Source organism: Leeia aquatica, assembly GCF_012641365.1.
GTDB lineage: Bacteria > Pseudomonadota > Gammaproteobacteria > Burkholderiales > Leeiaceae > Leeia > Leeia aquatica.
The window spans coordinates 168,294-280,178 of the sequence record NZ_JABAIM010000004.1; the positions used below are offsets into that span (position 1 = coordinate 168,294).

At 60.9% G+C, this 111,885-nt stretch carries 110 protein-coding genes and 1 tRNA gene (2 of these 111 running past the window's edge); 70 read left to right on the plus strand and 41 right to left on the minus strand.

Annotated features, from left to right (window positions below; genetic code table 11):
* Nucleotides 1-1,060, minus strand: the 5' portion of a protein-coding gene (gene dnaA, locus HF682_RS15635) for a chromosomal replication initiator protein DnaA (RefSeq protein ID WP_168878268.1). The gene continues 359 nt to the left of window position 1, outside the view; 1,060 of the gene's 1,419 nt are visible here — the first part of the coding sequence; it begins with the start codon at nt 1,058-1,060; its stop codon lies off the left edge, out of view.
* A gap of 174 nt (nt 1,061-1,234) precedes the next feature.
* Here dnaA and rpmH point away from each other — a divergent pair, with 174 nt between their 5' ends.
* From rpmH to HF682_RS15675, 8 genes are all read left to right on the plus strand, one after another.
* Nucleotides 1,235-1,369, plus strand: a complete 135-nt coding sequence (rpmH, locus tag HF682_RS15640) for a 50S ribosomal protein L34 (protein ID WP_168878269.1) — start codon at nt 1,235-1,237, stop codon at nt 1,367-1,369.
* On the plus strand, nt 1,350-1,727 hold the full coding sequence (rnpA, locus tag HF682_RS15645) for a ribonuclease P protein component (protein WP_308418753.1): 378 nt from the start codon (nt 1,350-1,352) through the stop codon (nt 1,725-1,727). Before rpmH ends, rnpA begins: the two co-directional genes overlap by 20 nt.
* Complete coding sequence (gene yidD / locus HF682_RS15650; RefSeq protein WP_205882124.1) at nt 1,724-1,933, plus strand: membrane protein insertion efficiency factor YidD; 210 nt, start codon at nt 1,724-1,726, stop codon at nt 1,931-1,933. The genes rnpA and yidD overlap by 4 nt, the downstream gene beginning before the upstream one ends.
* Nucleotides 1,934-1,958: 25 nt before the next feature.
* On the plus strand, nt 1,959-3,671 hold the full coding sequence (yidC, locus tag HF682_RS15655; protein ID WP_168878270.1) for a membrane protein insertase YidC: 1,713 nt from the start codon (nt 1,959-1,961) through the stop codon (nt 3,669-3,671).
* Between the two features lie 4 nt (nt 3,672-3,675).
* A complete protein-coding gene (gene mnmE / locus HF682_RS15660) occupies nt 3,676-5,010 on the plus strand; it encodes a tRNA uridine-5-carboxymethylaminomethyl(34) synthesis GTPase MnmE (RefSeq protein WP_168878271.1) in 1,335 nt (444 codons plus the stop codon).
* 144 nt (nt 5,011-5,154) lie between these two features.
* Nucleotides 5,155-6,021 carry a PDZ domain-containing protein gene (locus tag HF682_RS18025; RefSeq protein ID WP_168878272.1) on the plus strand — a complete coding sequence of 289 codons (867 nt, stop codon included), beginning with the start codon at nt 5,155-5,157 and terminating at the stop codon, nt 6,019-6,021.
* Nucleotides 6,018-6,779: a phosphodiester glycosidase family protein gene (locus HF682_RS15670; protein WP_168878273.1), complete on the plus strand. Its 762-nt coding sequence runs from the start codon at nt 6,018-6,020 to the stop codon at nt 6,777-6,779. The genes HF682_RS18025 and HF682_RS15670 overlap by 4 nt, the downstream gene beginning before the upstream one ends.
* Nucleotides 6,780-6,876: 97 nt before the next feature.
* Nucleotides 6,877-7,383, plus strand: coding sequence for a peroxiredoxin family protein (locus HF682_RS15675; protein WP_168878274.1), 507 nt, complete (start codon nt 6,877-6,879; stop codon nt 7,381-7,383).
* Nucleotides 7,384-7,437: 54 nt separating this feature from the next.
* Here the strand turns inward: HF682_RS15675 and HF682_RS15680 are convergent, their stop codons facing one another.
* From HF682_RS15680 to HF682_RS15690, 3 genes are read right to left on the minus strand one after another with little or no spacing between them, the layout of a single operon-like run.
* Complete coding sequence (locus tag HF682_RS15680; protein WP_168878275.1) at nt 7,438-8,577, minus strand: methionine aminotransferase; 1,140 nt, start codon at nt 8,575-8,577, stop codon at nt 7,438-7,440.
* Nucleotides 8,578-8,636: 59 nt separating this feature from the next.
* Nucleotides 8,637-10,712: a sensor histidine kinase gene (locus HF682_RS18030; protein ID WP_205882125.1), complete on the minus strand. Its 2,076-nt coding sequence runs from the start codon at nt 10,710-10,712 to the stop codon at nt 8,637-8,639.
* A complete protein-coding gene (locus tag HF682_RS15690; RefSeq protein WP_168878276.1) occupies nt 10,709-11,422 on the minus strand; it encodes a response regulator transcription factor in 714 nt (237 codons plus the stop codon). Before HF682_RS15690 ends, HF682_RS18030 begins: the two co-directional genes overlap by 4 nt.
* Before the next feature lie 220 nt (nt 11,423-11,642).
* On the opposite strand from HF682_RS15690, the gene HF682_RS15695 reads away from it, so the two are divergent.
* On the plus strand, nt 11,643-11,927 hold the full coding sequence (locus tag HF682_RS15695; RefSeq protein WP_168878277.1) for a hypothetical protein: 285 nt from the start codon (nt 11,643-11,645) through the stop codon (nt 11,925-11,927).
* A 25-nt stretch (nt 11,928-11,952) separates the two neighbouring features.
* Complete coding sequence (locus tag HF682_RS15700) at nt 11,953-12,312, plus strand: darcynin family protein (protein ID WP_168878278.1); 360 nt, start codon at nt 11,953-11,955, stop codon at nt 12,310-12,312.
* Nucleotides 12,313-12,324: 12 nt separating this feature from the next.
* Here HF682_RS15700 and HF682_RS15705 read toward each other — a convergent pair whose 3' ends face one another.
* Complete coding sequence (locus HF682_RS15705; protein WP_168878279.1) at nt 12,325-12,777, minus strand: Mpo1 family 2-hydroxy fatty acid dioxygenase; 453 nt, start codon at nt 12,775-12,777, stop codon at nt 12,325-12,327.
* 88 nt (nt 12,778-12,865) lie between these two features.
* A complete protein-coding gene (locus tag HF682_RS15710) occupies nt 12,866-13,639 on the minus strand; it encodes a sulfite exporter TauE/SafE family protein (RefSeq protein ID WP_168878280.1) in 774 nt (257 codons plus the stop codon).
* A 120-nt stretch (nt 13,640-13,759) separates the two neighbouring features.
* Between HF682_RS15710 and HF682_RS15715 the strand changes: the two genes are divergently transcribed.
* Complete coding sequence (locus HF682_RS15715) at nt 13,760-15,415, plus strand: response regulator (protein ID WP_168878281.1); 1,656 nt, start codon at nt 13,760-13,762, stop codon at nt 15,413-15,415.
* A complete protein-coding gene (locus HF682_RS15720) occupies nt 15,403-16,065 on the plus strand; it encodes a sensor histidine kinase (RefSeq protein ID WP_168878282.1) in 663 nt (220 codons plus the stop codon). Before HF682_RS15715 ends, HF682_RS15720 begins: the two co-directional genes overlap by 13 nt.
* An 8-nt stretch (nt 16,066-16,073) precedes the next feature.
* Here the strand turns inward: HF682_RS15720 and HF682_RS15725 are convergent, their stop codons facing one another.
* From HF682_RS15725 to HF682_RS15735, 3 genes are all read right to left on the minus strand, one after another.
* Nucleotides 16,074-17,105, minus strand: coding sequence for a Glu/Leu/Phe/Val dehydrogenase dimerization domain-containing protein (locus HF682_RS15725; protein ID WP_168878283.1), 1,032 nt, complete (start codon nt 17,103-17,105; stop codon nt 16,074-16,076).
* Between the two features lie 217 nt (nt 17,106-17,322).
* Nucleotides 17,323-18,537, minus strand: a complete 1,215-nt coding sequence (locus HF682_RS15730) for an HD-GYP domain-containing protein (RefSeq protein ID WP_168878284.1) — start codon at nt 18,535-18,537, stop codon at nt 17,323-17,325.
* 171 nt (nt 18,538-18,708) lie between these two features.
* Complete coding sequence (locus tag HF682_RS15735) at nt 18,709-19,803, minus strand: HD domain-containing phosphohydrolase (RefSeq protein ID WP_168878285.1); 1,095 nt, start codon at nt 19,801-19,803, stop codon at nt 18,709-18,711.
* 112 nt (nt 19,804-19,915) lie between these two features.
* On the opposite strand from HF682_RS15735, the gene HF682_RS15740 reads away from it, so the two are divergent.
* The 8 genes from HF682_RS15740 (at nt 19,916) to HF682_RS15775 (ending at nt 27,118) form a co-directional block, all read left to right on the plus strand.
* Nucleotides 19,916-20,497, plus strand: coding sequence for a YqiA/YcfP family alpha/beta fold hydrolase (locus HF682_RS15740; RefSeq protein WP_168878286.1), 582 nt, complete (start codon nt 19,916-19,918; stop codon nt 20,495-20,497).
* Nucleotides 20,498-21,012: 515 nt separating this feature from the next.
* Nucleotides 21,013-21,237, plus strand: coding sequence for a hypothetical protein (locus tag HF682_RS15745; RefSeq protein ID WP_168878287.1), 225 nt, complete (start codon nt 21,013-21,015; stop codon nt 21,235-21,237).
* A gap of 213 nt (nt 21,238-21,450) precedes the next feature.
* Nucleotides 21,451-21,645 carry a hypothetical protein gene (locus tag HF682_RS15750; RefSeq protein WP_168878288.1) on the plus strand — a complete coding sequence of 65 codons (195 nt, stop codon included), beginning with the start codon at nt 21,451-21,453 and terminating at the stop codon, nt 21,643-21,645.
* 43 nt (nt 21,646-21,688) lie between these two features.
* Nucleotides 21,689-21,907 (plus strand): hypothetical protein, encoded by a 219-nt coding sequence (locus tag HF682_RS15755; RefSeq protein WP_168878289.1) that lies wholly within the window; start codon nt 21,689-21,691, stop codon nt 21,905-21,907.
* Between the two features lie 301 nt (nt 21,908-22,208).
* Nucleotides 22,209-23,093, plus strand: coding sequence for an AraC family transcriptional regulator (locus tag HF682_RS15760; RefSeq protein WP_168878290.1), 885 nt, complete (start codon nt 22,209-22,211; stop codon nt 23,091-23,093).
* A gap of 168 nt (nt 23,094-23,261) precedes the next feature.
* Entirely contained in the window at nt 23,262-24,167 is a 906-nt protein-coding gene (locus HF682_RS15765) for an AraC family transcriptional regulator (protein WP_168878291.1), read from the plus strand.
* Between the two features lie 75 nt (nt 24,168-24,242).
* A complete protein-coding gene (locus HF682_RS15770) occupies nt 24,243-26,117 on the plus strand; it encodes an RNB domain-containing ribonuclease (protein ID WP_168878292.1) in 1,875 nt (624 codons plus the stop codon).
* 47 nt (nt 26,118-26,164) lie between these two features.
* Nucleotides 26,165-27,118 carry a cell envelope integrity TolA family protein gene (locus HF682_RS15775; protein WP_168878293.1) on the plus strand — a complete coding sequence of 318 codons (954 nt, stop codon included), beginning with the start codon at nt 26,165-26,167 and terminating at the stop codon, nt 27,116-27,118.
* Between the two features lie 5 nt (nt 27,119-27,123).
* On the opposite strand, the gene HF682_RS15780 is transcribed toward HF682_RS15775, so the two are convergent.
* Nucleotides 27,124-28,530 carry a cryptochrome/photolyase family protein gene (locus HF682_RS15780; RefSeq protein WP_168878294.1) on the minus strand — a complete coding sequence of 469 codons (1,407 nt, stop codon included), beginning with the start codon at nt 28,528-28,530 and terminating at the stop codon, nt 27,124-27,126.
* Between the two features lie 63 nt (nt 28,531-28,593).
* On the opposite strand from HF682_RS15780, the gene HF682_RS15785 reads away from it, so the two are divergent.
* The 7 genes from HF682_RS15785 to HF682_RS15815 all read left to right on the plus strand — a co-directional run bounded on the left by HF682_RS15785 (nt 28,594) and on the right by HF682_RS15815 (nt 33,476).
* Entirely contained in the window at nt 28,594-29,154 is a 561-nt protein-coding gene (locus HF682_RS15785; RefSeq protein ID WP_168878295.1) for a YqgE/AlgH family protein, read from the plus strand.
* 10 nt (nt 29,155-29,164) lie between these two features.
* A complete protein-coding gene (gene ruvX / locus HF682_RS15790) occupies nt 29,165-29,671 on the plus strand; it encodes a Holliday junction resolvase RuvX (RefSeq protein ID WP_168878296.1) in 507 nt (168 codons plus the stop codon).
* Nucleotides 29,655-30,665 carry an aspartate carbamoyltransferase gene (gene pyrB, locus HF682_RS15795; RefSeq protein WP_168878297.1) on the plus strand — a complete coding sequence of 337 codons (1,011 nt, stop codon included), beginning with the start codon at nt 29,655-29,657 and terminating at the stop codon, nt 30,663-30,665. The genes ruvX and pyrB overlap by 17 nt, the downstream gene beginning before the upstream one ends.
* Before the next feature lie 96 nt (nt 30,666-30,761).
* Complete coding sequence (locus HF682_RS15800) at nt 30,762-31,586, plus strand: undecaprenyl-diphosphate phosphatase (RefSeq protein WP_168878298.1); 825 nt, start codon at nt 30,762-30,764, stop codon at nt 31,584-31,586.
* A 107-nt stretch (nt 31,587-31,693) separates the two neighbouring features.
* Nucleotides 31,694-32,878, plus strand: coding sequence for a cystathionine beta-lyase (gene metC / locus HF682_RS15805; protein ID WP_168878299.1), 1,185 nt, complete (start codon nt 31,694-31,696; stop codon nt 32,876-32,878).
* Complete coding sequence (locus tag HF682_RS15810) at nt 32,878-33,354, plus strand: GNAT family N-acetyltransferase (protein WP_168878300.1); 477 nt, start codon at nt 32,878-32,880, stop codon at nt 33,352-33,354. The genes metC and HF682_RS15810 overlap by 1 nt, the downstream gene beginning before the upstream one ends.
* A 45-nt stretch (nt 33,355-33,399) precedes the next feature.
* Nucleotides 33,400-33,476, plus strand: a tRNA-Met gene (locus HF682_RS15815).
* A 143-nt stretch (nt 33,477-33,619) separates the two neighbouring features.
* Here the strand turns inward: HF682_RS15815 and HF682_RS15820 are convergent.
* Together HF682_RS15820 and HF682_RS15825 are read right to left on the minus strand one after the other, a co-directional pair.
* Nucleotides 33,620-34,078: a copper chaperone PCu(A)C gene (locus HF682_RS15820; protein ID WP_168878301.1), complete on the minus strand. Its 459-nt coding sequence runs from the start codon at nt 34,076-34,078 to the stop codon at nt 33,620-33,622.
* 87 nt (nt 34,079-34,165) lie between these two features.
* Complete coding sequence (locus tag HF682_RS15825) at nt 34,166-34,339, minus strand: hypothetical protein (RefSeq protein WP_168878302.1); 174 nt, start codon at nt 34,337-34,339, stop codon at nt 34,166-34,168.
* Between the two features lie 174 nt (nt 34,340-34,513).
* Here HF682_RS15825 and pdxR point away from each other — a divergent pair, with 174 nt between their 5' ends.
* A complete protein-coding gene (gene pdxR, locus HF682_RS15830; RefSeq protein ID WP_205882127.1) occupies nt 34,514-36,040 on the plus strand; it encodes a MocR-like pyridoxine biosynthesis transcription factor PdxR in 1,527 nt (508 codons plus the stop codon).
* Here the strand turns inward: pdxR and HF682_RS15835 are convergent.
* The 3 genes from HF682_RS15835 to HF682_RS15845 all read right to left on the minus strand — a co-directional run bounded on the left by HF682_RS15835 (nt 36,015) and on the right by HF682_RS15845 (nt 37,799).
* The gene (locus HF682_RS15835; protein WP_168878303.1) at nt 36,015-36,758 is read right to left on the minus strand and encodes an NRDE family protein; all 744 of its coding nucleotides are present in this window, start codon (nt 36,756-36,758) and stop codon (nt 36,015-36,017) included. The two genes, pdxR and HF682_RS15835, sit on opposite strands and share 26 nt — an antisense overlap.
* Nucleotides 36,759-36,761: 3 nt before the next feature.
* Nucleotides 36,762-37,082: a rhodanese-like domain-containing protein gene (locus HF682_RS15840; protein ID WP_168878304.1), complete on the minus strand. Its 321-nt coding sequence runs from the start codon at nt 37,080-37,082 to the stop codon at nt 36,762-36,764.
* Nucleotides 37,083-37,145: 63 nt separating this feature from the next.
* Nucleotides 37,146-37,799 (minus strand): protein-L-isoaspartate O-methyltransferase family protein, encoded by a 654-nt coding sequence (locus HF682_RS15845; protein ID WP_168878305.1) that lies wholly within the window; start codon nt 37,797-37,799, stop codon nt 37,146-37,148.
* Between the two features lie 125 nt (nt 37,800-37,924).
* On the opposite strand from HF682_RS15845, the gene HF682_RS15850 reads away from it, so the two are divergent.
* From HF682_RS15850 to HF682_RS15860, 3 genes are read left to right on the plus strand one after another with little or no spacing between them, the layout of a single operon-like run.
* Nucleotides 37,925-38,980 (plus strand): GGDEF domain-containing protein, encoded by a 1,056-nt coding sequence (locus tag HF682_RS15850; RefSeq protein ID WP_168878306.1) that lies wholly within the window; start codon nt 37,925-37,927, stop codon nt 38,978-38,980.
* Complete coding sequence (locus HF682_RS15855; protein ID WP_240947311.1) at nt 38,967-39,245, plus strand: YkgJ family cysteine cluster protein; 279 nt, start codon at nt 38,967-38,969, stop codon at nt 39,243-39,245. Before HF682_RS15850 ends, HF682_RS15855 begins: the two co-directional genes overlap by 14 nt.
* A gap of 54 nt (nt 39,246-39,299) precedes the next feature.
* The gene (locus HF682_RS15860) at nt 39,300-40,037 is read left to right on the plus strand and encodes a hypothetical protein (RefSeq protein WP_168878308.1); all 738 of its coding nucleotides are present in this window, start codon (nt 39,300-39,302) and stop codon (nt 40,035-40,037) included.
* A 7-nt stretch (nt 40,038-40,044) separates the two neighbouring features.
* Here HF682_RS15860 and HF682_RS15865 read toward each other — a convergent pair whose 3' ends face one another.
* From HF682_RS15865 to waaC, 4 genes are read right to left on the minus strand one after another with little or no spacing between them, the layout of a single operon-like run.
* The gene (locus tag HF682_RS15865; protein WP_168878309.1) at nt 40,045-40,944 is read right to left on the minus strand and encodes a LysR family transcriptional regulator; all 900 of its coding nucleotides are present in this window, start codon (nt 40,942-40,944) and stop codon (nt 40,045-40,047) included.
* Entirely contained in the window at nt 40,944-43,079 is a 2,136-nt protein-coding gene (gene recQ, locus HF682_RS15870; RefSeq protein ID WP_168878310.1) for a DNA helicase RecQ, read from the minus strand. The genes HF682_RS15865 and recQ overlap by 1 nt, the downstream gene beginning before the upstream one ends.
* Complete coding sequence (gene waaA, locus HF682_RS15875; protein ID WP_168878311.1) at nt 43,076-44,344, minus strand: lipid IV(A) 3-deoxy-D-manno-octulosonic acid transferase; 1,269 nt, start codon at nt 44,342-44,344, stop codon at nt 43,076-43,078. Before waaA ends, recQ begins: the two co-directional genes overlap by 4 nt.
* Nucleotides 44,341-45,387, minus strand: coding sequence for a lipopolysaccharide heptosyltransferase I (gene waaC / locus HF682_RS15880; RefSeq protein WP_168878312.1), 1,047 nt, complete (start codon nt 45,385-45,387; stop codon nt 44,341-44,343). The genes waaA and waaC overlap by 4 nt, the downstream gene beginning before the upstream one ends.
* A gap of 17 nt (nt 45,388-45,404) precedes the next feature.
* Here waaC and HF682_RS15885 point away from each other — a divergent pair, with 17 nt between their 5' ends.
* The 15 genes from HF682_RS15885 (at nt 45,405) to HF682_RS15955 (ending at nt 59,204) form a co-directional block, all read left to right on the plus strand.
* The gene (locus HF682_RS15885) at nt 45,405-46,169 is read left to right on the plus strand and encodes a glycosyltransferase family 2 protein (protein ID WP_168878313.1); all 765 of its coding nucleotides are present in this window, start codon (nt 45,405-45,407) and stop codon (nt 46,167-46,169) included.
* Nucleotides 46,166-47,173: an NAD-dependent epimerase gene (locus HF682_RS15890; RefSeq protein ID WP_168878314.1), complete on the plus strand. Its 1,008-nt coding sequence runs from the start codon at nt 46,166-46,168 to the stop codon at nt 47,171-47,173. The genes HF682_RS15885 and HF682_RS15890 overlap by 4 nt, the downstream gene beginning before the upstream one ends.
* 109 nt (nt 47,174-47,282) lie before the next feature.
* The gene (locus HF682_RS15895; protein ID WP_168878315.1) at nt 47,283-47,642 is read left to right on the plus strand and encodes an ATP synthase subunit I; all 360 of its coding nucleotides are present in this window, start codon (nt 47,283-47,285) and stop codon (nt 47,640-47,642) included.
* 15 nt (nt 47,643-47,657) lie between these two features.
* A complete protein-coding gene (atpB, locus tag HF682_RS15900) occupies nt 47,658-48,461 on the plus strand; it encodes a F0F1 ATP synthase subunit A (RefSeq protein WP_168878316.1) in 804 nt (267 codons plus the stop codon).
* A 61-nt stretch (nt 48,462-48,522) separates the two neighbouring features.
* A complete protein-coding gene (gene atpE / locus HF682_RS15905) occupies nt 48,523-48,801 on the plus strand; it encodes a F0F1 ATP synthase subunit C (protein ID WP_168878317.1) in 279 nt (92 codons plus the stop codon).
* Nucleotides 48,802-48,838: 37 nt separating this feature from the next.
* Nucleotides 48,839-49,309, plus strand: a complete 471-nt coding sequence (locus HF682_RS15910; protein WP_168878318.1) for a F0F1 ATP synthase subunit B — start codon at nt 48,839-48,841, stop codon at nt 49,307-49,309.
* Between the two features lie 5 nt (nt 49,310-49,314).
* Nucleotides 49,315-49,851: a F0F1 ATP synthase subunit delta gene (locus HF682_RS15915; RefSeq protein WP_168878319.1), complete on the plus strand. Its 537-nt coding sequence runs from the start codon at nt 49,315-49,317 to the stop codon at nt 49,849-49,851.
* Between the two features lie 8 nt (nt 49,852-49,859).
* Nucleotides 49,860-51,401 (plus strand): F0F1 ATP synthase subunit alpha, encoded by a 1,542-nt coding sequence (atpA, locus tag HF682_RS15920; RefSeq protein WP_168878320.1) that lies wholly within the window; start codon nt 49,860-49,862, stop codon nt 51,399-51,401.
* A 24-nt stretch (nt 51,402-51,425) separates the two neighbouring features.
* The gene (gene atpG, locus HF682_RS15925; protein ID WP_168878321.1) at nt 51,426-52,292 is read left to right on the plus strand and encodes a F0F1 ATP synthase subunit gamma; all 867 of its coding nucleotides are present in this window, start codon (nt 51,426-51,428) and stop codon (nt 52,290-52,292) included.
* 51 nt (nt 52,293-52,343) lie between these two features.
* Complete coding sequence (atpD, locus tag HF682_RS15930; protein WP_168878322.1) at nt 52,344-53,744, plus strand: F0F1 ATP synthase subunit beta; 1,401 nt, start codon at nt 52,344-52,346, stop codon at nt 53,742-53,744.
* 20 nt (nt 53,745-53,764) lie between these two features.
* Complete coding sequence (locus tag HF682_RS15935; RefSeq protein WP_308418751.1) at nt 53,765-54,184, plus strand: F0F1 ATP synthase subunit epsilon; 420 nt, start codon at nt 53,765-53,767, stop codon at nt 54,182-54,184.
* A gap of 114 nt (nt 54,185-54,298) precedes the next feature.
* Nucleotides 54,299-55,666, plus strand: coding sequence for a bifunctional UDP-N-acetylglucosamine diphosphorylase/glucosamine-1-phosphate N-acetyltransferase GlmU (gene glmU, locus HF682_RS15940; RefSeq protein ID WP_168878324.1), 1,368 nt, complete (start codon nt 54,299-54,301; stop codon nt 55,664-55,666).
* 136 nt (nt 55,667-55,802) lie between these two features.
* Nucleotides 55,803-56,588, plus strand: coding sequence for a DeoR/GlpR family DNA-binding transcription regulator (locus HF682_RS15945; protein ID WP_168878325.1), 786 nt, complete (start codon nt 55,803-55,805; stop codon nt 56,586-56,588).
* Entirely contained in the window at nt 56,589-58,418 is a 1,830-nt protein-coding gene (glmS, locus tag HF682_RS15950) for a glutamine--fructose-6-phosphate transaminase (isomerizing) (protein ID WP_168878326.1), read from the plus strand.
* A gap of 150 nt (nt 58,419-58,568) precedes the next feature.
* Nucleotides 58,569-59,204 (plus strand): LysE family translocator, encoded by a 636-nt coding sequence (locus HF682_RS15955; RefSeq protein ID WP_168878327.1) that lies wholly within the window; start codon nt 58,569-58,571, stop codon nt 59,202-59,204.
* Between the two features lie 22 nt (nt 59,205-59,226).
* On the opposite strand, the gene HF682_RS15960 is transcribed toward HF682_RS15955, so the two are convergent.
* Nucleotides 59,227-60,630, minus strand: coding sequence for an aminotransferase-like domain-containing protein (locus HF682_RS15960; RefSeq protein WP_168878328.1), 1,404 nt, complete (start codon nt 60,628-60,630; stop codon nt 59,227-59,229).
* A gap of 137 nt (nt 60,631-60,767) precedes the next feature.
* Between HF682_RS15960 and HF682_RS15965 the strand changes: the two genes are divergently transcribed.
* Together HF682_RS15965 and HF682_RS15970 are read left to right on the plus strand one after the other, a co-directional pair.
* On the plus strand, nt 60,768-61,532 hold the full coding sequence (locus HF682_RS15965) for a transporter substrate-binding domain-containing protein (protein ID WP_168878329.1): 765 nt from the start codon (nt 60,768-60,770) through the stop codon (nt 61,530-61,532).
* Between the two features lie 61 nt (nt 61,533-61,593).
* A complete protein-coding gene (locus HF682_RS15970; protein WP_168878330.1) occupies nt 61,594-62,715 on the plus strand; it encodes a succinylglutamate desuccinylase/aspartoacylase family protein in 1,122 nt (373 codons plus the stop codon).
* 74 nt (nt 62,716-62,789) lie between these two features.
* Here HF682_RS15970 and gcvA read toward each other — a convergent pair whose 3' ends face one another.
* Complete coding sequence (gcvA, locus tag HF682_RS15975; RefSeq protein WP_168878331.1) at nt 62,790-63,698, minus strand: transcriptional regulator GcvA; 909 nt, start codon at nt 63,696-63,698, stop codon at nt 62,790-62,792.
* Nucleotides 63,699-63,895: 197 nt separating this feature from the next.
* On the opposite strand from gcvA, the gene gcvPA reads away from it, so the two are divergent.
* Genes gcvPA through HF682_RS15995 form a run of 4 tightly spaced genes read left to right on the plus strand, consistent with a single transcriptional unit; the run spans nt 63,896 to nt 68,867 of the window.
* Nucleotides 63,896-65,299 carry an aminomethyl-transferring glycine dehydrogenase subunit GcvPA gene (gene gcvPA, locus HF682_RS15980; protein WP_168878332.1) on the plus strand — a complete coding sequence of 468 codons (1,404 nt, stop codon included), beginning with the start codon at nt 63,896-63,898 and terminating at the stop codon, nt 65,297-65,299.
* Entirely contained in the window at nt 65,296-66,891 is a 1,596-nt protein-coding gene (gene gcvPB / locus HF682_RS15985; protein WP_205882128.1) for an aminomethyl-transferring glycine dehydrogenase subunit GcvPB, read from the plus strand. The genes gcvPA and gcvPB overlap by 4 nt, the downstream gene beginning before the upstream one ends.
* Nucleotides 66,888-68,042, plus strand: coding sequence for an ATP-NAD kinase family protein (locus tag HF682_RS15990; protein WP_168878333.1), 1,155 nt, complete (start codon nt 66,888-66,890; stop codon nt 68,040-68,042). Before gcvPB ends, HF682_RS15990 begins: the two co-directional genes overlap by 4 nt.
* 39 nt (nt 68,043-68,081) lie before the next feature.
* On the plus strand, nt 68,082-68,867 hold the full coding sequence (locus HF682_RS15995; protein ID WP_168878334.1) for an SDR family NAD(P)-dependent oxidoreductase: 786 nt from the start codon (nt 68,082-68,084) through the stop codon (nt 68,865-68,867).
* A 34-nt stretch (nt 68,868-68,901) separates the two neighbouring features.
* Here the strand turns inward: HF682_RS15995 and HF682_RS16000 are convergent, their stop codons facing one another.
* The gene (locus HF682_RS16000; protein ID WP_168878335.1) at nt 68,902-70,023 is read right to left on the minus strand and encodes a Gfo/Idh/MocA family protein; all 1,122 of its coding nucleotides are present in this window, start codon (nt 70,021-70,023) and stop codon (nt 68,902-68,904) included.
* Between the two features lie 258 nt (nt 70,024-70,281).
* On the opposite strand from HF682_RS16000, the gene HF682_RS16005 reads away from it, so the two are divergent.
* The 10 genes from HF682_RS16005 to HF682_RS16050 all read left to right on the plus strand — a co-directional run bounded on the left by HF682_RS16005 (nt 70,282) and on the right by HF682_RS16050 (nt 82,327).
* Nucleotides 70,282-72,303, plus strand: coding sequence for an aldo/keto reductase (locus tag HF682_RS16005; RefSeq protein ID WP_168878336.1), 2,022 nt, complete (start codon nt 70,282-70,284; stop codon nt 72,301-72,303).
* Nucleotides 72,300-73,379 (plus strand): Gfo/Idh/MocA family protein, encoded by a 1,080-nt coding sequence (locus HF682_RS16010; protein WP_168878337.1) that lies wholly within the window; start codon nt 72,300-72,302, stop codon nt 73,377-73,379. Before HF682_RS16005 ends, HF682_RS16010 begins: the two co-directional genes overlap by 4 nt.
* A complete protein-coding gene (locus HF682_RS16015) occupies nt 73,376-74,125 on the plus strand; it encodes a sugar phosphate isomerase/epimerase family protein (protein WP_168878338.1) in 750 nt (249 codons plus the stop codon). The genes HF682_RS16010 and HF682_RS16015 overlap by 4 nt, the downstream gene beginning before the upstream one ends.
* Nucleotides 74,126-74,149: 24 nt before the next feature.
* Nucleotides 74,150-75,259, plus strand: coding sequence for an ABC transporter ATP-binding protein (locus HF682_RS16020; protein ID WP_168878339.1), 1,110 nt, complete (start codon nt 74,150-74,152; stop codon nt 75,257-75,259).
* A gap of 11 nt (nt 75,260-75,270) precedes the next feature.
* The gene (locus HF682_RS16025) at nt 75,271-76,332 is read left to right on the plus strand and encodes a sugar phosphate isomerase/epimerase family protein (RefSeq protein WP_168878340.1); all 1,062 of its coding nucleotides are present in this window, start codon (nt 75,271-75,273) and stop codon (nt 76,330-76,332) included.
* 107 nt (nt 76,333-76,439) lie between these two features.
* The gene (locus HF682_RS16030) at nt 76,440-77,660 is read left to right on the plus strand and encodes an ABC transporter substrate-binding protein (protein WP_168878341.1); all 1,221 of its coding nucleotides are present in this window, start codon (nt 76,440-76,442) and stop codon (nt 77,658-77,660) included.
* Nucleotides 77,661-77,742: 82 nt separating this feature from the next.
* The gene (locus HF682_RS16035; protein ID WP_168878342.1) at nt 77,743-78,651 is read left to right on the plus strand and encodes a carbohydrate ABC transporter permease; all 909 of its coding nucleotides are present in this window, start codon (nt 77,743-77,745) and stop codon (nt 78,649-78,651) included.
* 38 nt (nt 78,652-78,689) lie between these two features.
* Nucleotides 78,690-79,511, plus strand: coding sequence for a carbohydrate ABC transporter permease (locus HF682_RS17900; protein ID WP_205882129.1), 822 nt, complete (start codon nt 78,690-78,692; stop codon nt 79,509-79,511).
* A gap of 2 nt (nt 79,512-79,513) precedes the next feature.
* Complete coding sequence (locus HF682_RS16045) at nt 79,514-81,238, plus strand: amylo-alpha-1,6-glucosidase (RefSeq protein WP_168878343.1); 1,725 nt, start codon at nt 79,514-79,516, stop codon at nt 81,236-81,238.
* A 21-nt stretch (nt 81,239-81,259) separates the two neighbouring features.
* Entirely contained in the window at nt 81,260-82,327 is a 1,068-nt protein-coding gene (locus HF682_RS16050) for a LacI family transcriptional regulator (protein ID WP_168878344.1), read from the plus strand.
* A 90-nt stretch (nt 82,328-82,417) separates the two neighbouring features.
* Here HF682_RS16050 and HF682_RS16055 read toward each other — a convergent pair whose 3' ends face one another.
* From HF682_RS16055 to HF682_RS16075, 5 genes are all read right to left on the minus strand, one after another.
* Nucleotides 82,418-84,763 (minus strand): hybrid sensor histidine kinase/response regulator, encoded by a 2,346-nt coding sequence (locus HF682_RS16055; RefSeq protein ID WP_168878345.1) that lies wholly within the window; start codon nt 84,761-84,763, stop codon nt 82,418-82,420.
* Nucleotides 84,760-85,713, minus strand: coding sequence for an ABC transporter substrate-binding protein (locus tag HF682_RS16060; protein WP_168878346.1), 954 nt, complete (start codon nt 85,711-85,713; stop codon nt 84,760-84,762). The genes HF682_RS16055 and HF682_RS16060 overlap by 4 nt, the downstream gene beginning before the upstream one ends.
* A gap of 86 nt (nt 85,714-85,799) precedes the next feature.
* Nucleotides 85,800-86,768: an asparaginase gene (locus HF682_RS16065; RefSeq protein ID WP_168878347.1), complete on the minus strand. Its 969-nt coding sequence runs from the start codon at nt 86,766-86,768 to the stop codon at nt 85,800-85,802.
* Nucleotides 86,761-88,473: an AmpG family muropeptide MFS transporter gene (locus HF682_RS16070; RefSeq protein WP_168878348.1), complete on the minus strand. Its 1,713-nt coding sequence runs from the start codon at nt 88,471-88,473 to the stop codon at nt 86,761-86,763. The genes HF682_RS16065 and HF682_RS16070 overlap by 8 nt, the downstream gene beginning before the upstream one ends.
* Nucleotides 88,474-88,485: 12 nt before the next feature.
* Nucleotides 88,486-89,265, minus strand: coding sequence for an exodeoxyribonuclease III (locus HF682_RS16075; protein WP_308418754.1), 780 nt, complete (start codon nt 89,263-89,265; stop codon nt 88,486-88,488).
* 93 nt (nt 89,266-89,358) lie between these two features.
* On the opposite strand from HF682_RS16075, the gene pyrE reads away from it, so the two are divergent.
* Complete coding sequence (gene pyrE / locus HF682_RS16080; RefSeq protein WP_168878350.1) at nt 89,359-90,018, plus strand: orotate phosphoribosyltransferase; 660 nt, start codon at nt 89,359-89,361, stop codon at nt 90,016-90,018.
* A complete protein-coding gene (locus HF682_RS16085) occupies nt 90,002-90,628 on the plus strand; it encodes a DUF4124 domain-containing protein (protein ID WP_168878351.1) in 627 nt (208 codons plus the stop codon). The genes pyrE and HF682_RS16085 overlap by 17 nt, the downstream gene beginning before the upstream one ends.
* A gap of 48 nt (nt 90,629-90,676) precedes the next feature.
* Here the strand turns inward: HF682_RS16085 and gatB are convergent, their stop codons facing one another.
* Genes gatB through gatC form a run of 5 tightly spaced genes read right to left on the minus strand, consistent with a single transcriptional unit; the run spans nt 90,677 to nt 95,349 of the window.
* The gene (gene gatB, locus HF682_RS16090) at nt 90,677-92,134 is read right to left on the minus strand and encodes an Asp-tRNA(Asn)/Glu-tRNA(Gln) amidotransferase subunit GatB (protein WP_240947323.1); all 1,458 of its coding nucleotides are present in this window, start codon (nt 92,132-92,134) and stop codon (nt 90,677-90,679) included.
* A gap of 11 nt (nt 92,135-92,145) precedes the next feature.
* Nucleotides 92,146-92,898: a GNAT family N-acetyltransferase gene (locus tag HF682_RS16095; RefSeq protein ID WP_168878353.1), complete on the minus strand. Its 753-nt coding sequence runs from the start codon at nt 92,896-92,898 to the stop codon at nt 92,146-92,148.
* On the minus strand, nt 92,895-93,587 hold the full coding sequence (locus tag HF682_RS16100) for a hypothetical protein (protein ID WP_168878354.1): 693 nt from the start codon (nt 93,585-93,587) through the stop codon (nt 92,895-92,897). The genes HF682_RS16095 and HF682_RS16100 overlap by 4 nt, the downstream gene beginning before the upstream one ends.
* Nucleotides 93,584-95,041, minus strand: a complete 1,458-nt coding sequence (gene gatA / locus HF682_RS16105; RefSeq protein ID WP_168878431.1) for an Asp-tRNA(Asn)/Glu-tRNA(Gln) amidotransferase subunit GatA — start codon at nt 95,039-95,041, stop codon at nt 93,584-93,586. The genes HF682_RS16100 and gatA overlap by 4 nt, the downstream gene beginning before the upstream one ends.
* 20 nt (nt 95,042-95,061) lie before the next feature.
* Nucleotides 95,062-95,349, minus strand: coding sequence for an Asp-tRNA(Asn)/Glu-tRNA(Gln) amidotransferase subunit GatC (gatC, locus tag HF682_RS16110; RefSeq protein WP_168878355.1), 288 nt, complete (start codon nt 95,347-95,349; stop codon nt 95,062-95,064).
* 194 nt (nt 95,350-95,543) lie between these two features.
* Between gatC and HF682_RS16115 the strand changes: the two genes are divergently transcribed.
* From HF682_RS16115 to HF682_RS16140, 6 genes are all read left to right on the plus strand, one after another.
* Nucleotides 95,544-96,599: a rod shape-determining protein gene (locus HF682_RS16115; protein ID WP_168878356.1), complete on the plus strand. Its 1,056-nt coding sequence runs from the start codon at nt 95,544-95,546 to the stop codon at nt 96,597-96,599.
* Nucleotides 96,600-96,665: 66 nt separating this feature from the next.
* The gene (gene mreC / locus HF682_RS16120; protein ID WP_168878357.1) at nt 96,666-97,580 is read left to right on the plus strand and encodes a rod shape-determining protein MreC; all 915 of its coding nucleotides are present in this window, start codon (nt 96,666-96,668) and stop codon (nt 97,578-97,580) included.
* Nucleotides 97,577-98,086 carry a rod shape-determining protein MreD gene (gene mreD / locus HF682_RS16125; RefSeq protein ID WP_168878358.1) on the plus strand — a complete coding sequence of 170 codons (510 nt, stop codon included), beginning with the start codon at nt 97,577-97,579 and terminating at the stop codon, nt 98,084-98,086. Before mreC ends, mreD begins: the two co-directional genes overlap by 4 nt.
* Complete coding sequence (gene mrdA, locus HF682_RS16130; RefSeq protein WP_168878359.1) at nt 98,086-100,053, plus strand: penicillin-binding protein 2; 1,968 nt, start codon at nt 98,086-98,088, stop codon at nt 100,051-100,053. Before mreD ends, mrdA begins: the two co-directional genes overlap by 1 nt.
* Nucleotides 100,046-101,161 carry a rod shape-determining protein RodA gene (rodA, locus tag HF682_RS16135; protein WP_205882130.1) on the plus strand — a complete coding sequence of 372 codons (1,116 nt, stop codon included), beginning with the start codon at nt 100,046-100,048 and terminating at the stop codon, nt 101,159-101,161. The genes mrdA and rodA overlap by 8 nt, the downstream gene beginning before the upstream one ends.
* A 24-nt stretch (nt 101,162-101,185) precedes the next feature.
* Nucleotides 101,186-102,178 (plus strand): septal ring lytic transglycosylase RlpA family protein, encoded by a 993-nt coding sequence (locus tag HF682_RS16140; protein WP_168878361.1) that lies wholly within the window; start codon nt 101,186-101,188, stop codon nt 102,176-102,178.
* Here the strand turns inward: HF682_RS16140 and HF682_RS16145 are convergent.
* From HF682_RS16145 to kdpC, 9 genes are all read right to left on the minus strand, one after another.
* Nucleotides 102,164-103,210, minus strand: coding sequence for a glycosyltransferase family protein (locus tag HF682_RS16145; protein WP_168878362.1), 1,047 nt, complete (start codon nt 103,208-103,210; stop codon nt 102,164-102,166). The genes HF682_RS16140 and HF682_RS16145 overlap by 15 nt on opposite strands.
* 25 nt (nt 103,211-103,235) lie before the next feature.
* Nucleotides 103,236-104,093: a hypothetical protein gene (locus HF682_RS16150; RefSeq protein WP_168878363.1), complete on the minus strand. Its 858-nt coding sequence runs from the start codon at nt 104,091-104,093 to the stop codon at nt 103,236-103,238.
* Nucleotides 104,083-105,489, minus strand: coding sequence for a nitrogen regulation protein NR(I) (gene ntrC / locus HF682_RS16155; RefSeq protein ID WP_168878364.1), 1,407 nt, complete (start codon nt 105,487-105,489; stop codon nt 104,083-104,085). The genes HF682_RS16150 and ntrC overlap by 11 nt, the downstream gene beginning before the upstream one ends.
* Complete coding sequence (gene glnL / locus HF682_RS16160; RefSeq protein WP_168878365.1) at nt 105,486-106,574, minus strand: nitrogen regulation protein NR(II); 1,089 nt, start codon at nt 106,572-106,574, stop codon at nt 105,486-105,488. The genes ntrC and glnL overlap by 4 nt, the downstream gene beginning before the upstream one ends.
* Nucleotides 106,575-106,749: 175 nt before the next feature.
* On the minus strand, nt 106,750-107,199 hold the full coding sequence (locus tag HF682_RS16165; RefSeq protein WP_168878366.1) for a DUF4124 domain-containing protein: 450 nt from the start codon (nt 107,197-107,199) through the stop codon (nt 106,750-106,752).
* A 109-nt stretch (nt 107,200-107,308) separates the two neighbouring features.
* On the minus strand, nt 107,309-108,010 hold the full coding sequence (locus HF682_RS16170; protein ID WP_240947312.1) for an HAD family hydrolase: 702 nt from the start codon (nt 108,008-108,010) through the stop codon (nt 107,309-107,311).
* A gap of 43 nt (nt 108,011-108,053) precedes the next feature.
* The gene (locus HF682_RS16175; protein ID WP_168878367.1) at nt 108,054-108,776 is read right to left on the minus strand and encodes a response regulator; all 723 of its coding nucleotides are present in this window, start codon (nt 108,774-108,776) and stop codon (nt 108,054-108,056) included.
* Entirely contained in the window at nt 108,766-111,426 is a 2,661-nt protein-coding gene (locus HF682_RS16180) for an ATP-binding protein (RefSeq protein WP_168878368.1), read from the minus strand. Before HF682_RS16180 ends, HF682_RS16175 begins: the two co-directional genes overlap by 11 nt.
* A 22-nt stretch (nt 111,427-111,448) precedes the next feature.
* Nucleotides 111,449-111,885, minus strand: partial view of a potassium-transporting ATPase subunit KdpC gene (gene kdpC / locus HF682_RS16185; RefSeq protein WP_205882132.1) — the 3' portion only. Its footprint extends 151 nt past the window's final position; only the last 437 of its 588 coding nucleotides appear in the window; its start codon lies beyond the right edge, outside the window; its stop codon occupies nt 111,449-111,451.

Here is a 111,885-nt window from a genome sequence, read left to right on the forward strand (position 1 = left end):
AGCGTGAGTAGGCCAGTACCCGCTTCAGTGCGCCTTCCAGCTCACGCACATTGGAGCGAATATGTTTGGCGATGAAGAAGGCCGTATTCTCATCCAGCTGCACCCGCTCCTGTTCCGCTTTCTTCAGCAGGATGGCGACCCGCATTTCCAGCTCAGGTGGCTCTATGGCCACCGTCAGCCCCCAGCCAAAGCGCGAGATCAGGCGGTCTTCCATGTTCTCGATTTCCTTGGGGAAGGTATCGCAGGTGATGATCACCTGCTTGTGCGCCTCAATCAGCGCATTGAAAGCATAGAAGAATTCTTCCTGCGTGCGGTTCTTGCCGGAGAAGAACTGAATGTCATCGATCAGCAGTACATCGAGTGAGTGGTAATAGCGCTTGAACTCTTCAAATGCCTTGTGCTGGTAAGCCTTGACTACATCGCCAACATACTTCTCGGCATGGATGTAACGAATGCGCGCCTTCTTGTTGTGCTGCTGCACCACATTGCCGATAGCCTGTACCAGATGGGTCTTGCCTAGCCCCACGCCGCCGTACACGAACAGCGGGTTATAGGCCACGCCTGGATTCTCGGCCACTTGCAGTGCAGCAGCGCGTGCCAGCTGATTGGCCTTGCCGGTAACGAAAGTGTCAAAGGTAAAATTCGGGTTGAGCCGGGAGTACTCGTCTACCACCGGGCGGCCACGGGTCGCCGCCGGCTCGGCTGCAGGGGACGGTGCAGTAATGCTGGCGGGCCGACTCTCTGCGACAACCGCTTCGGTAACCACGGTCGGCGCAGGTGCGGCCTCCGGCTTGCGGCTGACCGCCGCGGTGCGCGGGCTGTGCAACGTCAGCGCAATGGTCACCGGCTTGCCAAAAAATTCATCGGCCAGCAACTGGATGCGGGCCATGAACTTGTCTTTGACCCACTGCAGTACAAACTTGTTGGGCACCAGCAGGCGCAACTCGTCCCCACCATCCTCTACCGCCAATGGCTTGATCCAGGTATTGAACTGTTGTGCGGTCAGCTCCGCTTCAAAAGCGGACAGACAGCTTGACCAGAAGACAACAGCATTGGACATGAGGACACTTCAGGCTGGTGGAACAGGGTGGCGGACGCCGGACTATCGGGCGGATTGTAGCCCGTTTACCCCGAGTTATCCACAGTTTATCCCAAAAATAGCGCTTGACAGGATGGGGGGTAACAGTGTCAAATTGCGCGTTTGATTTTGTACGAAATCCCATAAGGAATTACCATGAAACGCACCTTCCAGCCCTCGGTCGTCCGCCGCAAGCGCACCCATGGCTTCCTGGTCCGCATGCGCACCAAGGGTGGTCGCGCCGTTATTGCTGCTCGTCGTGCCAAGGGCCGTGCCCGTCTCGGCGTCTGATGCAGGCGGTGTTGATCACCGCTTTTCACGGCAGTATCGCTTGACCAAAACGGATGAGTATTCATCCGTTTTTGGTTTCAGGCGTTCCTTTCGTGGCCAGTACTTCCAGTTGCTGTACCGTCCGGTACCTGGAGGCTTGCCCCGGCTCGGCATTGTGGTCAGCAAGAAAGTGGCCAAGGCTGCGCACGACCGGAACTACGCCAAGCGGGTATGCCGTGAGTTCTTCCGTTTGCACCGCGCCCTGTTTGCCGGGCACGACGTGGTGATCCGCGTGCAAGCTCGTCTGTTGCCGAGCCAGTCAGACCTGTTCCGCCAGGAACTGTTTTCCCTCTCACGCCGGTTACGCGTATCATCATGACCCGCGTGCTGCTGCTACTGATCCGCGCTTATCAACTGCTGCTCAGTTCCTGGCTGCCGCCCAGTTGCCGTTTTTCCCCAACCTGCTCCTGCTACGCGCAAGAAGCCCTGCGTCGACATGGTGCGCTGCGTGGCAGCAGGTTGACCTTGTGGCGCATTGCCCGTTGCCATCCTTGGTCCAAGGGTGGTTACGACCCGGTGCCCTGAACCCTGTTACAGATAGGTTTGATTGATGGAACCTCGTCGTCTGCTGATTTTCATTGTCCTGTCCATGGCCTTGCTGCTGGGCTGGCAACAGTACCAGAAGTACCGTTATCCGGAATGGGCGGCGCAACAGAATCGTCCGGCCAGTACACCTGCAGCGGAACCGGCCCCGGCTCAGGCTGCTGGCAAGCCGACGGTGGACGAAGCCACGCTGAAAACGGCAGGCATCATCACGGTCAATACCGACCTGATCCGTGCCGAGATTGACCTGACCGGTGGCGACATCCGCAAGCTGTGGGTGCTCAAGCACGGTGATACTAACAAGCCGAAAGAACCCTTCCTGCTGCTGGACAATAGCGTCAACCCGGTCGCTGGCCGTCACCTCTATGTGGCGCAAAGTGCGTTCAGTGATGAGAGTGCCAAACTCGGTCTGCCGACCCGCCATACCGTCTATCAGGCGCAAACCGGTATCCGCATGCTGGACAAGGGTCAGGACAAGCTAGTGGTGGCGCTGACTGCACCCGAGCAGAATGGCCTGGCCGTCACCAAGCTGCTGACCTTCCATCGCAACAGCTACGTGATCGACGTGGCCTTCCAGATCCAGAACAAGGGCAGCAGTACGGTGGTGCCGGAAGCCTATTACCGCATCCTGCGTGATGGCATCGAACCCGAAAGCAAGACCCGTTTCTCCAGTGCCTTTACCGGTGCCGCCATCTATACCGACCAGAAGAAGTATCAGAAGGTCAGCTTTGCGGACATCACCAAGGGTCTGGAAAACCCGGAGAAGATCAGCCATGTCACCCAGTGTAACAATGGCTGGGTGGCGATGGTGCAGCACTACTTTATCGCTGCATGGCTGCCGCCAGTCCAGGCGGGCTACGACAAGGAAGACTGCAGCAAGGGCACGCAGCGCCAGTTTGTGCTGGGCAAGACCAGTAATGGCCTGTACTCCATTGGCACCCAGCTGAAGCTGCCGGCTGTTGCTGCTGGCAAATCCCTGACTTACAGCATGCCGCTGTTCGTTGGCCCGGAAGAGCAGGAGCAACTGCTGAAAGCCTCGCCGAGCCTGGTGGTGACCAAGGACTACGGTATTTTTGCGGTGGTGGCCGAGCCGCTGTTCTGGTTGCTGGTGAAGCTGCATGCCCTGGTGGGCAACTGGGGCTGGGCCATCATTGCGCTGACCGTGCTGCTGAAAGCACTGTTCTATTACCCGTCTGCCGCCAGCTACCGCTCGATGGCCAAGATGCGTGACCTCGGCCCGCGTCTGCAGCGCATCAAGGAACAATTCCCGGACGACCGTCAGCAACAGAGCCGGGCGCAGATGGAGCTGTTCAAGACCGAAAAGGTCAACCCGATGGGCGGCTGCCTGCCCATGCTGATCCAGATGCCGGTCTTCATGGGCCTGTACTGGGTGCTGCTGGGTGCGGTGGAGCTGCGTCAGGCACCGTGGCTGGGCTGGATTCAGGATTTGTCGCAGCCCGATCCGTACTTCATCCTGCCGGTGCTGATGGCCATTTCCATGTGGTATCAGAGCACGCTGAACCCGGCCCCGACGGACCCGCTGCAGGCCAAGATGATGAAGATCATGCCGCTGATGTTCAGTGTGTTCTTCTTCTTCTCGCCGTCGGGCCTGGTGGTGTACTGGCTGGTGAACAACATCCTCACCATCATTCAGCAAAAGGTGATTTACGCGCAGATGGGCATCAAGCCCACCCAGCCGGCCAAGGCCAGCAGCAAGTGAGGCCATGCAGCCCGCAGACCTGATTGCCGCCATCGCCACTGCGCCCGGGCGCGGTGGCGTGGGGGTCATCCGCCTGTCCGGGCCGGCGTTGCAGCCACTGGCGGCCGCGCTGACGGGCAAGACCCCGCAAGCGCGACACGCCACGCTTGTCCGTTTCAAGGATGAAGCGGGTGAGGCCATCGACAGCGGCCTGTTGCTGTACTTCCCGGCCCCGCATTCCTTTACCGGTGAAGATGTGCTGGAGCTGCAAGGCCACGGCGGCCCCGCCGTGCTGCAGCGTTTACTGAAGCGCTGTTTGCAGCTAGGCGCCCGCCTCGCCGAGCCCGGTGAATTCACCCGCCGCGCCTTTCTCAATGACAAGCTGGATCTGGCGCAGGCTGAAAGCGTGGCTGACCTGATCGAGGCCAGCTCGGAAGAGGCGGCGCGCAGCGCCATGCGCTCGCTGTCTGGCGACTTTTCCCGGCAGATACATGCTTTGGTGGAAGGCCTGATCCAGCTGCGCATGCTGGTGGAGGCCACCCTCGATTTCCCCGAAGAAGACATCGATTTTCTCGAGGCGGCCGATGCATTGGGCCAGTTGCGCAGCCTGCGTGCCGCGCTCGCCACCCTGCGCGGGCAAGCCCGTCAGGGCCGCCTGCTGCGCGATGGCTTGAATGTGGTGCTGGTGGGGCAGCCCAATGTTGGCAAGTCCAGCCTGATGAACGCGCTCGCCGGCGACGATGTCGCCATCGTGTCCGATACCGCTGGTACCACCCGCGACAGTCTGCGCGAGCTGATCCATATCGAAGGCATCCCGCTGCACCTGATCGATACCGCTGGCCTGCGCCAGACCGATGATCATGTTGAACAGCTGGGCATCGCCCGCACCCGTGCCGCACTGGACAAGGCAGACCTGGTGCTGCTGCTGGTAGACGCCCAGCACGGCCTGACCCCGGCTGAGCAGGCGATACTGGATACCCTGCCAGCGGTGCCCCGCATCACCGTTTATAACAAAATTGACCTCTCCGGCGAGACCGCCGCCAGCGAGCTGGGCGCAGACGGCATGCGCGTACGCCTGTCAGCCCGCCAAGGTGACGGGGTCGACCTGCTGCGACAGCAAATCCTGCACGTGGCAGGCTGGCACTCCGGCGAGGGCGTCTTCATGGCCCGCGAACGCCACCTCACCGCACTGGCCGCCGCCAGCGAGGCACTGGAACGCGCCGAAGCGGGCTGGCAGCAGATTGAACTGTTCGCCGATGACCTGCGCCAGGCCCAGCAGCAACTCAGCAGCATCACCGGCGAGTTCACCGCCGACGATCTGCTGGGGGAAATCTTCAGCCGCTTCTGCATTGGCAAGTAACGCCTTCAGTATTGCTTTTGCCCGACTGAGTGGTCAGTACTTGTGCGGTCTCCCGCACTTTGCCATCATGCCAGGTATGCCCTCGATTGTGCGGTTATCCCTTGGGTTACCCTTCTCATCCCTACTGCGCCGGAGTAGCAAAACGTGAAGAAATGGCTTCTGGCTTTGTCGCTTGTCCTGCTGAGTTCAATGCAATGCGCGACAGCAACAGACATCTATGTCCGCAAAGATGACTTTACGGGTGAGAAGCACTTCTTCAGCCAGTCTTCCAGCCCGGATCTGGTAGGCGGCTCGTTCTGGACGAGGCGCTATGTGGATGTCAGCTTGCACATGGAGTTACCTGTCAAGAATAAGCATGCGCCCTACTGGATCCGCTTTGACATGAGGACACCGCGTTGGGTGCTTGTTACAGAAGGCGAAAGTCTGGCCTTGAAGCTGGATGGCGGCGAAATCATTCGAGTGTCGGGTCCAGGTGGTCTGAAGAGCCTGGAGATCGTGGATAATGAAACTGCCAGTGAGTCCGCCACCTTCCGGTTGACCCCCGCGCTGCTGAGAAAAATGGCGACGGCGGGCAAAGTGGAGTTCCGTTTGACTGGTGAAGAGCAAAGCATTACCGGCACATTGACTGATGAGCAGTTGTTTGATTTGTCCATGTTTGATGCACATGGTGCAGAAATGCTGGGCATGCAAGTTCCCCCAAAAGAAGTGCCTCCGCCATCAAGTTACACTTCAACCATACTGGGGCTGAGTGTGGCAAGCCTGTCGGCGGAACAATCCTCGCTGAAAGGGGACCCCGGCTATGGGGTGATGGTGACCGATGTGGTCAAGGATTCCTTTGCAGCAAAGGCGCAAATTCAGCCCGGCGACGTACTAAAATATGCCAATGGTGTTTTTCTGTATCATGCCGAAGACTTGCAGAAAGCCACCCCGAATAATCAGGCTGGGCCTGTTCTGGCAGTGGTCTATACCCGCAAAGGTGAGAAGAAACTGTTCCGGTTGCAGATCAATTGATACACGCCATAAGCGTGAAGTACAGCTTGCTGATAGGTCTGGGGCTGACAGGAACAGTGCAAGCCGCAGCGCTTTCTTCCCCCACATTCGATGGCATTCAGCTCGCCGTCTGCCGTATTGACCTGCGGCAGGATCAGTTACGCACGTTCTGGCGTAACCCCCAAGGCCATCCCTATGCCTCGCTGCCTGCGCTGGCCGCACAACTCAAACCGCAGGGTTTGCAGCTGGTTTGTGCGGTGAACGCCGGCATTTATGAGCAGTCGTTGCGGCCGCTGGGCTTGTACATCGAGCAGGGCAGGACATGGCGGGAAGCCAACCCGAGGACGTCGGGATATGGCAATTTCTACATGCAGCCCAACGGGGTGTTCCTCGTGCATGCGGGGCGGGCAGAGATTGTCAGCACCCGTGCATGGCTCAAGCGCACGGACATGCAGCGTGCGGCGGTGCAGTATGCCACCCAGTCCGGACCGCTGTTGCTGGTGGATGGCAAAATCAACCCACAGTTTAACCCCGCGTCGCGTAACAAGACGGTGCGCAATGCGGTATGTGTGCAAGATGCGCAGACCGTATCGCTGGTGACGACCGGCTCTCCAGTCAGCTTTTACCCGTTTGCCAAGCTGTTGCAGCAGCGTCTGGGCTGCCAGTCTGCGCTGTATCTGGATGGGGCCATTTCGACCTTCTACCCCGCGCCGTTTCTGACACCGCAGGTTCAGCTGGGACCGATGCTGGGGGTGGTTGCACCAGTCAGCCCGCCTTGATCTGGCGCAGCTGCTGCCGTACGGTGTGCGACAGCGCGGGAACTTCGCGCTAGAATAGCTTTCTGAATCCAGGTATTTGAATGACAGGTTGTTGATCATGAAGCGCTTCCGCCTTTTGCGTCTTGCCGCACTTGCCCTGAGCACCGGCCTGCTGTTGGCATGCAGCCAGACGCCGACGGCGCCCGATGTCCAGTTCACCACCATCAAAGGTGAGCAGGGGCGCCTGTCACAGTTACGCGGCAAGGTGGTGCTGGTGAATTTCTGGGCGACCAGTTGTTCCGGCTGTGTGGCTGAGATGCCGAAGATGGTGGAGACCTACCAGAAGTATCACGGCAAGGGCTATGAGATGGTGGCGATGGCGATGAGCTATGACCGCCCGGACTATGTGATGAACTTTGCCCAGACCCGGCAACTGCCCTTCAAGGTCACGCTCGATACCGATGGCAAGCTGGTGGAGGCATTCAGTGCCCAGTTTGGTCAGGTGATGGCCACCCCGACCACCTTCCTGATCGGCAAGGATGGCCGCCTGCTGCAGAAGTATGTGGGTGAGCCGGACTTTGCCGCCATGCATCAGCTTATCGAGCAAGAGCTGCAACGCAGCTGAGCAGGCTATCCTGACATGGAAAAACGCGCCCTAGGGCGCGTTTTTTATTGCCGGTCAGACCCGGCACAGCCGCGAAGTCGCAGCATCCAGCGTGGCATCCTGCTTGGCGAAGCAGAAGCGGATGATGCCATGGTCGGTGCCATCCGCATGGAAGGCAGAAAGCGGAATCACCGCCACCCCATGCTCACGCGTGAGCCACTGTGCAAACTCGGTATCCGGTATATCGCTGATCCGGTCATAGCGGGCCAGCTGGAAGTAGGTTCCACGCGAGGGTAGCAGTACAAAGCGGGAAGTCACCATGGCCGCTACAAAGCGATCGCGCTTGGCCTGGTAGAACGCGGGCAGGGCCAGATAATGCGCGGGCGTTTGCAGATAGTTTGCCAGTGCATGTTGCATCGGGGTATTGACCGAGAACACCAGAAACTGGTGGACCCGGCGGAATTCCTGCATCCAGTCTGCCGGGCCTGCGCAGTAGCCGATCTTCCATCCGGTAGCGTGGAAGGTCTTGCCGAACGAATATACCAGCATGCTGCGGGATGCCAGCAAAGGGTCACGGGCCAGACTCTGGTGTGCCGCGCCATCAAACACGATGTGTTCATAGACTTCGTCCGACAGCACATAGAGCTGTGGCCATTGCTGCAGTAGCGTACGAAGCTGCTGCAGGTCATCTGCACTGAGCATGGCGGTGCTGGGATTGTTCGGGTTGTTGAGGATGAGCAGACGGGTGCGCGGGGTGACGCGGCGCTGGACTTCGGTCCAGTCGATCGCATACTGCGGCGGGCGCAGGCTGATACGTTGCTCGATACCGCCATTGAGGCGGATGGCCGGGCCATAGCTGTCATACGCCGGTTCAAACAGCAGCACTTCGTCACCCGGCTGAATCAGCGCCGTGATGGCGGTGTAGAGCGCCTGGGTGGCCCCGGCGGTGACGGTGATTTGATGCTCTGGATCGTAGGCTTGCCCATAGGCCGCTTCCAGCTTGCGCGCCAGAACCTCGCGCAGGCGCGGCAGGCCCGGCATCGGGGCATACTGATTGTGGCCGTCCTGCATGGCCTGAGTGACGGCCTGCAGCAACACAGGATCACAGGGGAAGTCCGGGAAACCCTGCGACAGGTTGATGGCCCCATGCTGCTGCGCCAGCTGCGACATGACGGTGAAGATGGTGGTACCCACTCCGGGCAGTTTGGACTCCATGCGTGCTCCATGTATGGGGATGCCTCAGCATCCCGCAGTTTCACGTGAAACGACGAGGTTCAGCGCTTGCTGTCGGCAGCGCGCTGCAGGGTCAGCACAAAGCACACGCCGTCATCAATATTGCTGACCGCAATGGTACCGCCCATCTTGGCCATATAGGTCTTGGCGACAAACAGGCCCTGACCCCGGTTGCCGTTGGCGCCGGAGTCCAGCTGGTCAGATACGCCGTATTCGAACACCTTGTCCAGCATCTCGTCATCAATCGGAGGGCCTTGATTGTGGATGCTGACCGATACCGTGGTGGGGGTGGTCTGCAGGGTAATGGTGATGCGGCTGCCCTCCACCCGGTAGCGGGCGGCATTGCGCAGGATGTGCGACACCACGTCCTCCAGCGCGTATTCCTCAGCGCGAACCAGCAGCGGGTGAATGTCACCCACGTACCAGACGTTGTCCACCTCGATGAAGTGGGCATTGCTCGCCACATTATGCAGGAAGGCATTGAGGTCGATGACGTCCACATCCAGGGTGGTGGACTGGATCGCCTCACTGGGCGAGGCACTGCCGTACAACACCCGCACCGCCTGCTGCATGCGGTTGATGTAGCGGTTGCTTTCGTTATCATCGGTACCGTGCAGGGCTTTGAGCGATTGTAGTGGCGACATGATTTCATGGCCGACCGCATGCCACATGTCCTTTTCCTGCTCGGCGCGAATGCGCTCGCGGTTCAGGTCCTCCCGCACCCGTTGCAGCAGGTCACTCAGGCAGGCGGCCAGTACCCCCAGCTCATCGCTGCCGCGCAAGTCATTCAGGTCGAGCTGGGCCAGGCCATCGCCCAGGTGCATGGAACGGGATACCCGGTTGGCCCGTTGCTGCAGCACGATGATGCGGCGGATCAGGCTGGCCTCCATCAGCAGCCAGACCACGGCAATGGCGGTCAGCATCGCGGCCACCATCCAGGAAATGCGGGTGGCGACGCGCGACAGCGACTGGTTGACGGTGCGCACATCACCGGTCAGCTTCAGCTCATAATTGCCGAGCGGGGTGGCAATCTCATCTTGCAGCACCAAGGGCGCATCGCCACCCTCCACCCGCAGCTCACCAATCAGCCGCTGGATCAGGGGGGAGGCGTCATTGTTGCTGTCGCTGCTGCCAATCAGGCAGTACGGTTTGTCATGGCTACCGGGCCGTGTGATTTGCAGGGTCTCGCCGGGCAACAGCAGCGGAGCCAGGTCATTCAGGCTGAACAGCGGGGTGGCCTGCGGGCGATTGCTGTCAAACAGTGGCAAACCTTCCCCGGGCGCCAAAACCTCGACGCGCACTTGCATCTGGGCCAGATCAGCCGGAGGCCACAGCGCTCGAGGTTGATGCAGCACATCCCCCTGCAACGCCGCAATCGGCAGGCGAACCGAGAAGAAACTGCGCTTGCTGCACACCGAGACGGGTGCGGGGTCGTCCTCTACGCAATAAGGTTCTTGCCAGATCCAGCCGCGGAATTCCTTGTCCGGCTTGGCATGAAGCAGCGGGCCACTGCTGCCGATGAAGCCGGTCAGGCGACCGCGCAGACCTTGGCTGGGTTTCTGCTGCTCGGACAGTTCAACCGGGGCGATCCATTGATAGGTTTGCCCCCGAACCTGAGCGGTGATACGCACCCGGTGCGCCATCTCCACCCACTTGTCCCCACGCGGGTGGTTTTGCAGGTCGGGGCTGGCGAAGCGGCCTGCCACATAGAAAAAGCCTCCTGCCCACGGCTTGTTGCCGATGGCCACGCAGGCCGCGCCGTTATCCGGGTACTGCACCAGACAGCCGGACATTTCGATGCCTTGCTGCACCTTGCTCTGATCGTCGAAATCCAGCGCGGAGAACGGCAGCAACAGCGGGCGTAGCGGGGTGGGCTTGCTGCTGGCCGCAGCCGGGTTGAGCAGGGCCAGTTGCCCGGAAGGGTGGCGCAGCCGCGCTACGATCTGGCCCAAGGTCTTGCGGAAGCCATTCTGGTAATTCTGGTAACTAAGTGCTTTTTCTTCACGCAGCACAAAGTAGGTCATGCCGAGGATGGCCAGCGCCAGCAGCAAGAATGAGCCGCGGAACAGCAGCCGCAGCCGGTAGCGCTTGGGGTGCAGTCGGGCGAGGAATTTCACGAATGGCGTGAGCCAGGCTCAACCCAGCGGAAGCCCCGCATCGGCACGTTCTCGATACCGTCAAAGCTGGGGTCAATCTCTCGGAAAGCGTCACGAATGGTGCTGACATGCTTGCGGATGTTGTCACGATTGCGCCCGCTCTTCACCACCATGAACAGGTCATCGTAAGACACCACCTGCCCACGCTGCTGATACAGCGCAGACAGGATGCGCTGTGCCGTCAGCGGCAGGTTCACCCGCTGACCGCGCCAGGTGGGCGAGGTCTGGCGCAAGGGGTCGAGGTGCAGTTCATCCGGCGTTTGCGCAGCGGGCGCCTGCTGGACTTCCTTGCGGGTGCGGGCGGCGCGCAGCATTTCCATGAAGGTATCGAGAAAATCGGCTTCCTCGAATGTGCTTTTCTGCAGGTAATCCCAGGCATCCAGCGCCTTCATGATGCTGCGGTAGATGGTGGCCGGCATGGCGGACACCACCAGCACCGGGGTGCCATGGTCCTTGTTGATCACGTTGATGATGGCCACACCAGCGTGGCGTTCACGGCCCAGCTCGATGTCGAGTACCACCAGATCGTAGTTTTCCCGGGTAATGGCCGCTTCGGCATCGTCGCGGGTAAACCATTGATGCACGGTAATGCCCGGCTTGGTCGATTCGATCCACCCCCGCAGCTGGTTGCTGGTCGGGACATCATCTTCGATCAGTGCCACCTTGAACATGGCTGCTCCTGCATTTTTCAACATCATGACAGTGCATTATCCCGCATCCCGCGGGTTTTGCAGGGATATTGTGAAGATTTATTCCGTTGTGTCGGCAAACACGGCGGTGCTGGCAGCGAACGCTCCCTTGGGCTGCATATGTTGTCATGGCAGCGGTTTTGCATGCTCCGGGCATGCTGCTGCATCATGCCGAACAGATAAAAACATCAGGGAGTCCATCATGATCATGCCTGCGCGCGAGCTGTTCAATACCGTACTGGCGTCCATCTGGCGTGCCGGTCTGGTCGGGGTGCTGCTGGGGGCGTTCTGCCTGTTGCTGGCAATGTCGTCCAGTGCGGCCACACAAACTGCTGAACGACCCGTTCAGTTCAGTGCACCCACCCGCGCTGCCGAATCGCAACGCGCGCCGCAAGTCGGGCGTGCGGTGGTGGCCCGCCCGGTGCAGTTCCGTTGCAGCGTCCATCTGGTATTTGTCTCTGCCTGCCTCAAGAGTGTGCGTTTGTAAGGTCGACCATTCAGGACACATGATCATGTTTCGCCACACCTACTTCCTGCATCTGAAACCGACTGTGCGCTGGGTCGGGATGAGTCCACTGGAGCGCAGCCACTACATCGCGACGGAGCTGTTTCCGGTGTTTGCCCGCTTTCCCACCGTGATGATGCGCTTCTTTGATGGCGAGTATTACTCGCCCCAGGTGTGTGACGTGGTGATGCTGGAGACCAATGATCTGCCGGCCTATCACGCGCTGCTGGATGCGCTGGCGGCGTCCTCGCTGTCGGAGATGTGTGGCATCAGCCACATCATTCCGACGGTGGAGAGCAGCATGGAGAGTTATGAGGCCATGCCGGTCAGTTCAGAACAGCCCTTCTCGCTGGAAGAGAGTGTATGAAGCGCCGGATGATCAGTACCGCCAGCCTTGGCGGCGGAACCAGAATGCGACTACCCACAGCGGCCCGATCAGCAAGAACTGGACGTCTTGAAAGAAAGAGGGTTTCTTGCCTTCGAGCTTATGCCCGTAAAATTGCGCAATCCAGCTCAGCACAAACACGGCGGCCGCAATGGCTGCGACGGGCGCGCCTAGCGCTGCCAGCCCCCACCACGCTGCCAGCATGAGTGCGGTCATGATCGCCATGGCCAGAAACAGGGTGGGTGAGAGCCGCCAGTAGAACAGCAACGCCACCGCCATCAGCACGACAGCGCCATTGAGCAAGGGCAGGCCGGGCACATGCAGCAGCCACAAGAGGCCGAGCAGGCTCCACATGATCAGTGGGACACAAAGCCAGTGAATGCGCTTGTTGACCGGGTTTTGATGGCTGCAGCCATACTGGTCCAACCAAAGCTGTACGGGTTGCATGTAGCGTCTCCTCACGGGCGGGTTTCATGATGAACCCTGATTCTGTTTTGAATCAGACTAGCATGCTTTTTCAGCTGCGAACAGTCATTCAAATTAGCGTGTGCAGGGTGTCCCACAGCAGCTTGGCAATCAGCACACTGACCAGTGCAATAAATAACTTGCGGATCAGCTGATTGCCATAGCGGATGGCAATATGGCTACCCAGCCAGGCACCGGCAATATTGGCGGTCGCCATCGCCAACCCCAGTTGCCACAGGATGTTGCCAGTGAGGCCAAACAGGATGACTGAGGCAACATTGGACGCCAGATTCACCAGCTTGGTGCTGGCCGAGGCGTGCAGAAAGTCGAAACCAAATACCCGGATGAAGGCAAACAGCAAGAAGGTGCCGGTGCCGGGCCCAAAGAAGCCGTCATACAGACCAATGCTGCCGCCGGTCAGCAGCGCCAGCCAGACGGTCCAGCGGCCATGGTCATGAGGCTGGTGATCACGGCCGAACTGTTTGTTGCGTAAGGTATAAGCAGCCACCAGCAAGAGCAGCGTCACCACCAGAGGGCGCATCACCTCCTTGGGCAGTCGCCGGGCCAGCCAGGCACCGACAAAAGCCAGTACGAATGAGCCGATGACAGCGGGCAGGGTAACCCGCCAGTCAATATTGACCTTGCGGGCATAGCGGCTGGCCGCCAGCAGGGTGCCAAAGCTGGAGGACAGCTTGTTGGTACCGAGCAGGGTGGCCGGGATTTCTCTCGGGAAAATGCCGAACAGGGCAGGCACTTGCACCAGCCCGCCACCGCCTACCGCTGCGTCGATCAGCCCGGCCGTAAACGCCGCCAGCAGAATCAAAACCAGTGACCACCACTCCATGGTCTGTGCTCCAAAGGCAAAGGGTCATTGTAACGGCTGTCAAACTTGCCCGTATGCAACAGATGACATTAGAAATAAGCGCTACAATGAAAAAATGACCTGCGTATGACAGGGGGTGATATGGCCTTACAGCCTGTAGCAGGGCCACAGCTGATCCAGTTTGAAGAGCTGAGTGCGCTGATTGTCGAAGACAACCTCGGCATGCGTGGCACACTCAAATCCATGCTGAACGGCTTTGAGCTCAACAAGCTGGAGTTTGCCCAACGTGCGGCGGAGGCACGCAAGAAAATCGCTGCCCGACAGTTCGACCTGATCCTGTGCGACTACATGCTGGACATGGATGGCATGAACGGGCAGGAGCTGCTGGAGGAGTTGCGGCTCACCAAGCTGCTGTCGCTGGACACCATCTTTGTGATGATCACCGCCGAGCGCATGTATGAAAAGGTGGTGGCGACCGCCGAGTACGGCCCGGATGATTACATCATCAAGCCCTTTTCGCCGGATGTCCTGAAGCTGCGCTTGTCACGCGCCATTGAGCGCAAGCAGGCGCTGGCCGAGGTCAATCGATGCATTGACAGCCGCGATGTACTGTCGGCCCTGCAAGCCTGTGAGACCGGACTCAAGCAAGCTCCACGCTTTGCGGTGGATTTTCTGCGGCTCAAAGCGGAATTGCTGCTGCAGCAAGAGCGCCACGAAGAAGCGCAGACCATTTATCAGGACATCCTCAAGCACAAGGCGGTACCGTGGGCGCGCTACGGCATGGCGCAGATCCTGCGGGCGACCGGTCAGCTTGAAGAGGCGGAGGCCGAGCTGGCCGCCCTGGTGGCAGACAACCCGCTGTTCTTGCGCGCCTACGACTCCCTGGCCAAAGTACAGCGCAGCCGGGGCGACGGCACGGCGGCCCAGGCCACCTTGCAAAAGGCGGCGGACAAATCAGTCAGCATTGCCCGGATATCCGAGATCGGGGATCTGGCCCGGCAAAATGGTGATCTGCTAACAGCAGAGATCATGCTGGCCAAGACCGTGAGTCGGGCCGGGGTGTCGGACATCGTCAACGCGGATCATGTGCTGGCGCTGGCGGCGGTCAAGACTGAACTGGGCAAACCGGATGAGGCTCTGCAGGTGCTGGCCGGTGCCAAGCGCTCCATGCCGGGGGGCGGCATGAGCCTGACCGCAGCAGTGGTGGAGTCCCGTATCTATGCTGAAAAAGGCAATCTGGAACATGCGCGCAGCATGCTGGACAAGGCGCTGGACATTCTGAATCGCGATGAGCTGACCATCAGCCAGGAGCTGGCCCCTGAGCTGATCTCGGCTTGCTTGCTGACCAATCACCCGGATACCTTTGCGTTGGCGCAGCGCATCCTCGAGCAGCATTCGGACGAAGCCTTGCGCGAACAGCTGCAGCGCCTTTTTACCCGGCATGGTCACCCGACCGCGTTTGCCAATGCCTCGGAAGAGGCGCTGAAAGCGGTGACCCGTATCAACAACGAAGGGGTGCAGGCAGCCAGCCGCCGCGACTTCGCCACTGCAGTCAAGCTGATGAGTGATGCCTATATGCGCATGCCGGGTAACAGCCGGATTGGCATTAACCTGTGCAAGATCTTGCTGGCTGCATTGGAGATGGAAGGATTTTCCACCCAGTATGCGCATCAAGCGGAGGACATTGTGGCCCGGCTGATGTCCATGCAGGAACAAAGCACCCGGGAACAGGCGCAGGCCATCAAGCAGAAGTTGCTGGGTATCCTGCAGAAGCAGGGGGCGTTATGGCGCAATTGATCCATGCACTGCTGGCATCAGCAGTGCACGAAAACAAGAACCTGATGCAAACGGTATTGGCGCAAATCGAGCAACTGACCCAGGACCCGCGTGCCAGTGATCTGCAAGATGAGCTGCAGGTGTTGCGACGGCAGGCCACCCGGCTGGTGGACAGTTCACTGGAAGTGCTGGCGATCTATCACGCTGGACTGGATGCGGATGATTTCCGGCTGGATTACAACACCGTCCCGCTGGAGGAATGGCTGCTGGAGCTGCAGGCGGAAGCGCAGGAGATCATTGGCGAGCGCCCGCTACAGCTCGAGGCCCTCATGGACAGTGAGGTGCCGCTGTACTGGATATTTGACGCCAGCCTGCTACGGCTGGCCTTGCGCAATGGCCTGCATAACGCGGCCGATTTTGCCCGCAGCCGTATCCGTCTCACCCTGACCTTGCTTGAAGGCCGACTGTGCATCAGCATCGAAGACGATGGCGTGCACTATGGCAATACCGACCGGGGCCCGTCGCGCCCGGCGGCGTCCGGGATCGGGTTGCTGCTGGCCGACACCCTGCTGCGTGCGCATCACGACAAGGAGAGTGGCCGCCACGGTGAAATCCGGCTGGAACGCGCCCCCGAGCTGGGTGGCGGCGCGTTCCGTTGCCTGTTGCCCTGACCCGCTGCTCAGCTGAAGCGGGCCTCGGCCATGCGGTCCGCGGCCAGGCGGGTCGAAATGCCCTCGCGGTCTGCCGTGGCAAAGACCTCAGCCAGCGTCTGCTTGATGGCCAGCACACGGCCTTCCACGCTGTCGGCCGGTTCACGGTAGTACTCGGCGCACACCTTGATGATGCCGCCAGCGTTGATCACATAGTCCGGCGCGTACAGGATGCCCGCCTCACGCAGCTGCTCACCCAGGTCGTCGGTGGCCAGCTGGTTATTGGCCGCCCCCGCCACCACTTGGCAGCGCAGGCGTGGCAGGCTGGACGGATTGATGACCGCACCCAGTGCACACGGTGCAAACACCTCAGCCTCGGCCGCCACAATGTCGTCCACACTGCTGATGCGGGCACCAAATGCCTCTGCGGCCCGTTGGGTACGGCTCGGGTCGATGTCTGCCACAATCAGGCGGGCACCGGCCTCATGCAGCTGACGGGCCAGATCAAAGCCCACATGGCCCAGACCCTGGATGGCCACGGTCAGACCTTGCAGCCGGTCGACGCCCAACTGGTGCTGAACGGCGGCTTCAATGCCGACACGTACGCCGAGCGCGGTAGCCGGGGAAGGATCACCCCGGCCAGGCTCACCTTCGAGTCCGGCCACAAAGCGGGTGCGCTGATGGACGGATTGCATGTCCGCCGGGCTGGTGCCCACGTCTTCGGCCGTGATGTAGCGCCCACCCAGCTGGTCGATGGCCTTGCCGAGCGCGGCAAACAGGGCCGGTGTTTTGGTGGTTTTACTGTCACCGATGATGACCGCCTTGCCACCACCAATGGGCAGGCCCGCCATGGCGTTCTTGTACGTCATGCCGCGCGACAGGCGCAAAGCGTCGGTTGCGGCAGTGACACTGTCGGCATACGGCCACATGCGGCAGCCACCCATGGCCGGGCCGCGCCCGGTATGGTGAATCGCGATGATGGCGCGCAAGCCACTGTCGCGGTCGCTGACGAATACCACCTGCTCGTGTTGATCAAAATCGGGTAATTCAAAGAGGCTCATGCCGACCTCCGCACATTCAGGGCGAAGCGCCGACCGCCGCAGCAAGCGGCTGGGGGGATGCAAAACATGGACAGACTCCGAAACGATCCGTTATCAGGTCAACCGGGCGCGCACAGGCACAGTGCAATCATGCGTCCGGGGCAAGGTGTGGCAACTTGTGGTCACCACAGGCGCATGATAACTGCGATATCCGGGCTTGGGGAATCCGCGCAAACCGCTACTGCAGGTAGCGCATCGGGTCGATCTTCCATTTTGCCGGGTCTTCATGGCTGAGGATGCGGTCTGCTCCGCCTTTACCCATCGGCTTGGACAGGTCGATTTCCTGAACCGGGATGAAGGTGTTGGACTTGATACTGAAGAAGACTTTCACCCGGGGAGCCAGCATATTGCTCTCATGCAGTTCGGTCACCACCCCCACCCGCCCGCTTTCCAGCCGCACCAGGGTGCCTACCGGATAGATGCCAATGGTGCGCATGAAGGCCTGCATCAGCTTGGGATTGAAGTGGAACTTGCTCCACTCCCACATTTTCTTGAGGGCTTCGGCAGGCGGGATGCCCTTGTGGTAGCAGCGGTCGGCGGTAATCGCGTCATAGACATCCACAATGGCGGCCATCTGCGCCAAGGTATGGATCTGGTCGCCCGGCAGTTTGTCCGGGTAGCCGCTACCATCCATCCGCTCATGATGGTGCAGGGTAATGTCGAGCGGGATATCGCCCACACCCTGGGTTTCCAGCAAGATGGCGTGCCCGTCGGATGGATGGCGCTTGATGATCTCGAACTCTTCATCGGTCAACCGGCCTGGCTTGTTCAGCACCTCATCTGGCACTTTCATCTTGCCGGTATCGTGCAGCAGGCCGCCAATGCCGGCCTGGCGGGTGGTTTCGGTATCAATGCCAACTGCCTTGCAGAAGGTGACCATCAAGGTGCAGACGCTGACCGAGTGCAGGAAGGTGTAATCATCCTTGGTCTTGAGGCGCAGCAGACTGGTCAGTGCGCCACCATTGCGCATCAGGGAGGAGGTGATGTCTTCGACCAGGGGCTCGACATTTTCCATATTGATGGCCTTGCCCAGCCGTACATCCTGCATCACCGAGCGGACAATGCGGGTGGCCTGATGGCGGATCTTCTTGGCCCGCTCCATTTCTGCCGCCACGCTGACCTGGATGACTGGAACCGGTTCCTGTGCCGCCTCCAGCATCTCCGCCTGCAGCTGTGCGTTGACCTCCTCCATGGTGGGGGCGTCCGACACATCCAGCCCTTTGTCGGTATCAATGTACAGCTCGTGGATACCGGCATCGCGGATCTTCTGGATCTCGGCTTCGGTTTTCAGCGGGAACTGGTTGCGGACAAAGGGGTGAGACATCCAGTCACAAATCAGATCATGCACATACATGCCGGGCTTGATTTGTTCTACGGTGATTTTCTTCAGCATGGTCAGTTAGTCCGAAACATCGCTGGGGAACCATTCCGCCTGGGCAGGCCCGTGACCGTCGGTGAATCCCGAACGACAGGCAAAAAAGAACGGTAGAGTCTAAAGAGGGAGGGCAGCTGACTCTACCGCCATTTAAACGCACTACCGAGGAGAACCTGAATTCAGCATAGACTACCCGGCATCGGTCTGCCGCATTTTCTGCATCGCCCACTGATTGAAAATTTCCACCCAGCGACGGGAAAACTGGCTGCCACTGCAGGCATTGATTTCGGACACGGCACGCAGCAAAGAGCGGCCATGCTCGCGGTCAGCACGCGGATTGGTCATGGCGTAGTAGGCATCGACCAAGGCAAGCAGCTTGCCCCCTTCGCACAGACGCTCTTCCTTCAGGCCAAAGGGGTAGCCCTTGCCATTGACCCACTCATGGTGTTGCGCCACCATCTCGGCAGCATCCAGCCAGTAAGGCATGCGGTATAACAATTCACTGGCCTGCTGTACATGATTGCGGATGCCGTCGATCTCACTCTCGTCCAGCTTGCCGATCTTTTGCACCATGGCTTCGGGTAGCAAGGCCATGCCGAGGTCATGTACATAAATGGCAATGGCCAGCTGGGTGGGGTCAACCGGGCGCCCCGCCAGTCGGTTCAGCTCCATCGCCAGATTGATTTGCAGGTTGGTGCGGTCGGTCCAGTAGGGGTTCTTTGCATCCAGCGCCAGCGCCAGGCTGCGGAAGAATTCCAGATCCGCTTCCAGGTCCTGTGGAAACAGGTGACGCATCTCTACCGGTGCGGGACGGCTGGGGGCGGGCTTCTCGTAGTGACCGGAAATCAGCGACAGCACCGCTTGCGCGGCCTCATCGACATGAGGCTGCCGGGCCTCGGCCAGCCGATTGAGGCCTGCCTCGATCAGCTCGGGCTGATGACCGGCCAGAGTATGTACATTGGCCAGCTGGATGGCCATTTCGCGCAGCCGGTCCAGTGACAGCAGCAAGGCTTCGGCCACCAGGGCAGTGCAGGAGAAGTGCTGCTCCTTCATGGCCGCCAGCACGTTCTCGATGGCATGGCCAAACTGGGTCAAGGTCTGGCTTTGGCACATGGCAAAGTTACCCTTGATCGAGTGAACCTCGCGGAACACGTCCCGCAGCAGCTCCAGATGCCCCGGATCATGTACCAGCAGGTTCAAGTCTCGCTCAATATGCTCGACCGCCTCCGCCATCAGGTCGATCACCTCCGGCAACAGGGCAAAATTGGTGCGCGAGTAGTCCATGAGAAGCTTCCCGGTCACAGTAAACGGCATTACCATGCACAGCATTTGCGTTATAGACCATGCTGCTGTCCTTGCCCATGCCCAAAGGATCAGCTGCGCCGAGGGAGGTGACATGCTGATTTATCTGCACGGCTTTCAATCCAGTCCGCGTTCGTGGAAAGCGGTGCAGTTGGGTCAGTATCTGGCCGGACAAGCACGCAGCGATTACCGTGTACCCGCTCTGCCCAGCCGCCCGATGGCAGCGGCGGATGCCCTCACCCAGCTGATTGAAGCGCAACAGACACCGCTATGCCTGATTGGCAGCTCGCTGGGTGGTTTCTATAGCCTGTGGCTGGCCGAGCGCTACGGCCTGCCCGCGATCCTGATCAATCCCGGTATTCACGCCGCACGGGACCTGGGCCGGTTTCAGGGCCACAACGTCAACCCGTATACCGGGGAGCATTACACCCTCAACGAGCTGGACCTGGCGGTATGGCAAGCGATGGAAGTGCCGGTAACGCGTCCAGAGCGCTACTGGCTGATGACACAGGAAGGCGATGAAGTGCTGAATTACCGGGAAGGGGTCAGCAAGCTGGCAGGCGCCCGCCAAACGGTTGAGGCGGGCGGTGACCACAGTTTTGTCGGTTTCGAGCGCTTTTTCCCGGAGATCCTCACTTTTGCCGAGCAGTACGCCTGTCTACCCCGCCGGGGATAACCTGAGCACCGATCCAGCAGATCAAATGCCCTTCACGCTGCTGCGTGCCGTCAAGTTGCCGGGCACCTTCTCCAAGCCATGCTGGGGTGTTCTGATGTGAGGCCCAGCGGCTGTGGCTGCCTGCACAAGCAGCATGGCTGGTCTTGTCGCGCATCATGTTGCCCCCTCGGCATGCGGCGGGTCATTCTGACCTCATGCATCACCTGCCCGCAGCGGCAGGCCTCCCCCGTCTTTCATACCTGTTAGCAGGTTGTCGCCGTCGTTGACCGCACGGACTTCGCATGCAGCGTCCCTCTTTAGCGAGGATATTGCACGATCCTGCTCATTTTCAAATCAAAGAGAAACAGGCAATGGCTGAGTAGGATTGTGGCTTAGGCTAAAGGGTATTTATCCGTAGAATGCATCCATCGACTCAGCAAAACCCAACCGCTGATTTTCGAGTCAGGTTGAAGCCAAGCTGATGTAGCGAATGGCGTTTGTGTAATTTTTAATAGTAATTTAAAAGGAATGACATCATGAAAAAGACGATTCTGGCCACTGCTTTACTGACTTTGTTTGCGGGTTCTGCTTTTGCAGGCAGTGATAACGACCACGGTGCCGATCGCTTGCTGAACCAGCAACTGGCTCAAATGCAAGAAGCCGACATGTCCACAGGCAAGCCAGCAGAGCAAGCTGCGCGCCCCGTGGCAAAGCAAAGCCACTTTGACGAGGCTAGCGCACAAAAAGAAAGCCGTAAATAAGCCTAGAGATTTGTTTTTATCGTCACCAAGGTAAATATAAATAGGCAATTTACAAGCAGGATTGTGCCTTCACTCTAATATGGAATGCATTGTAGAGTAGGAGCCTATACCCGATAGCCATAAGGCTTTGCAGGGTTTGAAAAGACGAAATCGTTTTGTGCTTTTTTCACAAGTCGAAATGAAATGAAATATTTTTGATAAAGGAATGACATCATGAAAAAGACCATTTTTGCCGCTTCGATGGTGACGCTGTTTGCGGGTGCTGCTTTTGCAGGCAGTGATAACGACCACGGTGCCGATCGCCTGCTGAATCAGCAACAGGTACAAAGCCAGGTGGTAACGAAAGCCTCGGCTCAGCCCGTTGTGAACACAGCAACCCCGAGCCCGGAGCGCGATCGTAACGACTAAGTGTGATGTGTCTTCCGGTCTGCGATCTGAAAGGAATGACATCATGAAGAAGACGATACTGGCCGCTGCGTTTGTCGCACTGTCAGCCGGAACCGTGTTTGCCGGCAGTGATGGCGACCACGGTGCCGACCGCCCCCTGAATCAGACCCGGTGGCAAAGCATGTTTATGGCGAAGTCGGCCGACAAGCTACTGGCTGAAGATGGCCTGACAGGGGATGGCCACCGTACCGATGGTGTCCCGCCTCGGGGAAGCCTTCAATAAACGGTACAGGCACAGAGGATGACCGTGGTGCAGGGTGCATATAGTGTTTGTCGTCAGTCAGGCCCACGCTGAATGCGCATCTGCATCGGTTGATGCAAATTCAGTGTGTGGCCGGCCTGTTACGGGATCATCCCGGCAGGTTGCCGGGCGGAGCCTGAGTCAGGTTTGGACAATTAGGCAAGCATGCCAGAGTTTTGGGCGGAGGGGCGGTGTGAGGGGCTGTGTATAATTTTATCTCATGCTGATGAGGTTGCCTGTCGTTTGACCTTGCAGCCTCATGTCTACTGCGAGAGAACGGATCATGGCAAGGGAATTGGCGAGTGCGCTGGCGCGGAGTGTGGAGCAGGACGGGATCACGTCGGTATCGATCCCTCGGGTCCGCTTGCTGCGAGCAAGCCAGCCCACACCGCCATGTCATGCGCCACAAGACCCTGTGGTGTGTGTGGTGGCGCAAGGCACCAAGCAGGTGGTGCTGGGGGAGCAGACGTATACCTACGGCCCCGGTCAGTTTTTGATCGTAAGCGCGGACTTGCCGGTATCGGCCAGCGTAACGGAAGCTTCTCCGGATGCGCCTTATCTGGGGATCAGCCTGAGCCTGGACCCGGTGATCCTGAGCGAGCTGATTGATACGGCCCATGTTGCGGCAGAGTTGCGTGAGCCCTTGACACGCGGCATCGAAGTGGCCACGGCGAACCCGGAGCTGCTGGATGCCTTGGTGCGTCTGGTCAATCTGCTTGGCACCGAACGGGCTTCGGATCAACAGGTGCTGGCACCGCTGGCGGAACGGGAAATTCTGTACCGGCTGTTGACGAGTGAGCTGGGTGGGCGCCTGTACCAGATTGCACACGCCGAAAGCAAGCTATCGCAAATCAATAAGGCAATAGGCTGGATCAAGGGGCATTACGACAAGCCGATCCGGGTTGAGGAGGTCGCATCTCAGGTCAATATGAGCGTGTCGTCCTTCCATCACCATTTCCGGACGGTAACGTCGATGAGCCCGCTGCAGTATCAGAAGCAACTGCGCTTGCAAGAGGCGCGCCGATTGATGCTGGTGCAGGCACTGGACGCGGCGGCGGCGGGTTTCATGGTGGGCTATCAAAGTCCATCGCAGTTTTCGCGCGAGTATTCACGGATGTTTGGCATGTCGCCAAAGAAGGACGTGGAGCATGCCCGGCGAATGAACTAAGTGGCGTCAGCGGCCTTGGGCTGAGGGTGGGCTGTTATCCGAGGTTGGGACAAGGCATCGTCGGGTGGGTGTGCTGAGTGAACGACATGAATTAACAGAGGGCACCCTTTCCGGCAAGGGCTAAGCGAATCGCCCATGCTCAGGCATGATTTGGCTTTGGAGGCCGCTTTGGATCGTTCCTCACAACTGGCTGCATTGATTGAGCGGCATACCGGCGTCGACGGGGTGTTCGACACGGCGTTGCCCCGCCTTTCCCTGATTCGCTGCTCCAGGCCACTGGGGCCCATCTATGCCATGAGTCGGCCAATGGTAAGCCTGGTCGCCCAAGGCGCACGGACGACGTGCCTGGGAGATGAGCATTACAACCTGGATAGCCAGCATCATCTGCTTTTTACGGCAGAGCTACCGGTGGTCGGCCATGTGCTGGAAGCCTCACCCGAGCGCCCTTATCTGGGTCTGCAACTGGATATTGACCCCTGTAGCCTGGCCGAGGTATTGGCTAGTGCTTGTCTGCACACCACGCTCAAGTCTCCCCTGGTGTTGGCCATGGCACGAAATGTCAGCTGCCGTTCTTTACAAGAAGCGCTGGTTCGCCTGTTGCAGCTATTGGATCACCCCCGTGATATGGCCGTGCTGGCCCCGCTGATTGAAAAAGAAATCCTCTACTGGGTGGCGATGGCCAGCCCCGGGCAAATGTTGCAGCAGGTGTGCTGCCCAGACAGCAAGCTGTCCCACGTCAACAAAGTGATACAGCAGATCCTGAAGGGGTTTCGTCACCCGCTGAATATGGAGCGCCTCGCACACAAGGCGGGCTTGCCCCCCTCCTGTATGCCGAAATATTTTAAAGCGGTAACGGGGCTGACACCGGTGCAATACCAGAAGCAGCTCCGTTTACGCGAAGCGCGTCGCTTGATCTATTGCCAAGCGCTTGATATGGCGCACGCCAGCAAGCATGTGGGCTACGAATGCGATATGGCGTTCCATCGGGATTACGCCCGATTCTTCGGTGTCCCCCCCATGCGTAACCATGCTGAAGGGCGCCACATGTGGGTTAATACCCTGGGCCAGGCGTAATGCCGGCAGGTGGGGGACGCCACCCGCCGCCTCGGCTATAATCGCTGCTTCGAATGACGGTCTGGCAGTGCGCGCATGAATGTGTTGTATGAAGAAGAGGGCAGCTTCAAGGTTGGCCATGTGCTGAGTGAGGCGGAGGCGTCGCTGCAGGTGGAGAGCAGCAGTGGCAAGCGCAGCAAGATCAAGGCCGCCAATGTGCTGCTGCGCTTCACCAGTCCGCTGGCCAGTTTGCTGCCCGAGGCAGAAGCACTGGGCGAGGGGCTGGAGCTGGATTTCCTGTGGGAAATGGCCCCAACGGAAGAGTTTGCCTTTACCGAATTTGCGGCAGATTACTATGGGCATGTGCCCAGCGCCGTTGAGTCTGCCGCGATGGCCTTGCGGCTGCATGGCGCGCCGATGTACTTCTACCGCAAGGGCAAAGGTCGCTACAAGGCTGCACCGGAAGAGTCGCTGAAGGCGGCGCTGGCCGGGCAGGAGAAGAAGCGCCTGCAGGGTGAGCAGATTGCGCGCATGGTGACGGAGCTGAAAACCGGTCAGTTGCCGGAGAGCTTCCGCCCGCAGCTGGCGGCCTTGCTGTACCGCCCGGACAAGAACACGCTGGAGTTCAAGGCCATCGAGCAGGCGGTGAGCGAAACCGCCCGCTCCCCCTTGCAGTTGCTGATCGACGCCGGTGCGGTGCCCAGCCACCACGACTACCACTTCAACGCCTTCCTGTTCGAATACTTCCCCAAGGGTACCGGCTTCCCGCCGATAGAACTGCCAGCGCTGGATCACGATCTGCCGCGTGCCAGCGTGGCGGCCTTTTCCATCGACGATGCCAGCACCACCGAAATCGACGACGCCTTCTCGGTACAGTTTCGCCCGGATGGCTCGGCGCGGGTGGGTATCCATATTGCGGCACCGGCACTTGGCATTGCGCCAGGCTCGCCGCTGGACCAGATTGCGCTGTCGCGGCTGTCCACCGTCTACATGCCCGGCAACAAGATCACCATGCTGCCGGACGAACTGGTGATGCACTACACCTTGCAGGCGGGCAAAGACTGCCCGGCGCTGTCGTTGTATATCGAGGTGGGGGCAGACCTGACGGTCACACCGGCAGACACCGTGCTGGAATGGGTGCCCATCGTCGATAACCTGCGGCACGATACGCTGGAAGTGCACTTCAATCAGACCGCCTTGCAAGCTGGGGATGACACCCCCTATCCCTACCGTGACGAATTGCTGTTCCTGTGGCGGCTGGCCAACCAGCTGGAGGTAGTACGCGGCAAGGCGGACCCCAACCGGCCCCCGCAGGTGGACTACAACTTCCTGATCGACGGTGAGCAGGTACGGATTACTACCCGCCAGCGCGGCGCCCCGATCGACAAAGTGGTGTCCGAGCTGATGATCCTGGTCAACAGCCACTGGGGCAAGTGGCTGGCTGAGCAGCAGATTCCGGCCATCTACCGGGCGCAAAGTGCAGGCAAGGTGCGGATGACCACCAAGCCGGAGCCGCATGTGGGCCTCGGTGTCGCGCAGTATGCCTGGTCCAGCTCGCCGCTGCGGCGTGCGGTGGACCTGCTCAATCAGCGGCAACTGGTGGCCGCCGTGCGCGGTGAGAAAGCCCCGTACCCCAAGGGGCAGGATCTGTTCGTGCCGATGCGGGACTTTGACGCCACGTACAGTGCCTATCTGCAGCTGCAGGACCGTATGGAAAACTACTGGTGCCTGCGCTATCTGGAGCAGGAGCAGATTCGCGAGCTGGACGCCACGGTGTTGCGCGATGGGAGTACCGTGCGTCTGGTTGGCATTCCGCTGGTGGTGAAGCCGGATGCCATGCCGGAGCTGCCGCCGGGTAGCCGGGTACGGCTGAAGGTGATGGGGGTGGATTACTGGGCGATTCACTGCCACACCCACTTCCTGCGTAGCGTGGATGCCGAAGCGACTGAGCCCGTTATGACGGATGCGTGACAGGGATGGCCCGCTCGCCTAAAATCGGCGCATCTGCAGGAGCCTCCATGTCTGATTCCAAACCGCGCCGACGTTTGCCCCCCGCGCTGATGGTCGAGCTGGCACCCCGCCGGCGGCCCAACCTTGCGCCACTCTGGCTGGCGCTGGGCGTGTCGCTGGTGCTGCACGTCGGGGTAATCACGGTTAAGTTTGTCGGGCTTGATGAGAACAAGCCTCGCCGCAGCAGCATGCTGGAGGTGCTGCTGGTCAACGGCAAGCACGACAAGAAGCCGCTGGATGCCAAGGCGCTGGCGCAAGCCAATCTGGATGGCGGTGGCAATACCGAGCAACAAGCGCGCATCCAGACCCCGCTACCCGCCCAGCAGCAAGACCTTGAGGGCGACAGCCTGCAACAGATGCAGCAGCGGCAAGAGGCGCAGGAGCAGCTGACCCAGCAGATGCTGCAACAGCTGAAACAGTCACCGATCCCGACCCTACCCACCACCCGTGACAAGCCCTTACCGGAGCCCGTGGCGCCCGTCAGCGGTTCTGACGAGGAAACCCGCAAGCGGGCGATGGATCAGCTGGTAGGTGAGATCAATCAAGCCACCAGTCGGGCCCAGACCCGGCCCAAGCGCAAATTCATTACCGCCAGCACCCGCGAATCCATTTCAGCCTTGTACTACATGGGCTGGGCGGGCAAGGTGGAGCGGGTGGCCAACCTCAACTATCCTGAAGGCTTGCAAGGCCAGCTGGTGTTGACGGTGACCATTCTGCCCAATGGCGAGCTGGCCGCTGATAATGGCGAAGAAGAGGGCATCCATATTGATCGCTCTTCCGGCAACAAGCGGCTGGATGCCGCAGCGGTGCGCATCCTGCGCCGCGCGGCCCCGTTTGAACGGCCGGGTGCAAACCTGCTGGGGCGGGACAACCGGGTGGTGATCATCACCACCATGATCTTTACGCCGGGTGGCCGCTTGCAGCAAGCCTTAGCCGTACCGGTTAACCCGACGCCACCCTGAGCGAGTCAACCCGGCTCGCGGCCAAACAACGCCAGCGCGGCTTCGCGTTGCCGGGCATGGTCCACAATCGGCAGCGGGTAATCCTGGCCCAGTCGGACCCCGGCGGCTTGCAGCAAGAGCGGGCTGGCCTGCCAGGGGGCATGAATGCTGGCGGCGTCCAGCCCGGTCAGCTCCGGCAGGTAGCGCCGGATGAAGTGGCCTTGTGGGTCAAACCGCTCACTCTGGGTCACCGGGTTGAAGATGCGGAACCAGGGCTGGGCATCGCAGCCGGTGCTGGCTGCCCATTGCCAGCCGCCATTATTGGCCGCAAGATCAAAGTCCAAAAGCTGTTTGGCGAAGTACTGCTCGCCCTCCCGCCAGTCGATCAGCAGGTCTTTCACCAGAAACGACGCCACCAGCATGCGTAGTCGGTTGTGCATATAGCCGGTCTGGTTCAGCTGCCGCATGGCGGCATCCACCAGCGGGTAACCAGTGCGGCCTTCGCACCAGGCGGCGAAGTGTTCCGCGGAGCCGGGGAAGGCCAAGGTGCGATATTCCGGCTTGAACGCCTCACCCACTACGCGCGGGAAGTGATAGAGCAACTGCTGGTAGAACTCACGCCAGGCCAGCTCTTTCAGCCAGCAAGCGGCGCCTTCATCGTCCTGATGGGCGGCAACGTGGACCAGCTGACGGATCGACACGGTGCCAAAACGCAGGTGGACGGACAGCCGCGACACGCCCTCCAGTGCCGGGAAGTCGCGTTGCTGCTGGTATGGTGGCAGCTGCGGCTGGAAACGCTGCCAGACGGCCTGTGCCGCAGCCTCGCCGGCGGGTAGCTGCCGCTCGGCAGGCGGCGGTACAAAGCCCAGTTTGGCCAGTGACGGCAAGGTTGGGGCCGGGTGCGGTAGCAGTCGCCCTGTCAGTGGCAGCGTGGGCCAAGGCGAGACCGGTTCGGCGTGCAGGCGTGCGCGCCAGGCGCGGTAGTACGGGGTAAACACGGTGTAGGGGCGACCGGCCTGCGTCAAGACCTCACGCCCGGCAAACACCACCTGGTCCTTGTGCAGATGCAAACTGCGGCCGTCCGCTTGCAGGGCTCGGGCTACCGCCTCATCACGCTGCCGTGCAGCGGGCTCGTAATCTTCGGCTGCGTGTACGCTGCTTACCCCCAGCTGGGTGGCCAGTCGTGGAATCTCTTGTACCGGGTCGCCAGTGCAGCACAGCAGGGCACCCCCTTGCTGACGCAGCGCGGTATCCAGCTGCTGCAGGCTGTGCCAGATGAAGGAGACGCGGGCGTCATCCACCGGCAGGCCCTGCAGCAGACCGGTGTCAAACACAAACACAGTATGGACCGGCCCCGGATGCGCCAGCGCATGGTAGAGCGCGGCATGATCATGCAGCCGCAAATCCCGGCGAAACCATACCAGCTGGCTCATGGACGTCCCCCGTTGATCGGCTCAACACTGCCGCGTTGTGTTGTCCTGTGCGATAATCTTGAGATGCAAAGCGTCAATCTGACCCACCATTTTCTGATTGCCATGCCGAATATGCAGGACCCGCATTTCGCTGGCACCCTGGTTTATATCTGCGAGCACACCGATCAAGGCGCGTTGGGCCTGATCGTCAACCGTCCGGTTGAACTGGATGTGCAGTCCCTGTATGAGCAGGTCGACATCGCGTTCGATCGCCCGGATATTGGCCCGCAGACCTGCTATTTCGGCGGCCCGGTACAGATGGACCGGGGGTTTGTGCTACATCGCCCGGTGGGGGAGTGGACCTCCACCATCGCCATGAATGGCAATATGGCGCTGACCACCTCCAAGGACATTCTGCACGCCATCGCCGAAGGCAAGGGACCCGAGCAGTTTATCATCAGTCTGGGCTATGCAGGCTGGGAGGGGGGGCAGCTGGAGCAGGAGCTGGCGCAGAATGCCTGGCTGACTGTGCCCGCCTCACCGGACATCATCTTTGAGCTGGACCCGGAAGCCCGGGTCGAGGCCGCCATGCACTGCCTGGGGGTAGACCGCGTCAGCCTGTCGGATCAGGCGGGTCATGCCTGAGGCGGCACCCATGGTGCTGCTGCCCCGGCCAGACTGGCCGCTGCCGCAACAGGGTTATGCGCTCGGTTTTGACTTTGGCGAGCAGCGGCTGGGGGTCGCCGGTGGCGATCTGGGCCTGGCGCTGGCCACCCCGCTCACCGTGATTGATTCTGCCGTCAATGACACCCGATTTGCCCGGATTGCCGAGCTGATCGCCGAATGGCAGCCGGTGTGGCTGGTGGTCGGGCAACCGGCCTACCCGGACGGGCAAGCCCATCCGGTGGCCGCGTTGGCGCGCAAGTTCGGTCAGCGCCTGTCCGGCCGTTTCAACCTGCCGGTGGCGTGGGTGGACGAATCCTATACCTCCAACATTGCCAGCCAGCTGCTGCACGAACAGCATGCGCGGCCCCGGCGGCAAAAGGGGCGGCTGGACCAACTGGCCGCACAGCAGATCCTGCAAGCCTTCTTTGATCATTACCCCCCAATCGTGCCGCCCTCCGGGTCGGACAAGGAGCCAAACCATGCAGTTTCTGGGTAGCCACCTGCTCTCCACTGAACAACTGACGCTGGGCGACATTGATACCGTCTTCCAGACCGCGCGCCTGCTGGAGCCGGTGGCGCGTGGCGAAAAAGTGACCCGGCTGCTGGAGGGGGCGGTATTGGCCAATCTGTTCTTTGAGCCCTCGACCCGTACCCGCATCAGTTTTGGTTCGGCGTTTTCCCGCCTCGGAGGCCGGGTGCTGGATACCACTGGCTTCGAGTTCTCCAGTTTTGCGAAGGGCGAGTCCATTTACGACACCAGCCGGGTGATTTCCGGTTATGTGGACGTGATGGTGGTGCGCCACCCCCGGCTGGGTGCGGTCAAGGAGTTTGCCGAGGCCAGCGGGGTGCCGGTGATCAATGGCGGCGACGGTCCGGGTGAACACCCGACCCAGGCGCTGCTCGACCTCTACACTCTGCACAAGGAGCTGGGGCGCGAGCTGCACCAGTTCGACGGCATCCGTATCGCGCTGGTGGGCGACCTCAAGTATGGTCGTGCGGTCAAATCCCTGGCACGGCTGCTGTCGCTGTTCAAGGGCATCACCTTCCATCTGGTGGCGCCCGATGAGCTGCAAATGCCGTCCGCGCTGGTGCAGCACCTGCAAGCCTGCGGCCATCAAGTGCTGCAAACCAGTGATCTGGCCACCGGCCTGCATGGTGTCCAGGCGGTATACAGTACCCGCATTCAGGAAGAGCGTTTCCCCAGTCCGGAAGACGCGGATCGCTTCCGTGGCAGCTACAGCATCAACCGTGCGGTGTTCGAGCAGCATTGCCAGCCGGGTACCGTGCTGATGCACCCGTTGCCGCGCGACAACCGTTCTGAGCATTGTGAGCTGAACAATGACCTCAACAGCCACCCGCAGCTGGCCATCTTCCGCCAGACCGACAACGGCATCCCGGTACGGATGGCCCTGTTTGCGCTGGTGATGGGGGTGCAGGACCAGATCACCGCTTCACTGCAAGACCCGCGCTGGGCATTGCGCCGGCGCTGACGCGGAACCTTCACCGCATGGCTTGATCCCATGGGGCGTTGATCGCCCCCTGTTTATGTCACCCGGCAGCCCGGCTGCCACCACTCTGGAATCTGTATGGACCTGCTGCTGATGCTCAAAGCCCTGATCATGGGGCTGGTCGAAGGTATAACCGAATTTCTGCCGATCTCCTCAACCGGCCACCTGATCATTACCGGCGAGCTGCTGGGTTTCCTCAGCAAGGAAAAGCGGGATGTGTTTGAAATCTTCATCCAGCTGGGGGCGATTCTCGCCGTATGCTGGGCCTACCGGCAGAAAATCACCCAGGTGGTCGGTGGCCTGGGCAGCCAGCGTAGTGCACAACAGTTTGCCCTGCGGCTGGTGGTGGCCTTCCTGCCGTTTGCACTGATGGGCAAGCTGTTTGGCGAAGCGGTGAAAGCCAGGCTGTTCACCCCGGTGCCGGTGGCGCTGGCCTTTATTGTTGGTGGCATCATCATTCTGTGGGCAGAGCGTCGCCAGCATAGCGTGCGGGTGCAGGAAGTGGACGACATGAGCTTGGGCGACGCCTTCAAGCTGGGCCTGATTCAGTGTTTTGCGCTGATTCCGGGTACCAGCCGCTCCGGCGCCACCATCGTCGGCGGCCTGTTCCTGGGGTTGTCACGCAAGGCCGCTGCCGAGTTTTCTTTCTTCCTGGCCATTCCCACCCTCACCGTGGCCTCGCTGTACAGCCTGTACAAGCACCGCGCTGGCCTGACCGCAGACGACATGCTGCTGTTTGCCATTGGTTTTGTGGTGGCGTTCATCAGTGCGCTGATTGCGGTGAAAGCCCTGCTGCGCTTCATTGTGCGCCATGATTTCACCGTCTTTGCCTGGTACCGCATCCTGTTTGGTGCGCTGGTGCTGCTGACATACCACTTTGGTTGGGTGCGCTGGGCGGCTTGAGTGACGCCGGGGCTGTCATGGTCGCTGTCAGGTGAACTGTCCTTGACGCTGCGCGTGGTGGCCCCCTAGAGTTTCAGGCTGTCTTTCTTTGTGCTGAATGAGGCCCTATGTCCACCCACGATACCGACCACCTGCATACCCTGATCACCCATAGTGGCCGACCGGACAAAAGCGTCACCGGGGCAGTAAACCCGCATGTGGTGCGGGCCTCCACCATCCAGTTTCCCACCACAGCAGCACTGTACGCGGCCAGCGGGGGGCGTCACGCCTACGGGCGGCATGGCACTGAGTCGGCCCATTCGCTGGAAGCGGCCCTGTGTGCGCTGGAAGGCGCGCAGGGTTGCCTGCTGACCTCGTCCGGCCTGAGTGCCGTCACCACCACCTTGCTGGCTTTGCTGTCGCCCGGCGACCATTTGCTGATGCCGGATTCGGTCTATCAGCCCGCCCGCCATTTCTGCGACACCCTGCTGACTCGCATGGGGATCGAGACAGAATACTATGATCCGTTGATCGGTGCGGACATCGCGCGCCTGCTGCGCCCGACCACCCGCGTGGTCTATGTGGAGACGCCGGGTACCCATACCTTCGAGATGCAGGATGTGCCGGCCATTGCCGCTGCGGCGCATGCTGCAGGTGCGGTGGTAGTGTCCGACAGCACCTGGGCGACGCCGATTGGCTGGCGGCCGTTTGAGCTGGGTGTGGATGTGTCGATCCATGCCGCCACCAAATACATTGTGGGCCACTCCGATGTGATGATGGGCGCCATTCTGTGTACCGAGGCCCTCTACGGCAAGGTATACCAGGCCTACCGCGAGATGGGGCAGGCGGTCAGCCCGGATGATGCTTACCTCGCCTTGCGCGGTGTGCGTACCCTCAGTGCACGGCTGGCGGTGCACCGTGAGAATGCCCGGAAGGTGGCGGACTGGCTGCTGCAGCAACCGGAAGTGGCTACCGTCCTGTACCCACCGCATGAAGCCAGCCCCGGCCATGCGCTGTGGAAGCGCGATTTCCACCCCGACTATGCCTGCGGCCTGATGGGGCTGGTGTTCAAGGACACGGTGCCGATGGATGCGGTCAACCGGCTGGTAGATCAAACGCGTCTGTTTGCCATTGGCTACAGCTGGGGCGGCTACGAGAGCCTGATCCTGCCATCTACCCAGGCCCGTAGTCGTGAGCTGACCGGCCATCGCTGGAACTGCAGCATGGCGCGCCTGCACATTGGTCTGGAGGCGGTTGAGGACCTGCTGGCCGATCTGCAGCAAGGCTTCGCAGCGTTGCGGGCGGCGCTGTAATGGTGGCGGACTGGCGTTGCCAGACGCTGGCGGAACTGAGCAGCCACGATCTGCTGCAGATGTTGATTCTGCGCAGCCGGGTGTTTGTGGTTGAGCAGCAATGCATCTATCTGGACCCGGACGCGCTGGATGGGCTGCCGGAGACGCGGCACCTGTCACTATGGCAGGACGGCACCTTGCTGGCCTGCCTGCGGTTGCTCCCTCCCGGGGCCAGCTACCCGGAACCGAGCCTGGGGCGGGTGGTGGTGGCGCCGGAAGCACGCGGACAGGGCTGGTCCCGCCCCTTGCTGCAGCAGGCGCTGCAAGCGATTGCGCAGTACTGGCCCGGCTGGCCGGTGGTGATCAGTGCACAGTCCTACCTGTTGGGCTTGTACCAGTCGCTGGGGTTTCAGGTCGAAGGTGAGCCCTATCTGGAGGATGGCATTCCGCACCAGCAGATGCGCTTTGTACCCCCTGCTGAAAAAGAATTGGCGTAAAGGCTTGCAATATCCTGTAACTCAGATATAATCTTTTTTCTCTGACGCGGGGTGGAGCAGTCTGGCAGCTCGTCGGGCTCATAACCCGAAGGTCACAGGTTCGAATCCTGTCCCCGCAACCAATTCGACAAAAAGCCCCGGTTCTGCCGGGGTTTTTTGTTTTTGCAGTTTGCCTGATGCATCTGGCCGGGCTCAAATGAAAAGACCCCCAATCTGTCGGGGGTCTTGCTCTGGTGCGGTGAGACCAGGTCACCACATGCCCGCCTCAATGCGCGGGCTCATCTTCCGCCTGCACCACCACTTCCACCTTGACCTCGCCCGCTTTCTGGAAACGCAGTGTCAGCGGCAGCTTGTCGCCCAATTTCAGCGGTTGTTTCAGCCCCATCAGCATCACGTGCAAGCCATGCGGCTTGAAGTGGACCTGCTCATTGGCGGTGATCGGTACGTTGGGCACCTGACGCATGCGCATCACACCGTTGTCGTTAATATGGTTATGCATCTCGACCTGCTCAGCCAGCGCGGGGCTGCTGACCGCCACCAGGGTATCGGCTTCACCACTGTTGCGGATGTCAAAGTAAATGGCGCCCGCCATGCTGCCCGGCACGGTGGGCTTGGCCCAGGGGTGAACAATCAGCAGCTTGCCCGCTGCAAACTGATGGGCGTGGAGCAAGGTGCTGGCTAGCAACAGGCCGCCAGCCAGCAGGGTACGCATGTGCAGCTTCATCCGGGTATCCTCGTGATATGTCCAGGTTAAAGCCGGATTGTCCCACAGATCAGCAGGCGCCAAGCGTGGCAGACTGTCGCAGTGCAGTCACAGCGGTGGTTGCCGCCAGTGATGGCTGCGCTCCGGTCTGTCCGTTTGGGGCTGATGCCATTCTTCGCGTAACGCTTGCACGTCTTCCAGTTGCTGTCTTGTGGCCCGTAGCGCCTGCCACAGGGTTTGCCACAGCCCGCTGGCTGTCGTGGGATGTTGGCACGTATGCATGTGGCGCTCCTGATGTGAAAGGGATGGCAGCATCTTATTCGGATTAGATATCGCAATAAATAATCTTGCATGCAAATTATCTTTGCGTATGAAGCACAAATAATGGATGGCTGCTGACGAGCATGACAAGGCAAGGTAGACTGAAAGCAGTCCTATTCCACCAGCCAGAGAGTCATGCCTACTGGAACCAATTTAAAACAGCAGACCGTGCCGCTCGAGGCGCTGGCAGAGTGGTTGCAGCCGCTGCTGGTGCAGGCTTCGCTGCCGCAAAATCGCCAGCTGTATCGCGCGCTGCGCGAGCTGATCCTGCAGGGGCGGCTGCAGGGTGGACAACGGCTACCCTCCTCGCGCCAACTGGCAACGGCCTTGCAGATTGCGCGGAACACGGTGCTGTATGCGTTTGAGCAATTGCAGGCAGAAGGCTATGTGCTGACCCGGCACGGCGCAGGCAGCTATGTGGCGGAAACCCTGCCGGACCCCAGCCCGCAAGGTGAGGTTACAACGCCGGTGGAAAACGCTGCAGGCGGCCCTTATTTATCGCGTCGGGTGCAGCAGGTATTGGGCGGCATGCAGATGCGGGGTTTCATGCGTGAGCGCACCCCGGCCTTTTGGCCGGGTGTGCCCGAGCTGGCGCAATTTCCGCATTTGCTGTGGCAGCGGATCTGGCAGCGGCAGCAACGGCAGATGCCGCGCGACTGGCTGGGGTACACCCGTGCCGGCGGGCATCAGGGGTTGAAGCAGGTGCTGAGCGATTATCTGCGCCTGACCCGTGCGCTGAATTGCAGCCCGGAGCAGATCCTGATCACCTCCGGCACCCAGCAATCGCTGGATTTGCTGGCACGTGCCTTGGCCGATCCTGGCGATGTGGCGTGGATGGAGGAGCCCGGCTATGGCGGCGCCAGTGCCGCGCTGACCGCAGCGGAGCTTGCCCTGTGCCCGGTGCCGGTGGATAACGAGGGCTTGTGCTGGGAGCGGGGTGACTATCCGGTTCCCCGGCTGATCTATGTGACACCCTCCCACCAGTACCCGCTGGGCTGCGTGATGAGCCTGAGCCGTCGCCGCAGCCTGCTGCAATACGCCGCCCAGCAGCAGAGCTGGATTCTGGAAGACGATTACGACAGCGAGTTCCGTTACGATGGCGCGCCGCTGGCGGCCCTGCAGGGGCTGGACCGGGCGCAGCGGGTCATCTATATGGGCACGCTGAGCAAGGCCTGTTATCCCGGATTGCGGCTGGCGTATCTGGTACTGCCGCCGGTGCTGGTCGAGCCGTTGACCCGCTTGCAGGCCCGGCTGTTGCGCGAGCCGGATTACGTCAAGCAAGCCACGCTGGCGGAGTTTATAGCTGAGGGCCATCTGGCCTCCCACATCCGCCGGATGCGCCAGTTATATGCGGCAAGGCAGCAGTTGCTGCGTGACAGTATCGCCGATGGGCTGGAGGCTGAGGCGGCGCTGCTGGGCGGGCAAGGTGGCTTGCACGTGGTGTGCCCCTTGCCCGTGGGCAGCAAGGAGCGGCCGCTGATGCAGCAGTTACAGCAGCGGCAGGTGCAAACGCCGCCGCTGGGCAGCTTTCATCTGGCGACACCCCAGCAATCCGGCCTGGTGCTGGGCTATGCCGGGGTGCACGAAAACGACATCCGCCGTGCCGGGCGCATCCTGGGCCAGCAATTGCGGGTCTTTACGGCCGACCCGGAACAAAGCTGAAGCGGGCGACTTCAGCGCTGGGCCATTGATACTCATGAAAGCGAACCTGCGATGGTGACCACCATAGCAGGCAAGAGCTGCGGGTGCCGTAGGCTTCCCCTTCAATAAAGCGAGCAGACAATGCCCGCTCCCGTGCCAGCCCAAGCCCGGTATCCGGCAACTGTGCATCGGGGGCAAACTGGCGGTCAGTCAGCAGCGACAGCAGGGCAGCCTCATCCTCGGGCTGTGCCACAGCGCTCAGACCCTGCTGCAGGCCAAGGGTCTTGTACCAAGGCGTATCCAGTCCGGCATTGGAGAGGGCATAAGTGCCTGCACCCCAGGCTTGCAGCTGATCGCTCGGACTGTGGTAAGCCAGCAGCTGCTGGCCGTCAAACAGCAGCAGGTTGAAGCCGTTGTATTGCCGGGCGCGGGGCCGCAGCTGGGCCAGATAATCGGCCGAGGACAGCTGGCCCTGCAGCCAGGCGGTGACCAGCTCGCCGCGTGAGGGGGCTTCAGCACGATAGTCGGCCACATTCCGCACATTGGTCAGCGCGGCCAGACGGCCATCACGCCCCAGCGCCAGCCAGCTGCCCCCGGCTTGCAGGTCACGACCACCCAGCCAGCCCTCCGGCCACCACTGTGCCTCGGCGGTAGGCCGCTGACGAAACTCATCACGGTTGGCCAGCAGGATCAGCGGCCACTGCGGGTGCTGCTGCCAGGCAAGGCCGATCAGGCACATGGCTCAGTAGCGGGCCATGTCGGGGTCGACCTGCGTGGCCCAGGCTTCCACCCCGCCGGTCAGGTTGTGCACCGGGCCCAGCCCGGCATTTTCCAGAAACAGTGCCACTTGATAGCTGCGCATGCCGTGATGGCAAATGGTCACCAGCTCGCCGTCGTTGACTTCGTTCAGGCGGTTGCTGATCTCATGCATGGGCAGGTTTACGCTGCCGGGAATCTGGCACAGGGCAACCTCCCAGGGCTCGCGTACGTCGATCAGCTGCGGTTGCGGGCGGCTGGGGTCTGCCAGCCAGTGCTGCAGTTGTTGTGCGGTCAAGGTGTGCATGTCAGGGCTCCACAAAGCACAACACCCCTTGCGGGGTGTTGAGGGTGACAGGTTATTGTCGAATCAAAAGCTGAAACGCTGCGGCTGGGCTGCGTTCTGCAGCGGTGCGGTCTGGGTATCAAACAGCACGCGGCGGCTCACTGTGCCAGCGCCATCCTTGGACATCACCGAGGCCACCATCACCGGCGCATCGCCAACAATGGCAAATAGGCGGCCACCCGGGTTCAGCTGGCTCAGCAGGCTGTCCGGCAGTACAGGCAGCGAAGCCGTGACGACGATGACATCATACGGTGCACGGCTGTTCCAGCCTTGAGCGGCATCGCCGGTTTCCAGCGTCACATTGCGGATGTCGGCACGGCTCAGGTTGCCACGGGCCAGCTCGGTCAGCTCCGGGTCAATGTCCACACTGTAGACGTGGCGGGCCAGCCGGGCCAGCAGTGCGGTGAGGTAACCACAGCCAGTGCCGATTTCCAGGACCTTGTCAGTGGCGCCGATGTGTAGTTCCTGCAACAGGCGGGCTTCCATCTTCGGCGGCAGGGTGGTGACGCCCTGTTTGATGGGCGTTTCCATGTCCACAAACGCCAGATCACGCCAGTTGGCCGGGATGAAGTTTTCGCGTTTCACCTCAAACAGCAGGTTCAGTACTGTTTCATCCAGCACCTCCCACGGGCGAATCTGCTGTTCCACCATGTTGAATCGTGCTTGTGCCCAATCCATGCTGCTGTACCCCACCGTTGATCCGACAATCTGCAGATTATCCCATATTTCAGCATCCCGCACAGCCTGCAGACACGCAAGGAATCACCTACAATAAGAGCCAAGTACCGGAGCAGGAAGCCATTTTGCCGCAACACCAGTACACCATCACCTTGTTGCAGGTGCTGAGCCATCTGACCCGCATTCGTGATCTCGACATGCTGGAGCTCAGCCTGTCTGCGGTCCTGCAGGAGCAGCTGCAGCCCGAACAGCTGACCTATTGCCGGCTGCTGGAGAGTCCAACGGGCCTGCGCGTGCACACCATGGTGCGGATCGACAAAGGCGATCTGCGCCACTTCCCGCTGGAGGAGCATTCACGGGTGCAGGCTCCGCTGCTGGGCGACAAGAACCACTGGCTGATGGCGAGCCTCGAGCACAATACCCGACTGACCCGACGCGGGGATGGTGGCTTCCAGCTGTTGCTGGCCCTGCATCAGGATCAACAGGCCATCGGGGTGTTTGAGCTGCAGTTATTGCGTTCGCCAGGGCATGACCTGTTACAGGTGGTGGACCGCATGCTGGGGCTGGTGCGCAACCACCTCTCCTTGTTGCGCTATGCCGAGCATGACAGCCTGACCGGGCTGATGAACCGCAAGACCTTTGATGTCCGCTTTCACCGCATGATGCTGATGGGCCACCACACCCCCATGACCATGGGGCCCACCACCATGCAGGAACGTGCTGTTTCGGATGCCTACTGGCTGGGGGTGGTGGATATCGACCACTTCAAGGTGATCAATGACCGTTTTGGTCATCTGTATGGGGACGAGGTGTTGATCCTGCTGGCGGGATTGATGCGGCAAAACTTTCGCTACCACGACCAGATTTTCCGCTTTGGTGGCGAAGAGTTTGTCATCCTGCTCGGTAACATCTCGGCGGAACACGCCCAGCAGACCTTTGAACGCTTGCGCTGGACGGTAGAGCACCACCCTTTCCCGCAGGTGGGCAAGGTCACCGTCAGTATTGGCTATACCCGTATTCCGGTGCCGAGCAGCGCCAGTGATGTGATCGGTCAGGCAGACCGGGCGCTGTACTACGCCAAGCAGCATGGCCGCAACCAGTGCTGCAATTATCTGCAGTTGCTGCAAGATGGCAAGCTGAACCAACCGGATGCCCCGCGAGGCGACATTGAGCTGTTCTGACTTTGCCTGCCGCAGCGGCTGTGCCGCCTGCTGCATTGCCCCCTCCATTTCCTCGCCCATACCTGGCATGCCGAATGGCAAACCGGCCGGTGTACATTGCGTGCAGCTGGATGAGCAATTGCGCTGTCGCCTGTTTGGCCAGCCGGAGCGGCCTGCGGTGTGCAGCGGCCTGCAGCCTAGCCCGGAGATGTGCGGCGATAGCCGCGAGCAAGCCCTGCGCTGGCTGGGTTATCTGGAAGTGGTGACCACACCGCCGACAGATTGAGCAGACCTGTCCGACCAAGCGGCATTACCACCGCAGACGACGGGATCTTGCATCATGAAACAATGGAAGTATTGCTTATTGTGCCTGTTGGCGCTGACAGCCCGCTGGGCCATGGCCAGCGACAGCACCACCCAGCAGGCGGGACAGCAGGTATTTCTGGCCGAGCGCCTGGTCAAAGCCTATGCCCTGCAGCGTTTGAATGTCACCGCCAGCCGCCCGGCAGAGCAACTGCGCACCAGCAGTGAACAGTTTGCCCGTAACCTGCAGACCCTGCAGCAGCAGGCGCCCACCGCAGCGATCCGTGAGCAGTATCAACTGCTGGCGCAACTCTGGACCGATTACAAACCGCAGCTCAATGCACAGGCAGATGTCCGCAAGCTGGCCGCGCTCAATGAAGAGTGGATTTACGTGGCGCAGCAGGCCAACCAGCTGTGGGAAAAGTGGGATGTCAGCCAGGGGCGTAAAGCCGAGCGGCAATTGCAGCAGCAAATCAGCATCCAGTCGCAACGTCTGGCCAAGTTGTACGCGCTGCAGCAATTGGGCGCCAATCAACCGTTTGTGGCCAGCGATCTTGTGACCGCGCACCGGCTGGTGACGGCCAACCTGCGCCAGCTCCGGCAACAATCGGCACAGCAGCCGGATCGGCTGTCGCGTATTCAGCTGGCAGAAACCCAGTGGGCCTTCTTTGAACAGGCGCTGGAGCGGGCGATGAAGCAGGGCAGCAGCCCCGAGCTGTGGCGCGATGTGGCGACCACCAGCGAGCGTATTGTCGAGGTGATGGATAGCCTGTAAGCCAGGTCTACATCCGTAGCGGCAATTGCTGATGCAGAAAATCAATCATGGCGCGGGTTTTGGCCGCCAGGGGCCGTTTCGGATAGCGGGCCACCAGATGCCAGGGCTCGGGCAGGTCATACTCTGACAGGATGACCTGCAAGCGTCCCTTGTCGACCAGCTCCTGGCAAAGATAGGTCCCCAGTCGGGCAATACCTACCCCCTGCTCGGCTAGATGCATCATGGTGACGCCCGAGTCGGTGGCGTGGTGCCGCCCCAGCAGAAAGTCCTCTGCCTTGCCCTCCACGGTAAAGGTCCACAGGTGTTGTTGCTCCGAGCCAGTACGGCTGATACAGGTGTGATTCACCAGTTCTGACGGATGTTGTGGTGTGCCATGCCGTGCCAGATAGTCCGGGCTGGCGACCACATGGCGCAGATACGGGGCGAGCCACTCGGCGGCATAGCGAGCATTGGTTGAGCGCCGCTGGTGCTGGATGCGCAAGGCCAGATCATAGCCTTCCTCCAGCAGGTCCACATTGCGGTCGGTATACAGCATTTCCAGCTCGATGCGCGGGTAGCGGGCACAGAACATCGGCAGCAAGGGGGTCAGTACACTGGGGCCGATCTGGCTGGGGGCGGTCAGCCGCAAGCGCCCCCACGGCACTTCCTGCAATTGCTGGACCGCATCGCGTGCGCCGTCCAGTGCTTCCAGAATGCTGCGGGCGTGACGGTAATACACTTGACCGGCTTCGGTCAGCGTCAGTCGGCGGGTGCTGCGGGTCATCAGTACCGTGCCCAGCTCGGCTTCCAGCTGTTGTATCGCGCGCGACAGGCTGGAGGGCATCAGGTCCAGTGCGCGGGCGGCTGCCGAGAAGCTGCCCAGATCGACCACCTTGCAGTACCACTGCAACAGCTGACGACTTTCCATCATCCCTCCTGACGCTGCAGACCGCTGCGCACACAGCGCAGCAGGCCATAGCTGAATTCACCGTCCAGCGCATCAAAGGCGGGCTTCAGCCGCAGCGCCACATCATCCTGCTGCAAGGCCAGTTCAATGCGGTTGAGGCTGTCGGCATCGAGCCCGGTGGCGGTACCGACATCAATATCCCCGGCCAAGATGCCGGCAGACAGGTGCTGGTAGATGGTGTCCGCGCTCAATTGCCGCTCGCTGGCCACCGCCAGCGCGTGACGCCCCTGCCGCACGGCGGCCACGCTGGTGCGGGCGCTATCGTGATAGGGGACCTCGCTCACTGTGGGCGGGCCGTGCTGGGCATGGTGAGCCTGCAGTACGCTCAGCAGCGCGTCGCCATAGCGGCTGAGCTTGCTGTCGCCAATGCCAAAGGTATCGCGCAGCGCGTCCAGTGTCTGCGGGCGACGGTCGAGCAGATGGCGCAGCGTGGTGTCGCCAAAAATCATATAGGGCGGTATGCCCTGCTCATCGGCCAGCTTGCGGCGCAACTGCCGCAGTTGTTGCCACAGCAGTTCTTCCGCGCTATCGCGGAAACGCCACTCTCCGCTACGTACCCCACGCTGCGCCTTGTTGCCTGCCGGTTCGCGCCGCACGGTCAGCGTGGTTTCACCACGCAATAGCGGGCGGCTGAGCTCGGTCAGCTGCAAGGCACCGAAGCGTTCGGCATCACTTTCCAGATAGCCACCCGCCAGCAGTTGCCGGAACAGCACCCGCCAGCTGGATTCGCCCAGCTCGCTGCCAATGCCGAAGGTGCTCAAGCTGTGGTGGCCAAACTGCTCGACCTTGGGCGTGCGCTTGCCCAGCAGCACGTCGATCACATGCCCGGCGCCGAAGCGCTGCTCACAGCGGAACACACAAGAGAGTGCACGTCGGGCCGCGTCGGTAGCATCCCAGGTTTCCGGTGGCTGCAGGCAGTTGTCGCAATTGCCGCAGGGCGCGGCGTCTTCCCCAAAGTAGGCCAGCAGGTGCTGGCGGCGGCAGCGGCTGCTTTCACACAGACCCAGCAAGGCGTCCAGCTTCTGCCGCTCCAGCCGCTTTTGCGCGGGTGGGGCTTCACCCTGCGCAATCATCTCGTGCTGCATCACCACGTCCTGCATGCCATACAGCAGCAAGGCTTCGGCGGGTTCGCCGTCGCGCCCGGCGCGGCCGGTTTCCTGGTAGTAGCTCTCGATGCTCTTCGGCAGGTCGAGGTGGATCACGTAGCGCACGTCCGGCTTGTCGATGCCCATGCCGAACGCGATGGTCGCCACCATCACCCGGCCTTCCTGCCGCAGGAACTGCTGCTGGTGCTGCTGGCGGATCTGGCTGTCGAGGCCCGCGTGGTAATGCAGCGCCGGGATGCCTTGCTGCCGCAGCCAGGCGGCGGTGTCCTCCACCCGCTTGCGCGACAGGCAATAGATGATGCCGGCGGCGTCCGGATAGGTGCGGATCAATGCCAGCGCCTGCTCGCGAGGGCGGTTTTTCTCGGCAATGCGGTAGCGGATGTTGGGCCGGTCAAAGCTGGTAATGAACTGCCGCGCCTGTTGCAAGCCCAGCCGGTCTATCATTTCCTGTCGGGTGGCGTGGTCTGCGGTGGCGGTCAGCGCGATGCGCGGCACCTGCGGCCAGCGCTCATGCAGAATCGACAGCCCCATGTATTCCGGGCGGAAGTCGTGCCCCCATTGCGATACGCAGTGGGCTTCATCAATGGCGAACAGCGCGAGCGGGGCTTGTTGCAGCAGGTTGAGGAAGCGGTCGGTCAACAGGCGCTCAGGGGCAACATAGAGCAGGTCGAGCTGGCCTTCCAGCAACTGCTGCTCCACCGCCCAGGCATCGCGCGGGTCCAGCGTGGAGTTGAGGCAGGCGGCACGCACGCCCAGCTGGCGCAGGGTATCCACCTGATCCTGCATCAGTGCAATCAGCGGTGACACCACAATGCCACAACCGGGGCGCAGCAGGGCCGGGATCTGGTAGCACAGCGATTTGCCGCCACCGGTCGGCATCAGCACCAGGGCATCGTCACCCGCCAGCAGGCTAGCAATGATGTCGGCCTGCGGCCCACGGAAAGCCGGGTAGCCAAAGGTATGCTGCAGCACATGCAAGGCGTCGTTCATGCCACCCCATCCGGCAGCATGGCCAGCATGCGCTGTGTTGCGCCCTGATGGCGGGCGACAAAGGCCAGCGCCGCCTCACGCATGGCGTGTCGCTGCACGGGTGCTGCCAGCAGCGCCATGGCTTGCTGCAGGGCGTCCGCCACATCGGTCACACGGTGCGCGGCACCGGCATCGACCGCCAACTGGCTGGCTTCGGCAAAGTTGAACATGTGCGGCCCCAGCAGCAAGGGGCAACCGACTGCAGCAGCTTCAATCAGGTTATGCCCGCCATAGGGCAGTAGGCTGCCCCCCATGATGGCGAGGTCAGCACAGCCATACCAGGCATACAGTTCACCCAGGCTGTCCCCCAGCAGGATCTGCACCTCGGCGGGCAGGGGGGCTGCGCCATCCCACTGGCTGCGCCGCTGCAGGAGACCAGCAGGCGCCAGCAAGCGGGCGACTTCGTCAAAGCGTTGCGGGTGGCGTGGCACCACCACCAGCAGGGTGTGGGCAGGCAAGGGTTGTTGCTGCAAGGCGCCAAGCAACAGCGCCTCTTCACCATCACGACTGCTGGCCAGCAGCAGCACCGGTCGCTCACCGATGGCGTGACGGAAGCGTTGGGCCAGCGTGGCGGCCTCAGGGGGCGGTTGCAGGTCGTACTTGAGGTTGCCGCAGACCGTAACCGCTTGCCCGCCCAGCTGTCGCAGCCGTTCGGCATCCGCTTCGCTTTGTGCGGCGATGGCACGGAAGCGGGCAAAGGCGGGCCGGCTGAGTGCCGCAAAACGCTGATAGCCGCGTGCGGAGCGGGCGGATAGTCGGGCGTTGAGCAGGTAAAGCGGTACCCCCGCAGCCTGACTGGCAGCGCACAGGTTCGGCCACACCTCAGTTTCCAGAATCAGGCCGAATGCAGGTCGGAAGTGGCGCAGGAAGCGGCGTATGCCCAGCGGGCCATCGTAGGGCAGGGTGGCAATCAAGGCGTAGTCGCCATAGAGCGCCTGAGCTGATTCGCGTCCGGTAGCAGTCAGATGGGTGATCAGCAGCTGGTGCTGCGGGTAGCGCTGGCGCAATCCGGCTACCAGCGACTGTGCCGCGCGGGTTTCCCCCAGCGACACGGCGTGCAGCCAGATCAGCGGGCGCTGGCGATCTACCGGAATACGGTAGTAGCCCAGCCGCTCTGCCCAGTGCAGGCGATAGCCTGGTTCCTTGCGTCCCCGCCACCACAGGCGCAGCGGTAGCAGGGGTAACAGTAGCCACCAGAACAGGCTGTACAGCGCGCGGGCTATCATGGCGTGATGCGGGCCAGTGCGGCGCTGGCGTGCTGCCACACCTGTGCCACAGTCGGTTGCACCTGTACCCCGCCCAGGTTGGCGACGTACTGGTCGCCCATCACCCCGGCGTGGTTGGGGTCGCTGTCACAGAACAGGGCAATGGTTGGGGTTTCCACCGCGTTGGCGATATGGGTGAAGCCGGTATCGACCCCGACCGCCAGCGTGGCATGCGACAGCATGGCGGTCGCGTCCAGCAGCGTCAGACGCGGGGCCACCTGCGCGTCCGGTATGGCGGCGGCCAGCCGTTCTGAGCGTACCCGTTCCGGTTCGCTGCCCCAGGTAAACAGGCTGCGAATCCCGACGGTGTGTAGCTGCTGGCCGAGTGTGATCCAGTGCGCCTCCGGCCACTCCTTGGCGGCGCGCGCGGTATTGGTCAGCAAGGCGGCAAAGCGGCCTTGAGGCAGCCAGGGCAAGGCATGGTCTACATTGCGAATGCCGTAATGGATGGCGGCCTCCGGGGTGTAACCCAGCGCCAGGCCGGCCAGCTTGCGGTTCTTGGTGATCACATGATCGCCGGTCGGAATGGCAAAGGTGCGGTCGTAAAACGGCAGCGCAAAACGGTCACGAATATTGCTGCGGTCAAACGCGCAGGAGGGGCCGCGGGCCCGACCACACACCCAGGCGCTTTTCAGCAGGCCTTGCGGATCAATGATGGCGTCGTAGCGTACTTGCTGCAGCTGGTCGAGGAAGGCGCGGATCTCCTGCCAGACGGCGCGTGACCACAGCCGCTTGCGCCAGCGCCGGATAGCGATGGGCAGGATGTGACTGACGCCGGGGTGCAGCGCGGGCAGTTCGACGTATTGCTCTTCGGCCACCCAGTCGATACGGGCGTCAGGAAAATGGGCGCGCAGGTCGCTGACCACGGGCAGGGTATGGATCAGGTCGCCCATCGACGACATGCGGACCAGCAGGATGTTCGGCATGCGCGGCATTGTACCGGAAAGGCCGTCGGGCGGCGTGCCGATCGTCCCTCGGCAGACCTGATATACTGCGGCGATCATTGTCCCGGTTCCCGGCCATGCGCCAACCCTTGTCCGCCGTCCTCATCACCCTCAATGAAGCCTCTCAGCTCCCGGCCACGCTGGCGGCGCTGCAGTTTTGCGACGAAATCGTGGTGGTGGACTCCGGCAGTAGCGACGATACCGTGGCGCAGGCCGAAGCCGCAGGCGCGCGGGTGATCCACCAGCCCTGGCTGGGGTTTGCCGCGCAGAAGCAGTTTGCAACTGAGCAGGCCAGCCATGACTGGGTGCTCAGCATTGATGCCGACGAGCGGGTGAGCGATACCTTGCGTGCCAGCATTGAGCAGGTGCTGCAGCAGCCGCAGCACGCCGCCTACCTGATGCCACGCTGCAACCGCTTCATGGGGCGCTGGCTGCGACATGGTGAAGGCTATCCGGACCGCATTCCGCGGCTGTTCCACCGCCAGCAGGCGCGCTGGAGCCAGGATCCGGTACACGAACATGTGGTGACCGCGGGCAGCATGGGCTTGCTCAAGGGCGATTTGCTGCACGAGTCGGCCGATGACCTCCACAGTTATCTGGCCAAGCAGAATCGCTATACCAGCCTGCAGGCCGAGCGGCTGGCGGCGCGAGGCAAGCGGGTGAGTGGCCTCAAGCTGTGGCTGAGCCCGCTGCTGCGATTCTTCAAGATGTATGTGCTGCGGCTGGGCATGCTGGATGGGGTGCCGGGTCTGGTCCACATCAGCATTGGCTGCTTCAACAGCTTCATCAAGTACGCCAAGGCGCGCGAGCTGCTGCGGCGACAACAGGAAAAACGACCATGAAGGTATTGGTGACCGGCGCTGCCGGGTTTATCGGCATGCACCTCAGCCAGCAGCTGCTGGCACGCGGGGACGAGGTGGTCGGCATCGACAATCTCAATGATTACTACGATGTCCGCCTCAAGCACGCCCGTCTGGCCCGCTTGCAGGCTTTGCCCGGTTTCCGTTTCCAGCAAATGGACCTGGCCGATGGCGCGCGCCTGCTGTTGCTGTTTGCGCAGGAACGCTTTGATGCGGTGGTGAATCTGGCGGCTCAAGCCGGGGTGCGCTATTCGTTGACCAACCCTGGCGCCTATGTGTCCAGCAACCTGGCGGGCTTCGTCAATATTCTGGAAGGTTGCCGTCATTACCCGGTCAAGCATCTGGTTTACGCCAGCTCAAGCAGTGTCTATGGTGCCAACAGCAAGTTGCCGTTCAGTGAGTCAGACGCCATTGACCATCCGGTGAGCCTGTACGCGGCCAGCAAAAAATCCAACGAACTGATGGCGCACAGTTACAGCCACCTGTTTGGCATCCCGACTACCGGCCTGCGGTTTTTCACCGTCTACGGACCGTGGGGACGCCCGGACATGGCGGCCTGGCTGTTTACCGACCGCATGCTGCGCGGTGAAACCATCCAGGTGTTCAACCATGGCCAGCTACGGCGCGATTTCACCTATATCGACGATATTGTCGAAGGCGTGGTGCGCCTGCTGGACCATCCCGCTGCGCCGGACCCGGCTTTTGACCGCATGGCCCCCAATCCGGACACCAGCTTTGCACCGTACCGGGTGTTCAATATCGGCAACCACCAGCCGGTGCCGCTGCTGACCTTTATCGAAACGCTGGAACAGGTGCTGGGCGTGACCGCCAACAAGGAAATGCTGCCGATGCAGGCGGGTGACGTGGAAGCCACCTATGCTGACACCGATCGCCTGCGCGCCTTGACCGGATTTGCACCTGCGACACCACTGGCGACAGGCTTGCAACGCTTCGCTGACTGGTACCGCGATTACCACCAGCTGTAAGGCCTCGCAGTAAATCCTTGAAAAACAACAACAGACTTGCCCGGCGGGTTTGACGCTGTAACAAACCTGCCGGTATAATCCAGCGGCTTTTAGGGTGCAGGGTTTTCGCATGTTGGCTGCCAGGGCCGGTAAGGTCATCTTGTTGCAACTCGGTCTGGGTATGCTGGTTTGCGTGATTGCCGCGATCGCGGGTGGGCTGGTACAGGCGGTTTCCGCCATGATCGGCACCGGCATCGCGGTGACAGGCAGTGTGCTGTATGCGCGTATTGCCTATGCGGTCGAGTTTGCTGCACCCCCCGTACTGATGCGCGCGCATTTTCGTGCACAGGCGGTCAAGTTTCTCACCACGGTGGTGCTGTTTGCCGGGGTGTTCATGGGATTGAAGGGTATCAACGCCGTGTGGCTATTGGCCGCCTTCGTTGCTGCTTCCGCTGCCTACTGGGTGGCGCTGGTATTGATCAAAAAATAACGGGTAAGTTCAAACATGTCTGAAGCACATAGCGCTCCCGCCAACGCAACCGAGTACATCAAGCACCACTTGACCTTCCTGACGCCGGATGAGGTTGGTCATACCGGTTTCCACCTGGATACCTTCTGGATTGCCCTGGTGCTGGGTCTGCTGTTCGTTGGCATCTTTGCCTTGGTGGCACGTCGCGCCAGCGTGGACAAGCCGGGTCGTCTGCAATGTCTGGTTGAAATCATCATCGAGATGGTCGATACCCAGATCAAGGACGCCTTCCACGGCAAGAGCAAGGTGATTGCGCCCTTGTCGCTTACCATCTTCTGCTGGGTGTTCCTGATGAACGCCATGGACTTCTTGCCGGTGGATCTGCTGCCGTGGATTGCTTCCCACGTGTTTGGCATTCACTACCTGCGCGTGGTGCCGACGGCAGACGTGAACCAGACCTTCGCCATGTCGCTGTCGGTGATGTTCCTGATCATGGGCTTCTCCATCGGTGCCAAGGGCCTGGGCGGTTACACCAAGGAGCTGTTTACCGCACCGTTCCATGCCAGTGGCCCGATCGGTACCCTTATTCTGGCGCCGGTGAACTTCGCCTTCCAGCTGCTGGAGCTGCTGGCCAAGCCGATTTCGCTGGCCCTGCGTTTGTTCGGCAACATGTATGCCGGCGAGCTGATCTTCATTCTGATTGCCCTGCTGCCTTGGGGCGCGCAGTGGCTGTTGGGTGGTCCGTGGGCGATCTTCCACATTCTGGTGGTGACCCTGCAGGCATTTGTGTTCATGATGTTGACCATCGTTTACCTCAGCCTTGCTGTGGAAGACCACTGATCAGCACCGAACCGTTTTCAACTTGGTAGTCAAACTCGTTTTTTAACTCAGGAGTACGTCAATGCAAGCACTGGTCGCTCAACTGCAGGGTTACACCGTCCTGGCAGCCGCTTTCATCATCGGTCTGGCCGCTATCGGTACCGCTATCGGCTTCGCCCTGCTGGGTGGTAAGTTCCTGGAAGCTTCGGCTCGTCAGCCGGAAATGATCCCGGTTCTGCAAACCAAGCTGTTCATTATCGCTGGTCTGCTGGATGCGATTTCGATGATTGGTGTGGGTGTTGCCATGCTGTACACCTTCAACAACCCGTTCATCGCCGCCATCAAGGCCGCTGCCCAATAATCTCGGGTCCATCCAGTCAACCTGAGAGGAAAACAACATGGACATCAATGCCTCGTTAATCGGGCAAATGATCACCTTTGCAATTCTGGTGCTCTTTACCATGAAGTTTGTTTGGCCTCCGCTGACCCAGATGATGGACGAGCGCGCCCGCCGCATTTCTGAAGGTCTGGCTGCCGCTGAAAAGGGCAAGCACGACTACGAAAATGCCGAGAAGCGTGCAGCAGAAAAGCTGCGCGAATCGAAGGGGCAGGCCGCCGAGATCATTGCGCTGGCGGAAAAGCGCGCCGCGCAGATCGTTGATGAAGCCAAGAATGCCGCCAAGGCTGAGGGCGAGCGTCAACTCGCTGCGGCACAGGCGGAAGTCGAGCAACTGATGGCCCGCGCCAAGGAAGAACTGCGTCAGCAGGTGTCCGATCTGGCGGTGGCAGGTGCAGAAAAGATCCTGCGTCGCGAAATCGACGCCAAGGCTCACGCTGACCTGCTCGATACCATCAAAGCGGAATTGTAAAACTCATGGCAGAAATCGTTACCGTTGCGCGGCCCTATGCAGAAGCAGCGTTCAAGCTCGCCAAAGAGCTGAACCAGCTGGATGCATGGTCAGACGCACTGCGTTTGTTGGTAACGGTGGTTGAGCACGAAGAGGTTGCCCGCGTCATTGACAACCCCAACGTGTCAGCACCGCAAATCGAATCTCTGCTGCAGGGCATCGTTGGCGAGCAGGTGTCGGTGGAAGTGAAAAACTTCATCAGCATCCTGGTCAGCAACAAGCGCCTGAACCTGCTGCCGGAAGTGGCGCGCCAATATGCGCAACTGAAGCTGGACGCCGAAAATGGCGTCGATGCAGCCGTGGTTTCGGCCTTTCCCTTGTCCGATGCCCAGCTGAATGAGCTCAGCGCCCAACTGGTGAAACGATTTGGTCGCCAGATTCGCGCACAGGTGACGGTGGATCCCGAATTGCTGGGTGGTGTGAAAATCACCGTCGGCGATCAGGTGATCGACGCTTCCGTACGCGGCAAGCTGCAGGCGATGGCCTATGGGCTCAAAAGTTAGGAGTGAACATGCAGTTGAATCCATCTGAAATCAGCGAGCTGATCAAGAACAAGATCCAGAACCTGTCTTCGGGCTCGGAGTCGCGTACGCAAGGCACGGTAGTGTCGGTGACCGACGGTATCGTTCGCATTCACGGCCTGTCGGACGTGATGCAGGGCGAAATGCTGGAATTCCCGAACAACACCTTCGGCCTGGCACTGAACCTGGAGCGTGACTCCGTGGGTGCCGTGGTGATGGGCGAATACGAGCACATCACCGAAGGCGACGAAGTGAAGTGCACCGGTCGCATTCTGGAAGTACCAGTCGGTCCGGAACTGGTCGGTCGCGTGGTGAACGCGCTGGGTCAGCCGATCGACGGCAAAGGCCCGATCAATGCCCGCGCATCCAGCCCGATCGAAAAGATCGCCCCGGGCGTGATTGCCCGTCAATCGGTGTCGCAGCCGATGCAAAGCGGTATCAAGGCGATTGACGCCATGGTGCCGGTGGGTCGTGGCCAGCGTGAGCTGATCATTGGTGACCGTCAGACCGGCAAGACCGCCGTGGCTGTCGACGCCATCATCAACCAGAAGGGCACCGGCGTTATCTGCATCTACGTGGCCATCGGTCAGAAGGCATCGTCGATCGCCAACGTGGTGCGCAAGCTCGAAGAGCACGGCGCGCTGGGCCACACCATCGTGGTGGCGGCGACCTCGTCCGAATCCCCGGCCATGCAGTTCATCGCACCGTATGCCGGCTGCTCGATGGGCGAATACTTCCGTGACCGTGGCGAAGACGCGCTGATCGTGTATGACGATCTGTCCAAGCAGGCTGTGGCTTATCGCCAGATCTCCCTGCTGCTGCGCCGTCCGCCGGGCCGTGAAGCCTATCCGGGTGACGTGTTCTACATCCACTCCCGTCTGCTGGAACGCGCATCCCGCGTGAACGCGGACTACGTGGAAAAGCTGACCAATGGTGAAGTGAAGGGCAAGACCGGTTCGCTGACCGCGCTGCCGATCATTGAAACCCAGGCGGGTGACGTGTCTGCCTTCGTGCCGACCAACGTGATCTCGATTACTGACGGTCAGATCTTTCTGGAAACCGACCTGTTCAACTCGGGTATCCGTCCGGCCATCAACGCCGGTATCTCGGTGTCCCGCGTGGGTGGTGCTGCTCAGACCAAGGCCATCAAGAAACTGTCCGGCGGTATCCGTACCGACTTGGCGCAGTATCGTGAACTGGCTGCGTTCGCGCAGTTCGCTTCCGATCTGGACGATGCTACCCGCAAGCAGCTGGAGCGTGGTCGCCGTGTGACCGAGCTGATGAAGCAAGGTCAGTACGCCCCGATGAAGGTGTCGGAAATGACCCTGACCCTGTTTGGCGTCAACAAGGGCTACTACGACGACGTGCCGGTGGAGAAGTGTCTGGCATTTGAAGCTGCGTTCCTGTCCTACGTGAAGGCCAACCACGCGCAGTTGCTGGCCGACATTGACAGCAGCAGCGAACTGTCGGGCGACAACGAGAAGGTATTGGCCTCGGCGCTGGCTGAGTTCAAGAAGAACTCGACCTACTAAGCGGTCGCACGAACAGGAGCTGTCATGGCTGGCGGAAAAGAGATTCGCAACAAGATCAAGAGCGTGCAAAACACGCAAAAGATCACGCGTGCGATGGAAATGGTTGCCGCATCCAAAATGCGCCGTGCGCAAGACCGGATGCGGGCTGCCCGCCCGTACGGTGAAAAGATCCGTGTTGTCGCCGGTAACCTGTCACAGGCCACCAAGGACTGGACCCACCCCTTCCTCATCGCACGCGCTGCTGTCAAGCGCGTCGGTGTGATCGTGGTGACCTCCGACAAGGGCCTGTGTGGCGGTTTGAACACCAACGTGCTGCGTCAGCTGTTGCAGCGCATGAAAGGCTGGCAGGCTGCCGGCGTCGAGGTCGATGTGTGCGCCATTGGCGGCAAGGGCTTCGGTTTCATGCAGCGTATGGGTGCTTCGGTCGTCTCGCATGTGACACACCTGGGTGACACGCCACACCTGGACCAGATGATCGGTCCGGTGAAGGTGATGCTGGATGCATTCACTGACGGCAAGATCGACGAACTGCACATTGTCTACACCCGCTTCATCAACACCATGCGGCAAGAGCCGGTGGTGGAGCAGCTGCTGCCGGTCAAGGCCGAGCAGTTGCAGGAAGGGTCTTCCCACGCTTGGGAATACCTGTATGAGCCGGATGCACAGACCGTGATCAGTGAATTGCTGACCCGTTACATCGAAGCATTGGTGTACCAGGCGGTGGCCGAGAACATGGCCTCCGAGCAAAGTGCGCGGATGGTGGCGATGAAAGCCGCATCCGACAACGCAGGCAATGTGATCGACGAGCTGAAGCTGGTCTACAACAAGACCCGTCAAGCTGCGATTACCAAGGAACTGTCGGAAATTGTCGCGGGGGCAGCAGCGGTCTGAGCCTGAAGGCGGACCGCTTCGCAAAGGTTTTAACTGGATTTGGGAACCAAAATGAGCAAAGGCAAAATTGTTCAGATCATTGGTGCCGTGGTCGACGTGGAATTCCCGCGCGACGGCATGCCCAAGGTATACGACGCACTGAAGATGACCGACCCGGAGCTGACGCTGGAAGTTCAGCAACAGCTGGGTGACGGCGTGGTGCGTTCGATTGCCATGGGTTCTACCGATGGTCTGCGTCGTGGGATGGAAGTGACCAACACCGCAGCCGGCATTTCCGTGCCGGTCGGCAAGGCCACGCTGGGCCGCATCATGGACGTGCTGGGCAACCCGGTGGATGAAGCCGGTGACATCGTTTCCACCGACAAGTGGGCGATTCACCGCAAGGCCCCGAAGTTTGACGAGCTGTCCTCCTCCACCGAGCTGCTGGAAACCGGCATCAAGGTGATTGACTTGCTGTGTCCGTTCGCCAAGGGCGGTAAAGTGGGTCTGTTCGGTGGCGCCGGTGTGGGCAAGACCGTGAACATGATGGAACTCATCAACAACATCGCCAAGGCACACAGCGGTCTGTCCGTGTTTGCCGGTGTGGGTGAGCGTACCCGTGAAGGGAACGACTTCTATCATGAAATGAAGGACTCCAACGTGCTCGACAAAGTGGCCATGGTGTACGGCCAGATGAACGAGCCGCCGGGCAACCGTCTGCGCGTGGCGCTGACCGGTCTGACCATGGCTGAGTACTTCCGTGACGAAGTGCGTGAAGACGGTGGCAAGGGCCGTGACGTGTTGTTCTTCGTGGACAACATCTACCGTTACACCCTGGCCGGTACCGAAGTGTCCGCCCTGCTGGGCCGGATGCCTTCCGCTGTGGGTTACCAGCCGACGCTGGCCGAAGAAATGGGCCGTCTGCAAGAGCGGATCACCTCCACCCGTACCGGCTCGATCACCTCGATCCAGGCCGTGTACGTGCCGGCGGATGACTTGACTGACCCGTCTCCGGCAACCACCTTCGCCCACTTGGACGCAACCGTGGTGCTGTCGCGTGATATCGCTGCGCTGGGTATCTACCCTGCAGTGGACCCGCTGGACTCTACTTCCCGTCAGCTGGATCCGCTGGTGGTGGGTGAAGAGCACTACACCGTGGCCCGTGGCGTGCAGCAAACCCTGCAGCGCTACAAGGAACTGCGCGACATTATCGCGATTCTGGGTATGGACGAACTGTCACCGGAAGACAAGCTGGTGGTGCAGCGCGCTCGTAAGATCCAGCGTTTCCTGTCGCAGCCGTTCCATGTGGCTGAAGTGTTTACCGGTAGCCCGGGCAAATACGTGCCGCTGAAGGAAACCATCTCCGGCTTCAAGGCCATTCTGAATGGTGAATACGACCACCTGCCCGAGCAGGCGTTCTACATGGTCGGCACCATTGACGAAGCGGTCGAGAAGGCGAAGAGCCTGCAATAAGCTGGGTGGACGATATGGCCATGACGATGCATGTAGATGTGGTAAGCGCTGAAGAGAGCATTTTCTCCGGTACTGCTGAATTTCTGGTGGCACCGGCAGAAAGGGGCGAGATTGGCGTTTATCCCCGCCATGCGCCGTTGTTGACGCGTCTGAAGCCGGGTCTGATCAAGATCAAGCTGCAGCATGCTGAAGACGAAAAGTTTGTGTTCGTCTCCGGCGGTCTGCTGGAAATCCAGCCCCATGTGGTGACCATCCTTGCGGATACGGCACTGCGCGGGGATGACCTCGACGAAGCCCGCGCGCTGGAAGCCAAGCGCCGGGCCGAAGAGGCCCTCTCCAGCAACAATGCGGCACTGGATCTGGCCAAGGCCCAGGTGGAACTCGCGCAGGCGGTAGCCGAACTGGCCGCCATCAACAAGCTGCGCAAGCGGTCGCACTAAGGCAGTAGAATCGGGAAAAAGGCAGCCTGCGGGCTGCCTTTTTTCTTGCCGTCACCGGTTTGTCATCTCCGGCTGGCGGTAGAATAGGCGCAGGACACAACAAGCAGGACAGACATGAGCATTACAGTCGTGATTCTGGCGGGCGGCAAAGGCACCCGCATGTACTCCAGTAAACCCAAGGTGTTGCACCCGATTGCTGGCAAGCCCATGCTCGCGCATGTGGTGGAACGCGCCCGTGCGGTGGCGGATGGCAAACTGGTGGTGGTGGTCGGACACGCTGCCGAGCACGTGCGCGCCGCCATGGGTGAATTGCCGGTCAGCTGGGTGGAGCAGGTGCCACAGCTGGGTACAGGGCATGCCATGCAATGTGCGGCGCATGAACTCCCCCAAGAGGGGCACTCCCTGGTGCTGTATGGCGATGTGCCGCTGCTGTCCGACGCCACGCTGCGTGCCATGCTGGCGCTGGCACAGGGCGATGATCTGGTGCTGCTGACCCAGCACCTTACCGACCCGAGTGGTTATGGTCGTATTCGCCGCGATGCCAGCGGAGCCGTGCAGGCCATCGTGGAACAGAAGGATGCCAGTGCGGCCGAGCGGGCGATTACCGAAATCAATACCGGCATCCTGCTGCTGCCCAACGTGCACTTGCATCGCTGGCTGAAAGCGCTGCGCAACGACAATGCCCAGGGTGAGTACTACCTGACCGACTTGATCGGCTTTGCCGTGCGTGACCAGGTGGCGGTACGCACCCTGCACCCCGGCTGCGAGTGGGAAACGCTGGGTGTGAACAATCAGCTACAGCGTGCCGAGCTGGAGCGCCATTACCAGCAGCAGCAAGCGGTGCAGTTGATGACACAAGGTGTCACCCTACTGGACCCGGCGCGTATCGACGTGCGGGGTGAGCTGCAATGTGGCAAGGATGTGCAGATCGACGTGAACTGCCTGTTCATTGGCAAGGTGATACTGGGAGACAACGTCAGCATTGGTGCGCATTGCGTACTGCAGGACTGCGAGATTGCAGCCGGTAGCCAGATTGCGCCGTTTTCTCATCTCGACGGCGCGCAAGTCGGCGAGGGTGCGCGGATCGGCCCGTATGCCCGGCTGCGCCCCGGTGCCGTGTTGGCGGCGCAGGTCCACGTCGGCAATTTCGTCGAGATCAAGAAGTCAGAGGTGGGGGTCGGCAGCAAGGTCAACCACCTCACCTATATCGGCGACAGCAGCATCGGCAGTGGCGTGAATGTGGGCGCAGGCACCGTGACCTGCAACTACGATGGCGTCAACAAATCCCGCACGGTGATCGGTGATGGTGCCTTCATTGGCTCCGGCAGCATGCTGGTGGCGCCGCTGACCATTGGCGCCGGTGCTACCATCGGTGCCGGTTCTACCCTGAGCAAGGATGCCCCGGCGGATCAGCTCACCGTCGCCCGCGCCAAAGCAGTGACCATCCCCGGCTGGACCCGGCCACAGAAGAAGTCAGGCTAGGCGGCGCCAGCCTATCCGGCCTTGATTACGCCCGAACAGCCAAGCTGTTCGGGCGTTTTGCTTTCTGTGCCCCCCCTGCTTGCCAAAGTCGGGCAGTGACTGCTATGATCATAAAACTTTCGAAGCGAAACATAAAATGACCAAACGAAACACACAGCAGCGCCGACACGCGATTGCCGCCTTGGTCCAGGAGCGGGGCGAAGTCAGTGTTGATGAGCTGACGCAGCGCTTTGCCACCTCAGAGGTCACCATCCGCAAAGACCTTGCGCTGCTGGAAACCGGTGGTTTGCTGTTGCGCCGCTATGGTGGCGCGGTGTCGCTGCCCAGTGAGATGGTCAGCGATGCCGATGTGGAGCATGTTCCGAAACGAAAGCAAGCAATTGCCCGAGCCGCCGCCGAGCGCCTGCGCGACCACAACCGGGTGATCATCGACAGTGGCACCACCACCAGCGCCATGATCCCGCTGCTGGGTAACAAGCGTGGGCTGGTGGTGATGACCAACTCACTGAACGTGGCCGGGCAACTGCGCGAGCTGGAAAACGAACCCATCCTGCTGATGACCGGCGGCACCTGGGACCCGCACTCCGAGTCCTTCCAGGGGCAGATGGCCGAGCAGGCGCTGCGTTCCTACGATTTTGACCAGTTGTTCATCGGCGCCGATGGCATCGACCTTGAACGCGGTACCACGACCTTCAACGAGCTGGTTGGCCTGTCACGGGTGATGGCTGAGGTGGCGCGTGAGGTGATCGTGATGGTGGAGTCCGACAAGATCGGGCGCCGCATTCCTAATCTGGAGCTGCCGTGGCAGCGTATCCATACCCTGGTGACCGACGACGGCCTGAGCGCTGATGCCCGTCACCAGATCGAAACCAAGGGCGTGACGCTGATCTGCGCGCCCACCCCGCAAGACAGGAGAAAATGAATGTGTGGCATTGTTGGCGCCATTGCGCAGCGTAATATCGTCCCGATTTTGGTTGAGGGTCTGAAACGGCTGGAATACCGTGGCTATGATTCCGCCGGTATTGCCGTGCTGACCGGCAGCGAGATCCGTCGTGTACGCCGGGTCGGCCGGGTGGCCGAGATGGAGAACGCGGCGGCAGACGAGGGCCTGCAGGGCCTGCTCGGTATTGGCCACACCCGCTGGGCCACCCACGGCGGCGTGACCGAGTTCAATGCCCACCCGCACATCTCCTTTGGCCAGATCGCCGTGGTGCATAACGGCATCATCGAAAACCATGAAGAACAGCGCCTGCGCCTGAAGGAACTGGGCTACGCCTTTGAATCACAAACCGATACCGAAGTCATCGCCCATCTGGTGCATTACTACTACCAGTCGGGCCGCAGCCTGTTCGACGCCGTCAAACAGGCTACGCGAGAGCTGACCGGTGCCTACGCCATTGGCGTGATTGCGCTGGACCGTCCAGACGAGCTGGTGTGCGCCCGCATGGGCTGCCCGCTGCTGGTGGGCCTGGGCGAAGGCGAAAACTTCATCGCCTCCGATGTGTCGGCCATCCTCTCCGCCACGCGCCGGGTGATCTTTCTGGAAGAGGGCGATATCGGCCACCTCACGCGTGACGGCGTGAAGCTGATCGACAAGGACGACCAGCCGGTCACCCGTCCGGTGCATGTGTCGGATGTGTCGCTGGCTTCGCTGGAACTGGGGCCTTACAGCCACTTCATGCAGAAGGAAATTCACGAACAACCCAAGGCCCTGTCCGACACCATCGACACTGTGCTGGATCACGGCTTCAATGCCAGCCTGTTTGGTGATGCGGCCGCCAGCGTGCTGCCACAGCTGCAAGGCGTGAAGATCCTCGCCTGTGGCACCAGCTACTACGCCGGCTTGACCGCCAAATACTGGATCGAAAGCATTGCCGGTGTGAGCTGCGATGTGGAGATTGCCAGCGAATACCGCTACCGCGCAGCCTTTGCCAACCCGCAGCACCTGGTGGTGACCATTTCGCAGTCTGGTGAAACGCTGGACACCATGGAAGCACTGAAATACGCCCGCGAGCTGGGCCATCGCCATGCGCTGTCGATTTGCAATGTGCGCGAGTCCGCCATTCCGCGTGCCAGTGACCTGGTGTTCTACACCCGCGCTGGCGCCGAAATCGGGGTGGCCTCCACCAAGGCATTCACCACCCAGCTGGTTGGCCTGTTTGCACTGGCGGTGACCTTGGGCAAGGTGCGCGGGCGCGTGGACGCGGCGGCAGAGGCACAGTACCTGGACGAGCTGCGCCACCTGCCGGGCAGCGTACAGCATGCGTTGAACCTGGAGCCGCAGATCAAGCTGTGGGCCGAGCAATTCTCCGGCAAGCAACATGCGCTGTTCCTGGGCCGTGGCGTGCACTACCCGATCGCACTGGAAGGCGCGCTCAAGCTGAAGGAAATCTCCTACATCCACGCCGAAGCCTACCCGGCCGGTGAGCTCAAGCATGGGCCGCTGGCTCTGGTGGATGACAGCATGCCGGTGGTGGTGATCGCACCGAACGACAGCCTGCTGGAAAAAGTGAAATCCAATATGCAGGAAGTGCGCGCCCGTGGCGGTGAGCTGTTTGTGTTTGCCGACCTCGACAGCCACTTCAGCGAATCCGATGGTGTGCATGTGATCCGCACCCCGCGCCACGTTGGCACCCTGTCGCCGGTGGTACACGCCATTCCGGTACAGATGCTCGCCTACCACGCCGCCCTGCAGCGTGGCACCGATGTCGACAAGCCGCGCAATCTGGCCAAGTCGGTCACGGTAGAGTAACGCTACAGATTCCCGCCGGTGATACACCGGCGGGTGCCGCCATCCTGTTGACCACGCCATCACGCGAAGGGTGTCACCGCAGCACCGCTGCGCTGGAACAAACCCCCAGCGGCGCGGCCTGAATGGCTCAGCCTTGGAGTACGTCGCACCATGTCGGACGCCGCATACTGGTTGCTGTTCTTTTCCGCCGCCCTGGCGCTGGTGGTGTCACCGGGGCCAGACCTGCTCTATATCCTGTCCCGCTCGATTGCGGGTGGCACCCGCATCGGTCTGGCGGCGACGGCCGGGGTATGCAGCGGGGCGCTGGTGCATGTGACCGCAGCCGCTCTGGGGCTCTCGGCCATCCTGGCCACCTCGGTGACTGCCTTCAATGTAGTGAAGTATGTGGGGGCGGCATACCTGATCTACCTGGGTATCAAGGCCTTGCGCTCGGCGGGGGCTGCCTTTCGGGTCGACGATCAGCCACGCCAGCCCACCACCCCATGGCAAGCCTTTCGTCAGGGGGTACTGATTGACGTGCTGAACCCCAAAGTCGCCGTGTTTTACATGGCCTTCCTGCCGCAATTCGTCCGCCACGGCCACGGGACGACAGCACAGCAGCTGATGCTGCTCGGCGTGCTGGTGATTCTGGTTGCCATCGTGGTGGAGGCGGCCTTTGTGCTGGCCACCGCCCGTACCACCCGGTTCTTCCGTAACCACCCTCGCGCCTCGGTCTGGCTGGACCGGGTATTCGGTGGTGTACTGCTGGCCTTGGGGGTGCGGCTGGCCCTCAGCCAGCAGCGCTAAGGGTTTCATGGTAATTCTGGACTTACCTTGACCAGCTCTCCAGTAAAGAAGCTACTCGTGGGTCATCCAGATAAGCCACATTGAACCGCATCCAAGGAGTCGGAGGTTGATTAACGCGAAATAAGGCACCAGGTGCAAGCATGACCTTTTTTGCAATGGCTTCTTCTGTTAATTTTATAGGACACCCCACATCGGGGGGGATGGACACCCACAAAAAAGGCCCACCGCTTTGATTGGTAAATACCTTTAACCCAAAGCGATCCAACAGAGCCAATCCAGCCTCTTTTTTCTGAACGAGGCGTTCACGCAGACTGGCTAGTCTGTGACGATATTTGCCTTCTGTCAGTAACTGTAAAGCAACTCGTTCGGTGATTTCACTACTGGTTAACCCTAACATCATCTTATGATGCGTGAGTGCATCAATTACAGCATGGTTGGCAACAACAAAACCAACACGTAGACTGGGTGCTAAGGTTTTTGAAAAACTTCCTACATAGACGACTCGCCTCAATTCATCCAGAGTGGCCAGTGTAACACGGGGGCGTGATGACAGGCCTTGGCTCACATCATTTTCCACTAGCCACATATCGTTTTGTTCAACAAGCCTTAAGACCTTATGAGCTACTGCGGGTGAATAGCTTGCACCGGTTGGATTCTGAAGCCAAGGGTTAGTGAAAAACGCTTTGCAAGTGTGACGCTGAAGTATGCCTTCAAGTAACGCAATGTCTGGGCCTGATGGTGTCCATGGTACGCCTATGGCGTGACGCCCATGGATGGATAACGCGCTGTGCAGGCCAAAATACCCTGGATCATCAACCAGCACGGTATCGCCAGGCTTTGTCAGGGCAAGTATGGCTAACGTTATGGCTTGGCTTGCACCTTGTGTAAGTAAAATTTGTGGTGCCGAAACTTCCAGGCTCTCTTCAGTCATTGCGCGTGCGAGCCATTCACGCAAGCCAGGCAAGCCTTTTGAATCACCGTATGGGCTAAGTGTGTGTTGCTTGTTTGCGATCAGGCGTAGTGCAGTGCGAATGCCGTCCTGATCATACCAGTCGTAGTGCATCCACCCACTGCCGGGCTTGGCACAGTCAAGAGGCGGCTCGTAAAGGCTATCAGCCAGCCAAAATGCATTGGCAGCATGCGGGATAGGCAGGGTGATGCTGACGGATTTCTGGTGCGGCCGTTCTGAGAGAAAAAAACCATCACCGCGTCGGGCAAACAACACACCTTCAGCGACAAGGCGATCATAGGCCTCAGCAACCGTGAAGGTGCTCACACCATAGTGTGCTGCAAAGCCACGGATAGACCACATCCGCTCACCGGCTTTAAGCACTCCGTCAGCTTGCGCCTGCCGTATGGCACTCGTAATTTGAGCGACTAAGGGTGTGTCGAGCAAGTTGTCTAAGAGGATATTCATGCTAGGCATGGTGTATTGGCTCCGTAACCTGTACAGCGCCTGTACGCTGCTTGTTAACTGTACATGGTGCCATGTTAACTGTACAGACAACATCCTTCAAATAGAAGGACTCTGATATTAACCAAGCCTTGTAGATGGAGTTTGTCATGAAGTATTTCATAACACTATTAACCCTGTTCATGTTCTCAACAGCAAACTCTCAGACGACAGCTACCCTAAAAGTCGGAATCGATGGTGCATTTCCTCCCTATAGCGAGGTTTTGCCTGATGGCAGTCTAAAAGGCTTTGATGTAGATATAGCAAAAGCAATTTGTAGTGAGCTTAAGCGAAAATGTGATCTCATCCGTTTTGATTTTGATGGGATGATTCCGGCACTTTCAGTTAAAAAACTGGATATGCTGGTGGCTTCTATGGCAATCACTGAAGAGCGCAAGAAAAAGGTGAGTTTTTCAGATAAATATGAAGGTGGTTATATGGTTTTTTATGGCCGTAAAGACAGAAAAATGGAGGCTACACCATTAGGAATGAAAGGTAAGGTCATTGGTGTTATTCGAGGTTCAGTGCAAGAGAGTTATATAAAAGCAGAGTTTGCGAGCAAAGGTGTCAGAATGACATCATATGATGATGCTGAAAAAGCCTTGATGGACTTGGCGGTTGGTCGCACTGACGCTATATTTATAGAAATAGGAAATGCAATAGAATTTAAAAAGAGACCGTCAAACGCGCAGCTTGCTATTTTTGGACCAAAATTTGATGATAAAAAATACTTTGGCACGGGGTCAGGTATAGCGGTGCGAAAAGAAGATAGAGACCTTTTGATAGAAATCAATAAGGCAATAGCAAAGATTAGAACGAATGGTGTGTATAAGAGTATCAATGATAAATATTTTGAATATGATCAGTATGAATAATTTCGCTGATCGAGTGTATGGCAACCGCATGGAAAATTTTTGACCCATCAAGAGGGGAAACATGCAACGCATTGATCATGTACTTGCTCTGTCAACGCCGGGCGCTCAGTTGACTGTAACACGCTGGCATTTTGGTATGCTTGGGGCGCGGCCAAAAGTATTTATACAGGCCGCGTTGCATGCAGATGAATTACCAGGTGTGCTTGTTGCGCATGAAATAAAACAAAAACTGGAGGTACTGGAGCAAGCCGGGCTTTTAAGGGGCGAGGTGATACTTGTGCCTGTGGCAAACCCAATTGGCCTGGCACAATTCCAAAATAGTACTCAGCATGGGCGGTTTGATGGCCAGACTGGTAGAAATTTTAATCGCGGATTTCCTGACCTTGTAGATGCTGTAGCGGCTCTGATTGAATCACAGTTGACGAACTCAGCTGAAAATAATCTACACATTATTCGTGATGCGCTATCGTGTGCATTGCAGCAATTGACGGTAAATTCTCAGCTTGAAGCTTTGCAATGCCACCTATTTGACCTTGCACTTGATGCGGATCTCGTATTGGATTTGCACTGTGATAGCGAGGCGGACTTGCATCTGTATGCACACCGCGAGCAGTTACCCATTGTACAAGTGCTAGGGGCGTATTTAGGGGTGGCAGCTATTCTTTATGCTGATGAGCAGGGTGGACAGTCCTTTGATGATGCATTGACTCGACAGTGGTATCAGTTAAAAAAGCGCTTTCCCAGCTATCCTATTCCAGTTGGGTGTACTGCGGTGACAGTAGAACTGCGGGGTCAGAGCGATGTAAATATCAAGATGGCTTTAGCCGATGCTGACGCTATTATTAAGTTCATTTCATGGCATAGCTCCCCATCAGCAAACAAGGTGGAGGCATTGCATACTGTGCAACAGAAGTCAACACCACTGAATTTTACGGAAATTCTCGCTTCACCTATCAGCGGCATTGTAAGCTACACCATTTCCTATGGGGTAGAAGTAAGCCCAGGGACCTGCCTAGCGGTGATAGTAAATCCAATCTCAGGGGAGACGTTAGAATTGATTACCCAGAGTGGTGGAATATACTATGCACGAAATGCATCACGCTACGTCGCTGCTGGCACCGAAGTATGTTTTGTAGCAGGTGATAGTATACAGCGCAATACCGATAACTTACTTTCAAGTTAAAAATTGTATTGAAATGGTAATTGCGCAGTCTAGAAGATTCTTGTCCGGCCTGCAGGCGGCTGTATGAACGGCACTCACCCCTCGTGTACCGGCATCCGGGCAGATTCGTCGAGCAAGAAGCGGCGAAAGGCCTGCAGTGCCGGACGTTCGGCCAGACTGGGTGGGTAGACCAGCCAGTAGCGGCCCTGGCTGGCGATGGTGGGGTTGAAGGGGCGGCGGAGCAGTCCGGTATCCAGCTCCTGCTGGATGAAGGCCAGGCGCCCCAGCGCTACACCCTGCCCGGCAATGGCCGCCATCAATAGCGCGTTGCTGTCGTCAATGGTCGGGCCGTGACGCACGGACAGCTGGCCGCAGCCAGCGTGCTGCAACCAGCGCTGCCAATCCTGATGATTATCCTCATGCAGCAAGGTGGCCCAGGCCAGATCCGTGGGCTGGCACAGCTGACGGCCTTCCATGCGATAGCCCGGTGCGCACACTGGCGTGAGCTGGGTGCCAAACAGTGGGTCGGCCATCAGCTCGGGCCAGTGCTCCCGTTGTCCCCAGCGGATGGCCAGATCTGCACCCTCACGCTTGAGATCCACGTGTTGCACGGTGTGATGCAGCTTGAGCTCGATTTCCGGGTGCGCAGCCCAGAATGCAGGCAGGCGGCCCACCAGCCAGCGGCTGGAGAACAGCGGGGTCAGCGCAATGGTCAGGCCATGCTGCTGCCGGGCCTGCTGCTGTAGCTGGTCCATCACCTGCTCGATGGATTGGAACGCCTGGCTAAGGGTATGCAGCAGGGTTTCACCTGCCGGGGTCAGCTGCACTTTGCGCACCAGCCGTTCAAACAGCTTCAGGCCCAGATGGGTTTCCAGCTGGCGGATTTGATGGCTGACGGCGGCCTGGGTGACAAACAGGGCGTCTGCAGCGCGGGTGAAGGACAGCAGGCGAGCGGCCACCTCAAAGGTCTTCAGGGCTTTCAGGTAATGCAGATCCTTGCGCATGGCGTCCTCATCATGCATAAGATTAATTTATCCATTGCATGAGAATTGCTCGATTGTCACTGCCCTGTCAAGCCAAGTGTAATAGCCGCAGTCCGTCGTGCATGCAGATGCTGGATGCAAAAGCCATATTGATGCAGGCTGCGGCGGGGTGTGCAACCGGCAGCGTTCAGACTGCCCCCAGACTCAGGTCAGGAACCATGTCCAACAAACCCCGGGTATATCCCTATATCCCCAACTCGGTGCCAGAGGTCAAGGCCGCCATGCTGGCAGCGTGTAACGCGCGCTCGGTCGAGGATTTCTACGCCGAGATTCCGGCAGCGCTGCGCATGATCCAGCCCATGCAACTGCCGGAGCCCATGTTGTCCGAAGTGCGGCTGAAGCAACATGTTGAGCGCATCATGGCACGCAATACTGCTGCCAATGAAGTGGTCAGTTTTCTGGGGGGCGGCTGTTACCAGACCCACGTGCCGTCAATTTGTGACGAGATCAATGGCCGCAGCGAGTTTTTGACCGCTTACGCCGGTGAGCCGTACGACGACCATGGCCGTTTCCAGGCCCTGTTTGAATACTGCTCGATGATGGGTGAGCTGCTGGATGCAGAAGTCGTCAGCGTGCCGACCTTTGATGGTTTTCAGGCTGCAGCGACGGTTTGCCGCATGGCGGGGCGCTACAGCGGCAAGCGCAAGGTGCTGCTGGCGGCCAGCGTCAACCCGGACAAGCTCAGCCATATCGTAACCTATGGTCGTGCAGACCTCGATTTCGAGTACGTGGCGTTCAATAGCGATACTGGTCAGGTGGACCTCGACGACCTGAGTGCCAGGCTGGACGATACGGTAGCCGGTTTTTACTTTGACACCCCCAATTACTTCGGGGTGATCGAGAATGGGCCTGCCATTAGCCAGCGGGTCAAAGCCAAGGGCGCGATGCTGCTGACCGGGGTCGATCCGTCCTCGCTCGGCGTGCTGACCCCGCCGATCCGCTTTGGTGCGGATCTGGTGTGCGGCGACATTCAGCCGCTGGGCATGCACATGAGTTATGGCGGCGGCCACGGCGGCTTCATCAGCAGCCGGGACGAAGAAGCGCTGGTGCTGCAGTACCCGTCCCGCCTGTTCGGCATTGCCCCAACCGAGGTGCCGGGCGAGTACGGTTTTGGCGATGTCGCCTACCACCGCACTTCGTTCGACAAGCGCGAGAACGGTAATGAATTCGTCGGTACCGCTGCCGCACTATGGGGCATTACTGCCGGGGTCTATCTGGCGATGATGGGGCCGAAAGGCATGCAGGAGCTGGGCGAAGGCATGATGAAACGCCTGTGCTACCTCAAGCAGCGGCTGGCCAGCCTGCCGGGGGTGCGTCTGGCTCATGGCAGCAGCGCCCACTACCGCGAGTGCGTGGTGAACTTCAACCGCACTGGCAAGACCGTTGCCGAGATCAACCAGGCGCTGCGTGCACGCGGCATCTTTGGGGGGCACGATCTCTCGGAGACCTTCCCGTCACTGGGGCAATCGGCCCTGTACGCCGTCAGTGACCTGCACAGCCAGGCCGACCTCGATGCCCTGGTGGATGCACTGGCGCAGATTCTGCAAGGACAGACCGCATGAGCATGCAAGACATTTCCCGATTCCGTTTCACCGATGGCAAGCCCAATCTGCGTCGTTACCATCAGGCGCGCTGGGACGAGCCGGTGATTTTTGAGCTGAGCCAAGCCGGTGAGCGTGGTGTGCTGGTACCCGAAGTGGAGGTGGCGATCGAAGCGGCCGGACACGATGTGCTGGCTACCCTGCCTGCCGGCATGCAGCGCAAGGATGCACCTGCACTGCCCGAGTTGTCACAAAACCGGACGTTGCGCCACTACCTGCGGCTGTCGCAGGAAAACCTGGGGGCGGACTTCAACGTGGATGTAGGGCAGGGCACCTGCACCATGAAGTACAACCCGAAGATCAATGAGCAGCTGGCCCGTGCGCCCAAAATGAGCGAGCTGCATCCCTTGCAGCATGAAGACACGGTACAGGGCATCCTGCAGGTGATGTACGCGATGGAAGGCGTGCTGAAAGAAGTCTCCGGCATGGACGCCATCAACCTGCAGCCCCGCTCCGGTTCACATGCCATCTACGCCAATATGGCCATCATTCGCGCCTGGCATGAGTCGCGCGGTGAAGGTGCGCAGCGTGATGAAGTGATCACTACCATTTTCTCGCACCCGTCAGATGCCGCCTGCGCCAAGCTGATGGGCTACAAGGTGATCACCCTCTACCCGGACGAGAACGGCTACCCGGACCTCGAAGCCATGCGGGCCGCAGTGTCGCCGCGTACCGCCGCGCTGATCATCACCAATCCGGAAGACACCGGCATCTTCAACCCGCGCATCCGCGAATGGGTGGATCTGGCACACAGTGTGGGCGCGCTCACCTGCTACGACCAGGCCAATGCCAACGGACTGATGGGGATTGCCCGCGCGCGTGAGGCCGGGTTTGATTTGTGTCACTTCAATCTGCACAAGACCTTTGCCACCCCGCACGCCTGCGGTGGTCCGGCGGTTGGTGCGATGTGTGTGACCGAAGCACTGGCCCCTTTCCTGCCCCGCCCACGGGTGGTACAGGACGGACAGCGCTACCGGCTGGACATGGGCGATGACCGCTCCATCGGCAAGGTATCGGCCTTCCTGGGCACCGCCAGCATCGTATTGCGTGCCTACGCCTGGGTGATGAATCTGGGTGCCGACGGCCTGCGTGAAGTCTCGGAAATCGCGGTACTCAACAACAACTACATGATGGCCGAGCTGCTGAAGATTCGTGGCCTGACCGCACCGTATGCCGAAGGCCACCGCCGTATCGAGCAGGTGCGTTACAGCTGGGCAGGTCTGGCGGCAGACACCGGTATTCATTCGGACGAGATCGGTATCCGTGCGGCCGACTTTGGCACCCACTACTGGACCAGCCATCATCCCTATGTGGTACCGGAGCCCGCCACTATTGAGCCGACCGAAGCCTACTCACGGGCGGATCTGGACGAGTTTGTCGGCATCATGCGGCATATCGCCGATGAAGCACGGCAAGACCCGGCCAAGGTCAAAGGTGCGCCCTACAACTGTCCGATCCACAAGGTGCAGGGCGATTACCTGGACGACCCGGCGCGCTGGGCGATTACCTGGCGGGCGTGGCAGCGCAAGCTGCGGGAGCACGGCGCGGCATGAGTGATCGCTGGCGGATTGGCCTCTTGGTCAATCCCTACGCCGGGCTGGGTGGGCCACTGGCGCTGAAAGGCAGTGACGGCTGCGCGGTGCAGGCCTTGCAGGCCGGGGCGGTGCCGCAGGCTGCCGTGCGGGCGACACAGGCCATACTCGCGCTGCAGCCGTGGTGGCCGCAGATCGACTGGCTGACCGGCAGTGGCCCGCTGGGCGAGGCAGTGCTGGCCGCGCTGGGCTTGCCAGCCCAGTGCTGCCACCATGCGCAGCCCGCCGGAGGGCTGCAAAGTCAGGCCGAGGACAGTCGGCAACTGGCGGCCCGGCTGGCTGCCCAGTCGCCCGACCTGCTGCTGTTCGCCGGCGGCGACGGTACCGCACGCGACGTACTGAGCGGTGCAGGGGTACAGCAAGCCGTGCTGGGCATTCCCGCCGGGGTGAAGATGCAGTCGGCGGTGTTCGGTCATACCCCGCAGGCCAGCGGCCTGCTGGCCGCGCGCTTTCTGTCGGGCAGCAGACGGATCACGGCACAGCAGGAGGTGATGGACCTGGACGAAGCCGCCTTGCGGCAAGGCCGGGTGCAGGCGGCGCTGTTTGGCTATATGGCAACGCCGGTGGACCCGCGCTACCTGCAAGCGGGCAAGTCGCGCGCGCCGGAGGGCGATCGGGTACAGACCGAGGCCATCGCGACGCGGGTACAGGAACAGCTGAGCCCCGGTGTGGCCCACCTGCTTGGGCCGGGCTCGACCACATATGCGGTCAAGCGCCTGCTGGGCGGCGGCAGCTTGCTGGGCGTGGATGTCTGGCAGGATGGTCACTGGCGGGTACAGGATGCGACCGAAGCGCAACTGTGGCAGCAGGTACAGCAGGGGCCGTGCCAGGCCTGGGTTAGCTGCATTGGCGGGCAGGGCCATGTGTTTGGCCGGGGCAACCAGCAGTTTTCACCACGGATATTGCAGCGGCTGGGGCCAGTGGCGGTGACGGTATTGGCCACGCCGGGCAAGCTGCAGTCGCTGGGCGGGCGACCCCTGCTGATCGACAGTGGCGACCCGTTGCTGGACGCCGCCTTTGCCGGCATGGCGCGGGTGTGGACCGGCTACCGGGATGAAGTACGTTACCGCTTGCGCGGCGAGCCGCCGCCAGCGGATGATGCAGCACAATAACAGGCGGCAGTGACCGCCATCACATGACAAGGACAGGGCATGAGCAGCGTAAAACAGGGTGAACTGCAGGGCAAGGTGGCACTGGTGACCGGGGGGGCTTCCGGTATCGGCCAGGCCACCGCGCAGTTGTTTGCCGAAGAAGGGGCCCGAGTGGCGGTGTGTGACATCAATCTGGACCGGGCCGAGATGGTGGCGAGCGAGATTCGCGCCGCCGGGGGGGAGGCTTATGCCGTGCAGGCCGATGTCAGCCGGGCAGCAGACTGTGAAGCGGCCATACAATCGGTGATCGGGCGCTGGGGGCGGCTGGATGTGCTGTTCAACAATGCGGGCATCACCCGTCGTACCAGCGTGGTGGACACCACGGAAGCCGAGTGGGACGCGGTGATGGCGGTCAACCTGAAATCAGTGTTCCTGATGAGCAAGTATGCCGTGCCGGTGATGGCTGGCCAGGGCGGGGGCAGCATCATCAATACCGGTTCCGGCTGGGGGCTGGTGGGTGGCAAGGATGCGGCACCGTATTGCGCCTCGAAAGGCGCAGTGGTCAACCTGACACGGGCGATGGCGGTCGACCACGGCCCGCAGCAGGTACGCGTCAATACCGTGTGTCCCGGTGACACCGATACCGCCATGTTGCGTAATGAAGCGCACCAGCTGGGGCTGGCGGATGATGCGCTGGTGGCGGCAGGCGACCAGCGCCCGCTGCAGCGGGTGGGTAGCCCGCGCGAGATCGCGCAGGCGGTGCTGTTCCTTGCCAGTGACCGTTCTTCCTTCGTCACCGGTGCCGCCTTTGTGGTGGATGGCGGCGGTCTGGCCGGGTCGATGTAAACCGGCAGGCGGCCCCCACTAGGGCCGCCTGGCTTTACAGGCTGACCCAGCGGCTGTCTTCCGCGCTGGAGCGCAGGCAGGCCTCGATGAACAGCTGATCGTGCAGCGCCTCGTCCACCGTCGGCAGCACCGGGCAGGGCGTGCCGTGCTGGATCAACTCAGCGGCGTCGCGGTATAGCGCGGCAAACGCCTCCAGATACCCTTCCGGGTGGCCGGATGGCACGCGGGACAGCCGCCGGACGTCATCACCGCAGCCGGGGCCTCCCCGGCTGAGCGTCTGGCCCGGTTGGCCGAGCGGGAACCACTGCAGCAGATTGGCCTGTTCGTGCACCCATTCCAGCGCCGCGTGTTCACCGACCACCTGTACCCGCAAACTGTTTTCCCGGCCCACCGCCACCTGGCTGGCGACAATTAGCCCGCGTGCGCCATTGGCATAGCGGCAGTTCACCTGTGCGTGGTCGTCCAGCCGACGGCCCGGCACCAGCCGCGCCAGATCGGCAGACAGGCGGCTCGGGCGCTGGCCAGTCACAAAGTGGCTGAGGTTGTAGGCGTGCACGCCGATGTCACCCAGCGCGCCCACGGCACCGGCCTGTGCAGGATCGGTGCGCCAGCTGGCCTGCTTTTGCCCCTGCTGCTCCAGCGGGGTGGCCAGCCAGTCCTGGGTATAGCTGACATGCACCAGCCGCAGCGCGCCCAGATCGCCGCGCAGGATACGCTCGCGCATCTCGCGCAGCATCGGGTAGCCGGTATAGGTGTAGGTGACGATCAGCTGGCGCTGTTGCGCCTGGCTGAGGGCCTGCAGCTCGCGCGCTTCCGCACTGGTGACGGTGAGCGGCTTGTCACAGATCACGTGCAGGCCCGCCTGCAGGCAATCCCGTACTGCGGCGAAGTGCAGGTGATTGGGAGTGACGATCACCACGGCTTCAATACCGTCTGCCCGACCCCGCTCGCCCTGCAGCATGGCCTGGTGACTGTCGTAACAGCGCTCAGGTGCCAGACCCAGTTCCAGCCCGCTCTGTCGGGCCCGTTCCGGCTGACTGGACAGCGCCCCGGCCAGCAGATCAAAACGATTGTCAAAACGCATGGCCAGACGATGCACCGCGCCGATGAAGGCGCCCTGCCCGCCACCGATCATGCCGGTACGGATTCGGTTCATGGAGTCTCCTCAGTGTTATTGCGCTGCAAGCGCCTTGGTTACAGGCTTTCGTTACATCGCATGTTGCGATGCAATGACGAAAATCCGGTGTGATGCTTGACAACACTGTAACGCAAAAAATATTCTGTATCCAGAATTTGAAAACGTTTCAATTTTGAGTTGTCGTGCAGGTGGACTCAAGAAACGACAGGCAGTGATCGTACCGGTGTGGACATGCTGCCACACGGTGATCGGGACAGGACGTCGGGGGAAGGGCATATGTTGCAATGGGGTGTACTGGGCGCGGGTAATATTTCCGGCGCATTTGTAGCGGGTCTGGCGCAAGCACCGTCGGGACGACTGGCGGCGGTCGCCAGCCGCGAGCTCGCCAAGGCGCAAGTACTGGCCGCGCAGGGCGATGGTGAGGTACGCAGTTATGCACGCTATGAAGACCTGCTGGCCGACCCGGCGATTGACGCCGTCTACATCGGCCTGCCGCATACCGAGCATTTGCGCTGGACGGTGGCGGCGCTGCGGGCAGGCAAGCATGTGCTGTGTGAAAAGCCGCTGGCACTGAACCACGCTGAAGCCATGCTGGCGTTCACCGAGGCCGAGCGCGCAGGCAAGCTGCTGATGGAAGCCTTCATGTACCGCTGCCTGCCGCAAACGGCCAAACTGGTGGAATTGCTGCAGCAAGGCATCATTGGCCGGGTACGGCATATCCAGGCCTCGTTCAGCTTTGCCTCCAGCCCGCGTGCTGGCTCGCGGCTGTGGGAGCCGTCGCTGGCGGGTGGCGGCATCATGGATGTGGGTTGTTATCCGGTGTCGATGGCGCGACTGGTGGCCGGGGTGGCGCAAGGGCAGCCGTTTGCGCAGCCGGTCAGCCTGCAGGCCCAGGGCCGCATTGGTGAAACCGGCGTCGACGAGTGGGCGGTCGCCACCCTGCTGTTCCCCGGCGATATTGTGGCGCAGATTGCCACCGGCATCTGTGTCGAGCAGGAAGAATCGCTGCGCATCGGCGGCAGTACCGGTGCACTGGTGGTGCCGAAGCCATGGTATGGCGCGGGCAGCGAGGGTGGACAGAGCGAGATCCTGCTGGTGCGGGACGAGGCGGTGGTGGAGCGCATTGTGGTGGACGCCCCATACGGCCTGTATGCCCATGAAATCGAAACGTTTGCAGCGGCCGTGCAGCAAGGGGCGGTGGCGCATCCGGCCATGAGCGCGGCGGACAGTCTGGGCAATCTGGCGGTGCTCGACCAGTGGCGGCGTGCGCTGGGGCTGGTGTTCCCGCGTGAAACGGCGGTGGGGCTGGCGGGCCGCAACAATCTGGCGGGTCTGCCGATTACTCGCCGTGCCGACAGTGTCATGCAGTATGGCAAGGTACCGGGGCTGGACAAGCCGGTGTCGCGGCTGGTGATGGGGGTAGACAATCAGGAAAGCCTGCCGCACGCCGCCGCCATGTTCGATGATTATCTGGAGCGCGGCGGCAATACCTTCGACACCGCCTGGGTGTACGACTTTGACGGCGGCCACAGCGAAGCGGTATGGGGTGACTGGCTGCGTGCACGCGGCGGGCGCGACGATCTGGTGCTGATCTCCAAGGGGGCGCACACGCCCAACTGCACGCCGGAAGCCATGCAGCGCGAGTTTGCCGAGAGTCTGGAGCGCCTGAGCACCGACCACGCCGACATCTACATCCTGCACCGTGACAACCTGCAGGTGCCGGTGGGTGAGTTTGTCGATGTGCTGAACCAGCACGTCCGCGCGGGCAAGTTCAAGGTGTTTGGTGGCTCCAACTGGTCGCTCGAGCGGGTAGCGGAAGCCAATGCCTACGCCGCCAAACATGGTCTGCAAGGCTTCTCGGTGCTGAGCAACCAGCTGAGCCTGGCGCGTTTGCTGTCTCCCATCTGGGCCGGTTGTGTATCCGCAGGTGATCTGGATTCCCGCCGCTGGCTGACCGAGCAGCAACTGGCACTGTTCGCCTGGTCCAGCCAGGCGCGCGGTTTCTTTACCGACCGTGCCGCGCCGGACCGGCTGGACGACGCCGAGCTGGTACGCTGCTGGTACAGTCCGGAAAATTTCCAGCGCCGTGAACGCGCGCAGCAGCTGGCGCGTGAAAAGGGTGTCGACCCGATCAATGTGGCGCTGGCCTGGGTGCTGGCGCAGCCTTTCCCCTGCTTCAGCCTGATCGGCCCGCGCACGCTGGCGGAAACCGCCAGCTCCTTCCGTGCGCTGGAGGTGACGCTGAGTGCCGAAGAGCTGGCCTGGCTGGACCTGGCTGATCCAGGAGCATCGGCATGACTCGCGTTGCCCTGATCGGTGCCGGTGACATCTGCCCGGCCTATGTGAATGGCCTGCGCCGTTTCCCGGCGCTGAAGCTGGTCGGGCTGGCGGATGCCCGACATGAGGCTGCCGTGGCCCGGGGCCGTGAACTGGATGTGCCGGTATTCACGCTCGACGCCCTGCTGGCCAGCGATGCCGACATCATCATCAACCTGACACCACCGCAAGCCCACTTCGAGGTCTGCCAGCGCATTCTGGCGGCAGGCAAGCATGTGTATACCGAAAAGCCACTGGCCGCCACCTTCGGTCAGGGCCAGCAACTGCTGGCAGACGCTCAGCAGCGTGGCCTGCGGGTCGGCTGCGCCCCGGATACCTTTCTGGGGGCTGCCGGGCAGACCGCTCGCCGCTTTGTCGACCAGGGCGGCATTGGCGCGGTGGTGGCCGGGCAGGCCATCATGATGGAGCGCGGCCCGGACGACTGGCACCCCAACCCCGGCTTTTTCTACGCCGCCGGTGCCGGCCCGTTGCTGGATATGGGCGTGTACTACCTTACCCAGCTGGTGCAGTTGCTGGGGCCGATCGAGCAGGTGCAAGGGTTGGCGCATAGCAGCTGGTCGCCCCGCATTGTGCCGCGTGGTGAACGGAAAGGGGCCACCATCGAGGTGGATACCCCGACCCACGTCACCGGCGGGCTGCGCTTTGCCAATGGCGCCTTTGTCAACCTGACCACCAGTTTTGACGTGTGGAAGCACGCCAGTACGCCGATCGAACTGTACGGCGCAGACGGCACCTTGCTGCTGCCGGACCCGAACAATTTTGGTGGCGAGCTGCGCTACAGCCAGCAGGATGGCGACTGGCAGGGCTTGCCGCTGAGCCAGCCGTTTGACAGCAATCTGCGCGGGCTGGGTGTCGCCGAGATGGCGGACGCCATCCGCGAAGGCCGTCCGCACCGGGCCAGCGGCGAGATGGCGCTGCACGTGCTGGAAGTCATGGAAACCCTGCTGCAGTCGGCAGCGCAGCAGCGCCCCTTGCCGGTACTCACCCGCTGTGAGCGGCCTGCCCCGCTGGATACGCTGCCGGGAGGCTTCGCATGAGCGCGCGTCTGGCTTTACAACTGTATACCTTCAACCACACCCCGGTACTGACAGAGCGGCTGGCACTGGCCGCGGCCTGTGGCTACCAGTGGGTGGAGAGCGAGGGCTTGCATGGTCTGCCGGTGGCAGACTTTCTGGCTGCGTTGCAAGAGCATGGCCTGCAGCTGGCCTCAATGCACGCCGATCTCAGCGAGCTGAAGCGACTGCCGGAGTTGAAGCAGGTGCTGCGACAAACCGGCTGCCAGCAATTGGTGATGCCGTGGCTGGACGAGCCTGAGCGGCCGGTTGACCGTGCTGGATGGTTGCAACTGGCACAAGGGCTGCAGCAACTGGCGCAGGAACTGAAGGCAGATGGGGTGCAGTTGAGTTACCACAACCACGCCTTTGAATTTGCCCGCCTGTCTGACCACGAAACGGTACTGGACCTGCTGCTGGCCGAAGCGCCGGACTTGAACTGGCAGGCAGACGTGGCCTGGGTGGTACGGGCTGGAGAAGACCCGGCGTTCTGGCTGCAGCGCTACGCAGACCGCCTGCAGAGTGTGCATGTCAAGGACTACACCGGACCGGGCGGCAACCCGCCAGAGAACGACTGGGCGACGCTGGGTGAAGGTTTGGTGCCGTGGCCGACACTGTTGCCCATCTTGCAGCCCCGGTCTGGCACCTGGATCGTCGAGCACGATCAGCCCGTTGACCCGGCGCGTACTGCAAGACAAGGCCTGAGCTTCCTGCAACAGCACCTGAACTGAGCCAAATACAACGAGGAGAACACGGTGGCGCAACTGGGCATAGTTAATCTACGCAAGACGTTTGGTGACGTAGAGGTGTTGAAGGGCATCAATCTGGAGATCGCGGACCGCGAATTCGTCTGTTTCCTTGGCCCATCCGGCTGTGGCAAGTCTACCCTGCTGCGGGCGATTGCCGGGCTGGAAGAAGTCAGTTCCGGCGATATCGTGATCGACGGACGCAGTGTGGTGGACCTCTCCCCGGCGGATCGCGATCTGGCGATGGTGTTCCAGAGCTACGCGCTGTATCCGCACATGAATGTGCGCAAGAACATGAGTTTTGGCTTGTCCCTGCGCAAGTTCCCCAAGGCCGAGATTGAGAAGCGCATTGCAGAAGCGGCCCGTATCCTGCAACTCGAACCCTTGCTGGAGCGCAAGCCCAAGCAGCTGTCTGGCGGTCAGCGGCAGCGGGTGGCGATTGGCCGCGCCATTGTACGCAACCCGCGCATCTTTCTGTTCGACGAACCGCTGTCCAATCTGGATGCCGCGCTGCGGGTGAATACCCGGGTCGAGTTGGCGCGGCTGCACAAGGAATTGCAAGCCACCATGGTCTATGTGACCCACGATCAGGTCGAGGCCATGACCTTGGCTGATCGGGTGGTGGTGATGAGCGGCGGTCGTATTGAGCAGTTCGGCAAGCCGCTAGAGCTGTACCACCTGCCTGCCAACCGTTTTGTGGCGGGTTTCATTGGCTCGCCGAAGATGAATTTCCTGCCAGTGACTGCGGCCCATAGTGCCGACGGCCACCTGAAGGTGACCAGCTGCGGGGTGGAGATCGCCACCCAGGTGCAAGGGCAGGCCAGCGATGGACTGACGTTGGGCATCCGCCCGGAGCATGTCCAGCTTGTCGAACCGGGTTCCGCATCACTCAATGGGCAGGTGCTGATGGTGGAGCGGCTGGGTGCGGAAAGCCTGGCCTATGTGCGGCTGAGTGGTGGCGAGGTGGTCACGGTCAGCGTCGATGGCAGTCACCTGATCCGGGATGGGGAAACGGTGGGCCTGCAGCCTGACCCGGTGCATTGCCATCTGTTTGATGGGCAAGGTCAGGCGCTGCCACGTACCTTGCCGCCGGAGCTGGCTCATCTGTTGCAAGCCTGAAGGAGCACGACATGAAAACCTTGCAAGGACCGGCCGTTTTCCTGGCGCAGTTCATCCGTGACGAAGCCCCGTTCAACACGCTGGAAGGCTTGGGACGCTGGGCGGCAGACAAGGGCTTTGTGGCGGTACAGCTGCCGACCAATGTCCCGGCTTTGTTTGATCTGGTGCGGGCGGCAGAGAGTCAGACCTACTGTGACGAGATCACTGGGCGGCTGGCCGAATGCGGGGTGCAGGTCAGCGAGTTGTCCACCCACCTGCAGGGGCAGCTGGTGGCGGTGCACCCGGCGTACGACAGCCTGTTTGACGGCTTTGCACCAGAGGCGCTGCGCGGCAACAAGGCCGCCCGCACCGAATGGGCCATCAGTCAGGTGAAGGCGGCAGCAAAAGCTTCGGCCCGCATGGGCTTGCGGGCATCGGTCACCTTCTCGGGTGCGTTGGCGTGGCCGTACTTCTACCCGTGGCCGCAGCGTCCGGCCGGACTGGTCGAGGCCGCGTTTGACGAGCTGGCGCGCCGCTGGCGGCCGATTCTGGATACGTACACCGAGGCTGGGGTCGACCTCTGCTATGAGATTCACCCCGGAGAGGACCTGCATGATGGTCTCAGTTTCGAGCGCTTCCTGGCAGCGGTAGAGGGTCATGAGCGTTGCCACATCCTGTACGACCCCAGCCACTTTGTGCTGCAACAGCTGGACTACCTCGGCTTCATCGACGTTTACCACGAGCGCATCCGCATGTTCCACGTCAAGGATGCCGAATTCCGCCCCAGCCCGCGTAGTGGAGTGTATGGCGGTTATGCAGACTGGGTGGGGCGCGCCGGGCGCTTCCGCAGCGTGGGGGACGGGCAAATCGACTTCGCCGCCATTTTCAGCAAGCTGGCGCAGTACGACTTTCCCGGCTGGGCGGTGCTGGAGTGGGAGTGCTGCCTGAAAGACAGTGAAGTCGGTGCGCGCGAAGGCGCGGAATTTATCCGCCGCCACATTATCCAGGTCGCGCAGCGGGCGTTTGATGACTTTGCCGGCAGTGGCGTGGATGCCGGCCATCTGCGCAGTGTGCTGGGTTTGGCGACGACATGAATGACAACCCTCCCGGTGCGTGGCTGGCAGCCGCACGGGTGATGGGGGGAGCTGCTTGCTGCCGGGAACATGAATAACAACCCTGAAGTGACAAGAGGAGAGCACGCATGAAAGCAAAAATCGTCGCGGGTCTGGGGCTGACACTGATCGCGCTGCAGGTGATGGCAGAAGACAAGGTGTTGCGGGTCGCTACTTGGGACAGTGGCGAGTCGGTCAATGTGCTGACCCAGACTGCCAAACTGTTCGAGAAGACCCACCCTGGCGTGAAGGTGCAGATCGAAGCCTATGGCGACGGCTTTGACCAGAAGCTGGCGGCCGCGTTTGGCGCACAGAATCCGCCCGATGTGACCTATATGTGGAATTTTCCGGACTACGCGGCTTCGCTGGAGCCGCTGGATGACTACATCAAGAAGGACAAGTCACTCAAGCTGAACGATCTGGTCCCTGGCCTGCTGAACTACAACAAGGTGGGCGGCAAGCTGTACGGCCTGCCTGCCGGCTTCTCCAGCTATGCGCTGTACTACAACAAGACCATGTTCGACAAGGCCGGTGTGGCCTACCCGAATGACAACTGGACCTGGGACGATGTACGCGCTGCCGCGCGCAAGATTCGCAACAAGGAGCAAAAGCAGTATGGCTACGGGGTGGATGCCAACCCGGACCCGTATGACCTGCAAAGCTTCCTGTGGAGCAATGGCGCGACCATGGTCAGCCCGGACGGCAAGAAGATCAATGGTTACTTTAACAGTCCGCAATCGAAACAAGTGTTCGAAATGTTTGCCGACATGGTGAACAAGGAAGAAGCGGTACTGTTCGGTACCGGCGATAACAAGAGCTATCGCGACCTGTTCATTGCCGACAAGCTGGCGATGGTGGTGAGCGGGGTGTGGCCGCGCGGGGCCTTCATCAAGGCGAACAAGCAGTTTGGGGTTGCCATGTTGCCGTCGTTCAAGGGCAAGCCGCCGGTGAGCGTGGTCGCACAGTCGGCGGTGTCGATCGCCAAGGATTCCAAAAACAAACCACTGGCCTGGGAATTCATCAAGTTCTACGTCAGCCCGGAAGCGGTGGTGCTGCGCAAGGATACTGACCTGCCGGTGTCGCTGACGGTGGCACGGAACGAGAACTTCCTGAAAGACCCGTATGTGGCCCCGTTCTACAAGGTGATGCAAAAGGGTTCGCGTACCCCGGCTTTCCTGCTGGCCAAGGGCTGGAGCAAGGCACAGGACACCTTGCTGGAAGGCATTCAGGAAGCGTTGCTGAAGCGCAGCGACATTGGCGCCATCCTCGACAAGATCGCTAAAAAGGCAGAAGGCAAGCTGGTGCCTTGAGCCCGGCGTGGCGGGCGCCAGCACGGTGCCCGCCCGTCCAGACGGGGCCGCCCGGCCCCATCCTGCAAGCAAAGGATGACACATGCCTGCTGCAACACCTCGTCCCGGCAGACGCTGGGGCAAGCTGGTCCCATGGTTGTTTGTGGCCCCCTGGGTATTCGGCTTCATCGCTTTTACCGTCGGGCCGCTGCTGTACTCGCTCTATATGAGCCTGTTCAACTGGCCGCTGGTGGGAGAGCGGACCTTTGTGGGGCTGCATAACTACAGCAGCATGCTGCAAGACGAGGATTTCCTCGATGCCGTGGTGGTCACCCTCAAGTTTGCCGCCCTGTATGTGCCGGTGAATCTGGTGCTGTCGCTGCTGCTGGCGATGCTGCTCAACCAGAAAGTGCCGGGGCAGGGCGTGTTTCGCACCCTGTTCTACCTGCCCTCGCTGATTTCCACGGTGGCGCTGGTCACCATCTGGTCGTGGGCGTACAGCCACGAGTACGGCATCCTCAATTACCTGCTGTCGCTGCTCAATATCCCGGCGGTGGACTGGCTGGGCAGCCCGGATTGGGCGATGCGTTCGGTGGTGATCGCCGGGCTGTGGGGCTTGGGGGGCACCATGCTGATCTTCCTGGCGGGCCTCAAGGGTATCCCCAGCGAGCTGCATGAAGCGGCCATCCTGTCGGGTGCCGGGCCGGTACGCCGCTTCTTCGGCCTGACCCTGCCGCTACTCAGCCCGGTGCTGCTGTTCAATCTGGTGACCACGCTGATTGCCGCGTTCCAGCAACTGGCGCTGGCCCTGTTGCTGACCAAGGGCGGACCACTGAAGACCACCTATATGGTGGCGCTGTATATCTATGACACCGCCTTCAAGCACTTCGAGATGGGCTATGCCTCGGCCATGTCCTGGGTCATGTTCCTGGTGGTGTTGTTGCTGTCCATGCTGGTGATGCGCTTCTCCAGCATGTGGGTGTTCTATGAAGCGGAAGTGAAGTCGAAGTGAAATGAGCCGGGTGTTGCAGGCCCGGCAAGGAGTCATGCGTGAAACCGTATCAGAAATGGTTTGTCTGGTCCCTGCTGGTGTGCCTGTCCGCGGCCTTCATGCTGCCGCTGTATTGGGTGCTGGTGTCGGCGTTGAAAGGGCCGCAGGAGCTGTTTACCTGGCCGCCGGTGTGGTGGCCGTCACAGCCGCAGTGGCACAATTTTTCCGACGCGTGGCAGTCCGCCCCGTTCGATACCTATCTGTGGAATTCACTGAAAGTATCGGTGCTGTCCACCATTGGCCAGTTGTTTTCTTCCAGCCTGGTGGCGTTTGGCTTTGCCCGCTTTGATTTCAAGGGGCGCAATGTCTTGTTCATGGTGCTGCTGGCCGGCATGATCATCCCGTGGGATGCCATCATGATTCCGCTGTATATGGAGTTCAACCTGCTGGGCTGGATCAATACGCTCAAGCCCTTGATCGTACCGGCCTTCTTTGGCGCGCCGTTCTTCATCTTTCTGCTGCGCCAGTTCATCATGGGGGTGCCGCGCGAGCTGGATGAAGCCGCGCGCATGGATGGCGCCAATGCCTGGCAGATCTACTGGCGCATTCACCTGCCGCTGATGATTCCTGCCCTGGTGCTGGTGGGGACGTTTCAGTTCCTCGCAGCGTGGAATGACTATATTGGCCCGCTGATCTTCCTCAATGATCAGAGCACGTACACGCTGCCCTTGGGCCTGGCCAGTTTCAGTGGTATCCATGGCTCCAATGTCAGCGCCATCTCGGCCATGACCGTACTGCTGTGCCTGCCGCCGCTGATCCTGTTCTTTGCCGCACAGCGGCAGATCATGGAAGGCACCACCAGCGCCGCGGTGAAGGGGTGAGCATGTCGACTGCAATGTGGCCGGACTGGCGAGCAGATCTGTTTGACCCGTACAAGGTCCCGTTTTCGCGCCGTAACAGCTTTCTGGCGATCAGCTGGTTGAGCGAGGGGCCACAGCCTGGCTTCTGGCTGCGCTCGCTGCGCGGCGGTGACGAGCATGTGGATGATGGCCGTCTGTTCTGGCTACAGTGCTGTGATGCCGAAGGGCAACCCTGCGAGGTCAAGGTAACACTGACCCCTGATCAGCTTCGCTTTGAAGGGAATGGTGGCTGGCTGGCCTTGAGTTTTGCCGATGGCGACACGGTGGCGCTGCAAGGTGAACGGCTGGGGCTGATGCTGGGCATGCAGCCCAAGAGCTACGACTACGCCCAGCGCCTGCCGGATGCCGTACAGATCAGCCATGCCCGGCAGGATCTCAGCCTGCGGGTGCAACAAAGCCAGGGCCAAATGCAGCTGGACGCCCCATGGCAAGGCCAGCGGGCCACGCATATCACCCTCTGCTTGCAACCGGGAAGCCATGACCGGCTTGCCGCTAGCCTGCACCTGTACCGGGTGGTGCCGCAGCGACAGGTTGCAGCGGCTTTTGCTGAGGCGCAAGCCAGCAGCCGTACCGACTTTGAGCGCTGGCTGGTGGCGACGTTGACCCTGCCGGATGAACTGAAAGCAGGGCGCTTGCTGGCGGCTTACATTACCTGGTCTTGCATGGTGCCGGCGGAAGGCATGCTCAGCCTGCCCGCCATGTACATGTCCAAGAACTGGATGACCAATATCTGGAGCTGGGACCATTGTTTCAATGCTTTAGCGCTGGGGCAGCTACAGCCGGAGCTGGCCTGGCAGCAAATGGCGGTGATATTTGCGGCCCAGCATGACAGCGGTCGTCTGCCCGATTTCATCAATGATCGCTACGCCTATTGGCGCTTCACCAAGCCCCCGGTGCACGGCTGGGCTTTCGCACGCCTGCGGCAATGGGCGCCTGAGTTTTATACTCCGGATCGACGCTTGCAGGTTCGCCACTGGCTGACACGACAGACGCAGAGCTGGATGGCCGGCAGCATCAAGGGCTTGCCCTGCTACGATCACGGCAACGATGCCGGTTGGGACAACAGCACGGTATTTCTGGAGGGCACGCCGCTGCACAGCCCGGATCTGGCGACTTTCCTGATCCTGCAAATGGAAGAGCTGGCCGTATTGGCGGCACTGGAGCGGGATGAGGTCGAGGCACGTCACTGGCGTGACCAGTCCGCTGCCTTGCGGCAAGCGCTGCTGACCCAGCTGTGGGATGGCGAACGCTTTGTCGCGCGACATGCACTACGGGGTGAGGCGGTGACGGGTGGTGACAGCCTGATCTGCTTTACGCCGCTATTGCTGGGGGAGCGTCTGCCGCTGCCCATCCGGCAGCGCCTGCTGGCGGGTTTGCAACAGGAGGGACGCTTTCTCACCGCGCATGGACTGGCGACCGAATCGCTGTCCAGCCCCCACTACACCCCGGATGGCTACTGGCGCGGCCCGATCTGGGCGCCCACCATGGCGCTGATGGTAGATGCCTTGCAACGCTGCGGAGCGCATACCCTGGCGCAACAGTTGGCCTTCGGATTTACCCGGATGGCAAATCACAGCGGGATGGCGGAAAATTATGACGCTTGCAGCGGTGTCGGGCTGCGGGACCCGGCCTTTACCTGGACCTCCAGTGTGTTTCTACTGCTGGGGCAGGGATTGATGGCGGATTGACAGACAGAACAGGAAGCGGGCATGCGCACAGGAAAAGTCACCTTGAAAACGCTGGTGGAGCGGACCGGGTTGTCGCTGGGGACGGTGTCACGTGCGCTGAAAGATGCCCCGGAGGTCCGGCCGGAGACGCGCGAGCTGGTCAAGCAGATGGCAAGGCAGCTGGGCTACACCCCCAATCTGGGTGGGGTCAAGCTGCGGACTGGCAAGACCTACACCCTGTGCATCGTACTGCCGGTGGATACCCGTGCACAGGACTTCACCGACAGCGGCTATATGGCCCTGACCTCGGGCATCCACAAAGCCTTGCAGGGGACACTCTACAGCCTGATTGTTCAGCCGCAGCTGATGGACGAGGACGAGCTGGCCGGGCTACGCCACGTGGTCGAGGCCAAAGTGGCGGATGGGGTCATCCTCACCCAGACTCGACCGGACGATGTCCGTATCCGCTACCTGCTGGAGCAGGGTATGCCCTTCGTTACCTACGGGCGCAGCGAGTTGCATACGCCGCATGCCTGGTTCGATACTGACCATGAAGACATGGCCTACCGTGCCACCCGCCGCCTGCTGGACAAGGGGCATCAACGCATTGCCCTGCTCAACCCGCCTGCGCATTTGCTCTACAGCCGCCACCGTGAGTATGGCTATCGCCGTGCATTGCGCGAGGCCGGTTTGCCGCAAGACCCGGCGCTGATGACCGCCTCCGAACTGTCGGCGGCGGATGGGCAGCAGCTGGTGCTGCAGCTGGCGGCCCAGCCGGATCGCCCAACCGCGTTTATCTGTGCCAATGAATATGCTGCGCTGGGGGCCCTGTCGGCTTTTCAGCAGCTGGGCTGGCAAGCCGGACGCGATGCCTGCCTGATTGCGACGGATGATTCCAATATCAGCGCCTACTTTGTCCCTCCGCTGACCACCTACTACTCCTCGCTGGTGGATGCTGGCACGGCACTCGGCCAGCTGCTGCTGCGGCGGATTGCGGGTGTGGCTGCCGAGCAGCTGCAGCAGCTGACCTGTGCCGAGTTGCTGGAGCGGCAGGATGACCGCTGGCCGCCGCAGGGGGCGGTCCTGTCCCAACGAGCAGGCGGCAGTTAAGGTTGTACGCGCTATCATGGGTACCTGCATCTGCCCCGATGCAGTTCAGTGTGTTGTTTGACCTTGGCCACCATTGCGGTGGCCATTTTTTTAGCGGCTGGTCTTGAGCTCAGCGGATTGCAGCCAGTTGTCCAGGGTGGTGGCCAGCAACTCGGCACGTACCGGTTTGGTCAGAAAATCGTTCATGCCGGCATTCAGGCAATCCAGCCGGTCACTCTCAAACGCATTGGCGGTCAAGGCAATGATGGGCATGCTCAGGCCCTGCGCCCGTATCTGCCGTGTGGCTTCCAGCCCGTCGAGCTCCGGCATCTGGCAATCCATCAGAATCAACGGGTAGTTCCCCATGGACGCCGCGCTGACGGCCTTGCGGCCATTGTCCACCACATCCACCCGATAGCCGAGTTTCTCCAGCAGCAGGGTAACCAGCCGCTGGTTGACGACATTGTCTTCCGCCAGCAGCAAGGTCGGGCGGCTGGCCTGGCGCTGCTCTGCCAGCGTGTGTTTGGTGTGCAAGGTGGTGCCATGCCCGCTGCCCAGCACCACTTGCAGCAGCTCTGCCAGCTGGCTGGCCCGGAACGGCTTGGTCAGATAACCATCAAAACCCGCTTCACGGATATCCTGCGACTGACCCTTGGTCGCCAGTGAGGTGAGCAAGACCAGCAGGGGCGGGTGGGGCATTTTCCGAATCAGTTGCGCCAGCCCCAAGCCATCCAGGCTTGGCATTTGCTGGTCCAGAATGGCCAGTTCAAAGGTATGCTCGCTGCCCTGCAGCAGGGGCAGAACCGATTGAGGGTCGTGCGTGGTGGTGACCTGCATGCCCCAGTTGTCCAGCGTCAGGCGCAGTAATTCCACATTCAGCGGGTTGTCGTCTACCACCAGCACACGCTTGCCGCTCAATGAGGCGGTGGAGCTGGGGGGCGTCGTGGTCTGGGTGGCAATGGTGAGTGGCAGGCTGATTGTGAAGGTGCTGCCTTGTCCGGGCTGGCTGCTGACCGTAATCTTCCCGCCCATGCCCTGAATGATGCGCTGACAGATGGACAAGCCCAGTCCGGTACCGCCAAAGCGGCGGGTGGTAGAGGCATCCGCCTGGCTGAAGGGTTTGAACAGCTTGGCCAGCGTGTCCTCACTCATGCCGATGCCACTGTCGGTTACCGTGAATTGCAGCATGCAGCGCTCGGCATTGAGCAGCTGGACCTCGACCCGCAGCACCACCTGACCCTGATCGGTAAACTTGATGGCATTGCCGAGCAGGTTGATCACTACCTGACGCAAGCGCCCAGGGTCACCTTGCAAGCGGGGCGGCAAACCGGGGCTGATCAGCCCCACCAGCTGCAGGTGCTTCTCTTCGGCTTTGCTGGCCATCACCTCGATGGCGTCTTCAAATGGCAGTCGGCTATCAAAGTCGATGTGCTCGAAGTCCATGTGACCGGCTTCGATCTTGGAATAGTCGAGGATATCGTTGATCAGCGCCAGCAGGCTTTCGCCAGACGTGCTCACAGCGCGCAGGTAGTCGCGCTGCTCCGGTGTGAGCGAGGTGTCTTCCAGCAGGCGGGTAAACCCCAGCACGGCATTCATCGGTGTGCGAATTTCATGACTCATGTTGGCGAGAAACGCGCTCTTGGCCTGATTGGCGGCCTCCGCTGCATTGCGTGCCTGTGCAAGGGCCTGTTGTCGTTCCTGCATCTCATCGAGCAGCGTGTCCAGCGCCTTGCCGATGTAGCCAATTTCGTCTGCTTCCTGCATGCCGGTACGCCAGGGGACATTGCTGTCCTGCTGCTCCCGGATTACTTCCACAATATGTCGACTGGGGCGGATCACGCGGCGCAACAACAGCACATAGCCGGCCGCCAGCAGTAATACCGCCACCCCGCCCGCCGTGCCGAGTATGGTCAGGATGGACTGCTGGATGGCGGCACTGGTCTGTGTGGTATCAATATGAATCATGATGGCACCGCGTGTCGGTATCGGCGGCCCACCATGTGGATTGACCTGGCTGAAGATGAAGGGGGCAGAGTAATCAAACGCTTTGCCCCCCTCCTGGTCGAAGGCATGCCAAGCCTTGCCGGATTGCAGTACACGCATTAGGTCTTCTCGCACATCCTCCTCTGGCAGGCGTTCCAATACTTGTCCATCCCACTCCAGCTGGGTGGTGGCGATGACCTGCAGCGGGGTGCCACCTACCACCACAATTTCGCGGATATTGCGGCTGGCCCCCATGGCCATGACAAAGCGGCGCAGCTCGATCGGATCGTGTGTGCTTTCTGCCGCCAGCACGATAGCATCGTTCAGCAAAGCCCCTTGGGTGAGCAGGGCGTTTTCAACCTGGCTGCGATGGTAGCGATACAGCAGCCCACCACTGATGGGGCCCACCAGCAGCAGCAGGGCCAGCATGGGCAGCAGCAAGCGGGCTTGCAGGCTGCGGTAGTGTGTTTTCATGGTGTACCGGCCCGCTGAGTGATTGAGCCATCCAGACAGGCTGCACCACAGGGCGTTTGTTTCAGCAGATTGAGGCTTTGCAGGGTCTGATGGGTGGTCAGCATCAGGCGTGCCAGCTTGCCTTGCTGAAAATAGCTGGCCTGATCCGGCAGATAGACCAGCTGGATGCCTTTCAGGCTATCCGCAAACTCTGTAGGCGAGATGCCTTCTCGCCCCGCCATGATGGCATTGGCTTCTGTCGGGTGGGCCCGATGATACTGCTGGGCCCGGTGGAAAGCCCGTACCAGCTTGACCAGATCGTCGCGACGGGTGCGGACCATGTCCTTGTGAGTGACCAGGATATCCACCACATTGCCGGGGCTGCGTGCGGTATCGAAGATTACATGCGCATCTTCGCTTTTCAGTACGCTTTGGGAAAAGGGCGGATAGGTCTGGATGGCATCCAGCTCACCCCGCAGGTAGGCGTTGACGGCCTGGGGCTGTGTCAGGTTTTGCAGGTCGACATCGGCATAGCCCATCTGTGCTGAACGCAGGGCCAGCCCGGCTGTCAGCACGTCCACCGTGCCACTCTCCAGCCCCAGGCGCTTGCCACGCAGCCCGGCCACATCCGGTATGGACTTGCGGGCAATCAGCATGTCTGCGCCATTGGAGTAATCGGTGACGTAGAAGGCAACTGGCTCGACCGGTGCCAACTCACGCGCCATCAGCGGTTCCAGCAAGGTGGAGCCCATCACATCCACCTGACCGCGCTCGAAGGCGCGCCGACCATCGCCAAGGGTGGAAAAAGGGATGATCTGTACCTCGATCCCTTCGTCCCGATAGTATTTCAGGTGTTCGGCCAGATAGAGGAACTCATAGCCCGGCCAGGCATTGAGTCCGATACGGAGTGGCGGTGGGGGCGGGGTGCAGCTGACCAGCAACAGGCACAGCAAAAGCATGAGCAAACGCATGGCATTCTCCGGAGGATGCCTCTGTTATAGGCAAGCGCCGGGGGATTTGCCATGCTGAGCGGGCCAGCGGTTAAACCGGCGGCACCCTAATGGCGATCAAAGCAGCCTTGCAGATCCGGCTCACCTGCCGCCAGCGCCAGTTGCAGCAGAATGCGCGCTTGCGGCGGTGGCAAATTGTCACCGCTGACAAAGCCATGCTGGCTGTCTGCCACCTCGCCATCGCGAATCACCGTACCATTGGGGACACGGCTGCTGCGCACGATGTGGATACCCTGCCGGTGCAAGCGGGCGAGGCAGGCCAGCCAGTCGGGCCGCAGGTTGCCGTTGCCCAGCCCGGCAAACACCAGCCCCGCTGCACCTTGAGCGGCGGCTTCGATCTGTGTGACAGGTAGATCGGCGTATGCGTGCAGGATATGCACAGGCGGCAGGGTGGGTGGCAACGGCAAATCACCGTGTGCCCGTACCGGACGCTGGTACAGATGCACGTGGCTACCCTTGACCAGACCCAGCCGACCATACTGATCGGCATCAAACGCAGCAGGGGTGCTGTCCCGCTTTTGCAGGCCACGCGCGCTGTACAGGCTGTCACCAAACACCACCAGCGCACCCAGCCCGGCGCTGGCCGGGTGGGCAGCCGTCGCTACGGCATGGTAGAGGTTCATCGGACCATCGGCACTGAGGGCGGTGGCGGGCCGCATGGCACCGGTCAGCACCAGTGGTTTGTCACTGCGGACGGTGAGGTGCAGGAACCAGGCGGTTTCTTCCAGCGTATCGGTGCCGTGCAGCACCACCGCGCCGTCTATGGCAGGGTCGGCCAGCACCGCATTCAGGCGGGCCGACAGCTGCAGCCAGTGCGCGGCTGTAATATGGGCGCTGTCGATGGCAAACAGCTGCTCGGCCTGCAAATCGGCCAAGGCATCCAGCCCCGGTACCGCAGCCAGCAAGTGTTCCACTTGCAAGGCCGCCGCCTGATAACCCAGTGTCTGGCTGGAAGAGGCTGCCGAACCGGCAATGGTGCCGCCGGTGGCAATCAGGGCAATCCGGCGCTTAGTCATCCAGCGCTCCAGACAGCTTGGGGGTTTCCAGCTGGCGTACCTGACCACGCAGCTTCAGCAGCATCAGCAGACCCGGTACGGCCATCACCACCGATACAATAAAGAAGTGGTCCCAACCGATGCTGTCCGGCAAGACCCCAGCCACCGGCCCCACCCACACCCGGCCAATTGCAGCAAAGGCGGACAGCAGGGCAAACTGGGTGGCGGAGAAGCGTTGATTGCACAAGGCCATCAGGAACGCGAGGAAGGCCGCTGTACCCATCCCGCCGGTGATGTTTTCAAACCCGACGGCACTGAGCAGCAGATAGTCCAGCTGAGTGGCTTCCTTCAAGGTGATTCCACCCCAAAACAGGCTGAATGCCGGGACTTCAAAGCTGCCCCAAGCACCCTTGCCCAGAATGGCCAGCGCGTAGAAGCCGAAATTGGACAGCAGCTGCAAGACGCCGAATACCATCAAGGCGCGGTATAAGCCCATGCGCAGCATCAAGGCACCGCCGAGTAACGCACCACCGATGGTGAGCCAGATGCCGAAGATCTTGTTGACCAGACCCACTTCCGCCTGCCCGAAGCTCATGCCTTTCAGCAAGAAGGGCGTGGTTAGCGAACCGGCAAAAGCATCACCCAGCTTGTAGAGGATGATGAGGGCCAGAATGGCATACGCGCTCTCCTGGCTGAAATAGGCACCGAGTGAGCGGTTCAAGGTTTCAAAGCGGCTGATCCGTGCCGCAAAATAGACCAGTGGCAGCGTAAGCAGCACACCCAGTAGCACGGTGAGCATGTCAGCCCACTTCTTCACCGGGTTGTCCTTCTTCGGACCGGCGGCCTTCTTGTCGTCCTTCTTCACATCGCAGACGGTGGCAGCCTTGTCGGGCGTGGTGGTTGTCGCGGTGGGCTTAGCTACCGGCGCAGCGGGGGGCGTCGTGACCGTTGGTGTTACCGCGGGAGCCGTGGCGGCTGGCGGGAAGGCCTGATTCAAGACACTGTTGATACCTTTGGAGAGCAGCTTGTCCGTAAACTGGTAACCCGCAATCACCACAGCGATGACAGCGAGGAAACCAATCAGGTCTTGTGAGGCTTGCGAATCCGGCGCGCGCTGGTTGCGCGGTACCGAGGGCAGCATCAGGGCCGAGAATCCGGCCATGCCCAACATGATGATGGCCATGATGCCGTAGATATAAGACCAGCTCCAGCCGTTACCGCTGACCGGGTCAGCCCACAGCAAAGCGATGCCGCCAGACAGAATCATGGCCAGCCGATAGGTTGCAATGGCCAGTGAGGCCCCCATGCCGCGCTCGTCCTGCGTCAGGACATCGGTACGATAGGCATCCAGCACGATATCCTGCGAGGCTGACAGGAATGCGATCAGCACCGCACACAGCGCAAACGCCTGCGTACCCACCTTGGGGCTCTGCATGCTCATCAGGTACAGTGCGGCTGCCAACCCTAGCTGGGTAATAATCAGCCAGCCGCGCCGCCGCCCGAGCAAAGGGGGCTCAAAGCGGTCCATCAGCGGGGCCCACAGAAATTTGAAGGTGTAGGGCAGCCCCACCATAGACAGCAGACCAATGGCGGCAATATCCACACAATCGGTGGTCAGCCATGCTTGCATGGCCTGGCCGGTGAGGGCCAGAGGCAAGCCGGAGGCGAAGCCGAGAACGGCGATGGCAAACAGGCGTCGGCAGGAAGCCAGGGACCATTTTTGCATGGGGAGTCCTTGTCAGCGCAATGCGTGTTGGTAATCAACCACCAGTGGTGCGTGGTCGGAGAATTTCTCATCTTTGTAGATGAACGCCGCCTGGGCTGCCTTGGCGACGCCTGGCGTGGCAATCTGGTAGTCGATGCGCCAGCCGACATCCTTGGCATAGGCTTGGCCACGGTTGGACCACCAGGTATAGCCGGGTTGCTCGGGGTAGAGGCTGCGGTAGACATCGACCCAGCCCACCTCGTCGAATAACCGGGTCAGCCAGGCACGTTCTTCCGGCAGGAAGCCAGAATTTTTCAGATTGCCCTTCCAGTTTTTCAGATCGATCGGCTGGTGGGCGATATTCCAGTCGCCACAGACGATGAACTCCCGTTGCTGCGCGCGCAGGGCCTGCAGTTCGGGCAGGAAGTAATCCAGAAAGGCAAACTTGACCTGCTGCCGCTCTTCCGAGCTGGAGCCGGACGGCAGGTACAGCGAGATGATGGACAGTGGTCCGAAGTCGGCCCGCACAAAGCGGCCTTCCAGATCAAACTCCGGGTGACCCAGCCCGATCTGTACCTGATCCGGTTGTTGGCGGCTATAGAGGCCAACGCCGCTATAGCCCTTTTTCTCGGCATACTGGAAATGACCGTGATAGCCCTTGGGGGCAAGAAAGTCGGGTGTCATGTCTGCGGCCTGGGCTTTGAGCTCCTGCACGCAGACCACATCGGCGCCGCTCGCCTGCATCCAGGGGAAGAATCCCTTGCTGGCGGCGGAGCGGATACCGTTCAGATTGGCGCTAACAATACGCATGATTCGCTTTCATAAGTGCGAACTTCTATACTGACGGGTATTTGGGCGGGGGCGGATGGGGCTGACCCCGCGAAACAAGGGCTGATGGTAAAACGGATGAGCAACTTTCGCACGGACTTTATTGACTTTGCCGTACAGCGCGGCGTACTGAAATTTGGTGAATTTGTCACCAAGGCCGGGCGCTTGTCGCCTTATTTCTTCAACGCGGGCCTGTTCAATGATGGTGACAGCCTGCGCCGCCTGGGCCAGTTCTATGCAGAAGCGATTCTCGCGTCCGGTGTGCAGTACGACATGCTGTTCGGGCCTGCCTACAAGGGCATCCCGCTGGCCTCGGCCATTGTGATTGCATTGGCCGAAAAAGGTCACAATGTGCCGTATGCGTTCAATCGCAAGGAAGCCAAGGACCACGGCGAAGGGGGCACGGTGGTGGGCGCTCCGCTGTCGGGCCGGGTGCTGATTGTGGATGATGTGATTTCGGCCGGAACTTCAGTACGGGAATCGGTGAACCTGATTCGCGGCATGGGTGCGGAGCCCGCGGGCGTTGCCATTGCGCTGGACCGTATGGAGCGAGGCCAGGGGGCGCTGTCTGCGGTGCAGGAGGTGGAGCGCCAGCATGGCTTGCCAGTGGTGGCGATTGCCCGGCTGACCGACCTGTTTGACTACCTGGCCCCGCGTGGCGATATGGCACAGTATTTGCATAAAATTGAGGCTTACCGTCAACAATACGGGGTGACACTGGATGGCCCTCAAGGCTGATTCGATTTGCTGGGGATTGTTGTTGTGTCTGGCGCTGCCAGTCAGCGCCGGGCCGCTGTATCGCTGGGTGGATGAGAACGGCAAGGTGCAGTACAGCGACAAGCCACCGGTGCAGAGCAAAAGCGGTACGGCGACCTTGTCCAAGCAGGGCACCGTGGTCAAGAAGACCGAGGGTGAGCTGACACCGGAGCAAAAGCAGCAGCGTGAAGCAGACACGGCCAAGGCCAAAGCCGAGGCCGAGGCGCGCGAGGCGGCCCGGTTGCGTGACAAGGCTTTGCTCTCTACCTTCAATAGCGTCGCGGAAATCGACCGCAAGCGTGACCGTAACCTGCAGCAGGTGCAAGGGGAGCTCACCAGCCTGAAGGTACGCTTCAAGTCGACCGAAGGCCGACTGAATGCCTACTATACGCAGATGGCGCAGTACGAAAAGGCCAAGCGCCCGGTACCGGCTTCACTGAAAACGGATATTGCGGATACCGAAGCCGAGCTTGTGAAGATCAAGCAGCAGATGGATGAGAAGCAGAAGTCTGTTGAGGTGATCCGGCAGGCGGCTGAGGCAGACAAGAAACGCTATCTGGAGCTGAAATCAGGCGCGCCGATGGCGCCCTGATTCCTGGCTGGGGAAGTACAGGCCCGGTGGCGGGCCTGCGGATACCCCTCAGCTGGCTTGATCCAGCTTTTGCTTGAGCAGGCTGTTGACCTGCGCCGGGTCCGCCTTGCCCTTGCTGGCCCGCATCACCTGCCCGATCAGCGCATTGAACGCTTTTTCCTTGCCCGCGCGGTATTCCGCCACCATGCCGGCATTGGCGGCCATCACCTCGTCAATCATCTTCTCGATGGCGCCGCTGTCTGAAATCTGTTGCAGCCCTTTGCTGGCGATGATGGCATCGACCTCACGGCCTTCGCCCGACCACAGCGCCAGCAGCACATCCTTGGCCCCCTTGGCGGAGAGGGTGTTGTCGCGCACCCGGCCCAGCAACTGCGCCAGTTGTGCCGGGGATACCGGGCAATCGAGAATGTCTTTTTCTTCACGGTTCAACTGGGCCATCACTTCGCCGGTCAGCCAGTTGGCCAACAGTTTGGCAGCGCTGGCTTCGCGTTGTGGCGACAGCGTACCCAGCGCCGTGCTGTAATATTCCGCCAGTGCCTTGCTGGCAGACAGCTGGCTGGCATCGTAGGCCGACAGGCCCAGTTCACGCATCAGCCGCTGTTGCAGGGCTTGCGGTAGCTCCGGCATGTCGCGCTGCACCTTGGCAATCCAGTCTTCGCTGACCTGCAGCGGCAGCAGGTCCGGATCGGGGAAGTAGCGGTAGTCGTGTGCATCTTCCTTGCTGCGCATCATGCGGGTGGCCCCGGTGTTCGGGTCGAACAGCACGGTCGCTTGCTGGATTTCGCGGCCATCCTCGATTTCACTGATTTGCCAGTTCACCTCATAGTCGATGGCTTGCTGCACAAAGCGGAAGCTGTTCAGGTTCTTGATTTCACGACGGGTACCAAAAGTGGTCTGCCCCAGTGGCCGTACCGACACGTTGGCATCCATGCGGAAGCTGCCTTCCTGCAGGTTGCCGTCGCAGATGTCCAGCCAGGTCACCAGCTGATGCAGGGCGCGGCCATAGGCTGCGGCCTCGGCAGAGGAGCGCATCACTGGTTCGGACACGATTTCCAGCAACGGGGTACCCGCACGGTTGAGGTCAATGCCTGAGCTGCCGTGGAAATCCTCATGCACCGACTTGCCGGCATCTTCTTCCAGATGCGCGCGCGTGAGCTGCACGACCTTTTCCTGATCGCCCACCTGGATGGTCAGGTTGCCGCCCACCACGATCGGCTGCTCGAACTGGCTGATCTGGTAGCCTTTGGGCAAGTCCGGGTAAAAGTAATTCTTGCGGGCAAAAATGGAGTGACGATTGATATCCGCCCCGATGGCCAGACCGAAACGGATGGCTTTCTCTACCGCTTCACGGTTCATCACCGGCAGTACGCCAGGCAGCGCCAGATCCACCGCGCTGGCCTGAACGTTGGGTTCCGCACCAAAAGCCGTGGCGCTGCCACTGAAAATCTTTGACTGGGTGTTGAGCTGAACGTGTACTTCCAGCCCGATCACGACTTCCCATTGCATGGTCATGCCCTTTACTGTGTTGCCTGAGGGGCTTGCCGGTAAACATACCGGTAGCCCTCGTGAAATCCGGTTTGCTGATACAAGGCGCGCGCGCCCTGGTTGTCTGCCACCACTTGCAGCCAGCCGTGGCGAACACCATGTTGCCAGGCGTGAGCCTGCAAGCTATCGACAATGGCCCGCGCCCAGCCTTGCCTGCGGTGCGTCGGGGCGGTGATCAGGTCACAAAAGCCGATGTGGTCACCCTGTACCACCCCCAAGCCAACCGCGATCACCTCATCCCCGTGCGTCACCCACGCGTATAGCGAAGGCGGTAGCGCCTGCAAGATGCTTGCCAGTTGCAGACCTTGATCGGACAACTGCAACAGGCGGCTTGTGGCTGCCAGCCAGGCGTCGGAGCACGCCGGGCTGATCTGCACCGCCGGGTGTGCGGTGGCCGGCTGCGTCCAGTGACGATACATCACCAGACTCTCATCCAGACAGGTATAGCCGCGCGCATCCAACTGCTGCACCACCGCCTGTGGCGTGTGCTCGGTGAGCTTGAACAAGGGGCGCAGCCCCAGCGCACGGTAACGGGCCTCTACCCGGTCCAGCGCAGCGGGGTGTGCTGCGTCTGTCGCATCCAGCAGCCAGGCCGAATTGGCGCGCTTGGTATAGCCCCCGTGCTCGCGCCACAGCCAGCCGTCCATCACCTGCTGCTGGCGCGCGGGCCACGCAGCGGCGGCCAGCTGCTCCAGTTGGTGACTGTGGTCGGCGCCCAGGTTCATGGCTGCTTCAGGGTGGTGGTGGCCCATTGCGTGTTGGTGGTTCGTACCCACGCTTCGTCTGCCGGGCCATTGAGGCTATAGCTCAGCAGCTGCACCACCTTGTTACGCTTGTTGATCATGGAGGAGACCCCGTATACCGTGGCATCCATCGTCTTTTGTCCGGCCTTGAACTGCAGGCGGCTCCACATCTGGAAGGTGAAGCGATCGGTCTGGCGCTCCAGCTTGCTCATCCGGGTTTCGCCCAGCTTGAGCTTTTCCACCTTGGCGGTACGCTGCTGATTCAGCTTTTGCACCTGGTTGCTCATCTGCTGATTGACCGTCTGCTCGGCGGCACTGCCCAAGGCAGGCATTTGCCGCTCGAAATCGTCCACCATTGACTTGAACTGTACCGGCGGGATGGTCATGCCATTGAGCTCGGGCATGGTTTGCACCATGTGGTAGCGCTTGAAGTTGGCCTTGGGGTCTGCCGCATCCTTGGGATCGACCAGCATGGCCTCCAATGCGATGTTGGCGGGCATGAACTGACGCGTGGCCAGAAAGCGCGGGTCGTTCTGGCTCAGCAGCACAAAACCGGTCGGCAGCGGAATGGTGAGGGCCACACCACCGGGTTTGAGCGTGAGCGTGTTGCCTGCCGCCAGCAGAAGGGAGGGCAGGGTCAGCAGCAGCGCAAGCGCGTGGCGTAGCCTCATGCCAGGCTCCCGGGCTGTTGCTGGTGCCAGTCACTGTTCAGCTGGAACTGGTGGGCGAGGCCCAGCATGCGTGCTTCGCTGAAGTAGTTGCCAATGATCTGCAGACCAATCGGACGCCCGGCGCGGTTGAAGCCCGCCGGGATGCTCATGGCGGGCAGGCCGGCCAGATTGGGCGACAGGGTGTAGACATCTTCCAGGTACATCTGCAGCGGATCATTGCTGCGGCTACCCAGATCAAACGCAGCGGTGGGCGCGGCTGGACCCATGATCACATCGCAATCGGCAAAGGCACGCTGGAAGTCATCGGCGATCAGGCGGCGTACCTTCTGCGCCTTGATGTAATAGGCATCGTAATAGCCATGGCTCAGTACGTAGGTACCGGTGAGGATACGGCGCTTCACTTCGGCGCCGAAGCCCTCGCTACGGCTGCGCTCGTACATGTCGGCCAGGTCGCCATATTCCGCCGCACGGTGGCCATAGCGCACGCCATCAAAGCGGCTCAGGTTGCTCGACGCTTCTGCCGGCGCCAGGATGTAATAGGTCGGGATCGCCATGCGGGTACGCGGCAGCGACACCTCCTTGACCGTGGCGCCCAGCTGGCGGAATTGCTCTACCGCAGCCTGCACGGTGGCCGCTACTTCACTGTCCAGCCCGTCGCCAAAATACTCCTTGGGTAGGCCAATGCGCAGGCCGGCCAGCGGCTGGTTCAGGTCGCGGGTGTAGTCTTCTGCCGGGCGCTTCAGGCTGGTGGAATCGCGCTCGTCAAATCCGGCCATCACATTGAGCAGGTGGGCGCAGTCTTCGGCGCTGCGCGCCATGGGGCCACCCTGATCAAAGCTGGAGGCGTAGGCCACCATGCCATAGCGCGACACCACGCCATAGGTCGGCTTGATGCCGGTGATGCCGCAGAAGCTGGCGGGCTGGCGGATCGAGCCGCCGGTATCGGTGCCGGTGGCGATGGGTGTTAGCCGAGCAGCGACTGCCGCGGCAGAGCCACCACTGGAGCCGCCGGGTACGGCCTGGGTATCCCACGGGTTTTTCACCGGGCCGAAGTGGCTGTTCTCATTGCTGGAACCCATGGCGAATTCATCGCAGTTCAGCTTGCCGAGGGTGACCATGCCCGCGTCCTTGCAGCGGGCCACCACGGTGGCGTCGTACGGCGAGACAAAGTTCTCCAGCATGCGTGAGCCGCAGGTGGAGCGCCAGCCTTCCGCCACATAGATATCCTTGTGGGCGAGCGGAATGCCAGTCAGTGGCCCGGCGTGGCCTGCGGCGCGCCGGGCGTCCGCAGCGCGGGCTTCTGCCAGCGAGCGCTCGGTATCCAGGGTGATGAAGCTGTTGAACTGCGGGTCCAGTTGCTGGATGCGGTCCAGGTAGTGCTGGGTCAGCTCGACACTGGACACTTGACCAGTGGCCAGCGCCGCACTCAGTTGGGTCAGGGTATGCGTGTGCATCGGGGTACTCGGCAGCAGACTCATTCAATCACTTTCGGAACCAGGTAGAAACCTTGTTCTACTTGGGGTGCGACGCTCTGGTAGGCGTCGCGTCGATCAGACTCGCTGACCACGTCCTCACGCAAGCGCAGAGGCAGGTCCAGCGCGTGCGACATCGGGTTGATGCCCTCGGTGTCGATGGATTGCAGTTCGTCGACCAGCGCGAACAGATTGTCAAAGTGCTGGCGCAAGGCATCGACCTCTTCCGGGCTGACATGCAGGCGGGACAGGCGCGCCAATTTCTGGATGGCTTCGGTACTGAGTGACATGATGAAAAATGTCCGCTTGGTTGGCTTTAATCGTGGAACCTGAATAGGTTATCATACTCTATTAGGCAGACAGAATTTGCCACCGGGGTCGGCAAGGCCCGAAACCGGTGCAGCTTGCAGCTTGACGGGTACTGCATGGGTTGGATGTTCCATGCAGAATTCAAATTTAACATAATGATTCGGCAGGTTTTTTCATGTTCAGCGCACTGAGCAGCTACTTTTCCAATGATCTGGCGATTGACCTGGGTACCGCCAACACGCTGATCTGGGTGTCCGGTAAGGGCATCGTGCTCGACGAACCGTCGGTGGTGGCCATGCAGCAAGAGGGTGGCTCCAACGGCAAGAAGACCATTCTGGCGGTGGGCCTTGAAGCCAAGAAAATGCTGGGCCGTACACCGGGCAGCATCAAGGCGATTCGTCCGATGAAGGACGGCGTGATTGCTGACTTCACCGTGACCGAGCAAATGCTCAAGCAGTTCATCAAACGCAAGGACGTGAACCCCTCGCGCCTGTTTGGTCGCAGCCCGCGCATTGTGATCTGCGTGCCCTGCGGTTCAACCCAGGTGGAGCGCCGCGCCATCAAGGAATCCGCGCTGAACGCCGGTGCCAGCAAGGTGGAGCTGATCGAAGAGCCCATGGCGGCAGCGATTGGTGCCGGTCTGCCAGTGGAGGACCCGACCGGTTCCATGGTGGTGGATATCGGTGGCGGTACCACCGAAGTGGGCGTGATCTCGCTGGGCGGCATTGTGTACTCCAGCAGCGTACGGGTGGGTGGCGACAAGTTTGATGAGGCCATCATCAACTACATCCGTCGCAACTACGGCATGCTGATTGGCGAAACCACCGCCGAAGAGATCAAGAAAAAGATTGGTTCGGCGTTCCCGGGTGCCGAGGTCAAGGAAATGGAAGTCAAGGGCCGCAATCTGGCCGAAGGTATTCCGCGTTCCTTCACCATCACCTCGAACGAGATTCTGGAAGCGTTGACCGAGCCGCTGAACCAGATCGTATCGGCAGTGAAGTCGGCACTGGAACAGACCCCGCCGGAACTGGGCGCCGATATTGCCGAAGCGGGCATGGTGCTGACCGGTGGGGGTGCGCTGCTGCGTGAGCTGGATCGCCTGCTGATGGAAGAAACCGGTCTGCCGGTGATCGTGGCCGATGACCCGCTGACCTGCGTGGTACGCGGCTCGGGCCGGGCGCTGGAGAAGCTGGACAAGGTGTCGATCGGTAGCATCTTTACCAACGACTGAGCTGTTTTCACCTCCTCGATCGGGGCGGGCCATCAGGCCCGCCTGTTGTTTTTGTGAGTCAAGGCCGTGGACAAGGAAACACAACCCGCCTTTTTCGGACGCCGACAGAGTCCGCTGAGCAAGCTGATCTGGTTCGGCGGGCTGGCCATTGCGCTGGCGATTACCGACAGTTACTGGAACTACCTGAAAGGCGTGCGCCAGAACGTCTCGGTGGCGCTGTACCCGCTGCAGAAAATGGCCACGCTGCCAGGGCAGTGGTGGGAATCGGTGTCGACCCTGGCGACCGCACACACGGCCTTGCAGCAGGAAAACCAGATGCTGCGCATGCGTGAACTGCAGGTGACGGATCAGCTGCAGCGCGAGCAAGCCTTGCAGCAAGAAAACCAGGAGCTGCGCCGCCTGATGGGCTTGTCCAGCCAGCCCTATCGACAAGGGCAGGTTGCGGAAATGCTGTACGCCGGGCGTGACCCCTTTACCCGCAAGATCATCATTGGCAAAGGGCTGGACGCCGATGTGGCGCAAGGGGTGCCGGTGCTCGATGGCGAGGGCCTGGTCGGGCAGGTGACACTGGTACACAAGTTGGTGTCGGAAGTCACTTTGGTCACGGACAAGAATTTTCTGGTACCGGTCGAAGTGCAGCGGACCCGGCAGCGGACCTTGCTGTACGGTCTGGGGGGGGCCGGTACCATGGAGGTTCGCTTCATGGCCGTGAATGGTGATGTGCAGCAAGGTGACCTGCTGGTGACCTCCGGGCTGGATGGCATTTACCCGCCGGGGATTGCCGTAGCGCGGGTCAGCCGGGTGGAGCGCAACAGCACACTGCCGTTTGCCAAGGTGCTGGCCACGCCGGTCGCCGGGGTGGAGCAAAGCCGCTTCCTGCTGGTGCTGTCGCCCAAACCGGCTTTGCCCGCTTATCCGCTGCCGCCGGAGCCGGAGAAGACGGAAGGTAAAAAAGGCAAGGGCAAAGGGGGCAAGTCATGAGTCCGCGTCCGCAAACCCTGTTGCTGCCGGTACGGCCTTGGTTCGTCTGGTTTTCCCTGCTGTGCGCGCTGTTCCTGAACCTGTTGCCATGGCGTAACCATGGCCTGATGCTGCAGCCGGATTTCGTGATTCTGCTGTTGCTGTACTGGAATCTGTACGAACCGGAGCGGGTGTCGCTGGGGTGGGGGCTGATTTTTGGCTTGCTGATGGATGTGGCCGATGCCGCTCTGGCTGGCCAGCATGCGCTGGCCTACGTAGTGACCCTCTATCTTGCCCTGCAACTCTCCCGCCGCATGCGCATGTTTGGCCAGTGGTGGCAGGCCATGCACCTGATGCCGCTGTTGCTGCTGGGGGCCGCCATCATGGTGTTGGTGCGGTTTCTGGCGGAGCGTCGCCTGCCGGGGTGGAGCTACTTTTACGGACCAATGGTCGGCGCCTTGTGCTGGCCTGTGCTGACCCATGTCTTGCAGTGGCCGCAGCGGCGGGCGCGGGAGTCTGAGCTGTAATGGGGAAGAAATCGGCCCAGCGCCACGAAGGGCATGACGCCGTCCAGTTTCAGATCCGGGTGTTGCTGCTAGGCGTACTGGTACTGGTGTGCTTTGGCCTGCTGATCTGGCGGTTTTCTGTGCTGCAAATCAGCCGGCACGCGTTCTACAGCACCCAGGCGGACAGTAACCGCATCGGCATTGCGCCGGTGATGCCCAGCCGTGGCCTGATTGTGGATCGCAATGGCGTGGTGCTGGCGCATAACTACACGGCGTTTACGCTGGAATTGCGTCCAGACCGGGTCGGTGACGTCGATCAGACCATTGCCGAGCTGGGCAAGCTGGTGGACATCGGCCCCAAGGACATCAAGCGCTTCAAGCAGCTGCTGTCCGAGAGCAAATCGTTTGAAACCCTGCCGCTGAAACTGCGCCTGACCGATGATGAAATCGCCAAAGTGGCGGCGCAGGTTTACCGGCTGCCTGGCGTGGAAATCAAGGCGCGCTCCTTCCGTGAGTATCCCTACAAGGCGCTGACAGCGCATGTGATTGGCTATATTGGCCGCCTCAGCGAGAAGGATCAGCAGGTGCTGGAGGAGACCGGCAAGCTGGTCAATTACCGGGGCACCACCCATATTGGCAAGCTGGGGCTGGAGCAAAAGTATGAGGACGACTTGCATGGTGTGACCGGCTATGAAGAGGTGGAAACCGATGCCGCTGGCCGAGCCATCCGTGTGTTGCGCCGTACGCCACCGATTGCGGGCAATAACATCCAGTTGTCGCTGGACATCAAGCTGCAGCAATACGCGGACGAGCTGTTTGGCGATCGTCGTGGTGCCTTGGTGGCGATTGAGCCCGCCACCGGCGGAGTGCTGGCCTTTGTCAGCAAGCCGGGCTTCGATCCCAACCCCTTTGTGGATGGTATCGATGCACAAAGCTGGAAAGAGCTGAACGAATCCATTTATCGGCCGTTGAACAACCGGGCGTTGCGCGGCATGTATCCGCCGGGCTCTACCTTCAAGCCCTTCATGGCCATGGCCGCGCTGGAAATGGGCTACCGCAGGCCAGGAGATGCCATTGCCGACCCGGGCTTCTTCTCCCTGCCGGGCAGCAGCCATCGTTTCCGCGATGACAAGGCGGGCGGGCATGGCTATGTGGACATGTACAAGTCGATTGCGGCCTCGTGTGATACCTATTACTACCGCTTGGCCTACGACATGGGGATTGAAGCGATTGATCGTTTCATGCCCAAGTTCGGCTTTGGCCAGAAAACCGGCATTGATCTGCCCGGTGAAGTGGAAGGCATTCTGCCGTCCCCCGCCTGGAAGCAAAAACGCTTTTCAGGTGCACGCTTCCGTGATGAGCACCGCAAGTGGTATGTCGGTGATGTGGTCAGTATTGGCATCGGCCAGGGCTATAACTCATACACGCCTTTGCAGCTGGCGTACGCCACCTCGGTGCTGGCCAATGACGGGGTAGCCTTCAAGCCGCATATTGCCTGGCATGTGACAGATGTTCGCACCGGCAAGGTGTCCACGGTGGAGCCGACGCCGATTGCCCGGCATGACTTCAAGCCGGAAAACCTGGCGGTGGTGAAGCAGGGCATGCGCGGGGTACTGATGCCGGGGGGCACCGCATTTGGCATCAGCGGCGGGCTGGAGTATGCCATGGCGGGCAAGACCGGTACCGCACAGGTGATTACCATCAAGCAGGGTGAGAAGTACAACGCTTCTCGCATTCATGAGCTGCACCGTGACCACTCCTGGTTCATTGCATTTGCCCCGGCGGATCAGCCGAAGATTGCCATGGCGGTGCTGGTGGAAAACGGCGGCTTTGGTGCTGCCGCCGCCGCCCCGATTGCCCGCAAGCTGACCGACTTTTACTTGCTGGGAAAACGTGCCGAGGTGGCCCCGCCAGCGGCAGCCAGCAAGTCGGGCAGCAAACCCGCCACCCCGGAACAACCCGCCAGTCAGGAGGGTGACCATGATTAGCCGCTTGTGGCACGCGTTCTGGCGGCCGCTGGATATCTGGTTGTTGCTGGTGGTGTTGGCGCTGTTGACCGTGGGGCAGATTACCCTGTATTCGGCGGGTGACCGCAGCATGATCAAGGTTGAGGCGCAGCTGTTCAACTTTGCCGTGGCGGCGGTGGCCATGTGGCTGGTAGCCAGTCAACCGCTCCCGCGGTTGATGAGCTTGGCTCCGCCCTTGTATGCGCTGGGGATGATTCTGTTGCTGGGTGTGTTTTTCTTCGGCGAAACCAGTAAAGGGGCCACCCGCTGGCTTAACCTGCATTTCATCCGCATTCAGCCATCCGAGATGATGAAGATCGCCTTGCCGATGATGCTGGCCTGGTATATGCACCGGCATGAGGCCGCATTGCGGGTGAAGGATTTTGTGGTGGCCGGGGTGTTGTTGGCCTTGCCGGTGGCATTGGTGCTGAAGCAACCAGACTTGGGTACCGCTATTCTGATCAGTGGCTCGGGTTGTTTTGTACTGTTCCTGGCCGGTTTGTCCTGGCGGTTGATCATTCCGGTGGTGCTACTGCTGGCAGGGGGTATCTGGTATGTGATGGATGCACCCCGCTGCGAACAGGTGTTTCACAAGTATCAGTGCACTCGTGTCCAGATTCTGATTGATCCGCTGTCAGACCCTTTGGGCAAGGGTTATCACACCTTGCAAGGTACCATTGCCATCGGCTCAGGTGGCGTGACCGGCAAGGGGTGGTTGCAGGGCACCCAGACTCATCTGGATTACATCCCCGAACGCACCACCGACTTCATTTTTGCGGTGTATGCCGAAGAGTTCGGTCTGGTGGGCGGCTGCGTGCTGCTGGTGCTGTATACCCTGTTGCTGCTACGGGGCCTTGCCATCACCTTGCATGCGACTACCCTGTTTGGCCGCCTGTTGGGTGGGGCGGTCACCATGACCCTGTTTACCTATGCCTTCGTCAATATGGGCATGGTTTCCGGTATCCTGCCGGTGGTGGGGGTGCCGTTGCCCCTGATGAGTTATGGCGGAACCTCGCTGGTGACCCTGCTGACCGGCATGGGTTTACTGATGAGCATTCACCGCCACAAGTCCCTGATCAAGTTTTCCTGATCCGGAACCGTGCTGGAGAGCACCATGTTGTTACGTTTTGTCTTGCTGCTGTTGACCGCCTTGCTGGCTGCTTGCGGCAGTACCTCTTCCCCGCAGCAAAGCAGTCAGGCCCCGGCCCCGGTAGCCCATCGTGGCGAGCCACCTGCACCAGCCAGCCCTGCGGGTAAACCCGCGCCTGTCTATCAGCCCGGCAAGCAGGCCAGTCGCGACCCTAACCTGCCGCCGCCAGCCAAAGACGGCGGCTATTATCTGGACGATGGCCCGGCAGAGCAGATTCCGGATAACCTGGCCGCCACGCCGGATGCGGTGCCACAGAATGAGCCACTGCATAAATTTGCCAACCGGCCCTACAATGTACTGGGTCGAACCTGGGTACCGGATACCCAGGGCAAGGCCTATGTCGAGGAAGGCCGCGCCTCCTGGTATGGTCGAAAATTCCATGGCAAGCGCACCAGCAGTGGCGAAACCTACGACATGTTCCAGATGAGTGGCGCACATCGTACCTTGCCCATCCCCAGCTATGCCCGGGTGACCAATCTGGAAAACGGTCGCTCGGTGATTGTCCGCATCAATGATCGCGGCCCGTTTCATATTGAACGGCTGGTCGACCTCTCCTATGCGGCGGCGTTCAAGCTCGGCTATGTCAGCAAGGGTAGTGCCCGCGTCAAAGTAGAGCGGGTGTTTCCGGGTGAGGAAAAGTCTGCCCCACCCACGGTGCTGGCGCAACAGCCGGTTACACCCATCGCGGAGACCCCGCAGACACCGGCCAGTACGGCGCAGCCAGAGCCGGCCGGCTTCTATCTGCAACTGGGCTCATTCAGCCTGAAAGCCAATGCAGAAGTGCTGCGCGACAAGATGGCAGGGGTCTTGGCCGAGCACGGCAAGCCGGTGCAGGTGGTACAGCGCAACGGCCTGTACCGGGTGTGGGTGGGCAGTTACGATAGCGATGCCAGCGCGCGCGAGGCGATCCCAGTGGTGCAGCAGCTGGCGGGGATGACGCCGCTACCGGTGCACTGACCGGGGTTTGACCTGCTTGAGCGCATCAGGAGACATGCCATCACGCCATTGATGGACAGCCAGCTGCTCCAGCGCCTTATCGTCACTGTGGTGCAGGCCATTCAATTCCGGCAGGCGCAGGTCCAGGCTGTGACATAAAGGATAGTCACGGGTGCGCAGCCAGGGGGCGATGCTGACAAAACCCGCCAGTGTCGGTACCCCAAATCCCGCTGCGGCATGTACCGCTGCGGTATCCGTCGAGACCAGCAAGGATGCGCCGCGTACCCAGGACAGGAAGTGGAACGTATCCGGCGACAGTGCGGCCACGTTGTAATAGTGCGGATGGTGCAAGGGCTCGAAGCCCAGCACAGGCAGCTGGTAGTGTTGCCACAGTTGTTCGACCAGCGTGTGCTGTACCGCCTGCGGAATGCTGCGCAGCGGCACGCTGGCACGCGGGCAGAACAGCAGGTACGCACTGTGCCGCCAGGGTTTGGCGGGCAGGGGCAAGTCGAACGACTGCAGCCAGTCATTGGCTTTACTCGCCGCAGGCACCCTCGCAGGATCGATGCCCAGACCCGACAGGAAAAAATCGATCATCGGGGTATCATCAAACTGTGGCCAATAGACAATATCTGCGAGGTCTACGAGCGCCGCATCGGCATCCAGCTTGGGCAAGGGTTGTGGCAGGTAATGCACCTGCTGCAGCAGCGGGCTGGCCAGCTGGTACAGGGCTTCGACGTAACGCGGTGCATGCCGGGCCCGGTACAGGTGAATATGCAGGTCGGGGTGGTGGGCCTTCAGCCAGGCCAGTGCACTGATGCCAATAATGGAATCACCCAGCGCCACCCCCATGCCGTTGAGGACATGCAAGGTACGCAAGCGGCCGTGATCCAGCCGGAAAGGCTGACGCCCTGCGTGTTGCGTGGCCTGATATTCGTGCAAGGGCCGCAGGTTTGCCGTGGCCTCGCGTTCCACATCATAGGGAAGCCAGACCTGCTGCCGGGCATCAATCAGGCTGTAACCATGTAATGCTGCTGCACTCGGGCTTGCCATCCAGCCTCCCGGTGTTCAGACACGATCAGGTCAGCAGCAGTCCCAGACCGCTGCCACAGGCCCCGGCCAGCAGCAGCCATAACCAGCGCTGCGCGTAAGGGGCAGGCTTCCATGGTAGCAAATGTACTCCAGCGGCCATAGCGGCCCATGCTCCTAAAGTCAGCCAGCGTGGCCCGACCAAAGTACAGGTCAGCAGTACCAAAGGTGTCAGGCAGGCCAGCACTTCCACCAGCCACTGGCGCCAGGGCCATTCGGGCAGGGGCTGCCAGATGGCAAAGCGTGGCATCGACTCGATGTCACGCCAGCTACCCGGAGCGGTGGCCAGTTGTGCCAACAGTACAGACGCGCTGGGCGCGGGTAGCATGCCTTGCAGCCAGTGTGCGAGCGATGGGCTTTGTTCCAATACCTGCGGCTCCAGCTCAGCGAGCTGGGCCAGCTGGCGTTCACAATGCGTTTGCCAGCGATGATGCAGCTGCCGGGCTTGCCTTACGCCGTAGTACAAACCGATTGGCAGGCAAAAGGCCGCCATGATCTCCGCCCGCAGTACCGCGGGGTGAGGTGTGACCAGCAGAATGCCGAGCAGCAGGCTGGCAACCAGCAGGACGTGCTCGAACGCAAGCAATATGCGCACGGGCTCCAGGGGGCGCGGTGCGTACAGGGCCGCATAAGCAGGTAGCAGGCGCTTAAGAAAACGGTACAGGCTGCTGTTGCCCAACCGGTCTGCCCGCCACAAACGCAGGCGATCCTGCCACGGCGGCCGGTAATCTGCCGAGCGCGAAAGCGCCTGCGCTGCATCCAGTAGCAACCACTGCCGCGGGGTGCCGCTGGCACGGTCGGCCAGTTGCAACAGCCACCAGCGCTGACGGGCGGCGTCAGTCGTCACCGTGACCCAGCCCCAGTTCCTGAATCTTGCGGGTCAGGGTGTTGCGCCCCAGGCCCAGCAGCTGTGCAGCCTCGATGCGGCGGCCATGGGTATGCTGCAAGGCCTCCTGAATCAGGGTGGCCTCGAAGCGGGCGGCGAGCGCCGGTAGGATATTGCTGTCGCCACGCTGCAGGGCATCGCGGGCATGCTGTGCCAGATGCTGCAGCCAGTCACCCTGACTTGCGGCTGCAGATACGGCGGCATCCGTTTGGCGGAATTCCGGCGGCATGTCGGCCAGTTCAACCCGCTGCCCGGGCGCCATGACCGTGAGCCAGTGGCACAGGTTTTCCAGCTGACGGACATTGCCTGGCAAGGGATGCTGCGCCAGCAGCTGTAGCACAGCCTCACTCAGCTGCTTCGGCTCCACACCCAGCTCGCGGGCACTGCGCTGCAGGAAGTGCCGGGTCAGCAAAGGGATGTCCTGCGGGCGTTCACGCAAAGGGGGCAGCCGCAAGCGAATCACGTTCAGGCGGTGGAACAGGTCCTCCCGAAAGTGACCTTCCCGTACCCGGGTTTCCAGATCCTGATGGGTGGCGGCAATCACCCGCACATTGGCTTTGACCGGTTGATGACCGCCGACACGATAGAAATAGCCATCCGACAATACCCGCAGTAGCCGTGTTTGCAGCTCGGCAGGCATGTCGCCGATCTCGTCCAGAAACAGGGTGCCGCCATCTGCCTGCTCAAAGCGCCCCTGACGCTGGGTCTGGGCCCCGGTAAAGGCCCCCCGTTCATGACCAAACAGCTCGGATTCAAGCAGATCGCGCGGGATGGCCGCAGTATTGATGGCAATGAAGGCGCGGTTATGGCGCGGGCTGTGGCGATGGAGGGCACGCGCCACCAGCTCCTTGCCGGAACCCGATTCCCCGGTAATCAAGACGGTGGCGATGGACTGGGACAAGCGGCCAATCGCGCGGAATACATCCTGCATGGCCGGGGCCTGGCCCAGCATGTCGGTACTGCTGGCGGGGGCCTCAGCATCGACCGGCTGGGTCGGGTTGGACGACAGCGCACGCTCGATCAGTGCCACGGCCTGGTCCACATCAAAGGGCTTGGGCAAATACTCGAAAGCACCGTGCTGGAAGGCGGCGACTGCGCTTTCCAGATCGGAATAGGCGGTCATGATGATGACCGGCAGCTGCGGCTGCTGTTGACGCAATTCACGCAGGAAATCCAGGCCATTTTCGCCCGGCATGCGGATGTCGCTGATCAGCACCTGCGGCACCTGGGTGGCCAACGCGTCCCGTGCGCTGCTGACCTCGGCAAAGCTTTGGCAGGAAATTCCGGCCCGGCTCAGTGCCTTCTCGAACACCCAGCGAATGGAACGATCGTCATCGACGATCCAGACTTGACTCATGCAGACTCCGCAACAGGGGTAAATTGCACTGGCAGCAGGATGGTAAACACGGTATGACCGGGGCGGCTCTCAAAGTCCAGTGTGCCACCATGCTGGTGCACGATGCTCTGCGCCAGCGAGAGGCCCAGCCCGGTACCCTCCGCCCGCCCGGTGACCAGCGGGTAAAAGACCTGTGGCTGCAAGGCGGGTGGAATGCCAGGACCACTGTCGATGATGTCCACCTGCACCGCCATGCCATGCCGCTTGCGATGTAAGGTCACTTGCCGGGCAATGCGGGTGCGCAAGCCGATCTCCCCCTGACCATTCAGCGCCTGCACTGCATTCTTGACGATATTGAGCACCACTTGCACCAGCTGCCCTCGATCAGCCAGTAATTCCGGCAGGCTGGCGTCGTAGTCACAGCGAAAATGAACGGCGCGATGAGTTTCGGCGCTGACCAGCTGGCGTACCCGCTCCAGCACCTCATGAATGTTCAGCCAGCCGGGCTGTGGACGCGGATTGCGGGTCAACAGGCGGTCCAGCAAGGCTTGCAGGCGGTCCGTTTCGCTGCGGATCACCTCGGTGTACTCATGCAGCGCCGGATCGGCCAGCTCATGCTCCAGCAATTGCGCGGCGCCCCGGATGCCACCCAGCGGGTTTTTGATCTCGTGTGCCAGATTGCGCATCAACTCGCGGTTTGCCGCCTGCTGACGTGCCATCTGCTCTTCCTGGACCACTTTCCATTGTGGGTCGACCGCCGTCAACTCAATCAGCAGGCCATCAGGCAGGGCGGGGTGGTCCAGCAGCGGAATCACATGCAGGTTGCCGTGCAGCTGCTGGCGGTGCGGTACGGTGCACAGGCGGATGTCGTACTCGCGGCAGGGGGCATGTTGCTGGCGGGCACGCTCCAGCGCCTGGTCCAGCCAAGGGCGGGCCTGGCTGTCAAACAGCTCGGGGAGCCGCTTGTCCAGCAGCATGCGCAGGCTGGTCCCCAGCCACTGCTCGGCCGCCGGGTTGGCATAGCGGAGCCGGTCCTCCGCATCCAGTGCGAACACGGCATGTTCCAGCCAGTCCAGCCCGGCAAAAGCGTCGACAACGACAGTCATGGTCATCCTGCATGGTGGCATTACGGCCATCCGGTTGGATGGTGTGCAGGACTCAGCAAGTTTTGCGCCAGAGCGGCATGCTGCAAATGCTGCACCCAGAGCAGCAGATTGCACCATGCTGACGCATTAGGCAAGAATTCCGCACCAAAATGGTGCAAAATGAGGGTGATCGGGTTTAGTACTGCTTGACGCCAGCCAGCTCTTTCTTCAAGGCCTCGATGTTCTTCTCATGCAAGGTCACTTTGTTCTGGGCGCTGGCCAGTTGATCCGGGCTGGCCTTCTGGCTGGCGATGCTGGTGAGCTGCTTGCGGGCATCATCCAGCATGCGGTTTTCGTCATTCAGCTCCTCGGTGAGGATCTGGAAACGGGTGGCATCACGCCGTTTCTGGGTCTCGGTCTCTACCTTGGGGAAGCTGGCAGGCGTGGCGGCCGGGGCACCGCCGGCACTGGCACGGCGCGGGCTGGGGTTGACGCTACCCCCGGGGGTTTCATCCACGATGACGCGCTGCGCGCCTTTAACCTGGGTATTGGTATAGGTAATGTTGCCGTTGGCATCCACCACTTTGAAGATGTCTGCCTGGGCCATGAAGGGCAGCGCCAGCAGCATAATGGGCAGCAGTTTCATGAACACACCTCTTAGTACGTTTTCGCAGGGGGAAAGTCCAGTTTATGCCAATGGCAAAAACAGTGCAAGGGTTTGTTCTGAAAGCGGATTCCGCGCTGTTGCTTTTCTGCTAGAAGGAGAGGCCCAGGGCACGCAGGGCAGCCGCGGTGTCCGGCCCCGAGCGGTGGTGGATGGCGTGCCAGCCGAGTGCACGTGCCCCTTCCACATTGTGTAATACATCGTCGATGAACACGCAAGCCTCTGCGGCGACGCCGATGTGTTGCAGCAGGTGCTGATAAATGGCCGGATCAGGCTTGGCCAGTTTCAGGCGTCCCGACACCGCAACATGGCGAAAGCGTTGCAGAAAAGGGTAGTGCTGCTCGGCGTAAGGGTAGGTTTCGGCAGACCAGTTGGTCAGGCCGTACAAAGGAATGTCTGCTGCGTGCAGGGATTCCAGCAATGCCACGCCGTCAGTCAGCGCGCCTTTCAGCATCACCGGCCACTGCCCGTAGAAGGCCTTGATCAAGGTTTCATGCTGCGGAAAGGCAGCGATTTTTTCCGCTTCGGCTTCAGCAATGCTGCGCCCGGCATCCTGTTGCAGGTTCCAGGCGGGATTGCACACTTCTTGCAGAAACCAGCGGCGCTCGGCTTCATCCGGAATCAAGGTCTGATACAGATACTCCGGGCTCCAGTCGAACAACACCCCGCCAAAATCAAATACCACCGCCTTGATCATGTCATTCCTTGCCGCTGGCCTGCTGAAGCTGACCATGCTGGCATGCGGCACCCGATGTGGCAAGTTGTCCTGTTCCGTGTCAGACCACTTGGCCATGATGCGGTGTACTTGCCAAGGCACTACACGGGATCGGGGGGACTTAGCCGGTGACCTGCGGACCTTCCAGAAACCGCAGGCCCACACCAGGCTCGGTGGCAATGTAGCGGGGCTTCAGCGGCGAGTCGCCCAGTTTCAGGCGCAACTTGCCGACCAGAATGCGGATGTAGTGAGTGTCATCTGTATGGGTCATCCCCCAGATTTCCCGCAGGATCTGGGGCTGGGTGACCACACGGCCGCTGTGCTTGAGCAGCAAGACCAGTAGCGCGTATTCCTTGCGCCCCAGCGTGATGAGCTCCCCGTCCAGGCGGACTTCGCGGCGGGCCTGATCAATACGCAGGTGTCCGTCATCGAACAGGGTGGGTGCCTCCTGGGCAGGCATGTTCTGCCTGAGCAGTACCCGGATTCGCGCCATGAGCTCCTGGGTGCCAAAGGGTTTGGTGACATAGTCATTTGCACCCGCATCCAGCGCGGCCACCTTTTCCTGCTCACCTGCGCGCACGGAGAGCATGACAACGGGAACCTGTGACCACTGACGCAGCGCTTTCAGAACCTCGTGTCCATCCATGTCCGGCAGCCCAATGTCCAGGATCACAAGGTCAGCACCCAGGGCCGCCAGTTTTTCCAGCCCGCCCTGCCCGGTTTCTGCCTGTACGACCGTATAACCCTGTGCCCGCAGGCCGATGTCGAGGAAACGACGAATCTGAGGCTCGTCGTCGATCACCAGAATGCGTGTGGACGTGGATGCAGAGGTATCAGTGACCATCAGCCCTCTCTGAAGAGGCGGGTACCAACAGCGGTAGCCGGATGCGGATCAGTGTGCCTTGTCCCGCTCTGGGCGGCAAGGCCTCGATACTGCCGCCATGTGCGCCCACCATCCCCTGCGCAATGCTCAAGCCGAGGCCGGTGCCCTGGCGCCCACGGTCTCCGCGTTCAACGGAATAGAACATGTCAAAAATCCGGCTACGCTCATCTTCTGGAATGCCAGGTCCGTGATCACGGATGTCCAGCTGCAGTTGTTCCTCTGCCAACTGGGCGGAAATGTCGATGGCCTCGCCCGGCGGAGAGAATTTGGCGGCATTCTCCAGTACATTGAACAAGGCCTGCTCCACCAGCGCCGGATGCACCCAGATGGGTGCAAGATCCGGCTGAATCAGGACATTGAGGCGGACATCCGGCTGATACCGCCGGAGCCGGCCGGTGGCGGACCCGATCAGCTCATCTACCCCGATCCAGTCGCGCTTCAGGCTCAGCCCATTGTGCCCTAGCCGGGTCATGTCCAGCAGGTTCTGGATATAACGGTCCAGACGTTCACCTTCTTGCAAGATGGCATCCAGCAGCGATTTGCGATCTGCAGCACTGATGGCGTCACTGTAATTGCTCAAGCTGCTGGCCGATCCAATCATGGCGGTCAAAGGTGAGCGCAAGTCGTGCGAAACCGAAGAGAGCAAGGCGGAGCGCAGGCGCTCTGCCTCATTGCTGACCCGTGCGCTTTCCAGCTCCGCAACCAGTCGGGTACGCTGAACCGCCTGCGCTATGCCTTCCACCATGGCTTCCGCCAAGCGTCGCTGTTCTGCAGACAGGCGAGCTTCATGTGCGCCAAATTGCAGGCCGATGACGCCAACCGCCTGCCCCCCGTTCAAGAGCGGCAGAAACCACCAGGAAGCACCTGCTAGGGTATCGGTATAGCGTCCGGCCAGTTGAGCATGATGCAATGCCCAGTCTGCGGCACCCCGGTCCAGGCTTTCCAGCACACTGCCGCTGGATTGCTCGGCAAGCGTACCGACCTCCAGCCGCACGCGTGCCTGCAGGTGCTGCTCCAGCACCGTTCGGCCTGCGCGTAAAACCTCGCCCAGGTCCGCTGCAGTACTGAGCGTCCGCCCGAGCTCCTGCAGGGCGGTGGCGTGGGCATTGGCGGCTCGCAAGGCGAGGACCTGCATGCGCAATTGTGAAGCCAGCCGCCCTGCTGCCAGCGCCGCCGCCAGAAACAGAAAGACCGTGGCAAAACCCTGGCTGGCCCCGATATAGAAGGTGAGGCGAGGCTCAATAAAGAAGAAGTTATAGGCAAAAAAGCACAGTATCGCGGTTAATGCTGAAGCCGTCATGCGTGTACGGGCGGCCACCAGCACAACGGCAACAATGAACACCATGGAGAGGTCATGCAAGCCCAGCCAACGCTCCGCGCCCCAGGCCATGCCGGTGGCAAAGATCGAGGCGAGTGCGGCCAGGGGCACATCCTGCCAGCTGAAGGGCGATACGGACCGGCATTTCTGCATTCGGGCCTTCATCCGGAAACTGGGTGTGCCAATGATGACCAGCTCATAGTGCGTTCCTCTCTGCAGGAGTTGCTGCGTCAACGTCCGGTTGAACATGCGCGCGATCGGCCGCTCACGCGTGCGTCCGATCACCAGCGTGGAGGCGCCCGCCCGCTCGGCATGCGCAAGCAAGGCTTCCGCGACACTGCTGCCATACAGCACTTCGGTGTCTGCTCCCAGACTGCGTGCCAAGGCAAAGGCCTGGTCCAGCGCGGCCTGACGGGCTGCATCAACGCTGCCCCCCGGCTGGACCGAGATGACACTCCAGGGCGCATCCCGCCGCTCTGCCATGCGTCGTCCCGCGCGGACCAGGTATTCTGACGCGCCCAGGCCATCTACGGCAACCAGTACCCTGCGCCGCAAAGCGACACCAGGCAGCCCCCTGGCCTGCTGAGAGGCCCGAAAGTCACCTTCCACACAGTCTGCCGCCGTTTGCATGGCAAGCTCACGCAAGGCTGCCAGGTTGGCGGGCGAGAAGAAGGCTTGCAGTGCACGCTCCGCCTGATCCGGAATGTAGACCTTGCCTTGATTCAGCCGCTCGATCAACTCACGCGGTGGCAGGTCCACCAGACGGATGTCACGCAAGCGGTCCAGCACCGCATCAGGCACCGTCTCGCTGACGCGCACACCGGTAATGCGATACACCACATCGTTCAGGCTCTCCAGATGCTGGACGTTGACGGCTGAGTAGACGTCGATTCCAGCATCCATCAACTCCACGACATCCTGCCAGCGGCGCTCATGGCGGCTGCCGGGGGCATTGCGGTGCGCCAGCTCATCCACCACTACCACTTTCGGGCTTCTGGCCAGGATGGTGTCCGTATCGAGCTCATCGAGCGTATGCCCCTGGTAGCTCACCACCCGCCGCGGGATCAGCTCAAGCCCACTCAACAAGGCGGCTGTTTCGGTGCGGCCATGGGTTTCTACCAGCCCGATGACAATATCCACCCCTTGCTTTTGTAGTTCCTTGGCACGGGACAGCATGGCGTAGGTTTTTCCTACCCCGGGCGCTGCGCCAAGGAAAATGGTCAGCTGCCCGGCTTTCTGACGCTGCAGCTCCTGTATCAGGGCATCGGCTTTGGCATCGCGATCGTCATTCATGGGGCAGCCTCTCTGCGTAATGTTACTTCAAGGTGTCCAGAGCCAGATTCAGTGCAAGCACGTTGACCCGGGGTTGACCCAACAGGCCGAACTGCTTGCCTTCTGTATGGGCCGAGACCAGCTTGGCGACCTGCTCCGCAGGCAGATGGCGCGCTTGTGCGACGCGGGCGATTTGTAGGCGTGCGGCTTCCGGGCTGATGTGCGGATCACTGCCACTGCCAGACTGTGTGAACAGATCCGCGGGTACGCGTTCGAGCGGCACGCCTTCACGCTGGGCAACGGCTTTGCGCGCCGCTGTGATTCGCTGCATGAGCTCGGGGTTGGAATGCGCCAGATTACTGCCGGCCATGGCCATGGGATCATGACCGGATGCGGTGGGTCGCCCCATGAAGTATCGCGCTGATGCGAAAGGTTGCGAGACCAGGGTAGAGCCTGCGACCACCCCATCCCGGGTGACCA

Excerpts from the sequence above, each read along its gene's own strand:
- rpmH (WP_168878269.1), top strand. The coding sequence starts at position 1,235 with ATGAAACGCACCTTCCAGCCCTCGGTCGTCCGCCGCAAGCGCACCCAT.
- yidD (WP_205882124.1), top strand. The coding sequence starts at position 1,724 with ATGACCCGCGTGCTGCTGCTACTGATCCGCGCTTATCAACTGCTGCTC.
- yidC (WP_168878270.1), top strand. The coding sequence starts at position 1,959 with ATGGAACCTCGTCGTCTGCTGATTTTCATTGTCCTGTCCATGGCCTTG.
- mnmE (WP_168878271.1), top strand. The coding sequence starts at position 3,676 with ATGCAGCCCGCAGACCTGATTGCCGCCATCGCCACTGCGCCCGGGCGC.
- HF682_RS15675 (WP_168878274.1), top strand. The coding sequence starts at position 6,877 with ATGAAGCGCTTCCGCCTTTTGCGTCTTGCCGCACTTGCCCTGAGCACC.
- HF682_RS15680 (WP_168878275.1), bottom strand. The coding sequence starts at position 8,577 with ATGGAGTCCAAACTGCCCGGAGTGGGTACCACCATCTTCACCGTCATG.
- HF682_RS15690 (WP_168878276.1), bottom strand. The coding sequence starts at position 11,422 with ATGTTCAAGGTGGCACTGATCGAAGATGATGTCCCGACCAGCAACCAG.
- HF682_RS15695 (WP_168878277.1), top strand. The coding sequence starts at position 11,643 with ATGATCATGCCTGCGCGCGAGCTGTTCAATACCGTACTGGCGTCCATC.
- HF682_RS15700 (WP_168878278.1), top strand. The coding sequence starts at position 11,953 with ATGTTTCGCCACACCTACTTCCTGCATCTGAAACCGACTGTGCGCTGG.
- HF682_RS15705 (WP_168878279.1), bottom strand. The coding sequence starts at position 12,777 with ATGCAACCCGTACAGCTTTGGTTGGACCAGTATGGCTGCAGCCATCAA.
- HF682_RS15710 (WP_168878280.1), bottom strand. The coding sequence starts at position 13,639 with ATGGAGTGGTGGTCACTGGTTTTGATTCTGCTGGCGGCGTTTACGGCC.
- HF682_RS15715 (WP_168878281.1), top strand. The coding sequence starts at position 13,760 with ATGGCCTTACAGCCTGTAGCAGGGCCACAGCTGATCCAGTTTGAAGAG.
- HF682_RS15720 (WP_168878282.1), top strand. The coding sequence starts at position 15,403 with ATGGCGCAATTGATCCATGCACTGCTGGCATCAGCAGTGCACGAAAAC.
- HF682_RS15725 (WP_168878283.1), bottom strand. The coding sequence starts at position 17,105 with ATGAGCCTCTTTGAATTACCCGATTTTGATCAACACGAGCAGGTGGTA.
- HF682_RS15730 (WP_168878284.1), bottom strand. The coding sequence starts at position 18,537 with ATGCTGAAGAAAATCACCGTAGAACAAATCAAGCCCGGCATGTATGTG.
- HF682_RS15735 (WP_168878285.1), bottom strand. The coding sequence starts at position 19,803 with ATGGACTACTCGCGCACCAATTTTGCCCTGTTGCCGGAGGTGATCGAC.
- HF682_RS15740 (WP_168878286.1), top strand. The coding sequence starts at position 19,916 with ATGCTGATTTATCTGCACGGCTTTCAATCCAGTCCGCGTTCGTGGAAA.
- HF682_RS15745 (WP_168878287.1), top strand. The coding sequence starts at position 21,013 with ATGAAAAAGACGATTCTGGCCACTGCTTTACTGACTTTGTTTGCGGGT.
- HF682_RS15750 (WP_168878288.1), top strand. The coding sequence starts at position 21,451 with ATGAAAAAGACCATTTTTGCCGCTTCGATGGTGACGCTGTTTGCGGGT.
- HF682_RS15755 (WP_168878289.1), top strand. The coding sequence starts at position 21,689 with ATGAAGAAGACGATACTGGCCGCTGCGTTTGTCGCACTGTCAGCCGGA.
- HF682_RS15760 (WP_168878290.1), top strand. The coding sequence starts at position 22,209 with ATGGCAAGGGAATTGGCGAGTGCGCTGGCGCGGAGTGTGGAGCAGGAC.
- HF682_RS15770 (WP_168878292.1), top strand. The coding sequence starts at position 24,243 with ATGAATGTGTTGTATGAAGAAGAGGGCAGCTTCAAGGTTGGCCATGTG.
- HF682_RS15775 (WP_168878293.1), top strand. The coding sequence starts at position 26,165 with ATGTCTGATTCCAAACCGCGCCGACGTTTGCCCCCCGCGCTGATGGTC.
- HF682_RS15780 (WP_168878294.1), bottom strand. The coding sequence starts at position 28,530 with ATGAGCCAGCTGGTATGGTTTCGCCGGGATTTGCGGCTGCATGATCAT.
- HF682_RS15785 (WP_168878295.1), top strand. The coding sequence starts at position 28,594 with ATGCAAAGCGTCAATCTGACCCACCATTTTCTGATTGCCATGCCGAAT.
- ruvX (WP_168878296.1), top strand. The coding sequence starts at position 29,165 with ATGGTGCTGCTGCCCCGGCCAGACTGGCCGCTGCCGCAACAGGGTTAT.
- pyrB (WP_168878297.1), top strand. The coding sequence starts at position 29,655 with ATGCAGTTTCTGGGTAGCCACCTGCTCTCCACTGAACAACTGACGCTG.
- HF682_RS15800 (WP_168878298.1), top strand. The coding sequence starts at position 30,762 with ATGGACCTGCTGCTGATGCTCAAAGCCCTGATCATGGGGCTGGTCGAA.
- metC (WP_168878299.1), top strand. The coding sequence starts at position 31,694 with ATGTCCACCCACGATACCGACCACCTGCATACCCTGATCACCCATAGT.
- HF682_RS15810 (WP_168878300.1), top strand. The coding sequence starts at position 32,878 with ATGGTGGCGGACTGGCGTTGCCAGACGCTGGCGGAACTGAGCAGCCAC.
- HF682_RS15820 (WP_168878301.1), bottom strand. The coding sequence starts at position 34,078 with ATGAAGCTGCACATGCGTACCCTGCTGGCTGGCGGCCTGTTGCTAGCC.
- HF682_RS15825 (WP_168878302.1), bottom strand. The coding sequence starts at position 34,339 with ATGCATACGTGCCAACATCCCACGACAGCCAGCGGGCTGTGGCAAACC.
- pdxR (WP_205882127.1), top strand. The coding sequence starts at position 34,514 with ATGCCTACTGGAACCAATTTAAAACAGCAGACCGTGCCGCTCGAGGCG.
- HF682_RS15835 (WP_168878303.1), bottom strand. The coding sequence starts at position 36,758 with ATGTGCCTGATCGGCCTTGCCTGGCAGCAGCACCCGCAGTGGCCGCTG.
- HF682_RS15840 (WP_168878304.1), bottom strand. The coding sequence starts at position 37,082 with ATGCACACCTTGACCGCACAACAACTGCAGCACTGGCTGGCAGACCCC.
- HF682_RS15845 (WP_168878305.1), bottom strand. The coding sequence starts at position 37,799 with ATGGATTGGGCACAAGCACGATTCAACATGGTGGAACAGCAGATTCGC.
- HF682_RS15860 (WP_168878308.1), top strand. The coding sequence starts at position 39,300 with ATGAAACAATGGAAGTATTGCTTATTGTGCCTGTTGGCGCTGACAGCC.
- HF682_RS15865 (WP_168878309.1), bottom strand. The coding sequence starts at position 40,944 with ATGGAAAGTCGTCAGCTGTTGCAGTGGTACTGCAAGGTGGTCGATCTG.
- recQ (WP_168878310.1), bottom strand. The coding sequence starts at position 43,079 with ATGAACGACGCCTTGCATGTGCTGCAGCATACCTTTGGCTACCCGGCT.
- waaA (WP_168878311.1), bottom strand. The coding sequence starts at position 44,344 with ATGATAGCCCGCGCGCTGTACAGCCTGTTCTGGTGGCTACTGTTACCC.
- waaC (WP_168878312.1), bottom strand. The coding sequence starts at position 45,387 with ATGATCGCCGCAGTATATCAGGTCTGCCGAGGGACGATCGGCACGCCG.
- HF682_RS15885 (WP_168878313.1), top strand. The coding sequence starts at position 45,405 with ATGCGCCAACCCTTGTCCGCCGTCCTCATCACCCTCAATGAAGCCTCT.
- HF682_RS15890 (WP_168878314.1), top strand. The coding sequence starts at position 46,166 with ATGAAGGTATTGGTGACCGGCGCTGCCGGGTTTATCGGCATGCACCTC.
- HF682_RS15895 (WP_168878315.1), top strand. The coding sequence starts at position 47,283 with ATGTTGGCTGCCAGGGCCGGTAAGGTCATCTTGTTGCAACTCGGTCTG.
- atpB (WP_168878316.1), top strand. The coding sequence starts at position 47,658 with ATGTCTGAAGCACATAGCGCTCCCGCCAACGCAACCGAGTACATCAAG.
- atpE (WP_168878317.1), top strand. The coding sequence starts at position 48,523 with ATGCAAGCACTGGTCGCTCAACTGCAGGGTTACACCGTCCTGGCAGCC.
- HF682_RS15910 (WP_168878318.1), top strand. The coding sequence starts at position 48,839 with ATGGACATCAATGCCTCGTTAATCGGGCAAATGATCACCTTTGCAATT.
- HF682_RS15915 (WP_168878319.1), top strand. The coding sequence starts at position 49,315 with ATGGCAGAAATCGTTACCGTTGCGCGGCCCTATGCAGAAGCAGCGTTC.
- atpA (WP_168878320.1), top strand. The coding sequence starts at position 49,860 with ATGCAGTTGAATCCATCTGAAATCAGCGAGCTGATCAAGAACAAGATC.
- atpG (WP_168878321.1), top strand. The coding sequence starts at position 51,426 with ATGGCTGGCGGAAAAGAGATTCGCAACAAGATCAAGAGCGTGCAAAAC.
- atpD (WP_168878322.1), top strand. The coding sequence starts at position 52,344 with ATGAGCAAAGGCAAAATTGTTCAGATCATTGGTGCCGTGGTCGACGTG.
- HF682_RS15935 (WP_308418751.1), top strand. The coding sequence starts at position 53,765 with ATGACGATGCATGTAGATGTGGTAAGCGCTGAAGAGAGCATTTTCTCC.
- glmU (WP_168878324.1), top strand. The coding sequence starts at position 54,299 with ATGAGCATTACAGTCGTGATTCTGGCGGGCGGCAAAGGCACCCGCATG.
- HF682_RS15945 (WP_168878325.1), top strand. The coding sequence starts at position 55,803 with ATGACCAAACGAAACACACAGCAGCGCCGACACGCGATTGCCGCCTTG.
- glmS (WP_168878326.1), top strand. The coding sequence starts at position 56,589 with ATGTGTGGCATTGTTGGCGCCATTGCGCAGCGTAATATCGTCCCGATT.
- HF682_RS15955 (WP_168878327.1), top strand. The coding sequence starts at position 58,569 with ATGTCGGACGCCGCATACTGGTTGCTGTTCTTTTCCGCCGCCCTGGCG.
- HF682_RS15960 (WP_168878328.1), bottom strand. The coding sequence starts at position 60,630 with ATGCCTAGCATGAATATCCTCTTAGACAACTTGCTCGACACACCCTTA.
- HF682_RS15965 (WP_168878329.1), top strand. The coding sequence starts at position 60,768 with ATGAAGTATTTCATAACACTATTAACCCTGTTCATGTTCTCAACAGCA.
- HF682_RS15970 (WP_168878330.1), top strand. The coding sequence starts at position 61,594 with ATGCAACGCATTGATCATGTACTTGCTCTGTCAACGCCGGGCGCTCAG.
- gcvA (WP_168878331.1), bottom strand. The coding sequence starts at position 63,698 with ATGCGCAAGGATCTGCATTACCTGAAAGCCCTGAAGACCTTTGAGGTG.
- gcvPA (WP_168878332.1), top strand. The coding sequence starts at position 63,896 with ATGTCCAACAAACCCCGGGTATATCCCTATATCCCCAACTCGGTGCCA.
- gcvPB (WP_205882128.1), top strand. The coding sequence starts at position 65,296 with ATGAGCATGCAAGACATTTCCCGATTCCGTTTCACCGATGGCAAGCCC.
- HF682_RS15990 (WP_168878333.1), top strand. The coding sequence starts at position 66,888 with ATGAGTGATCGCTGGCGGATTGGCCTCTTGGTCAATCCCTACGCCGGG.
- HF682_RS15995 (WP_168878334.1), top strand. The coding sequence starts at position 68,082 with ATGAGCAGCGTAAAACAGGGTGAACTGCAGGGCAAGGTGGCACTGGTG.
- HF682_RS16000 (WP_168878335.1), bottom strand. The coding sequence starts at position 70,023 with ATGAACCGAATCCGTACCGGCATGATCGGTGGCGGGCAGGGCGCCTTC.
- HF682_RS16005 (WP_168878336.1), top strand. The coding sequence starts at position 70,282 with ATGTTGCAATGGGGTGTACTGGGCGCGGGTAATATTTCCGGCGCATTT.
- HF682_RS16010 (WP_168878337.1), top strand. The coding sequence starts at position 72,300 with ATGACTCGCGTTGCCCTGATCGGTGCCGGTGACATCTGCCCGGCCTAT.
- HF682_RS16015 (WP_168878338.1), top strand. The coding sequence starts at position 73,376 with ATGAGCGCGCGTCTGGCTTTACAACTGTATACCTTCAACCACACCCCG.
- HF682_RS16025 (WP_168878340.1), top strand. The coding sequence starts at position 75,271 with ATGAAAACCTTGCAAGGACCGGCCGTTTTCCTGGCGCAGTTCATCCGT.
- HF682_RS16030 (WP_168878341.1), top strand. The coding sequence starts at position 76,440 with ATGAAAGCAAAAATCGTCGCGGGTCTGGGGCTGACACTGATCGCGCTG.
- HF682_RS16035 (WP_168878342.1), top strand. The coding sequence starts at position 77,743 with ATGCCTGCTGCAACACCTCGTCCCGGCAGACGCTGGGGCAAGCTGGTC.
- HF682_RS16045 (WP_168878343.1), top strand. The coding sequence starts at position 79,514 with ATGTCGACTGCAATGTGGCCGGACTGGCGAGCAGATCTGTTTGACCCG.
- HF682_RS16050 (WP_168878344.1), top strand. The coding sequence starts at position 81,260 with ATGCGCACAGGAAAAGTCACCTTGAAAACGCTGGTGGAGCGGACCGGG.
- HF682_RS16055 (WP_168878345.1), bottom strand. The coding sequence starts at position 84,763 with ATGAAAACACACTACCGCAGCCTGCAAGCCCGCTTGCTGCTGCCCATG.
- HF682_RS16060 (WP_168878346.1), bottom strand. The coding sequence starts at position 85,713 with ATGCGTTTGCTCATGCTTTTGCTGTGCCTGTTGCTGGTCAGCTGCACC.
- HF682_RS16065 (WP_168878347.1), bottom strand. The coding sequence starts at position 86,768 with ATGACTAAGCGCCGGATTGCCCTGATTGCCACCGGCGGCACCATTGCC.
- HF682_RS16070 (WP_168878348.1), bottom strand. The coding sequence starts at position 88,473 with ATGCAAAAATGGTCCCTGGCTTCCTGCCGACGCCTGTTTGCCATCGCC.
- pyrE (WP_168878350.1), top strand. The coding sequence starts at position 89,359 with ATGAGCAACTTTCGCACGGACTTTATTGACTTTGCCGTACAGCGCGGC.
- HF682_RS16085 (WP_168878351.1), top strand. The coding sequence starts at position 90,002 with ATGGCCCTCAAGGCTGATTCGATTTGCTGGGGATTGTTGTTGTGTCTG.
- gatB (WP_240947323.1), bottom strand. The coding sequence starts at position 92,134 with ATGCAATGGGAAGTCGTGATCGGGCTGGAAGTACACGTTCAGCTCAAC.
- HF682_RS16095 (WP_168878353.1), bottom strand. The coding sequence starts at position 92,898 with ATGAACCTGGGCGCCGACCACAGTCACCAACTGGAGCAGCTGGCCGCC.
- HF682_RS16100 (WP_168878354.1), bottom strand. The coding sequence starts at position 93,587 with ATGAGGCTACGCCACGCGCTTGCGCTGCTGCTGACCCTGCCCTCCCTT.
- gatA (WP_168878431.1), bottom strand. The coding sequence starts at position 95,041 with ATGCACACGCATACCCTGACCCAACTGAGTGCGGCGCTGGCCACTGGT.
- gatC (WP_168878355.1), bottom strand. The coding sequence starts at position 95,349 with ATGTCACTCAGTACCGAAGCCATCCAGAAATTGGCGCGCCTGTCCCGC.
- HF682_RS16115 (WP_168878356.1), top strand. The coding sequence starts at position 95,544 with ATGTTCAGCGCACTGAGCAGCTACTTTTCCAATGATCTGGCGATTGAC.
- mreD (WP_168878358.1), top strand. The coding sequence starts at position 97,577 with ATGAGTCCGCGTCCGCAAACCCTGTTGCTGCCGGTACGGCCTTGGTTC.
- mrdA (WP_168878359.1), top strand. The coding sequence starts at position 98,086 with ATGGGGAAGAAATCGGCCCAGCGCCACGAAGGGCATGACGCCGTCCAG.
- rodA (WP_205882130.1), top strand. The coding sequence starts at position 100,046 with ATGATTAGCCGCTTGTGGCACGCGTTCTGGCGGCCGCTGGATATCTGG.
- HF682_RS16140 (WP_168878361.1), top strand. The coding sequence starts at position 101,186 with ATGTTGTTACGTTTTGTCTTGCTGCTGTTGACCGCCTTGCTGGCTGCT.
- HF682_RS16145 (WP_168878362.1), bottom strand. The coding sequence starts at position 103,210 with ATGGCAAGCCCGAGTGCAGCAGCATTACATGGTTACAGCCTGATTGAT.
- ntrC (WP_168878364.1), bottom strand. The coding sequence starts at position 105,489 with ATGAGTCAAGTCTGGATCGTCGATGACGATCGTTCCATTCGCTGGGTG.
- glnL (WP_168878365.1), bottom strand. The coding sequence starts at position 106,574 with ATGACTGTCGTTGTCGACGCTTTTGCCGGGCTGGACTGGCTGGAACAT.
- HF682_RS16165 (WP_168878366.1), bottom strand. The coding sequence starts at position 107,199 with ATGAAACTGCTGCCCATTATGCTGCTGGCGCTGCCCTTCATGGCCCAG.
- HF682_RS16170 (WP_240947312.1), bottom strand. The coding sequence starts at position 108,010 with ATGGCCAAGTGGTCTGACACGGAACAGGACAACTTGCCACATCGGGTG.
- HF682_RS16175 (WP_168878367.1), bottom strand. The coding sequence starts at position 108,776 with ATGGTCACTGATACCTCTGCATCCACGTCCACACGCATTCTGGTGATC.
- HF682_RS16180 (WP_168878368.1), bottom strand. The coding sequence starts at position 111,426 with ATGAATGACGATCGCGATGCCAAAGCCGATGCCCTGATACAGGAGCTG.